This is a genomic window from Roseateles sp. GW835-FHT13E02, assembly GCF_058794035.1.
Genome location: NZ_JBXAGJ010000021.1, coordinates 1 through 112821 on the forward strand (window position 1 = coordinate 1; position 112821 = coordinate 112821).

General features: G+C 67.3%; 96 protein-coding genes and 1 tRNA gene. 52 read left to right on the forward strand and 45 right to left on the reverse strand.

All coding sequences use genetic code 11. The annotated features are described in order from the left end of the window. Window positions 1-150: 150 nt before the first annotated feature. On the reverse strand, window positions 151-804 hold the full coding sequence (locus AC1Q6P_RS18755; protein WP_492665515.1) for an LON peptidase substrate-binding domain-containing protein: 654 nt from the start codon (window positions 802-804) through the stop codon (window positions 151-153). A gap of 85 nt (window positions 805-889) precedes the next feature. Next, entirely contained in the window at window positions 890-1885 is a 996-nt protein-coding gene (locus AC1Q6P_RS18760) for a patatin-like phospholipase family protein (protein WP_492665514.1), read from the reverse strand. Window positions 1886-2055: 170 nt separating this feature from the next. Here AC1Q6P_RS18760 and AC1Q6P_RS18765 point away from each other — a divergent pair, with 170 nt between their 5' ends. Further along, window positions 2056-4473 carry a penicillin acylase family protein gene (locus AC1Q6P_RS18765; protein ID WP_492665513.1) on the forward strand — a complete coding sequence of 806 codons (2418 nt, stop codon included), beginning with the start codon at window positions 2056-2058 and terminating at the stop codon, window positions 4471-4473. Window positions 4474-4485: 12 nt separating this feature from the next. Here AC1Q6P_RS18765 and AC1Q6P_RS18770 read toward each other — a convergent pair whose 3' ends face one another. Both AC1Q6P_RS18770 and AC1Q6P_RS18775 read right to left on the reverse strand, forming a co-directional pair. Then, on the reverse strand, window positions 4486-6747 hold the full coding sequence (locus AC1Q6P_RS18770) for a sensor domain-containing protein (RefSeq protein WP_492665512.1): 2262 nt from the start codon (window positions 6745-6747) through the stop codon (window positions 4486-4488). 111 nt (window positions 6748-6858) lie between these two features. Beyond that, window positions 6859-7284 carry an Lrp/AsnC family transcriptional regulator gene (locus AC1Q6P_RS18775; protein WP_102766333.1) on the reverse strand — a complete coding sequence of 142 codons (426 nt, stop codon included), beginning with the start codon at window positions 7282-7284 and terminating at the stop codon, window positions 6859-6861. Between the two features lie 225 nt (window positions 7285-7509). On the opposite strand from AC1Q6P_RS18775, the gene ocd reads away from it, so the two are divergent. Beyond that, window positions 7510-8562 carry an ornithine cyclodeaminase gene (ocd, locus tag AC1Q6P_RS18780; RefSeq protein WP_492665511.1) on the forward strand — a complete coding sequence of 351 codons (1053 nt, stop codon included), beginning with the start codon at window positions 7510-7512 and terminating at the stop codon, window positions 8560-8562. Between the two features lie 48 nt (window positions 8563-8610). Here ocd and AC1Q6P_RS18785 read toward each other — a convergent pair whose 3' ends face one another. Beyond that, window positions 8611-9843 carry a hypothetical protein gene (locus tag AC1Q6P_RS18785; RefSeq protein WP_102766331.1) on the reverse strand — a complete coding sequence of 411 codons (1233 nt, stop codon included), beginning with the start codon at window positions 9841-9843 and terminating at the stop codon, window positions 8611-8613. A 181-nt stretch (window positions 9844-10024) separates the two neighbouring features. Continuing rightward, window positions 10025-10489, reverse strand: a complete 465-nt coding sequence (locus AC1Q6P_RS18790) for an HIT family protein (protein WP_492665510.1) — start codon at window positions 10487-10489, stop codon at window positions 10025-10027. A 61-nt stretch (window positions 10490-10550) separates the two neighbouring features. Between AC1Q6P_RS18790 and AC1Q6P_RS18795 the strand changes: the two genes are divergently transcribed. Further along, a complete protein-coding gene (locus tag AC1Q6P_RS18795) occupies window positions 10551-11579 on the forward strand; it encodes a Bug family tripartite tricarboxylate transporter substrate binding protein (protein WP_171826860.1) in 1029 nt (342 codons plus the stop codon). A gap of 126 nt (window positions 11580-11705) precedes the next feature. Here the strand turns inward: AC1Q6P_RS18795 and AC1Q6P_RS18800 are convergent, their stop codons facing one another. Continuing rightward, the gene (locus AC1Q6P_RS18800) at window positions 11706-15629 is read right to left on the reverse strand and encodes a DUF3683 domain-containing protein (RefSeq protein WP_492665509.1); all 3924 of its coding nucleotides are present in this window, start codon (window positions 15627-15629) and stop codon (window positions 11706-11708) included. 347 nt (window positions 15630-15976) lie between these two features. Between AC1Q6P_RS18800 and ugpQ the strand changes: the two genes are divergently transcribed. Beyond that, window positions 15977-16732, forward strand: a complete 756-nt coding sequence (ugpQ, locus tag AC1Q6P_RS18805) for a glycerophosphodiester phosphodiesterase (RefSeq protein ID WP_492665508.1) — start codon at window positions 15977-15979, stop codon at window positions 16730-16732. 13 nt (window positions 16733-16745) lie between these two features. Here ugpQ and AC1Q6P_RS18810 read toward each other — a convergent pair whose 3' ends face one another. From AC1Q6P_RS18810 to bfr, 14 genes are all read right to left on the reverse strand, one after another. Beyond that, window positions 16746-17141 (reverse strand): thiol-disulfide oxidoreductase DCC family protein, encoded by a 396-nt coding sequence (locus AC1Q6P_RS18810; RefSeq protein ID WP_492665507.1) that lies wholly within the window; start codon window positions 17139-17141, stop codon window positions 16746-16748. Next, a complete protein-coding gene (locus tag AC1Q6P_RS18815; RefSeq protein ID WP_492665506.1) occupies window positions 17138-18403 on the reverse strand; it encodes an FAD-binding domain-containing protein in 1266 nt (421 codons plus the stop codon). Before AC1Q6P_RS18815 ends, AC1Q6P_RS18810 begins: the two co-directional genes overlap by 4 nt. Before the next feature lie 67 nt (window positions 18404-18470). Next, window positions 18471-18965, reverse strand: a complete 495-nt coding sequence (locus tag AC1Q6P_RS18820; RefSeq protein WP_492665505.1) for a GNAT family N-acetyltransferase — start codon at window positions 18963-18965, stop codon at window positions 18471-18473. A gap of 3 nt (window positions 18966-18968) precedes the next feature. Then, entirely contained in the window at window positions 18969-19538 is a 570-nt protein-coding gene (locus AC1Q6P_RS18825) for a GNAT family N-acetyltransferase (RefSeq protein ID WP_492665504.1), read from the reverse strand. A 38-nt stretch (window positions 19539-19576) separates the two neighbouring features. After that, window positions 19577-20968 carry an MFS transporter gene (locus tag AC1Q6P_RS18830; protein ID WP_492665503.1) on the reverse strand — a complete coding sequence of 464 codons (1392 nt, stop codon included), beginning with the start codon at window positions 20966-20968 and terminating at the stop codon, window positions 19577-19579. A 421-nt stretch (window positions 20969-21389) separates the two neighbouring features. Then, the gene (locus tag AC1Q6P_RS18835; RefSeq protein WP_492665502.1) at window positions 21390-22265 is read right to left on the reverse strand and encodes a GNAT family N-acetyltransferase; all 876 of its coding nucleotides are present in this window, start codon (window positions 22263-22265) and stop codon (window positions 21390-21392) included. 32 nt (window positions 22266-22297) lie between these two features. Beyond that, window positions 22298-23920: a gamma-glutamyltransferase family protein gene (locus AC1Q6P_RS18840; RefSeq protein WP_492665501.1), complete on the reverse strand. Its 1623-nt coding sequence runs from the start codon at window positions 23918-23920 to the stop codon at window positions 22298-22300. A 45-nt stretch (window positions 23921-23965) separates the two neighbouring features. Continuing rightward, a complete protein-coding gene (locus AC1Q6P_RS18845) occupies window positions 23966-24628 on the reverse strand; it encodes an acyloxyacyl hydrolase (RefSeq protein WP_492665500.1) in 663 nt (220 codons plus the stop codon). After that, entirely contained in the window at window positions 24625-25368 is a 744-nt protein-coding gene (locus AC1Q6P_RS18850; RefSeq protein WP_492665499.1) for a phosphatase PAP2 family protein, read from the reverse strand. The genes AC1Q6P_RS18845 and AC1Q6P_RS18850 overlap by 4 nt, the downstream gene beginning before the upstream one ends. Further along, window positions 25365-26972, reverse strand: coding sequence for an ArnT family glycosyltransferase (locus tag AC1Q6P_RS18855; RefSeq protein WP_492665498.1), 1608 nt, complete (start codon window positions 26970-26972; stop codon window positions 25365-25367). Before AC1Q6P_RS18855 ends, AC1Q6P_RS18850 begins: the two co-directional genes overlap by 4 nt. Beyond that, entirely contained in the window at window positions 26969-28084 is a 1116-nt protein-coding gene (locus AC1Q6P_RS18860; RefSeq protein WP_492665497.1) for a glycosyltransferase family 2 protein, read from the reverse strand. Before AC1Q6P_RS18860 ends, AC1Q6P_RS18855 begins: the two co-directional genes overlap by 4 nt. A gap of 2 nt (window positions 28085-28086) precedes the next feature. Next, window positions 28087-29877, reverse strand: a complete 1791-nt coding sequence (locus AC1Q6P_RS18865; protein ID WP_492665496.1) for a phosphatase PAP2 family protein — start codon at window positions 29875-29877, stop codon at window positions 28087-28089. 170 nt (window positions 29878-30047) lie between these two features. Further along, the gene (locus tag AC1Q6P_RS18870; protein WP_492665495.1) at window positions 30048-30314 is read right to left on the reverse strand and encodes a (2Fe-2S)-binding protein; all 267 of its coding nucleotides are present in this window, start codon (window positions 30312-30314) and stop codon (window positions 30048-30050) included. Between the two features lie 201 nt (window positions 30315-30515). After that, window positions 30516-30983, reverse strand: a complete 468-nt coding sequence (gene bfr / locus AC1Q6P_RS18875) for a bacterioferritin (protein WP_171826844.1) — start codon at window positions 30981-30983, stop codon at window positions 30516-30518. Between the two features lie 224 nt (window positions 30984-31207). Here bfr and hemP point away from each other — a divergent pair, with 224 nt between their 5' ends. The 11 genes from hemP to AC1Q6P_RS18930 all read left to right on the forward strand — a co-directional run bounded on the left by hemP (window position 31208) and on the right by AC1Q6P_RS18930 (window position 44783). Then, window positions 31208-31498: a hemin uptake protein HemP gene (gene hemP, locus AC1Q6P_RS18880; RefSeq protein WP_492665494.1), complete on the forward strand. Its 291-nt coding sequence runs from the start codon at window positions 31208-31210 to the stop codon at window positions 31496-31498. A 166-nt stretch (window positions 31499-31664) separates the two neighbouring features. Continuing rightward, window positions 31665-33935 carry a TonB-dependent hemoglobin/transferrin/lactoferrin family receptor gene (locus AC1Q6P_RS18885; RefSeq protein ID WP_492665493.1) on the forward strand — a complete coding sequence of 757 codons (2271 nt, stop codon included), beginning with the start codon at window positions 31665-31667 and terminating at the stop codon, window positions 33933-33935. A gap of 42 nt (window positions 33936-33977) precedes the next feature. Continuing rightward, window positions 33978-35081, forward strand: a complete 1104-nt coding sequence (locus tag AC1Q6P_RS18890) for a hemin-degrading factor (protein ID WP_492665492.1) — start codon at window positions 33978-33980, stop codon at window positions 35079-35081. A gap of 41 nt (window positions 35082-35122) precedes the next feature. After that, window positions 35123-35980, forward strand: coding sequence for a heme/hemin ABC transporter substrate-binding protein (locus AC1Q6P_RS18895; protein WP_492665519.1), 858 nt, complete (start codon window positions 35123-35125; stop codon window positions 35978-35980). Next, window positions 35977-37041 (forward strand): FecCD family ABC transporter permease, encoded by a 1065-nt coding sequence (locus AC1Q6P_RS18900; RefSeq protein WP_492665491.1) that lies wholly within the window; start codon window positions 35977-35979, stop codon window positions 37039-37041. The genes AC1Q6P_RS18895 and AC1Q6P_RS18900 overlap by 4 nt, the downstream gene beginning before the upstream one ends. Then, on the forward strand, window positions 37038-37853 hold the full coding sequence (locus AC1Q6P_RS18905) for an ATP-binding cassette domain-containing protein (RefSeq protein WP_492665490.1): 816 nt from the start codon (window positions 37038-37040) through the stop codon (window positions 37851-37853). The genes AC1Q6P_RS18900 and AC1Q6P_RS18905 overlap by 4 nt, the downstream gene beginning before the upstream one ends. Before the next feature lie 33 nt (window positions 37854-37886). Then, window positions 37887-38660, forward strand: a complete 774-nt coding sequence (locus AC1Q6P_RS18910) for a TonB family protein (protein WP_492665489.1) — start codon at window positions 37887-37889, stop codon at window positions 38658-38660. A 74-nt stretch (window positions 38661-38734) separates the two neighbouring features. Beyond that, window positions 38735-40129, forward strand: a complete 1395-nt coding sequence (locus AC1Q6P_RS18915; RefSeq protein WP_492665488.1) for a DUF2325 domain-containing protein — start codon at window positions 38735-38737, stop codon at window positions 40127-40129. A gap of 185 nt (window positions 40130-40314) precedes the next feature. Further along, window positions 40315-41385: a collagen-binding domain-containing protein gene (locus AC1Q6P_RS18920; protein WP_492665487.1), complete on the forward strand. Its 1071-nt coding sequence runs from the start codon at window positions 40315-40317 to the stop codon at window positions 41383-41385. Between the two features lie 287 nt (window positions 41386-41672). Then, a complete protein-coding gene (locus AC1Q6P_RS18925; RefSeq protein ID WP_492665486.1) occupies window positions 41673-42299 on the forward strand; it encodes a PEP-CTERM sorting domain-containing protein in 627 nt (208 codons plus the stop codon). A gap of 99 nt (window positions 42300-42398) precedes the next feature. Further along, entirely contained in the window at window positions 42399-44783 is a 2385-nt protein-coding gene (locus AC1Q6P_RS18930; protein ID WP_271010292.1) for a M4 family metallopeptidase, read from the forward strand. Window positions 44784-45008: 225 nt separating this feature from the next. Here AC1Q6P_RS18930 and AC1Q6P_RS18935 read toward each other — a convergent pair whose 3' ends face one another. The 4 genes from AC1Q6P_RS18935 to AC1Q6P_RS18950 all read right to left on the reverse strand — a co-directional run bounded on the left by AC1Q6P_RS18935 (window position 45009) and on the right by AC1Q6P_RS18950 (window position 48667). After that, the gene (locus AC1Q6P_RS18935; protein WP_102768342.1) at window positions 45009-45290 is read right to left on the reverse strand and encodes an HU family DNA-binding protein; all 282 of its coding nucleotides are present in this window, start codon (window positions 45288-45290) and stop codon (window positions 45009-45011) included. Window positions 45291-45470: 180 nt separating this feature from the next. Further along, window positions 45471-46253 carry a LytR/AlgR family response regulator transcription factor gene (locus AC1Q6P_RS18940; RefSeq protein ID WP_492665485.1) on the reverse strand — a complete coding sequence of 261 codons (783 nt, stop codon included), beginning with the start codon at window positions 46251-46253 and terminating at the stop codon, window positions 45471-45473. Further along, entirely contained in the window at window positions 46250-47323 is a 1074-nt protein-coding gene (locus AC1Q6P_RS18945; RefSeq protein ID WP_492703293.1) for a sensor histidine kinase, read from the reverse strand. The genes AC1Q6P_RS18940 and AC1Q6P_RS18945 overlap by 4 nt, the downstream gene beginning before the upstream one ends. A gap of 105 nt (window positions 47324-47428) precedes the next feature. Next, window positions 47429-48667, reverse strand: a complete 1239-nt coding sequence (locus AC1Q6P_RS18950; RefSeq protein WP_492665518.1) for a CaiB/BaiF CoA transferase family protein — start codon at window positions 48665-48667, stop codon at window positions 47429-47431. 200 nt (window positions 48668-48867) lie between these two features. On the opposite strand from AC1Q6P_RS18950, the gene AC1Q6P_RS18955 reads away from it, so the two are divergent. The 4 genes from AC1Q6P_RS18955 (at window position 48868) to AC1Q6P_RS18970 (ending at window position 53191) form a co-directional block, all read left to right on the forward strand. Further along, window positions 48868-49443, forward strand: coding sequence for a DUF7010 family protein (locus tag AC1Q6P_RS18955; protein ID WP_492665483.1), 576 nt, complete (start codon window positions 48868-48870; stop codon window positions 49441-49443). A 100-nt stretch (window positions 49444-49543) separates the two neighbouring features. Further along, window positions 49544-50533: a 2-dehydropantoate 2-reductase gene (locus AC1Q6P_RS18960; RefSeq protein ID WP_492665482.1), complete on the forward strand. Its 990-nt coding sequence runs from the start codon at window positions 49544-49546 to the stop codon at window positions 50531-50533. Window positions 50534-50762: 229 nt separating this feature from the next. Then, complete coding sequence (locus AC1Q6P_RS18965; protein WP_492665481.1) at window positions 50763-52325, forward strand: methyl-accepting chemotaxis protein; 1563 nt, start codon at window positions 50763-50765, stop codon at window positions 52323-52325. Window positions 52326-52369: 44 nt separating this feature from the next. Continuing rightward, on the forward strand, window positions 52370-53191 hold the full coding sequence (locus AC1Q6P_RS18970; protein ID WP_492665480.1) for a substrate-binding periplasmic protein: 822 nt from the start codon (window positions 52370-52372) through the stop codon (window positions 53189-53191). Between the two features lie 51 nt (window positions 53192-53242). Here AC1Q6P_RS18970 and AC1Q6P_RS18975 read toward each other — a convergent pair whose 3' ends face one another. Further along, window positions 53243-55012 carry an ABC transporter ATP-binding protein gene (locus AC1Q6P_RS18975; protein WP_171826826.1) on the reverse strand — a complete coding sequence of 590 codons (1770 nt, stop codon included), beginning with the start codon at window positions 55010-55012 and terminating at the stop codon, window positions 53243-53245. Between the two features lie 35 nt (window positions 55013-55047). Continuing rightward, window positions 55048-55602: a GNAT family N-acetyltransferase gene (locus tag AC1Q6P_RS18980; RefSeq protein WP_492665479.1), complete on the reverse strand. Its 555-nt coding sequence runs from the start codon at window positions 55600-55602 to the stop codon at window positions 55048-55050. A gap of 134 nt (window positions 55603-55736) precedes the next feature. On the opposite strand from AC1Q6P_RS18980, the gene AC1Q6P_RS18985 reads away from it, so the two are divergent. From AC1Q6P_RS18985 to AC1Q6P_RS19000, 4 genes are all read left to right on the forward strand, one after another. Further along, window positions 55737-56981, forward strand: a complete 1245-nt coding sequence (locus AC1Q6P_RS18985; protein ID WP_271010299.1) for a glycerophosphodiester phosphodiesterase — start codon at window positions 55737-55739, stop codon at window positions 56979-56981. A gap of 186 nt (window positions 56982-57167) precedes the next feature. Further along, window positions 57168-57605 carry a PaaI family thioesterase gene (locus AC1Q6P_RS18990; protein ID WP_492665478.1) on the forward strand — a complete coding sequence of 146 codons (438 nt, stop codon included), beginning with the start codon at window positions 57168-57170 and terminating at the stop codon, window positions 57603-57605. Between the two features lie 408 nt (window positions 57606-58013). After that, window positions 58014-59579 (forward strand): methyl-accepting chemotaxis protein, encoded by a 1566-nt coding sequence (locus AC1Q6P_RS18995; protein ID WP_492665477.1) that lies wholly within the window; start codon window positions 58014-58016, stop codon window positions 59577-59579. A 154-nt stretch (window positions 59580-59733) separates the two neighbouring features. Beyond that, complete coding sequence (locus tag AC1Q6P_RS19000) at window positions 59734-60201, forward strand: GyrI-like domain-containing protein (protein ID WP_492665476.1); 468 nt, start codon at window positions 59734-59736, stop codon at window positions 60199-60201. A gap of 72 nt (window positions 60202-60273) precedes the next feature. On the opposite strand, the gene AC1Q6P_RS19005 is transcribed toward AC1Q6P_RS19000, so the two are convergent. Further along, window positions 60274-62280, reverse strand: a complete 2007-nt coding sequence (locus tag AC1Q6P_RS19005; protein ID WP_492665475.1) for an SDR family oxidoreductase — start codon at window positions 62278-62280, stop codon at window positions 60274-60276. A 257-nt stretch (window positions 62281-62537) separates the two neighbouring features. Between AC1Q6P_RS19005 and AC1Q6P_RS19010 the strand changes: the two genes are divergently transcribed. The 3 genes from AC1Q6P_RS19010 (at window position 62538) to AC1Q6P_RS19020 (ending at window position 65393) form a co-directional block, all read left to right on the forward strand. Continuing rightward, window positions 62538-63323, forward strand: coding sequence for a phasin family protein (locus AC1Q6P_RS19010; protein WP_492665474.1), 786 nt, complete (start codon window positions 62538-62540; stop codon window positions 63321-63323). 47 nt (window positions 63324-63370) lie between these two features. Further along, window positions 63371-64639 (forward strand): patatin-like phospholipase family protein, encoded by a 1269-nt coding sequence (locus AC1Q6P_RS19015; protein WP_492665473.1) that lies wholly within the window; start codon window positions 63371-63373, stop codon window positions 64637-64639. Between the two features lie 139 nt (window positions 64640-64778). Beyond that, the gene (locus tag AC1Q6P_RS19020; RefSeq protein WP_492665472.1) at window positions 64779-65393 is read left to right on the forward strand and encodes a PEP-CTERM sorting domain-containing protein; all 615 of its coding nucleotides are present in this window, start codon (window positions 64779-64781) and stop codon (window positions 65391-65393) included. 126 nt (window positions 65394-65519) lie between these two features. Here AC1Q6P_RS19020 and AC1Q6P_RS19025 read toward each other — a convergent pair whose 3' ends face one another. Both AC1Q6P_RS19025 and AC1Q6P_RS19030 read right to left on the reverse strand, forming a co-directional pair. Next, window positions 65520-67007 carry a carboxypeptidase M32 gene (locus tag AC1Q6P_RS19025; RefSeq protein WP_492665471.1) on the reverse strand — a complete coding sequence of 496 codons (1488 nt, stop codon included), beginning with the start codon at window positions 67005-67007 and terminating at the stop codon, window positions 65520-65522. Window positions 67008-67072: 65 nt separating this feature from the next. Next, window positions 67073-67567 carry a YqaA family protein gene (locus AC1Q6P_RS19030; RefSeq protein ID WP_492665470.1) on the reverse strand — a complete coding sequence of 165 codons (495 nt, stop codon included), beginning with the start codon at window positions 67565-67567 and terminating at the stop codon, window positions 67073-67075. Window positions 67568-67591: 24 nt separating this feature from the next. Between AC1Q6P_RS19030 and AC1Q6P_RS19035 the strand changes: the two genes are divergently transcribed. From AC1Q6P_RS19035 to AC1Q6P_RS19075, 9 genes are all read left to right on the forward strand, one after another. After that, window positions 67592-68443 (forward strand): substrate-binding periplasmic protein, encoded by an 852-nt coding sequence (locus AC1Q6P_RS19035; RefSeq protein WP_102766282.1) that lies wholly within the window; start codon window positions 67592-67594, stop codon window positions 68441-68443. A 164-nt stretch (window positions 68444-68607) separates the two neighbouring features. Next, a complete protein-coding gene (dusB, locus tag AC1Q6P_RS19040) occupies window positions 68608-69708 on the forward strand; it encodes a tRNA dihydrouridine synthase DusB (protein WP_492665469.1) in 1101 nt (366 codons plus the stop codon). Then, on the forward strand, window positions 69705-69944 hold the full coding sequence (locus AC1Q6P_RS19045; protein WP_102766281.1) for a helix-turn-helix domain-containing protein: 240 nt from the start codon (window positions 69705-69707) through the stop codon (window positions 69942-69944). Before dusB ends, AC1Q6P_RS19045 begins: the two co-directional genes overlap by 4 nt. Before the next feature lie 52 nt (window positions 69945-69996). Then, complete coding sequence (gene purH / locus AC1Q6P_RS19050; RefSeq protein ID WP_492665468.1) at window positions 69997-71577, forward strand: bifunctional phosphoribosylaminoimidazolecarboxamide formyltransferase/IMP cyclohydrolase; 1581 nt, start codon at window positions 69997-69999, stop codon at window positions 71575-71577. A gap of 142 nt (window positions 71578-71719) precedes the next feature. Continuing rightward, complete coding sequence (locus AC1Q6P_RS19055; RefSeq protein WP_492665467.1) at window positions 71720-72610, forward strand: gliding motility protein GldB-related protein; 891 nt, start codon at window positions 71720-71722, stop codon at window positions 72608-72610. A 124-nt stretch (window positions 72611-72734) separates the two neighbouring features. Next, on the forward strand, window positions 72735-74144 hold the full coding sequence (locus AC1Q6P_RS19060; RefSeq protein WP_271010310.1) for a coniferyl aldehyde dehydrogenase: 1410 nt from the start codon (window positions 72735-72737) through the stop codon (window positions 74142-74144). Continuing rightward, complete coding sequence (locus tag AC1Q6P_RS19065; RefSeq protein ID WP_171826810.1) at window positions 74141-74683, forward strand: hypothetical protein; 543 nt, start codon at window positions 74141-74143, stop codon at window positions 74681-74683. The genes AC1Q6P_RS19060 and AC1Q6P_RS19065 overlap by 4 nt, the downstream gene beginning before the upstream one ends. A gap of 2 nt (window positions 74684-74685) precedes the next feature. After that, window positions 74686-76377, forward strand: coding sequence for a GMC family oxidoreductase N-terminal domain-containing protein (locus AC1Q6P_RS19070; RefSeq protein WP_492665466.1), 1692 nt, complete (start codon window positions 74686-74688; stop codon window positions 76375-76377). 72 nt (window positions 76378-76449) lie between these two features. Then, complete coding sequence (locus AC1Q6P_RS19075) at window positions 76450-76932, forward strand: low molecular weight protein-tyrosine-phosphatase (protein ID WP_492665465.1); 483 nt, start codon at window positions 76450-76452, stop codon at window positions 76930-76932. A 19-nt stretch (window positions 76933-76951) separates the two neighbouring features. Here AC1Q6P_RS19075 and AC1Q6P_RS19080 read toward each other — a convergent pair whose 3' ends face one another. Further along, window positions 76952-77638, reverse strand: coding sequence for a DUF502 domain-containing protein (locus tag AC1Q6P_RS19080; protein ID WP_102766276.1), 687 nt, complete (start codon window positions 77636-77638; stop codon window positions 76952-76954). A 245-nt stretch (window positions 77639-77883) separates the two neighbouring features. Between AC1Q6P_RS19080 and AC1Q6P_RS19085 the strand changes: the two genes are divergently transcribed. From AC1Q6P_RS19085 to AC1Q6P_RS19120, 8 genes are all read left to right on the forward strand, one after another. Then, window positions 77884-79101 carry a serine hydrolase domain-containing protein gene (locus AC1Q6P_RS19085; protein WP_492665464.1) on the forward strand — a complete coding sequence of 406 codons (1218 nt, stop codon included), beginning with the start codon at window positions 77884-77886 and terminating at the stop codon, window positions 79099-79101. Window positions 79102-79444: 343 nt separating this feature from the next. Further along, window positions 79445-81055: a M28 family peptidase gene (locus tag AC1Q6P_RS19090; RefSeq protein WP_285805976.1), complete on the forward strand. Its 1611-nt coding sequence runs from the start codon at window positions 79445-79447 to the stop codon at window positions 81053-81055. 7 nt (window positions 81056-81062) lie between these two features. Beyond that, window positions 81063-81359, forward strand: a complete 297-nt coding sequence (locus tag AC1Q6P_RS19095) for a hypothetical protein (protein ID WP_171826806.1) — start codon at window positions 81063-81065, stop codon at window positions 81357-81359. A gap of 50 nt (window positions 81360-81409) precedes the next feature. After that, window positions 81410-82048, forward strand: coding sequence for a lysophospholipid acyltransferase family protein (locus AC1Q6P_RS19100; RefSeq protein ID WP_171826805.1), 639 nt, complete (start codon window positions 81410-81412; stop codon window positions 82046-82048). A 2-nt stretch (window positions 82049-82050) separates the two neighbouring features. Further along, complete coding sequence (locus AC1Q6P_RS19105; RefSeq protein WP_492665517.1) at window positions 82051-83112, forward strand: phosphatidate cytidylyltransferase; 1062 nt, start codon at window positions 82051-82053, stop codon at window positions 83110-83112. Next, window positions 83112-83348 (forward strand): GFA family protein, encoded by a 237-nt coding sequence (locus AC1Q6P_RS19110; protein ID WP_492665463.1) that lies wholly within the window; start codon window positions 83112-83114, stop codon window positions 83346-83348. Before AC1Q6P_RS19105 ends, AC1Q6P_RS19110 begins: the two co-directional genes overlap by 1 nt. Before the next feature lie 63 nt (window positions 83349-83411). Then, window positions 83412-84089 carry a response regulator gene (locus tag AC1Q6P_RS19115; RefSeq protein WP_102766270.1) on the forward strand — a complete coding sequence of 226 codons (678 nt, stop codon included), beginning with the start codon at window positions 83412-83414 and terminating at the stop codon, window positions 84087-84089. Then, window positions 84086-85576, forward strand: a complete 1491-nt coding sequence (locus AC1Q6P_RS19120) for a sensor histidine kinase (RefSeq protein ID WP_492665462.1) — start codon at window positions 84086-84088, stop codon at window positions 85574-85576. The genes AC1Q6P_RS19115 and AC1Q6P_RS19120 overlap by 4 nt, the downstream gene beginning before the upstream one ends. On the opposite strand, the gene AC1Q6P_RS19125 is transcribed toward AC1Q6P_RS19120, so the two are convergent. Next, the gene (locus tag AC1Q6P_RS19125) at window positions 85551-86768 is read right to left on the reverse strand and encodes an alpha/beta hydrolase family protein (protein ID WP_492703296.1); all 1218 of its coding nucleotides are present in this window, start codon (window positions 86766-86768) and stop codon (window positions 85551-85553) included. The genes AC1Q6P_RS19120 and AC1Q6P_RS19125 overlap by 26 nt on opposite strands. A 295-nt stretch (window positions 86769-87063) precedes the next feature. Here AC1Q6P_RS19125 and AC1Q6P_RS19130 point away from each other — a divergent pair, with 295 nt between their 5' ends. Beyond that, window positions 87064-87453, forward strand: a complete 390-nt coding sequence (locus AC1Q6P_RS19130; protein ID WP_492665460.1) for a hypothetical protein — start codon at window positions 87064-87066, stop codon at window positions 87451-87453. Between the two features lie 206 nt (window positions 87454-87659). Here AC1Q6P_RS19130 and AC1Q6P_RS19135 read toward each other — a convergent pair whose 3' ends face one another. From AC1Q6P_RS19135 to secA, 3 genes are all read right to left on the reverse strand, one after another. Continuing rightward, window positions 87660-88355, reverse strand: coding sequence for a PEP-CTERM sorting domain-containing protein (locus tag AC1Q6P_RS19135; RefSeq protein ID WP_102766609.1), 696 nt, complete (start codon window positions 88353-88355; stop codon window positions 87660-87662). Window positions 88356-88408: 53 nt separating this feature from the next. After that, window positions 88409-88972: a PEP-CTERM sorting domain-containing protein gene (locus AC1Q6P_RS19140; protein WP_108724336.1), complete on the reverse strand. Its 564-nt coding sequence runs from the start codon at window positions 88970-88972 to the stop codon at window positions 88409-88411. 272 nt (window positions 88973-89244) lie between these two features. After that, a complete protein-coding gene (gene secA, locus AC1Q6P_RS19145) occupies window positions 89245-91989 on the reverse strand; it encodes a preprotein translocase subunit SecA (RefSeq protein ID WP_492665459.1) in 2745 nt (914 codons plus the stop codon). Between the two features lie 334 nt (window positions 91990-92323). On the opposite strand from secA, the gene AC1Q6P_RS19150 reads away from it, so the two are divergent. Then, entirely contained in the window at window positions 92324-92671 is a 348-nt protein-coding gene (locus tag AC1Q6P_RS19150; RefSeq protein ID WP_492665458.1) for a hypothetical protein, read from the forward strand. Between the two features lie 107 nt (window positions 92672-92778). Here the strand turns inward: AC1Q6P_RS19150 and AC1Q6P_RS19155 are convergent. The 6 genes from AC1Q6P_RS19155 to petA all read right to left on the reverse strand — a co-directional run bounded on the left by AC1Q6P_RS19155 (window position 92779) and on the right by petA (window position 97268). Then, a tRNA-Thr gene (locus AC1Q6P_RS19155) sits at window positions 92779-92854 on the reverse strand. A gap of 86 nt (window positions 92855-92940) precedes the next feature. Further along, a complete protein-coding gene (locus AC1Q6P_RS19160) occupies window positions 92941-93594 on the reverse strand; it encodes a ClpXP protease specificity-enhancing factor (protein ID WP_492665457.1) in 654 nt (217 codons plus the stop codon). Window positions 93595-93630: 36 nt separating this feature from the next. Beyond that, on the reverse strand, window positions 93631-94248 hold the full coding sequence (locus AC1Q6P_RS19165) for a glutathione S-transferase N-terminal domain-containing protein (RefSeq protein WP_102766301.1): 618 nt from the start codon (window positions 94246-94248) through the stop codon (window positions 93631-93633). Window positions 94249-94410: 162 nt separating this feature from the next. Continuing rightward, window positions 94411-95193: a cytochrome c1 gene (locus tag AC1Q6P_RS19170; RefSeq protein ID WP_171826798.1), complete on the reverse strand. Its 783-nt coding sequence runs from the start codon at window positions 95191-95193 to the stop codon at window positions 94411-94413. Window positions 95194-95214: 21 nt separating this feature from the next. Continuing rightward, complete coding sequence (locus AC1Q6P_RS19175) at window positions 95215-96627, reverse strand: cytochrome b (protein WP_102766299.1); 1413 nt, start codon at window positions 96625-96627, stop codon at window positions 95215-95217. A 44-nt stretch (window positions 96628-96671) separates the two neighbouring features. Next, window positions 96672-97268 (reverse strand): ubiquinol-cytochrome c reductase iron-sulfur subunit, encoded by a 597-nt coding sequence (gene petA / locus AC1Q6P_RS19180; RefSeq protein WP_102766298.1) that lies wholly within the window; start codon window positions 97266-97268, stop codon window positions 96672-96674. Window positions 97269-97507: 239 nt separating this feature from the next. Between petA and mscL the strand changes: the two genes are divergently transcribed. Then, window positions 97508-97948: a large conductance mechanosensitive channel protein MscL gene (gene mscL, locus AC1Q6P_RS19185; RefSeq protein WP_492665456.1), complete on the forward strand. Its 441-nt coding sequence runs from the start codon at window positions 97508-97510 to the stop codon at window positions 97946-97948. 212 nt (window positions 97949-98160) lie between these two features. Next, a complete protein-coding gene (locus tag AC1Q6P_RS19190) occupies window positions 98161-100656 on the forward strand; it encodes a DUF1631 family protein (RefSeq protein WP_492665455.1) in 2496 nt (831 codons plus the stop codon). Between the two features lie 18 nt (window positions 100657-100674). Here the strand turns inward: AC1Q6P_RS19190 and pdxA are convergent, their stop codons facing one another. Both pdxA and AC1Q6P_RS19200 read right to left on the reverse strand, forming a co-directional pair. Then, a complete protein-coding gene (gene pdxA, locus AC1Q6P_RS19195) occupies window positions 100675-101733 on the reverse strand; it encodes a 4-hydroxythreonine-4-phosphate dehydrogenase PdxA (protein ID WP_492665454.1) in 1059 nt (352 codons plus the stop codon). After that, the gene (locus tag AC1Q6P_RS19200; protein ID WP_102766294.1) at window positions 101730-102479 is read right to left on the reverse strand and encodes a Nif3-like dinuclear metal center hexameric protein; all 750 of its coding nucleotides are present in this window, start codon (window positions 102477-102479) and stop codon (window positions 101730-101732) included. Before AC1Q6P_RS19200 ends, pdxA begins: the two co-directional genes overlap by 4 nt. A gap of 37 nt (window positions 102480-102516) precedes the next feature. Between AC1Q6P_RS19200 and AC1Q6P_RS19205 the strand changes: the two genes are divergently transcribed. The 3 genes from AC1Q6P_RS19205 to AC1Q6P_RS19215 all read left to right on the forward strand — a co-directional run bounded on the left by AC1Q6P_RS19205 (window position 102517) and on the right by AC1Q6P_RS19215 (window position 105058). Next, on the forward strand, window positions 102517-103716 hold the full coding sequence (locus AC1Q6P_RS19205) for a S1C family serine protease (RefSeq protein WP_492665453.1): 1200 nt from the start codon (window positions 102517-102519) through the stop codon (window positions 103714-103716). Window positions 103717-103759: 43 nt separating this feature from the next. Then, complete coding sequence (gene ruvC, locus AC1Q6P_RS19210) at window positions 103760-104308, forward strand: crossover junction endodeoxyribonuclease RuvC (protein ID WP_492665452.1); 549 nt, start codon at window positions 103760-103762, stop codon at window positions 104306-104308. A 135-nt stretch (window positions 104309-104443) separates the two neighbouring features. Continuing rightward, window positions 104444-105058 (forward strand): LysE family translocator, encoded by a 615-nt coding sequence (locus AC1Q6P_RS19215; RefSeq protein WP_492665451.1) that lies wholly within the window; start codon window positions 104444-104446, stop codon window positions 105056-105058. A gap of 13 nt (window positions 105059-105071) precedes the next feature. Here the strand turns inward: AC1Q6P_RS19215 and AC1Q6P_RS19220 are convergent, their stop codons facing one another. Together AC1Q6P_RS19220 and AC1Q6P_RS19225 are read right to left on the reverse strand one after the other, a co-directional pair. Next, window positions 105072-105581, reverse strand: coding sequence for a PEP-CTERM sorting domain-containing protein (locus AC1Q6P_RS19220; RefSeq protein ID WP_492665450.1), 510 nt, complete (start codon window positions 105579-105581; stop codon window positions 105072-105074). Between the two features lie 63 nt (window positions 105582-105644). Beyond that, a complete protein-coding gene (locus tag AC1Q6P_RS19225; protein WP_492665449.1) occupies window positions 105645-108683 on the reverse strand; it encodes an ExeM/NucH family extracellular endonuclease in 3039 nt (1012 codons plus the stop codon). Window positions 108684-109027: 344 nt separating this feature from the next. Here AC1Q6P_RS19225 and AC1Q6P_RS19230 point away from each other — a divergent pair, with 344 nt between their 5' ends. Together AC1Q6P_RS19230 and AC1Q6P_RS19235 are read left to right on the forward strand one after the other, a co-directional pair. Next, complete coding sequence (locus tag AC1Q6P_RS19230; RefSeq protein WP_492665448.1) at window positions 109028-110815, forward strand: ABC transporter transmembrane domain-containing protein; 1788 nt, start codon at window positions 109028-109030, stop codon at window positions 110813-110815. Between the two features lie 100 nt (window positions 110816-110915). Then, window positions 110916-112634, forward strand: coding sequence for an ABC transporter ATP-binding protein (locus AC1Q6P_RS19235; protein ID WP_492665516.1), 1719 nt, complete (start codon window positions 110916-110918; stop codon window positions 112632-112634). The last annotated feature ends 187 nt before the right edge of the window (window positions 112635-112821 follow it).

A 112821-nucleotide genomic window follows, 5' to 3' on the forward strand; every position in this document is an offset into this window, starting at 1 on the left:
CGCCAGCCCCGAGGCGCGAGCAGCGCAGGGAAGTCGGCCCGGCAGGGCCGACCCCGGAACCATGAGCCCGGCGGCGGAGCGGGCTGCAGGGCCTCACCTTGCACCCCAAAAGCCGCTCCGAACACAGCAAGGCAAGTGAGGGGCGAAAGCTCAAGCCCGCCCCGCCAACACCCCCGGCTGATCGAGCTGATCGGCCACCAGCTCCAGGCGCAACAAGGGGTTGTCGAGTTGCATCAGGCGCTGACGCTCCTCGGGGGGCAGGGGCAGCAGCTCGCACCAGCGGTTGGCCAGCCAGCCGCTGTCGTCCCAGCGGTAAGGGGGCTGCACCGGCACATCCACCGCGGCAGCGCCTTGCTCCAGGCTGTGCAGCAGGCTTTGCAGGAGGGTGGAAGTGACCTTCAGGTCGGTGGGCACGGGCACGGCCGCGTCCTCGGCCAAGGGCTCGATCTGCCCCACCCACAGGCCGCCGGGCAGGCATTCGCTGGACAGCAGGCGAAAGCGCTGGCCGCCACGGCAGCGGATGCGCATCAAGCCGGCTTGCAGCGTTTCGCAATGCTCAATGCGGGCCAGGGTGCCCACGCTCTGAAACCGCTCCTGCACAAAGGCCTCGCCTCGCGACGGATCGCGGCGGCGCACCTCGCCGCCTTCGATCAGGCTGAGCACACCGAAGGGCCGGCCCTCGCGCCAGCAGCGCTGCACCATGTCCAGATAGCGCGGCTCAAAGATCTGCAGCTGCAAATAGCCCTCGGGAAAGAGCACCGACTGCAGCGGGAACAAGGGCGTGGCGGAATCGGGTTGGGTCACGGGCGATGCACCAGATGCCGGAAGGCGAGGCCCCTAGCCTAGCCGAGACTGAGCGCCCCACTCCGGCCTGGGGCTGTCTTGAGGCCTAACGGGTCTTTTCAGCGATGCGCGCACGCAACTGCGACAAGGCGGCCTGTGCCGCCTCGCGGCCGGCCTGGATGGAGCGGCGCCGCGCGCCAAAGTCCGCGCTGCCCACACCATCGAGCTTGGGCCGCACCAGCACATCGGCCTCGCGCAGCTCGAAGTTGTTGATGCTGCGGCCCATGATGGAAAAAGTCTGCATCAGCATGGGGATGGCGCCAGTGCCGGGTTTTTCTTCCGGCGGCGAGGAGATGTCCACCGCGATCACCAGCTCGGCCCCCATCTGGCGCGCATAGCGCACCGGCACCGGGGCGACTAGGCCGCCGTCGACGTAGTCTCGGTTGCCAATGCGCACCGGCTGGAACACCGCCGGCACCGAGCTGGAGGCCCGCACCGCCACGCCGGTGTCGCCGCGGCGGAACAGCGAGCCGGAGCCGTCCGACAAATCGGTGGCCACCACGCCCAGGGGGATGCGCATCTGCTCGATGTTCTTGCCGCCGGTTTTCTCTCGCACATACTTGGCCAGGGCCTCGCCGCGGATCAGGCCGCGGGTCGGGAAGGCCCAGTCGGTGATGGCGCCTTCGTCCATGGTCTCGGCCAGCGTGGCCAGCTCGCGCCCGCTCATGCCCGAGGCGTACAGCGCCGCCACCAGGCTGCCGGCCGAGGTGCCGGCCACCAGATCGACCTTGATGCCGTTTTCCTCCAGCACCTGAATCACGCCGATGTGGGCAAAGCCACGCGCCGCGCCGCCGCCCAGGGCCAAGCCGATCTTGGGCGGCACGGGCGGCGCCTTCACGACCGGCACCACCACGGGCGCCACCGGATCGGCCGGCGCCGGCGTGCTGGGGCTGCTGGGCGCCGGAGCCGGGCCAGAGCCGATCAAGGGCACATGCGAGCAGGCGGCCAGCGTCAGGACCAGCAGAGCGGCACCGAGGCGGGCTGGCGCCGCAGCGCGCAGCGTGGGGAACAAGGAGGAAAACTTGGAGAAGATCGCAGACATGGCGCGGATTCTAGGAGGGCGCCCGCTGGCGCCGCCCTTGTGCCCCGACACCCTGCAAAACCCCGAAGGCCGGCCTCACCCGGCGCGGCCACAATCGCGCCCCGGCCCGGTGTTTTCTTGCTCGGGCCGTTTCGTCTCTCCTCTTGCTGTACCGACGCTGTCCTTTCACCATGAGCTTGTCTGCCACCCCGACCCTGCCTTCCCGTCCCGCCGCGCCGCGCTGGCGCCGCTGGCTGCGCCGCAGCCTGCTCGGCCTGCTGCTGATCGCCGGGCTGCTGGCCATGACGCTCTGGGCCCTGCTGCGCGCCAGCCTGCCGCAGCTGGATGGCCGCATCCAGCTGCCCGGTTTGAGCGCGCCGCTGAGCGTGGCGCGTGACAGCCTGGGCACGGCCGTGCTGCAGGGCGAGAACCGCCTGGACCTGGCGCGCGGCCTGGGTTTTGTTCATGCCCAGGAGCGCTTTTTCGAGATGGACCTGAGCCGCCGCTCGGCCGCCGGCGAACTGGCCGCCCTGTTCGGCCCCAAGGCCGTGGAGCGCGACCAGGAGCGCCGCCTGCACCGCCTGCGCGCCCGCCTGAGTGAGCGCCTGGCCGGCATGAGCGAGGCCGATCGCACCCTGCTGCAGGCCTATGCCAGCGGCGTCAATGCCGGCCTGGCCGCCCTGCGCGTGCGGCCCTGGCAGTACCTGCTGCTGCGCGCCGAGCCGCAAGACTGGACGCCGGTCGACTCCCTGCTGGTGATCGGCGAGATGTTCACCATGCTGCAAAGCGGGGGCATCCAGGGCGGCTTTGAGCGCGCCCTGCTGCGCGAGAAAGCCGGCGACACCCTGTTCGACTGGCTGCACCCGCGCGGTGGCCGCTGGGACGCCGCCCTCGACGGCAGCCAGCTGCCGCCCCTGCCCCTGCCCGGCCCAGAGCTGCTCAATCTGCAGAAATCGGCCCACAAGCCGGAAGCGCTGGCCCGCGCGACATCGCTCGATGAAGCCCCGGTCGGCAGCAACAACTGGGCCGTGGCCGGCAGCCGCACGGCAGACGGCCGCGCCATCCTGGCCGATGACATGCACCTGAGCCTCTCGGTGCCCAGCATCTGGTACCGCACCCAGCTGCAGCTGGGCCGTGGCGAGGGCGCGCTGCGCGCCGCCGGCCTGAGCCTGCCCGGCGTGCCCAGCCTGGTGGTGGGCAGCAACAGCCATGTGGCCTGGGGCTTCACCAATGCCTACGGCCAGTGGTTCGACTGGATTGCGCTGCCGGCCGAAATTCCGGCCGAGCGCCTGCGCGTGTTCAACGAGCGCATCGAGGTCAAGGGCGAGCTCGCGCGCGCCTTCCGCGTGCAAGAGGTGGACGGCGCCCCCATCGCCAAGACCCTGCAAGGCCAGCGTTATGCCCTGCGCTGGGCGGCGCACCAGGGCGAGGCCTACAACCTGGGTCTGGATCAGTTCCTGCAGGCGCGCAACGTGGACGAGGTGCTCGCCCTGGCCCAGCGTGCCGGCCTGCCGCACCAGAACCTGCTGGTGGCCGACCGCCAGGGCCAGATCGCCTGGACCGTGGCCGGCCGCCTCTGGAGCGGCTCCGGCCTGGGTGAACGTTATGCCAGATTCCAGAGCCTGGACAGCCCGGCCCGGGGCTGGCTGGCGCCGGCCGACTACCCGGTGATCAAGAACCCCAGCCAGGGCCAGCTCTGGACGGCCAACAACCGCCAGGCCGCCGGCGCCTGGGGCGAGCTGATCGGCGATGGCGGCTTTGACCTCGGCGCCCGTGCACAGCAGGTGCGGGATCGCCTGAGCGAAAGGCCGCGCCATGACGAAGCCAGCCTGGCCGCCATCCAGCTGGACCATGAGGCGCGCTTCATCAAGAGCTGGGCGCGCCGTGCCGAGGCCCGCCTGGCCGCCAGCCCCGCGCCCACCGCCGCCCAGGCCGAGGCCTTGCGCCTGCTCCAGCAATGGAACGGTCAGGCCGCCGCCGACCAGGCCGGCTACCGCCTGGCGCGCAGCGTGCGCCTGCGCTGCCTGGACGCCCTCTGGGACGCCTGGAGCCGCGCCGCGCTGGGCAAGGACTTGGGCGACGAACTGCAAGGCGACGAGAAGACCCGCATCGGCTGGAAAAAGAACTTCGAGTACAGCGCGGTGCAGGCCCTGGAGCTGCGCCCGGCCCATCTTCTGCCGCCGGGCTTCAGCAGCTGGGAGGCCTTCGAGCTGAGCCAGATCGACGCGGCGATGGCCGAGATGAGCCAGGGCGGCGGCAAGCAACGCCGCCCCCTGGCCGAGGCGACCTGGGGCGAGGCCAATCCGGCGCGCATCCAGCATGTGCTCTCACGCGCGATTCCGGCCCTGAGCCGCTGGCTGGACATGCCGGTCGAGGGCATGGACGGCGACGGCAATCTGCCCCAGGTCATGCAGCAGCGCCACGGCCAGTCGCAGCGCCTGGTGGTCGCGCCCGGCCATGAGGCCCAGGGCCTGCTGTCGATGCCGGGGGGCCAGAGCGGCCACCCGCTCTCGCCCTACTACGGCGCCGGCCATGCCGATTTCATGCGCGGGCGGCCCACGCCGCTGCTGGCCGGGCCGGCCAAGCATCAGCTGGAAGCGCGGCCCTGAAGTGGCACCAGCTCAGATCGCGTAATGCCACAGCTCCGCGTGCTCATCGAGCACGCGGGTGCCGGCAGCCACAAAGGCCGGGAACTCCTCGGCGCGCAGCGGCCGGCTGAACAGATAGCCCTGCACCTCCTTGCAGCCCTGGCTGCGCAGGAACTGCATCTGCTCCAGGGTCTCGACCCCTTCGGCAATGGTCTGCAGGCCCAGGCTGTGGGCCATGCTGATGATGGCGCTGACGATGGCGCGGTCTTCCGGGTCATCGCCCAGGTCGCGCACAAAGCTCTGGTCCACCTTGAGCTTGTAGACCCGGAACTTCTTGAGATAGCTGAGCGAGGAGTAGCCAGTGCCGAAATCGTCGATGGACAGTCGTATGCCGCGGCGGTGCAAATCGTTCATCACCGCGATGGCGCCCTGCGGGTCGCGCATGGCCACGCCCTCGGTCAGCTCCAGCTCCAGCAGCTCGGCCGGCAGGGCGACTTCATCGAGGATGCGGCTGATCTGACCCGGCAGGTCGTTGTGGCGGAACTGCACCGAGGACAGATTCACCGACATCACCAGAGGCGCCATGCCCTGCGCCATCCAGGCCTTGAGCTGCTGCACGGCCGTGCGCATCACCCATTCGCCAATCGGCACGATCAGGCCGGTCGATTCGGCCACCGGGATGAACTCGGCCGGCGAGACCTCGCCCAGCTCCGGGTGGCGCCAGCGCAGCAAGGCCTCGGCGCCGATCACCTGGCCGCTGACCAGGGACACCTGCGGCTGGTAGACCAGGCTGAGCTGGTCGCGCTCGAGCGCGCGGCGCAATGAGTTCTCCAGCTGCAGGCCACGCCGGGCCTCGGCCTGCATCAGGCTGGTGAAGAAGCGGAAGCTGTTGCGGCCGTCCTGCTTGGCGCGGTACATGGCGATGTCGGCGCTGCGGCACAGGGCATCGAAATCGCTGCCGTCCGAGGGGTACATGGCGATGCCGATCGAGGGCGTGACATTGAGTTCGTGCTGCTCGATCTGGAAGGGCTGGGCGGCCAGCTCCATGACCTTCTCGGCCACATGGCCGGCGCCGGTGTTGTCGGTGCCGGGCAGCACCAGGATGAACTCATCGCCACCCAGGCGCGATACCGTGTCCTGCTCGCGCACGGCGGTCTTGAGGCGGCGCGCCAGGGTCTTGAGCAGCTCATCGCCGAAGCGGTGACCGAGCGAGTCGTTGACGTTCTTGAAATGGTCGAGATCAAGAAAAACCAGGGCCAGGCTCTCGCCATGGCGGCGTGCGATCTCGATGGCCTGGTGGCAGCGCTCGGCCAGCAGCACGCGGTTGGGCAAGCCGGTCAGCGCGTCGAAATGGGCCAGGCGCTGGATGTGGGCCTCGGCGCGCTGCTGCTCCAGCACCTTTTGCTCCATGGCCAGCACGGTCTGCTGCAGCTGGCGCGTGCGTTTCTTGATCAGGTGTTCGAGCTCGTCCTTGGCCTGCACCAGGGCACCCTCGGCGTTCTTGCGCGCGCTGATGTCCATGGTGATCCAGATCGAGCCGCGCGAGAGGTCGCTGACGTCAATGGCCTTGCTGCGCACCTCGCAGTGCACCGGCGTGCCGTCCTTCTTGCGCAGCAGCATCTCGCCCTCGAACGCACGGCCCTGCTTGAAGGGCTCGTAGCAGCGCTGGCCGGCAGCCTCCCAATCGGCATCGCTGAGGTACCACTGGCGCGAGGAGCTGCCGTTGAGCTCGCCCGGCTCGTAGCCGAACAAGATCTCGAAGCTGCGATTGCAACGCGTCACACGGCGGTCGCGCAAGAAGACGATGCCGACCATGGAATGCTCCAGGATCAGCTGCAGCTCGGCCGTCACCGCGGCCAGGGCATCCTGGGCCTGGCGCTGCTCGGTGATGTCGTCGACGATCCAGATCGAACCCTGCGCCGGGTCGTCGGGCGCAATCAATCGGCCCGTCATGCTGGCCCAGAACAGCTCGCCATTGCGGCGCCGCATCAGGCGCTCGGTCCTGTAGCGCTGGCCCGAGGCCATCACCGGGTAGGCCTCGGCACCCAGCTGCTTGAAGGCCGGCTCATCGGGGTAGAGCTCCACGCTGCTGCGGCCCAGCGGTTCGCTGGCATCGGCATAGCCAAAGATCTCGGCATAGCGGCCATTGCAGCGCAGGATGACGCGCTGCCGCACGTAGACGATGCCCAGGCCGGCGCTGCCCAGAATGATGTCGCGCTCGCGCAAGGCCAGCTCGAGCTGGCGGTTGACGTCGGAACTCGGCGCGGGATCTGTGGGCAACAAGTCTTCGCTCATCGTGAGGCTGTACGCTGCAAGCCGATGCCGGGCGCCAGGTGTCGCCCAGAGCCCCAAGTGCCGAACTCCACAGCCCGGGGCCAGCTGTGAATGTACATGGCCGCCCGGGATTCAGGCCGCTTTGTAGGTCTGCAAATGAATGCTTGTTTCGGTGGCGCCGATGCCCTTGATCAGGCGCACCCGCTCCAGCACATCGGCCAGCTCGGCCAGGGTGGCGGCGCGCAGCTCGGCCAGCAGATCCCAGCGGCCATTGGTGTCGAAGAGGCCAGCCACGCCGGGCTCGCCCAGCAGGATGCTGATCACCTCGCGGGTTTTGTTGCCCTCCACGGCGATGCTCATCCAGGCGCAAATCTCGTTGGGCGTGACATCGGGCCGCAGGCGCACCGTGTAGCCGACGATGACGCCGGCATCCTCCAGCTTGGCGATGCGGTTGGTCACGGTGCCGCGCGAGACCTTGAGCTTGGCGGCCAGGGTGGCCACGGTGGCGCGGGCGTCGAGGCGCAGCAGCGCCAGCAGTTGTTGATCCAGGGTGTCCATCACAGGAAATCTCGGGTTTTCAGCCTCACCATCGGTGGCGCAAGAACGCAGGAAACAGGGGCGGAAAGCGCACAGCCTCCCGCACCTTGACCTCGCTCAATTGCCATTTCGCCAATTATGTCTATCGAAATGACAGAAACCCATCACTTTTTGATCAGTTCTTGCTCTTCTCGCTAGCAGCGAGCTTGGGAAGAATCCATCTCAACAGAACAACGGAGACCTCCCATGACCACTTTGCTGAACACACAAGACGTCGCCCGAATGGCCCAAACCCTCGGCATGGCCGAGTTGTTCAAGCGCATGGTGGGCTATCTCGAAGCCGATTACCTGCGCTGGAACGAGTTTGACAAATGCGCCCGCGTGGCCAGCCACTCGCCCGATGGCGTGATCGAGCTGATGCCGATTGCCGACGCCAGCCTTTACAGCTTCAAGTACGTCAACGGCCACCCCAAGAACACCCGCGCCGGCCTGCCCACGGTCATGGCCGTGGGCCTGCTGGCCGATGTGGCCACCGGCCGGCCCGAGCTGCTCAGCGAGCTGACCCTGAGCACCGCCATCCGCACCGCCGCCACCTCGGTGATGGCCGCCAAGCAACTGGCCCGCAAGAACGCCCGCAGCATGGCCTTGATCGGCAACGGCGCACAGAGCGAGTTCCAGGCCCTGGCCTTCCACCACCTGCTGGGCATCAATGAAATCCGCCTGTTCGACATCGACCCGGCTGCCACCGCCAAGCTGCAGCGCCATCTGAGCGCCCTGCCCGGCTTGCGCCTGATCGCCTGCAAGAGCACGGCCGAGGCCGTGCGCGGCGCCGACATCGTCACCACCGTGACGGCCGACAAGACCAATGCCACCATCCTGACGCCCGAGATGATCGAGCCCGGCATGCACATCAACGGCGTCGGTGGCGACTGCCCCGGCAAGACCGAGATGCACCGCGGCGTCCTGGAGATAGCCTCGGTCTTCGTCGAGTTCGAACCGCAATCGCGCATCGAAGGCGATGTGCAGCAGATGCCGGCCGATTTCCCGGTGACCGAGTTCTGGCGCGTGCTCAAGGGCCTGAGCACGGGCCGCACCAGCGAGCAGGAAATCACCTTCTTCGACTCGGTGGGCTTTGCGCTGGAGGACTACTCCATGCTGCGCCTGCTGCGCGACCTGGCCCGCGAGCTGGGCCTGGGCCAGGACGTGAGCCTGATCCCGCAGATGGCCGACCCCAAGGACTTGTTCGGCCAGCTGGGCCTGAGCCAACCGGCAGCGGCCCTGGCGCAAGCGGCAGCCTGAGCGCGGGCTCCCGGGCGAACTCGATCCGGGTTCAAACCAGGGTCAGGGTCAGGGCAAGTCCAACCGGAACCAGTCTTCCTGGTCCGGCATACGGAGCACAGCACCAGCCGCATGCTGGCTGCGCAGGCGCTGAATTTCGGCATCGACCCGCTGGCGCTCGGCCGCCGCCAGGGTGGACAGGATGAGTTGACCGTGGTGGTGGTTGTGCGCGGCCGCCTCCAACACCGCCTGATGACGCGCCGCCTGTCGAGCACGCCGGCGCTCGGCCGCTTGCTCGGCTTCAGCCCCATGGCCCAAGATCCTGCAGATCCGCTCAAGCACGCGATAGGCGGGCAACGCCACCACATCGCGCACACGCAGGCTCTCAGGCTCGAACAGCGCGCGCAGCAGACCCAGCGCGGTGTTCAGATCGCCCTCCTGCTCGGCCATCAGCGCCAGCTCCAGCTGCACCGGGCGGCTGACCGCATGCCAGCCCTCGGTCTGCGCCTGGCTCAGACAGGCCTCGAAACAACGCCTTGCGGGCTCCAGCTGGCCGCTGCGCCGCAGCCAGCGCGCCTGGTTGGCCTGCCACATGCAGGCCAGGTAGCGCCCCGGCACGGTGGGAAGCAGCGCCTCGGCCTTGGCCGGCAAGCCCTGAGCCCGGGCCAGCACCGATTCCCCCAGATAGGCCAGGCCCATATCGAGGTAGGCATCGTGCAGCGTGCACAGCAGATGCACGGTGTTGGAGACCCGGCGCAGGCGCTCTTGCGGCGGGCTGCTGGCATCGCTGTGCTCCAGCGCCTCGAACATGAACCGCTCGGCGGCCACGCCGTCACCCATGGACAGGTAAGCCATGGCCAGACGCTCCAGAGCCTGGGCCGACAGCAGGCGCTGGCCCAGGTTCAGGGCGTCCTGCAAGGCCACATGGGCCGAGCGCAAGGCCTGCTCGGGCATGGCCAGATTGGCATGCGCAAACGACATCTTGATCATCAGCTCGGCGCGCTGCGCCGAGGCCTGGTCGACCGAGAGCAGGTCCATGCGGGCCGCGCAATCGGCCAGCAACTCGGGAAAACGGTCCAGCCGTGTCAGGCAATCGCCGCGCAGCTGGTAGATGCGGCGGGCCAACTCGGCCACCGCTGGCTCGGCTTCGCGGCCACGCAAGCGCTCCAGCATCGCCCGTGTGTGCTGCAGCGCGGCATCAAAAGCCTCGGCGGCCACCAAGGCCTCGGCCTGCGTCAAGGACCCCTCGTCCAGCGCGCCACGCCCATCCGGCGCGCCGGGCACATCCACATTCACTGCCATGGCAGACCCAACCGTTCTTGTCTCGCCCGCCCACCCGTTGTTTTTGTGAGTTTTTACCGAGTTTAGGCCGGGCATGAACCTACCCCATGGGGGCATTCAGGGGCTAGGCAGAACGGCTGATTTCAGGCGACATTTGCAGGGGTGGCGCGATGGAACGAGGCACGGCGGGGCGTTCGCATCATCAACCGGGCACTGACTCCAAGGCTTGCAGCACAGCAGCATCCAGAGCCGGCAGCACCTGGTGCAAGGCCGCCAAGCGCTCGGCATCGGCGCCGCGCTGAGCGGCCGCCCAGATGGGCGCGGGGAAATGCGTGTCCCAATCGAAGCGCGCGATCACATGCCAGTGCAGATGCGGCACCACATTGCCCAGGGTGGCCAGATTGACCTTGGTGGGCTGCAGCTGGCGGCGCAAAGCCTGTTCGACCGCCGTGACCGCCTCCATGCAGACCAGACGATCCGCCGCGGCCAGATCGCTGAACTCGGCCACATGGGCTTGCCAGATCACGCGGTAGAAGGCCGGGAAATCCGCATCCTGCACCCGCACCACGCGGTAGCGCGGCCGCTGCAGCAGCAGCTCCACACCCGGCTCGGGCGCGGTGAGCAGCGCATCACGGCACAAAGGGCAATCACTGAGAGAGGCAGACATATCGACAAGCCTGGGCTGACTAAGATGCGCCGACTGTAGCAATGCACCTGAGGAGAGCCCGATGAGGAAGAAGAACCATGGCGGCCCACAAGAACAACGGCGCCGCTGGACCCACGCCCTGGTCGCCTTGACCGGCCTGACCCTGCTGGGCACAAGCGGCAGCAGCGCTTGGGCGCAAAACGGCAATGCCAGCAACTGGCCCGCCCACCCGATCAAATGGATCGTGGCCTACCCAGCCGGCGGCGGCTCGGATTTTCTGGCCCGTCAGCTGGCGCCGCAGCTGAGCAAGCAGCTGGGCCAGCAAATCGTCATCGACAACCGGCCCGGCGCCGGCGGCAGCATCGGCACGGATGCGGCCGCCAAATCGTCGGCCGACGGCTACACCTGGCTCAGCGGCGACAACGGCGCCATGGTCTTCAACAGCGCCATGTACAAAAAGCTGCCCTACACAGCCAGCGATTTCCAGGCGGTCGGTCTGATGGCCCGCTTCCCCCTGCTGCTGGTGGTCAACCCGCAGGCCGGCTTCAGCAGTGTGGGCCAATGGCTGTCCGATATGAAGAAGAACCCGGGCAAGTTCAGCTACGCTTCGCCCGGCGTGGGCAGTCCGCACCACCTGGCCATGGAGATGCTCAAGGAACGCAGCGGCAGCTTCATCGTCCATGTGCCTTACCGCGGCACGGCCAATGCGGTGCAGGACCTGCTGGCCGGCGTGGTGCCCATGGCCATCCTCGACACCGCCGCGGGCCTGCCGCAAATCCGCAGCGGCAAGCTGCGCGCCCTGGCCGTGCTCAGCGGCAAGCGCGTGGCGCAGTTGCCCGATGTCCCTACCTTCGACGAGTTGGGGCTCAAAGGCGTGGATGTCTCAGCCTGGCAAGGCCTGTTCCTGCCTCGGGGCACGCCCGAGGCCGTGACCGCACGCCTCAGTTCCGAGCTGAATCGGACACTGCAAATGCCTGAGGTGAAAGCAAGGCTGGAGGAGTTCGGCCTTGAAGTGACGCCCAGCGACGCGGCCAGCCTGGGCCGATTCGTGCAGCAAGAGACTCAGACCTGGCACCGGCTGATCCGCGAGCGGAAGTTGTCGGCGGAGTGAGTGAGCGAACGAATCGGAGTGAACGCGTGAACAGGTGAACGGCGCTGCGCGCCGGGTGAACCATTCACCTGTTCACCTGTTCACCTGTTCACCTGTTCACCTGTTCACCTGTTCCCCTGTTCCCCTTCAAACAAGAACCCGCTCAATGCCGCCGTTATTGGCCTGAGCCACATATTGCGGCATCCAGTCTTCGCCGAGGATCTGGAGGGCCATTTCGACGACGATGTAGTCGGCCTCCAGCAGGCCGTTCTGCAGGTCGCCACCGTAGCGCGACAGGCCTTGCAGGCAGCTCGGGCAGCTGGTCAGGATCTTCAGGTTCTCGGCGGCCGCGACCTTGCCGCTCTCGCGCAGCTGGGTCTCGGTCTTGCGCAGCTCTTCTTCCTTGCGGAAGCGGATCTGCGTCGAGATGTCCGGCCGGGTCACGCCCAGGGTGCCGCTTTCGCCGCAGCAGCGCTTGCTCTCGACCACGTTGTCACCGACCAGGGCCTTGACCGTCTTCATCGGCTCCTGCAGCTTCATGGGAGTGTGGCAGGGGTCGTGGTAGAGGTAGCTCTTGTCGCTGCCCAGCGTGATGCCTTTTTCCAGCAGGTACTCGTGGATGTCGATGATGCGGCAGCCGGGGAAGATCTCCTCGAACTTGTAGCCCTGCAGCTGGTCGTAGCAGGTGCCACAAGAAACCACCACGGTCTTGATGTCCAGGTAGTTCAAGGTGTTGGCCACGCGGTGGAAGAGCACCCGGTTGTCGGTGATCATCTTCTCTGCCTTGTCGAACTGGCCCGAGCCGCGCTGCGGATAACCGCAGCACAGATAACCCGGTGGCAGCACGGTCTGCACGCCGGCGTGCCAGAGCATGGCCTGGGTGGCCAGGCCCACCTGGCTGAACAGGCGCTCGGAGCCGCAGCCGGGGAAATAGAACACGGCTTCCGTCTCGGCCGTGGTGGCGGCCGGGTTGCGGATGATGGGCACGTAGTCCTTGTCCTCGATGTCCAGCAGGGCCCGCGCCGTCTTCTTGGGCAGGCCGCCGGGCAGCTTCTTGTTGATGAAGTGGATGACCTGTTCCTTGATCGGCGCCGGGCCCAGGGTGGCGCGCGGGGCCTCGGTCTGCTTCTTGGCAAAGGTCTTCAGCACATCATGCGCCAGACGCTGGGCCTTGAAGCCCACGCCCACCATGGCCGCCCGGGCCATCTTGATAGTCTCGGGGTTGGTGGCGTTGAGCATGAACATGGCCGCGGCATTGCCGGGGCGGAAGCTCTTCTGACCCATCTTGCGCAAGAGATTGCGCATATTCATGGTCACATCGCCGAAGTCGATCTTGACCGGGCAGGGGTTGGCGCATTTGTGGCAGACCGTGCAGTGGTCGGCCACATCCTCGAACTCTTCCCAATGCTTGATCGAGATGCCACGGCGGGTCTGCTCCTCGTACAAGAAAGCCTCGACCAGCAAGGAAGTGGCCAGGATCTTGTTGCGCGGTGAATAGAGCAGATTGGCGCGCGGAACATGGGTGGCGCAAACCGGCTTGCACTTGCCGCAGCGCAGGCAGTCCTTGATGCTGTCGCTGATGGCGCCGATATCGCTCTGCTGCATGATCAGCGACTCATGCCCCATCAGGCCGAAGCTGGGCGTGTAGGCATTGGTCAGGTCGGCAAAGGTGCCGTGGGTAGAGGCCTTGGGGCGCAGCAGCTTGCCCTTGTTGAAGCGGCCTTCGGGGTCGACGCGCAGCTTGTAGTCGGCAAAATCGGCCAGCTCCTCATCGCTGAGGAACTCCAGCTTGGTGATGCCGATGCCGTGCTCGCCCGAGATCACGCCGTCCAGGCTGCGCGCCAGCTTCATGATGCGGCCCACCGCTTCATGCGCCGTCTGCAGCATCTCGTAGTTGTCGGAGTTGACGGGGATGTTGGTGTGCACATTGCCGTCGCCGGCATGCATGTGCAAGGCCACCCAGACCCGGCCGCGCAGCACCTCCTGGTGGATGCGCTTGCACTCCTCCAGGATCTGCGCGAACGCCGCGCCGCTGAAGATGGCTTGCAGGGGCTTAAAGATCTGGGTCTTCCAGGAGGCGCGCAGGCTGTGGTCCTGCAGCTGGTCGAAGTAACTGCCGCCTTCCTCGGGGCGGGGCAGGTCCAGCTCATCCTTCCAGCGCTGCCACTGCGCCCCCACCTCGGCCAGCAGGGCCAGGGCCTGCTGCACGCGGTCGCCCAGCAGCTCGGCACTGGGGATCTCGCCAGCGTCGTCGCTCTTGCCCAGGGGCAGCTTGGCGGTGCTGAACAGCTGCTGCAGCGCGCCGACCAGGGCCAGCTTGTTGCGCAGGGACAGCTCGATGTTGATGCGCTCGATGCCCAGGGTGTACTCGCCCATGCGCGGCAGCGGGATCACCACATCCTCGTTCACCTTGAAGGCATTGGTGTGCTTGGAGATGGCGGCCGTGCGCTTGCGGTCCAGCCAGAACTTCTTGCGCGCGTCGGCGCTGATGGCGACAAAGCCTTCGCCGTTGCGGCCATTGGCCAGGCGCACCACCTCGGAGGTGGCGCGGGCCACGGCATCGGCATCCTCACCGACGATGTCCCCGACCAGCACCATCTTGGGCAGGCCGTTGGAGGACGCGCCGGCCAGATGGGCGCGCTTGCTCTTGGTCGAGTAACCCACGGCCTTGAGGTAGCGGTCGTCCAGATGCTCCAGACCCGCCAGCACCGCGCCGCCAGGGCGCTTCGCCTCGGCAAACATGAAGTCCTTGATGTCGACGATGGCCGGCACGCAGTCCTTGGGGTTGCCGAAGAACTCGAGGCAGACCGTGCGCACATGGGCCGGCATCTTGTGCACCACCCAGCGGGCGCTGGTGATCAGGCCGTCGCAGCCCTCTTTCTGGATGCCCGGCAGGCCGGCCAGGAATTTGTCGGTGACGTCCTTGCCCAGGCCTTCCTTGCGGAAGGTACGGCCCGGGATGTCGAGCCGCTCGGTCCGCTCCAGCTTCTTGCCGCTGGCGTCGAAATAGCGCAGCTCGAAGCTGGCCGTCTCCACATCATGGATCTTGCCCATATTGTGGTTGAGGCGGGTCACCTCCAGCCATTTGGCCTCGGGCGTGACCATGCGCCAGCTGGCCAGGTTGTCGAGCGCCGTGCCCCAGAGCACGGCCTTCTTGCCGCCGGCGTTCATGGCGATATTGCCGCCCACGCAGGAGGCCTCGGCGCTGGTCGGATCGACCGCAAACACAAAACCATGCTGCTCGGCCAGATCGGACACGCGCTGCGTCACCACACCGGCTTCGCTCCAGATCGTGGCCACTTCGCGGTCCAGGCCGGGCAAACGCAGCATCTCGACTCCGCGCAGGCCTTCGAGTTTTTCGGTGTTGATGACCGCGCTGTTCCAGACCAGGGGCACGGCGCCGCCGGTGTAGCCGGTGCCGCCGCCCCGCGGAATGATGGTCAGGCCCAGTTCCACACAACCCTTGACCAGCAGGGCCATCTCGGCCTCGCTGTCCGGGGTCAGCACGACAAAGGGGTACTCGACACGCCAGTCGGTCGCGTCGGTGACATGAGAGACGCGGGCCAGGCCGTCGAACTTGATGTTGTCGCGCGCCGTGGTCTTGCCCAGCAGGCGGATGGTGCGGCGGCGCAGCTCGGACACCTGCTCGAACTGGCTGGCGAACTGGCGCACCGCCTCTTGCGCGGCCTTCAGCAGCTGGCCGACATCGGCATCGCGTTGGGGGTCGGTGCTGGGGTCGCGGCGGCGTTCCACCTCGCTCAGGCGGTGCTGCAAGGCTTCGATCAAGAGGCCGCGGCGCTTGGGGTTGTCCAGCAGATCGTCTTGCAGATAGGGGTTGCGCTGCACCACCCAGATGTCACCGAGCACCTCGTAAAGCATGCGGGCCGAGCGGCCGGTGCGGCGCTCTTCGCGCAGCTTGTCCAGCAGGGCCCAGGCGGGCTCGCCGAGCAGGCGGATGACGATCTCGCGGTCGGAGAAGGAGGTGTAGTTGTAGGGAATCTCGCGCAGGCGGGGAGACGCTGCATGGGCCGCATCGGCAGCGGCGTTCGGGGCAGCGGGATCTTCAAGCATCAACGGATGCGGTGCATTCATGGCGGCCAGGTGCGGGCGACACACCCTTGGTTGGCTGCGGCCGGGCCCACCGGGCTCTGGCGCCCGAAAAGCCCAGCCGCAAGGCTGGGGAATTGGCTGGAACGAACGGACCCAGGGCATCAACGGGCTTGTGGCCCAGGCCTATCAGGGCCGGCCCTGCGCCACACCGGCAACCGCCGGCGGATCGCGCGGCCGGGCCTTGCGCGCTCGGGCCGTGATCGTACCGCAGCGCAGCATTTGCCCCGGCCTCTGGCGCCGATTGGCCTTGCATCTGGAGCGCCCTCTCCAGGGCTAATATGGCGCCGCCCTAGACCAAGGCCGCAGCCATGAATACTTCGTCCAATACACCCTGGCCCCTGCCCTTCTGGATCGCCCACCGCGGCGCCGGCAAGCTGGCGCCCGAGAACACCCTGGCCGCCTTCCGCCTCGGCGCCGCTCATGGCTACCGGGCCTTTGAGTGCGATGTGAAGCTGAGCCTGGACGGCGTTCCCTTCCTGCTGCACGACAGCAGCCTGCGCCGCACCAGCACGGGCTCGGGCCTGGCCAGCGCGCAGAGCTGGTCGGAGCTGAGCCGCCTGGACGCCGGCAGCTGGCACAGCCGCGCTTACGCGGGCGAGCCTCTGGCCAGCCTGGAGGCCGTGGCCCGCTTCGTCCAAGCCAACCGCTTTGGCCTCAATCTGGAACTCAAGCCGACGCCGGGCCAGGAGCGCCTAACCGGCCAGGTCGTGGGCCGCGAAGTGCTGCGGCTTTGGGGCGGTGTGGAGGCGCACTTACCTCTGTTCAGCTCTTTCGAGCCGGTCGCCCTGGAAGGTGCCCGCGAGACCGCCCCCGGGGTGCCGCGCGGCCTCTTGCTCGACAGCCCTCGCGAAAGCTGGCTTGACGAGGCGCAAAGCCTGGGCTGCGTGGCCGTCATCACCAATTACCGCCTGATGGACGCGGCGCGCGTGCAAGCCATCCACGCGGCCGGCATGAAGGCCCTGGTCTACACCGCCAACGACGAATCGGTCGTGGCCTGGCTGCGGGCCAACGGGGTGGACGGCATCATCACCGACGCGGTGGATCGCTTCGCGCCAGACCACTGAGCCTGCGCGCAGCTCAGTCGGGTTTCCAGCGCCGAAATCCCCGCTGCACGGCCGGCCGCACGCGCAAGAAACCAAGGTAAGCCCACTCCATCGAACGCGCCACGCCGGGCAGCCGCCCCAACCAGGCCAGCCAACGCCAGCCGGGCAACTTCGCCCACAGGGCCAGAAAAGCCTCGGCCCCGCTGAGCAAGCGCCCGTCGGGCAGCTGCACATGGAAGCGCGCCAGCAGCTCTGCTTGCGTGTGCCCCGACGGCAAGACCTGAGCCGGGTCGCTGACATCGGCAAAGCAGACCGCCTGGCCCTCGGCCTGGCCGCGGTAGAGCGCGATCTCGCGCCGGCACAAAGGGCAGGCGCCGTCGAAAAGCACGGTCAGCGAATCACTGGTCTGTTCGCAGGGTTGGGGCTTCATCGCGGCAGCCTCGACAACAAGTCATCGGCGGTGGCGAGGCCACGCGTGCTGCGCGTCCACCAGGCCGAGAAGGATGCGCAGCAGGGCGTCACCTCAGGAAACAGCGCCGCTTCGGGAAGGCACTCGGCCCAGCGGGGCAGCCAGGCCTGCAGATGCGGCTCGGCGCGGCAGCGCACCCGGCGCGCGCCGCTCAAGGCCTGCTCCAGCGCCGCGGCATCCGTCCACCACATCACCGCGCCCAGCTCGGCCATGCGTGCGGCCACCCAGCGCCAACGCCGCTCGCTCCAGGGCCAGGCCTGGTGAAAATCCTGCAGCCAGAGACCGATCACCTGGGTATCTGGCGGCAAGTCGGCCGGCAGCGCGCCCAGGCTCCAGGGATGCACCAGCCACACTTCGCGGCCTGCCACCTGGCTCGCATCAGGCAACTGGATCGCCAAACCCGGGGGTGGCGCGGACAGCAATGCAGGTTCTTCGCTCGGGGCCGGCCGCTCGGTCGTTACCTCCAGCAGCGCCGGCTGGGGATGACGCGCCAGCTGATCGAGGGCCTCGTAGCTGGCATCGATCACCGTGCCCGGGCTGTGCCAGCTTGTGGGTGCATAACGCGCCACATTCTCGGCATTGAACAGATAGGGCTTGCGACTGCCCGTGCCGGCCACCCATTGCCAGCTCAGATGGTTGCTGGCCAGATCGCCGTCGAGCAAATGGCCGTAGAGCCAATCGGCACCGCTGCGCCAGTGGATCTTGCGCACATGGACCAGATAGCTGGCCAGCCACATGCGCGCATGGTTGTGCAGCAGGCCGGTCTCGTAGAGCGTGCGCACCGCCTGGTCAATCACCGGCACGCCGCTGCGGGCCTCGCGCACATCGGCCGGCAGCTCGCGGGCATAGGCTGCATCGGGCAGAGGCCCTTCGTGCAGCGAGGCAAAAATCGCCTCGCCCCGGTGCTGCCAGACGTGGCGAAAGTAAGCGCGCCAGCCCAGCTCGAACACCAGCTTGTGCTGCACATCCAGCGCATGGCGCTGCTGCACGCCGGCCAGGACCTCGGCCAGGCTCACCAAGCCATGGGTGAGGTAGGGCGACAGGCCGGTGACCGCGCCGTCCAGGGCATTGCGGCTGCGCGCATACGCCGCCGGGTCGACCGCCGCGATGCGCGCCTGCGCTGCGGCCAGGCTGGGCTCGGTGGCTGATGCTGGCGCCTGCAGTTCATGGCCATGGGCCCGCGAGGGCCGGTGCCAGCTCTTGCCTATCGTGTCGTCGTCCATGCCTGCGGGTCCTTGAAGCGCTCAGCGCGCAGCATAGGTTCGCGGGCATGGCCGCGCTGGGCAGGGGCTATTCAGGCGATGCTGGCGATGCTGGCGATGCCGGCGATGCTGGCGATACGGGCGATTCGGAGGCCTCAGCACATCGCGTGTACTGCATGCCCGGTCGGCCCGGCAGCCGCGGCGTGAAGCCGCCCTTCTCGTAAAAGGCTTGCTTGCCCTCGGCGCAGAAGAGCTGGATGTCGCGGACGCCCTGCTGCAGGCAATGCTGAACCAAGCGATCGAGCAACTGAGAGCCCAGGCCGCGCCCTTGCCAGACAGGCAGCACAATCATCTCGGTGATGAAGGCATGCAAGACACCATCGGAAATCACCCGCCCGAAGCCCACCAGCTCTTCGCTGGCATAGGCCGCACACTGCGCCCAGGAACCCGCCAGGGCACGCGCATAAAACTCAGGTTCCCGCTCCACGCCTCCGGCCCAGCCGGTGCTGTCGTACAGCCGCTGAAAAGCCGCGGCGTCCGACGGGCCGCTCAGGTCAAAACGGATCGATTCCGAAGCGCTCATCGATCACAGGCCCAGGCGTGCGTACACGCAGGTGTTCCTCGGCTCCCCCTGCGGCGACAGACTGTCGCAGCGCAAGATGCCTTCCAGCTCGAAACCACAGCGTTCGGCCACGGCACGGCTGGCAAGGTTGGTCTCGTCCATGCGAATCTCCACCCGGCGGGCGCGCAGCTGCTCGAAGGCCATGCGGCTCAGGGCCGCCACGGCCTCGCTCATGAAGCCCTGGCCCTGGGCGCTGGCGCGCAGCCAGTAACCGATCTCGAAGCGGCGCACGGTCCAGTCCATGCGGTGCAGGCCGGTGCCGCCGAGCAGGCGGCGGCCTTCGGGCGCGCGGTCGTAGATCTGGTAGCAAAGATCACGGCGGGCGATGAAATCGGCCTGCTGGCGGCGTGCCACCGCCTCACTCTCCTCGAAGCTCGGCACCTGCTGGGCCCAGGGCATCCAGGGGCTGAGCAGGCCGATGGACTCCGCCACGGCCACGCTCAGGGCCGGGCCGATGCCGGGCCGCGGCGCGGCCAACAGCAGGCGCTCGGTGGTGAGGGTCTCGGGAACTTCGATCAGGAGGGGGTCGGGCACCGCCGCCCCAGAAACGGCGGGGTCAGGTCTTGCCTCGCTCATTTGTTCGGCCCGAGGTCCAGCGCCAGGCCGCTGGCGCCGGCCACGCCTTGCGGGTTCTGGTCTTCCAGATCCTCGGCCTTGGGCAGCTCGCGCACATCGCGGATGACCGGGTGGCGCCAGGCGATCAGGGCCAGGCAGAGCGCGCCCACACCGGCGAAGAGCAGCGAGGAGCGCAGGCCCACATGCTCACCGAGCCAGCCGCCCAGCAGCGCACCCGGGCCGGCCGGAATCAAGATCAACCAGCGCATGGTGCTGGTCATGCGGCCCAGCATGGGCGCCGGCGTCACCGCCTGACGCAGGGACAGGAAGTTGATGAAGATCAGCACCGCACCGACGCCGAACATGAAGAGCATGAAGGCAAAAGCCGCCACACCCCAGGCATTGGCCGGCATCAGACCCAGCAGCAGCCAGCCGAAACCCGAGCTGGCAACGCCCAGCACCAGACAAGGGCCCGGCCCGACCTTGGCACTGATGCGGTGGCCGAACACACTGGCCAGCACCGTGCCGGCACCCAAGGCCACATAGCTCAGGCCCACCTCTTGCGCGCTCAGCCCCAAGCTGCGGGTGGCGAACAGGATCTGCACCACCTGCGCGGCGTTGTAGCAAAGCTGCCAGCTGCCCACCGTACAGGCCAGGCTGACCAGCAGCGCACGCTCGCGCACGAACTGAACGCCGGCCTTGAGGTCACGCCAGAAATCGGCCTGCCCGCTCGGCGCCAGCTGCTCCTGGACCTTGATGCCGCGCAGGATCAAGGCCGAGATCAGCACCAGAAAGGCATCGACCGCCAGGGCCATGGGCGCGCCCAAGAGCTTGATCAGCACGCCGGCCACGCCGGGGCCGGCCACTTCGGCGCCGCTGGAGGCCAGCGCGTTCTTGGCATGGGCCTCGACCAGGCGGTCGCGGCTGACCACCTGAGTCAGCACGATTTGTGCGGCACTGCCAGCGATGGTGTAGACCGTGCCGAGCACAAAGCCCACCACATAGAGCCAGCCCATGGTCAGCCAGCCCATCCAGGCAGCCAGGGGCACGGTGGCCACGGCCAGGCCCAGAAAAGCCTCACCGAAGATGTAGACGGGCAGCTTGCGCACGCGGTCCAGCCAGACACCACCTGGCAACGAGAACAGCACAAAGGGCGCGATCTCCATCGAGGTCAGCAAGCCCATCTGCGTGGGGCTGGCATTGAGCATCACGGCCGCCGTCAGCGGCAGGGCCAGCATCGTGATCTGCCCGCCCAGGGAGCTGATCAGGATGGAAGTCCAGAGCCGGCGGTAGATCGCGTCACGCAGCAGATCGCCGGGCGGCAGGGTCAGCAGGCGGCGCATTCGCTCGAACAGCAAGCCCGGCCAGAGGCCGGGGCGCGACAAAGACGCAAAAAAACGGGTAGCCATGAGAAACACACTCCGAAACGGTTCCCGGTGTGCGGCCCCCCACGCGCAGGGCGGGAGCCGAAGCACAAGCAGGGCATTCCGCCCTGGCGGCGAAATGCGAGAAACAAACAAGAGACAAAGGCGGAACAGGGTGAGCTGGAAGCGAAGCAGCAGGCCGGCAAATCAAAGGCACGGCGGCTCACCGAGGAGAGGGGTCAACCGAAGCAGCGCCGCGTCAATGCGGGCAGTCGGCGGCAGCCTGGGGCCAGGCTGCGACTCGCGCGCAGGCGAGCGCCGCACGGGGTGTGCGTCGTCGGGTGCGGTCGAGGAGCTTGGTCATGGTCTGATCTGAATCAAGAGCGGCCATGCTAACAGCGGGCCATGAGGCCGGGCAAGTGCGTGGGGTCACGCCCCCTGCAGCTCGGGGGCGCAGCGCGAACCCTCAACGCTGATTCGGCGCCTGGTCCCGGGTCGGTCTTCTTTGCGCGCAGATGGCCCGTACATCGCCGGCCAGCGCACGCGAAAAGCCCAGCGATTCGTAGATGCCGATGGCCACATCGGCCGGGTCGGCACACATGACCAGACGTTCCAGCCCCCAAGTCTGCAAGCCCTGCCCCACCACCGCATCGATCAAGGCCGTGCACAGGCCGCGGCGGCGCCAGGCCGGGTGCGTGCCGACATGCTGAAAGCGGCCCAGCTCGGGCCGGCCGAGTTGCGCGGCACGGAACAGGCCGCAATCGGCCACCAGCTGCTCGCCTGCGAAGACAGCGAACCAGGCACCCAGACCGGCCGCCTGCATCGCGGCATAGCGGCGCATCTGGCGCTCGCGGTGCACGCGATAGCCGAAGGGCTCGTAGCCCGCGTCATTGCTTTCGCACTGCAGATCTAGCACGGCGGCCAGTTCACCCTCCTGCGTCAGGTCCAGCGCGCGGATGTGGAACTCGGGCGCCATAGTCCGCTGCGGCCGGAGCCAGGCCGCGGCCGTCACGGCCAGGGTGGCGCTGCCAAAGATCTCGAAGCCGGCCGCCGCCCAGCTCAAGAGCGGCTCATGCGGCGCGGCCGCATCAAAACCGATGGCCACATGGCCGGACTCGCGCGTGTGCTGGCCCACCTCCTCTTCGAAACGCTGCAGCCAATGCGTCAGCTCGGTATCGCGCGGCGGCTCGGGCAGGATCAAGGCATTGCCCCAGTAGAACAGCGGGTTGCCGGGCATGCGCAGCACCAGGCAATCGGGCCGCTCGATCACCTGCCCGTCGAAGCGGGCAAAGATCAGATCGGTCTGCCAACACAGGGACAGGCGCTCGATCAGGCCAGGCATGGTCGGCACACAGGCAAGACCTGACCCTCGCTTCAGAAGCCGACCGCGGCACCGTCGCGGCGCGGGTCACTGGCGGCCACATAGCCTTCCACCGCAGGGTCGCCCAAGCGCCAGATGAACTGGCCGGCGCCGAAGTCTTGATAACTGTCGTGGATGTCGCCAATCTGATGGCCCAGCTCGCGCAGGCCGGCCACCGTGGCCGCCGGCATGTGCGGCTCGACATTGAGCGACAGGCCTTCGTTGAAGCGCCAGCGCGGCGCGTCGCAGGCAGTCTGCGGCTGCTGGCCATAGTCCAGCATGCGCACCAGGGTCTGCATATGGCCTTGCGGCTGCATATTGCCGCCCATCACGCCGTAGCTCATGACGGGTCGACCGTTCTGGGTCAGGAAGGCGGGGATGATGGTGTGAAAGGGGCGCTTGCCTGGGGCCACGACATTCGGATGACCCGCTTCCAGCGTGAAGCAGTGGCCCCGGTTCTGCAAGGACACGCCGTAGCCGGGCAGCACGAGGCCGGAGCCAAAGCCCATGTAATTGCTCTGGATGAAGCTGACCATCATGCCGCTCTCGTCGGCTGCAGTCAGGTAGATGGTGCCGCCCTTGACAGGGTTGCCGCACTGGAAATCCTGGGCACGATTCGGGTCGATCAAGGCCGCGCGGCGGGCCAGGTATTGCTCGTCCAGCAGCTCCGCTGTGCTCACAGCCATGCTGCGCGGGTCGGCGACATAACGGTACACATCGGCGAAGGCCAGCTTCATGGCCTCGATCTGCAGATGCTGGCCGGCCACACTGTCGACCGCATGGCGGCGCAGATCGTGGTGCTTGAGAATGCCCAGTGCGATCAGGGCGGCAATGCCCTGGCCATTGGGCGGAATCTCGTGCAACTCATGGCCGGCATAGCTTTGCGAGATCGGCGTCACCCATTCGGGCCGGTAGGCCGCAAAGTCGGCCGCGGTGATGGCGCCGCCGGTGCTGCGCGCAAAGGCCTCGACGGCCGCGGCCACCTCGCCGCGGTAGAACGCTTCGCCCTTGCTCTCGGCAATCAGGCGCAGGGTGCGGGCTGCCGCCGGAAACTTGAACAGCTCGCCCACCTGGGGCGCGCGGCCGCGCGGCAAGAAGGCTTCGGCGAAGCCGGGCTGGCTGGTCAGGTCGGCCAGCTCCGCCGCCATCGCCCATTTGCTCTGGACCACCACCGGCACGGCATAGCCGCGCTCGGCGATCTCGATGGCCGGTGCCATCAGGTCGGCAAAGGGCAGCTTGCCAAAGCGCTCGCTCAAAGCCACCCAGCCGGCCACGGCGCCCGGCACGGTGACGCCGCCCCAGCCGCGCTTGGGCGGGGTTTTCGCATCCGCGCCATAGGTTTTGAAGAAGTGTTCGGGCGTCCAGGCCTGGGGCGCCGTGCCCGAGGCATTGAGGCCGTGCAGCTGCTGGCCGTCCCAGAGGATGCAAAACGCGTCCGAGCCCAGGCCGTTGCTGCAGGGTTCGACCAGGGTCATGCAGGCGGCCGTGGCAATCGCCGCATCAACGGCATTGCCGCCCTGGGCCAAGATGCGCAAGCCCGCTTGCGCAGCCAGCGGATGCGAGGTGGACACGATATTGCGCGCGAACAGCGGGCTGCGTGTGCTCGGGTAAGGGTTCTGCCAGTCGAATGCCTGCATCGCGAAGTCTCCTGTGTGGGCCGGATTGTGGCCCGCCCCGGCGACTCAAGGCATGGGGACTTCCACACTCAGGCCGATGAAGTCCACCGCCTGGTTGGGCTTGCGGATGTCGGCATTGCTGACATGTCGGTAGTCCAGGCTCAGGCGCCAGCGCGCATCGGTGCTGCGCAGGCCCAGACCCATGACGTCGAAGAACTGGAAGTTCGTGCTCTTCTGGCGAGCACCGATGCGGCTGTGGCTGATCAGGCCGGCGCCGATGCCCAGTTCCAGGTCGAGGCGCAGACCCGCGGCCGTTGAACCGAGATCCCAGCGCAGGGCCGGGACGAAGGCGGCATCGAGCAAACGCCGCGGCTCCGCGGCTCCGCGCTCGGCCTGCCACCCCCCCAGCTGCAGCCGCGGTGCCATCTGCAGACTGAGTGCGCTTGAAGAAGCGCGCCAGGCCACGCATTCGCCCAGACGCCAGCCCAGGCTGGCGGCGCGCAGCTCGCGGTCCTTGGCGGCTTCGAAACGCAGGCCGCCCGGGCCCTGCTTTGCGCACAAGGCCGAGTCGATCGAAGCGCCCTGCCAGGCCAACCAGGCCCAGCTCGCCAGGCTGCCGCCCACGGCCATGGATTTGAGCGCGGCTCGTTCTTCGGCCCGAACCCAGCCATGGGTACTGCACAGCAGCAGCGCCACGCCGGCGGCCAGACCTTTCGAAACTCGTGTCATACCGTTCTCTTCTTCCAACTCTGAATCCAGGCCCGTGCCTGTGCCTGTGCCGGGCGCACGCGGCGCAGACCGCCCAACAACCACAGCTGCCGGATCAACAGGGCCGAACCCCAGACCAGCAGGCCGGCGAACAGCACATCGCTGAGGAAATGGCCGCCTTGCAAGATGCGCCCCAGGCCGATCAGCAGCCCCAGGCCCAGCGCTGCCCGCCCCCACCAGCGCCGCCGTGCGGGCGGCGCAAACAGGGCCGGTGCCAGCAGCGCAAAGCCGGAGGCGGCATGGCCGCTGACAAAGGAATAGCGCTTGCGTTCAGGGTTCAAACCGGCCGGCGCCAGCGGCGGGCTGTAGGCCTCGCTGCCGCCAAACTCCAGCACCTGCACCGGCCGAGGCCGCGACCAGAACTGCTTGACCGGCCCATGGACCAGGGCGCCAACCACCAGCACCAGCAGGAGCAAGCTCACCCACAACCGCCGCCAGACCGGCCGCGACAAACGCCAGCGGCCCGCCAGCAAGCGCAGCAGCAGGTAAAAGGCCAGCGCCCGGGTCAACCAGGGCACGGCCTCGTACATGGCCCGAACCCAGGCCTTGTCCGCGTGCACGAACTGACCGGCATACAAGCTGCGGCTGAGGCTCAGGTCCAGCGTCGGCCAAGCGGCGAACAAGGCCAGGGCTGCGAACAGACAGAGGAGGAAGGCGCGCATCTCACGATGGCGGGCGCGTGGGCTGGTCCAGACGCTCATGGCGCCTCCGTCCGCCAACGCAGCAGCACATAGCCCGGGCCGGGGCGGATGATGTCGTAGGCTGCAGCCGGCGGCGCGCTCTTCAACTCATCGGCGCGGGTGAAGACCCAGTCGCCGGGCCGTGGCTCGGGCAGGCCAGGCGTGGGCTGCTGTCGGTAAAACCCAAAGCTCGGGGTCTGGCTTCGCCAGAGCCAGATCTGGCCAGGCTGACTCGCGTCTCGCTGCGCGGCCGTCAAGGCCGCTGCCCGCACCGGCCCTTGCAAGACCTGACCCCACCAAGGTACGACCACGGCCACCAAAAAGCCACCCGCAAGAACCGCCGTGCCCAGCGCCGCCTTGGGCAGGCTCAGCCATGGCCAGAGCCAAAGGCCCAGCAACAGCGCCATCAAGACGGCCAGCAACGCGGGCGCTTGCCCCGGCAAAGCCGGCGCGGCGGCGATCAGTTCCGCATACAAACCGGTCTTGCCCGCCGTCAAGCGGCCCGTGGCCGCCGCCGCCATCAAGCCGCCCAGCAGGAGCACGAGGCCAGCAGCCGAAACCGCCAGTGCCAGGCGCCAGGCGCGGCTCAAGGGCGGCTTCAAGGACATCGCGCCCAGCAGCAGCCAGGGCGTCAGGCCGTACAGCACGTAGTGCGGCAGCTTGGTGCCCGAAAGCGAAAAGAACACCAGCACAAAGCCAGCCCAGCAGATCAGAAAGCTCGGCAAGGGCTGCTGCCAATGCCGGCGGATCTGCAGCAAGGCGGCAGCCAGCAGCGGCGTCCAGGGCAGGCTCAGCAGGGGCAGCATCAGCAGGTAATACAGCGGCCCTCCGCCATGGCCCTCCAGCGGTGAGCTGAAACGCTGCAAATTGTGCTGCAGCAAAAAGCCATCGATGAAGGCCCAGCCATGGCGCTGCAAGGCATAGGCATACCAGGGCGCCCAGGCGATGAAGAACAGCGCCAGCGCACCGGGCTCGGCCAGGGTCCGCCACAGGCTGCGCGGCAAAGCCCGCAAGCCCTGCTGGCGCCACAGCCAGATCAGCAAGGTGGCGAAGGGAATCAAGACCGCCACCGGCCCCTTGGTCAGCACGCCCAGGCCCGCCCACAAGGCCGCACGGCGCAGCGCCCAGGGCCGGCCGGCCGAGGACTCCAGATGCCGCCACAGATCCAGCAGGGTCAGCACCAGGAGCAGGTTGAGCAGCGCATCGGCCGTGGCCGCGCGGCCGATCAGAAGCACGCCCAGGCTGCTGCCCAGGGCCGTGGCGGCAAACATGGCAGTGGCGTCACCAAAGCGCGGCCGGGCAAAGCCGGCCAGGGCCAGCACCCAGCCCAGGCCGCACAGGGCCGAGGGCAGGCGCGCCGCGAACTCGTTGATGCCGAACAAGGCCAGGCTGCTGGCCTGCAGCCAGTAGACGCCGATCGGCTTGTCGAAACGGTCGCGGCCGTTGAGCGTGGTGTGCAACCAGTCACCGCTGGCCAGCATCTCGCGCGAGGCCTCGGCAAAGGCGCCCTCGTCCACATCGAAGAGCGGCGCCGCGCCCAGGCGCAGCAGGAACAGCGACGCCATGACGAGCGCCCATCCGCCCCAGGCCAGCGGACTGAAGCGCTGAGGAGCGAGTGCCGTCATGGTGCGGCCTGGCTCCAGCCGCGCTCGGGCGTGGGGTCGGCGTCGCCGCTGTGCAGGGCGCGCTGGTAAGGCCGCACCTGGCGGCCCTCGAAATACACCCGCATGAGCAACTCGGCCAGCACGCCCGTGGTCAGGAACTGCAAGCCGCCCAGCAGGGAGAAGAAGCCCAGCAGCAGCAAGGGACGGCCGCCGATCGATTCACCCAGCAGCTTGAGCACGCCCAGATAACTGAGCAGGGCCATGCCCACCATCATCACGCCCAAGCCCAGCACGCCGAAGAAATGCCCCGGCCGGGTGCCGAAGCGCAGGAAGAAAAAGACGGCCAGCAGATCGACCACCACCCGCAGCGAGCGCGAGATGCCGTACTTGGACTGGCCGCGCAAGCGCGCATGGTGCTGCACCGACTCCTCGGCCATGCGCTCGGGCGCGGTCACCGTGGCCAGCCAGGCCGGGATGAAGCGGTGCATCTCGCCGTACAGCCGCACCTGCTTGAGCACCGGCGCACGGAAGGCCTTGAGACTGCAGCCCAGGTCCTGGAACTGCAGGCCGGTGATCTTGCGAATCAGGCGGTTGGCCAGCAGGGAGGGAATCTTGCGCAGCAAGAGGCCATCCTGCCGCTGCTGGCGCCAACCGGCCACCAGATCCAGGTCTTCGCGCAGCAGGCGTTCGACCAGGCGCGGGATGTCGCGTGGGTCGTTTTGCAAGTCACCGTCCATGGTGATGATGACATCGCCACGGGCCGCATCGATACCGGCCTGCATGGCCGCGGTCTGGCGGAAATTGCGTGCCAGGCGGATGACGCGGATATGCGGGCCGACGCGCCGGGCATGCTGGTTCAGCAGGGCGGCCGTGCCATCGCGGCTGCCATCGTCCACCACCAGTAGCTCCCAAGGGTAGCCATAGTCCGCCAGCGCGGCCTGCACCGCGTCGATCAGGGGCGCGGCGTTCTCGCGCTCGTTGTACATGGGCACGACCACGCTGAGGCGGTGCGCTGGCAGCGGCTCGAGCGCGTGGGCCGGATGACTGCCTGCAGCCGCGACAGCAGTATCAGCATCGGCAGACGGCAGCGCACCCAGGGGCGGGTCGAGGACCAGGGAGGAAGAAGGATTCATCGTCATGCGACTCGCAAAGTGGCCGCCGGCGCGCGGGCCGGGAAACCGTAGAACAGGAGCACCAGCAGGCCGGCCACGGTGCTGAGCAGCAAGGCCAGGCCGTGCACGGCCAGCGCAGCAGCCAGGACCAGCGGCAACGTCATCTCGACGCCCAACCAGGCGGCCACGCCGGCCACGCCCGCCTCATAACTTCCCAGGCCCGCGGTGGCTTGGATCGGCCACATGCCGCCCAGTTCGCCACCGATCGCCGCCAACAAGCCCTGCAAGGGCGAGCCGCCCAGCAAGGCCATCAGCAAGCCGCCCAGCGCCGCCAGCTTGAGCCACCAGTTGGCCAGGCTGAGCAGGGCAATCGGCCGCTGGGCGCCCTGCGACGGTGCCTGGGCCAGCGCGCCCCGCAGGCGCTGCCAGCGGCCGGAGGGCGCAGCGCCGGGCTGCAGCGCCAGTCGCCCAAGCATTGCGCGCAACAGCGCCGAGCCCGCGAGAAAGATCAAGGCGCTGATCAACAAGGCCAGGGCTGCGCCCTGCCCCAGACACCAGGCCAGCAGCGCGGCCAGGCTCAAGCTGGCCAACACCAACAAGTCCTGCAGGCGCAGCCAGACCAGGCTGGCCAGAGCCTCGCCGGCCGTGGCGCCGTACTGACGCTGAGCCAGCCAGAGGTAGCCCAGCTCACCGCTGCGCAAGGGCGCCCAGTTCAGCGCCAGGGTGTGGAGCAAGAGCAAGCGCAGGCTGGCGCCATAACTCAGCGATGCCGCGGGCAGATCGCTGCGTGCGCGCCGTGCGCGCCACTCCAGCTGCACCCGCCAGCCACGCAGCCCCAAGCTCAGCAAAAGGGCCAGGCCGGCCAGCAGCCAGTCGCTCGGTGCCACGCGGGCCAGGCTGGCCTGCCATTGCTGCAGATCGACCTGCGGCGCCGCCCAGGCCAGAAGCGCCAGCAGCAGCAAGAGGCCGAGCACCATGCGCAGCAGGGCGGCGGGTCGCGCCAGTTCACCGTGGCGCCAGAGCTGCCAGGCGGCGGCCGCGATCAGCCCCAGGCCCATCAGCCATTGGCCGCTTTCGGCCAAGGGATAGCCCCAGGGCATGAGGGCCAGCACGCAGCCGCTCAGCAAACCCACAGCAGCGCGCCAGCGCACACCTCGCGCGCCATGCATCCAACGCGGCGCATGCGGCACCGCATGCAGCGCCAGCAGGCCCACCACCAAGCCCAGTGCCCACCCGGCCAGCACATCGCTGGCCCAATGCGCGCCGACGCCGACGCGCGCCAGGCCGACCGACACCGCCGCCCAGACCAGCAAGATCTGACCCCAGCGCGGCGGCCGGGCCAGCGCCCAAATCAGCAAGACCAAGGTCGCTGCGGTGGCCGAGTGTCCCGAGGGCATGGCGTTGAAATAAAGCGGATCGCCGGTGACCCAAAGCTCGCCCGCGCCCAGCACCGAGGGCGGACGCGGCGCGTTGATCGATTTCTTCAACACCTGCGCCAGCACGCCGCCGGCCAGCAAGGCAAACAAGCCGGTCGGCCACAGGCGCTCCGCCAAAGACGGCTTTTGCACCGACACGAAACCCAGCGCCGCCCAGCCGAGACCGGCGACGCTCAACAAGGACCAGAGCGTGGGCGAGAACTGCGCCAACGTGGGCTGCAGCTGGGCCAGCCAGAGCGGCTCGCGGCCGGAGCCACGCAGGGCCAGGGCCAGCAGCGCCAGCAAGCCGGCCAGACACAGGACGGCGCCCTGCCTCGCTCGCGAGAGGGGCGCGTCAGGCAGGCGGCGCTCGCAGGCGTTGGGAATGGCGGGGCTCATGAGCTGGCCATGCTAGGCAGCCCATATGACGCGCACTTGTCAGTGATTCGACGGAATCAAGACAAACCGGCGACAGGCGCCTGCACGCCAGCCGGCTCAGGGAAAAAGGGAGGGAGAAAAGCGAATCAGCGCTGCAGCGGCCGCACGCACGCGAGCGTCAAATCAGCCCATCAGGGCAGCAGCAGCTCCGGGCGCACCGTCATGCGGCGCAGCGGCTGGCTGCCGGCGTTCATCTGCAAGGGCGCGCCGCCGCAACGGGCAGCGCAGGCGGGTTGGGCCACAGCTTCATCGAAGACCTCGCGGGCGCAGTCCAGGCAGCTGCCGCAGGCGGCGGCCACGCGGGTTTCGTCCTGCAGCACCTCGAAATTGCGCACGCCATCGGCCACCTGGCGGCGGATGTCGCGGTCGGAAACACGATGGCAGAGGCAGACGATCATGGCGCGGGGCGGCTGCCGGCACGGAGCCGGCAAGGCATGAGTAAGTGGGCAGAAAAGTGCCGAATGGCGTCGCCACTCTATCGCAAATGCGAACACTTCTCAATCATGTTCGCAAGCATCCCCCTGAAACTGAGGGCCTTGCCGCGCAAAGTACAAAGGCCGCCGCCCCTCACGGGACAGCGGCCTGCGCTTCTGAAGCGATCAGGACAGCTGCGATTGCAGCCAGTTCTGCTCGCCCAGCTGGGCGACCAGACCGATCTGGGTTTCCAGATGGTCGATGTGCTCTTCGGTGTCTTCGAGGATGCTGACCAGCACCTCGCGAGAGACGTAGTCGCGGATGCTTTCGCAGTAGGCGATCGCCTCCTTCAGCAGCGGGTGCGAGCCGACTTCGATCTTCAGGTCGCAGTGCAGCACCTCGACCGCGTTCTCGCCGATGTAGAGCTTGCCCAGGTCTTGCAGATTGGGCAGGCCTTCCAGCATCAGGATGCGGTCGATCAGCTTGTCGGCGTGCTTCATCTCCTCGATGGACTCGTCGTGCTCATGCTTGGCCAGGCGCTCCAGGCCCCAGTTCTTGAGCATGCGGTAGTGCAGGAAATACTGGTTGATGGCGGTCAGCTCGTTCTTAAGCTGGGCATTCAGGTATTCGATGACCTTGGCATCACCCTTCATGGTGGCTTCCTTTCAACAAAGCATGCAAGTGGCGCGCAGGCCTAAGGCGCACGCGGACGGAGCATTGTGCGTGCAGCCGCTCCACGCTGAGGCAAGACCGCGCTCGCCCGGTCGAAACAGCTTGCATTCTCATCTCCACGCCGAGGCGTGCCGCGCACAGGACAGTCACGGCTGCGCTCGAAAGAGATTGCAATTACGAATCGTTCTCATTTAAGATGAGAACCATGTCATCCTCTTCCATCCGTCCCGCCAGCCTGCTGGCTGCCAGCCTGGCGCTGGAAACCGAAGCCCCGGGCACGCTGTCGGCCATGCGGCCCACGCCCGCCGCCTCGCCCGTTTCGCCTGCATCGTCCGCATCGCTGGCAGCCCTGTCGTCGGCACGCCCGAGCGCTGCGCCGCGCCGCCTCAGCAGTGAAACCTTGCTGGCCGACCGCCGCGAGGTCGAGATCGAACATGCCGGCCAGATCTACCGGCTGCGCGTCACCTCGCTGGGCAAGCTGATCCTGACCAAGTAGCGCCGACGCCGCCCTCCACCGGCCCGCCTGACCACCCGAACGACTTCCTTTTTGCCGTTTCTTTTCCAGACCCGTTCGCTTTTTTCATTTCTGTTTCGCACCAGCCAGCCTCGCCCCGCGCCAGCCCGCCCGTGCCAGTCCCTTTTCCAGACAAGGACTCACGACCATGCTGCGCACGCACGCTGCCGCCTCGATTTCCTCGCGCCCATTTTTTTCTGGCGCTGAAGTAAACCATTACCCAAGCACGCTGCGACCCATCGCCCTGGCGGTGGCCCTGATGGCAACGCCTGGGCTCGGCCTGGCCCAGAGCGGCTCGCCAAAGCCCGACCAGGCGGCGCAGCCCGCCGCCGTGACGGCCCTGCCCGAGATCACCATCAGCGCCACCCGCACCGAGCGGGCCAGCGACAAGGTGCCCAACACCGTCACCGTGATCGACCGCGCCGCCCTGCTCAAGCGTGAGGCGCGCAACCTCAAGGATCTGCTCGACGACGAGGTCGACCTGGCCGTGCGCAGCGCCGCCACCCGCTTCAGCGCCGCCGGCAGCTCGCTCGGCCGCGCCGGCAACGAGGGCCTGAACATCCGCGGCTTGGAGGGCAACCAGGTGCTGATGATGGTGGACGGCATCCGCCTGCCCCAGGCCTTCAGCTTCGGCGCTTTCGCCAGCGGCCGCGCCGACCAGGTGGACCTCGATGCGCTGAGCCGGGCCGAGGTGCTGCGCGGCCCGGCCTCGGCCCAGTTCGGCAGCGACGGCCTGGCCGGCGCCCTGAGCCTGAACAGCCTCTCGCCCGAAGACCTGCTCAAGGACGGCAAGGCCCAGGCCGGCCTGCTGCGCAGCAGCCTGGCCACGGTGGACCGCTCGCAGCGGCTCAGCGGCGCCTATGCATTCCAACAAGGCGAATGGCAGCACCTGCTGCAGCTGAGCCTGGCGCGCGGCCATGAAACGCAAAACCGCGGCGAGCGCAAGGATCTCAACAGCCTGCGCACCGCGCCCAACCCGGCCGACATCCGCAGCGAAAGCCTGCTGGCCAAAACCGGCCTGCGCCTGAGCCCCAGCCAGCGCCTGCAAGCGACGCTGGAGTTGCGCCAGCGCCGCCAGGACACGGAAGTGCTGTCGGGCCGCGCCCCCGTGGTCAACGACAAGACACCCTCGGCCGTGATCGACCTCGACGCCCAGGACCGCCTGAACCGCCGCCGCGTCTCGCTGGAGCACCGCTACGACGACCTGAACGGCGAATGGCTGCAATCCTTGCACAGCCAGATCTATGTGCAGCACAGCGAGACTCGCCAGCGCAGCGTGGAAGACCGCCACCAGTCGCCCGACCGCATCCGCGAAGGTTTCTACCGCGAGGAACTGATCGGCTTCAGCAGCCAGGCGCAGACCCAGCTCAGCGGCCAGCGCATGAGCTACGGCATCGACCTCAGCCGCAACCGCATCAGCGGCCTGCGCGATGGCACCGTACCGCCAGCCGGCGAGAGCTTCCCGAGCAAGCCCTTTCCCGACACCGATGCCAGCCAGGTCGGCGCCTTTGTGCAAAGCGAGATCGAGACCGGCAGCCTGAGCCTGATTCCGGGCCTGCGCTACGAGCGTTACCGCCTCAGCCCCAAAAGCAGCGGCTACAGCGGCGCCGTGGTCAGCCTCAGCGACCAGGCACTGACGCCGCGCCTGGGTCTGGTGTGGCACGCCAGCGAAACGGTCCAGCCCTATGCGCAATGGGCGCTGGGCTTTCGCGCACCCACGGCCGATCAGGTCAACAACGGCTTTGCCAACCCCGTGCATGGCTATGAAAGCATCGGCAACCCGGACCTGAAAGCCGAACGCGCGCAAAGCCTGGAGCTGGGCCTGCGCGGCCGCGTGGCCGAGCAGCTGCGCTGGCAGCTCAGCGCCTACCGCAACCGCTACCGCGATTTCATCAGCCAGCAGGTGGTGCGCGGCAGCGGCAAACCCAAAGACCCGCTGATCTTTCAGTCGATCAATCTGAACCAGGCGCGCATCCAGGGCGTGGAGGCCCGGGTGTTCTGGCAAGCCCAACCGGGCCTGGAGCTGAGCGCTGCCCTGGCCCACAGCCGCGGCCACAGCGAGCAAAACGGGGAGCGCAGCCCGCTCGACACCGTGCAGCCCGACCGCGCCCAGCTGGGCGCGCGCTGGGAGCGCGGCGACTGGAGCTGGAGCGCCAACTGGCAGCTGGCCGCCGCCAAGCGCGCCCAGGACAACAGCGTCGCCAGCCAGTTCCTCACGCCCCGCTACCAGGTCCTGGACCTGGGCCTGGGCTGGCGTGTCCAGCCCGGCTGGCGCCTGCAGGCCCAGCTGAACAACGTGGGCAACAGCCGCTACTGGCGCTGGGCCGATGTGCGCGGCCTGGCCGCCACCACCACCGAGCTGGACGCCTACACCGCGCCCGGCCGCCAGCTGCAGGTCTCCCTGGCCGCCGAGTTCTGAGCCCGCGCCCTTTTCCACACCCAACACCCGGAGAGTTTCACCATGCAAGCCAGCTTCAGCCGCCTGCGCCAGGCCTTTGGCCACGCCCGCCTCAGCCCCGCCGCCGGCCAGCCTGCCCGCCACCGCGACATTGCCCACAAGCTGCAGATCAGCGAAGGCGAGCTGGTCGCCGCCCATCTCGGCGCCTTCACCGCCGAGGAATCCCCGCTGCGCGCCCAGCGCCTGCAGCCACTCTGGCCCGAGCTGATCGAAGCCTGCGAGGCCCTGGGCGAGCTGATGGCGCTGACCCGCAACGAATCCTGCGTGCACGAGAAAACCGGGCCCTACCGCAGCGCCAGCGCGCAAGGGGGCGTCGGCCTGGTGCTGGGCGGGGCCATCGATCTGCGCCTGTTCTACCGCGCCTGGGCCCATGGGTTTGCGCTCAGCGAGCGCCTGGCCGATGGCGCCGAGCAGCGCAGCCTGCAGTTCTTCGACACCAGCGGTCAGGCCATCCACAAGATCTTCTTGCGCCCGGAGAGCAATCAAGCGGCCTATCAGGCTTTGGTGCAGCGATTCGCGCACGAAGACCAGGCGCCCGGCATCCAGGTCGAAGCCGCATCTGCCGAACCCACGGAGAAGCCCGATGCCGAGATCGACCTGGCCGGCTTCCATGCCGCCTGGGCCTCGCTGCGCGACACCCACGACTTCTTCGCCCTGCTGCGCCGCTTCGGCCTCAGCCGCACCCAAGCCCTGCGCCTGGCCGAGCCGCAGTTTGCCCAGGCCCTGCCCCTGGCCGCGGCCCAGGAACTGCTGAGCCGGGCGGCGCAGGAGGCTGTGCCCCTCATGGTGTTCACCGGCAATGCCGGCGCCATCCAGATCCACAGCGGCCCGATCCAGCGCGTGGCGGTGATGGGCCCGTGGCTCAATGTGCTGGACCCCGGCTTCAATCTGCACCTGCGCGAAGACCACATCGCCCAAGCCTGGCTGGTGCGCAAGCCCACGGTGGACGGCCTGGTCTGCTCGCTCGAACTCTTCGACGCCCAGGGCCGCAACATCGCCATGATGTTTGGCGAGCGCAAGCCCGGCCAGGCCGAGCGTTGCGACTGGCGCACCCTGCTGGAAAGCCTGGCCGACCGTCAGGCCGCCGCTGCGGAGGCCTGCCCGTGAGGCGCCGCCAATTCAGCGCCGGGGCAGGCCTGGGTCTGCTGATGGCCGCCGGGGCGACGCCTCTGTGCGCTGCGCCCAGCCCGCAGCGCCTGATCAGCATCGGCGGCGCGCTGACCGAGCTGGTCTATGCCCTGGGCGCGGAGGCCAGCCTGGTCGGCGTGGACAGCACCTCGCTCTACCCGCCGCAAGCCCAGCGTCTGCCCAATGTCGGCTACGCCCGCACGCTGGCCACCGAGGGCCTGCTGGCCCTGCAAGCCCAGCTCATCATCGCCACCGAAGACGCCGGCCCGCCGGCCGTGCTGCGCCAGCTGGAAGCGGCCGGCGTGCCGCTGCAGATCCTGCGTGCCGAGCATCGCTTCGAGGGCCTGATCGCGCGCACCCGCCGCTTGGGCGAGCTGCTGAACCGCCGCGCCGAGGCAGCCGCCCTGTGCGAGCGCCTGGAGCGCGACTGGCAGGCCAGCCTGCGCGGGGTGGCCCAGCGCAGCGCCCTGCCCGGTGGCGGGCGGCGCTCGCCGCGCGTGCTCTTCATCCTCTCGCACGGCATGGGCCAGGTGCGCATCGCCGGCCAGGACACGGCCGCCGATGCCATGCTCAGTTATGCCGGCGCACGCAATGCCTTGCAGGGCGTGAGCGGCTACAAGCCCTTGACGCCGGAAGCGGTGATCGCCGCCGCCCCTGAGCACATCCTCCTGACCGAGCAAGGGCTGGCCGCGGCCGGCGGCCTGGAGGCCTTGCTCAAGCTGCCCGGCCTGGCCCAGACCCCGGCCGGCCAGCAGCGCCGCGTGCTTGCGCTCGATGCCCTGGAACTGCTGGGCTTTGGCCCGCGCCTGCCCCAGGCCCTGAGCCGGCTGGCGCAAGGCCTGTACCCCGAGCCCGGCCGCGCTGGAGCCGGCGCATGAATCCCTCGCTGAGCACGCCCGCCAGGCAAGGCCTGCTGCGGATCCAGCTGTCGGCCACCGGGCTGCTGGGCCTGGCCCTGCTGCTGGGCAGCGCCCTGGCCCTGCATCTGGGCGCGGTGCAGATCGCGCCGGGCGACTGGCTGCTCCGGCCGGGTGGCGAAGCGCCGCTGAGCGGCGGCGCCCATGTGCTCTGGCATCTGCGCCTGCCGCGTGTGGGTTTGAGCCTCGCGGTCGGCGCGGCCCTGGGCCTGGCCGGCTGCCTGAGCCAGGCTTTGTTTCGCAACCCCATGGCCGACCCCGGCCTGCTGGGCATCAGCGCCGGTGCCGCCGCCGCGGTGGCCCTGTGCCTGACCCTGTTCGCCGGCCTGCAGTTCCAGCTGCCGCCGGCCTGGCGGATCTGGCTGCTGCCGGTGGCGGGCTTTGCCGGGGCGCTGGGCGTGTGCTGGGCGCTGGAGCGCCTGGCGCGCTGGCTGGCGCCGGGCTCGGTGTCGGCCCTGCTGCTCTGCGGCCTGGCGGTGCAGGCTCTGGCCTTCGCCCTGGTGGGCTTGTGCAGCCATCTGGCCACCGATGAACAGCTGCGCGCGCTGAGCTTCTGGAGCCTGGGCTCGCTGGCAGGCGCCAATGGCTGGTTGTTGCTGATGATGGGCTCGGCCCTGCTGGCCGTGGCGCTGCAGGCCCGGCGCTGGGCCCAGCCCTTGAATGCCCTGGCCCTGGGGCGCGAGCAGGCGGCCCATGTCGGCGTCGATGTGCAGGGCCTGCGGCGGCGCAGCGTGCTGGGCATTGCCCTGCTCTCGGCCCTGGCCGTGTCGGCCTGCGGCAGCATCGGCTTCATCGGCCTGATGGCACCGCATCTGGCGCGCCAGCTGGTCGGGCCCGATCTGCGGCGCTTGATGCCCTGCGCCATGCTGAGCGGCGCCCTCTTGCTGCTGCTGGCCGACACCCTGGCCCGCACCCTGGCCGTGCCGGCCGAGATCCCGGTCGGCATCTTCAGCGCCCTGCTCGGTGCGCCCTGTTTCTTGTGGCTGCTGCGCCAGTCCCTGCGCCACGGAGCTGTCGCATGAGCCGCCTGCTGCAAATGGACCAGCTGGGCCTGCGCCTGGGCTCGGGGCCGGCTGCGCCCGAGCTGGGCCCCTTCAACCTGACCCTGCAGGCGGGCGAGCGCGTGGCCATCCTCGGCCCCAGCGGCGCTGGCAAATCCAGCCTGCTGCGGCTGATGGCCGGCGAGCTGCGCCCGCAGCGCGGCCAGCTGCACCTGAACGGCCGGCCGCTGCAGGACTGGCCGGCCGCGGCGCTGGCCCTGCGGCGCGCGGTGCTGCCCCAGCAACACGCTGTGGCTTTTGGCCTGCCGGTGGAGCTGGTGGTGTCGTTGGGCCGGGTGGCGCAAGCCGCGCGCGATGGCGACCCGCAGCAGGCGCAGATCGTCGCCGCTGCGCTGCAGCAGGCCCAGGCCGGGCACCTGGCCGGCCGGCGCTTCGACAGCCTCTCGGGCGGCGAGCAGGCGCGCGTGCAGATGGCGCGCGTGTTCGCCCAGGCCTGGGATTGCGAGGCTGGCCTGCTGCTGGTGGATGAGCCCCTGGCCGCCCTGGACCCGGGCCTGGCCCTGGAGCTGATGGAGCGCTGGCGCCGCTTTGCCGCCGCCCGCGGCCATGCCTTGGTGGCGGTGCTGCACGACCTGAACCTGGCGATGCAGAACTTCGAGCGCCTCTGGCTGCTGCAAGCCGGCCACCTTCTGGCCGACTGCGGCGCCGTGCCCGCCGCCCTGCCCTTGCTGGAGCAGCTCTACGGCGTGCGCCTGCGTCTGCTGCGGGATGGCGAGGGGTCGGCCCTGGTGGCCAGCCTGGCGCCTGCGGCCGCGCCGCGGCGCGTGGCCTGAAGCTTCAACGGCCAGCGCCAGGAGCCCATGTCGATGCACAAGACACCTGCCTTTGCCACACCGCGCCGCCCGGCCCTGCTGGGCTTGGTGCTGACGGCCCATCTGTGCGGTGTGCTGGGCCTGGCCTGGGCGCTGCAGGGGCGGCCGGCCAGCCCGCCTGCGGCGCGACCGATGACGGTTGCCGTGTCGCTGCTGCCGCAGAGGATTCCGCAGACGCAGGATTCCGCTCCGGCGCCCCGACCTGAGCGGGCGCCAAGGCCTTCCCTGGCTGCCGCCCCGAGCTTGCCCGTGTTGCAGGCGATGCCACAGGCCCCCTCTCTCGTCAGTGCCCCTGTGACGCTCGAAGCCGAAGCCAGCAAGGCCCGTGCAGACCTGCCTCTGCTGGCCGCGGTGGCCCAGCAAACGGCAGCCAGCCCTGTCAGCGCCCGGCCCATGCCCGCACATCCGGTCGACATCGGCAGCCCGGCGCAGCTGCCGGCCGAGCATGGCGATTGCGCCGCGCGCCAGGCGGCCCGGCTCTACCCGGCGGCGCTGCGCGAACGCGGCATCGAGGGCCAAGTGCTGCTGCGCGTGCAGGTGGCCGAAGACGGCCGGGCGGCCGAGGTGCGCGTGCAACGCGGCAGCGGCTGGCGCCTGCTGGACCAGGCCGCGCAAGCCCTGGCCCTGGCCTGCCGCTATGTGCCGGCCCAGGCGCGCACGCAGGAGCAGCTGCAGGCGCTGAGCAGCTGGGTGGAGGTGCCGGTGCGCTTTGCCTTGCAGCGCGGCAGCGGCGGCGGCAACCCGACCAGCTCCGAGTCGCCGCACTGAGCGCAGCGGCAGTGCAGACCGTTCTCGTGTCCGCCCCTTTTGAGTTCTCGCACCCCCTTGTTCCTTCCCTCGACTTGTCCCTCGCCTACATCGCCAACAAGGAGACCCGCATGTGTGACAGCCCCAATGTCTTCACCGCCCTGATCGAGGGCGAAGCCCAAACCGGCTCGGCCGCTCCCGCCCTGCTCGGCGGACTGGCCCGCAAGCCGGCGCTGCCCAAAGAACCCGCGGCGGAGGAGCACCGCCTGGGTTCGCGCCGACGCCGGCTCTGGGAGCTGCCCAGCCAGGCCTTGTGCCCGGTGATCGGCGTCTGCCTGCCCATGCCCTTGCTGCGGCGCCGCCTGGGGCGATTGCCCGGCATCAACCCGCGCGCCAACGATTACGAGCTGCACTGCCTGGCCATCGACGCCTGCGGCCAGCGCAGCGATGTGGCCGAGCTGCTGCAGCGCGAGCTGGACCAGCGCTTCATCCGCACCCTGCGCCTGGCGGCGACCTGCAAGACCACCCTGGCCCTGGCCGCCTGGTGGGCCGCGGCGGCCCAGGGCCAGCCCCTGCGCGAGGGCGAGCCGCCGCTCGATGTGGCCGCCTGCTTCTGGGCCACCCTGACCCACGCGCGCTGCGAGCACAGCCTGCAGGAACAGGTGCTGCGCGACATCCACATGCTGCAGCACCAGGTGGGCGCCGCCAACCGCGCCGATCTGGGCCGGCTGGAAGCCCTGGTCGACGAGAACGCAGTGCTGGCCGCAGAACTGGCGCGCGTGCAGCAGCGCAGCCAGCGGGTGCTGCAGGAGCGCGCCGCGGCGCAGGAGCGCCAGGCTGCCGAGCTGGTGCAGCTGCGCGCCCAGCTGCTGGGCCGCGACACCTTGCTCGCCAGCCTGCGCGAGGACATGCAGGCGCTCGAAGCCGCCGCGCCGGGCCTGCGCCACCGCCAGGAGCAGGCCGAGCAGATCCGCCATCAACTCAGCCGCATCCAGGATCTCGAACGCGCCCTGCTGCGCGCCCGCCAGGACGCCGCCCTGGCCGAGCAGCGCCAGCGTGAAAGCCAGGCCGAGCTGCAGCGCCTTCAGACGCTCGCGCCGGCCGAGCCGGTGGCGAACGCTGCGCCCGAGCCTGCGTCTTCGCCTTCGCCCGACCTGGGCGAACGCGCCGTGCTCTGCGTCGGCGGCCGGCCCAGCGTGGTGCCCATCTACCGCCAGCTGATCGAGGGCACGGGCGGCCGCTTTCTGCACCATGACGGCGGCGAAGAAGACGCTGTCGCCAAGCTCGACGCCAGCCTGGCCGCCGCCGACCTGGTGATCTGCCAGACCGGCTGCATCAGCCACGACGCCTACTGGCGGGTCAAGGACCATTGCAAACGCCACGGCAAGCGCTGCGTCTACGTCGAATCGCCAAGCGCCAGCAGCCTGCGCCGGGCGCTGGGTGCGCTGGAGGCCGGCAGTTCCGCAACTGCAGCCGACGACGCGACATGAGTTGTGACGGTAAGCCGGAGCGTCAAGTGCCGCACTTCCGTGCATAGCGCACAAACCAATGCAATACCACTTGAATCCGGGGATACCCGCAGACGGGAACGCTTCCTAGAATTTATTCAGCTCGAAAACACAGGCTTTTCGAGAGAGCGCAACCGAAACAAGGGAATCGAGTGAAGCAACTGACCATGAAGAAGACGACCCAGCTCAAGACTGGCCTCCAACTGGTTTCTGCAGCCCTGGCGCTGCTGGGTGCCGGCGCCGCGCACGCCGTGCCCACCATCGACTTCGGCGCCGCCAAGGGCTTCAGCGCCTTCATTCTCGGCAATGTCGATCAGGCCAATGACATCGAGGGCCGCATGGCGGTCGGCGGCAATCTGCGGGCCAATGGCCTGTCCATCAACTACCGCACCCCGTCCACGGTGACGGGCCCGGCCCTGGTGGTCGGCGGCGATGTGAAACTCCAGGGCGGCCGCATCTACAGCAATGCGCCGGACGGCGTCGATTCCACCAAGGGCTCCCACCTGCCCTACTGGGACCAAAGCCTGAGCCAATACGGCAACAGCTACGGCGTGTTCGGCGGCAGCAAGGCGGGCTCTTCCGCCTCGCTGGACCTGCGTCAGCAAAGCGGCCTGATCGACTTCAACGCCGCGGCCACCACCCTGCGCAACACCACCGCCCAGCTGGGCAGCCTCAACGCCACCGGCAAGACGCAAATCAGCAGCTACACCGCCAACGGCAAGACCGAGATCAGCGGTATCAGCTTCGTCGGCACCGGCGCTGACTTTGAAGTCTTCAACGTCAACACTGCCACCTTCCGCAATCTGAGCCTGAGCGGCATCAAGGCCGGCGCCACCGTGGTGATCAACTACACCGGCAGCGATGCCGTGCTGTTTGCCGGCGGCCAACTGACCCAGAATGTGGCCATCGGCGGCCTGGACCCCTGGGGCAATCCCGCCACCCAGCTGGACGCGCTGAACAGCAATGTGCTGTTCAACTTCAGCAAGGCCACCGATGTGACCGTGGGCAGCTTTGTCGGCGGTAGCATCCTGGCGCCCTACGCCCTGGTCTACGGCGGCGAGCAACGCACCGGCGGCGGCCACCTCGAAGGCCAGCTCATGGCCCTGGGCCTGAAGAGCAATCTGGAAATCGGCTACTCGCCCCTGGTCTCGGCCGTGCCGGAGCCGGGCAGCTACGCCATGCTGCTGGCCGGCCTGGGCGTGATCGGTTTCGTCGCCCGCCGCCGCCGGGTGCGCTGAAGCACAGGGTCAGGGCCCTCGGTGCCCATGCCCCTCGCATCACAAGACAAGAGCTCCTTCGGGAGCTCTTTTTTTTGCTCCTTGGTCCACTCAAAGTTGAGCCATTTCGGGAAGAGGAACCACAAAACAGACGATCTCGCAATCCGGTGATGCCGCATCCCGCGTTTTCAGGACAGGCACTTCACTCCTAGTGCTTCCCCCCTTTCCGTGACTTGCGTCACGTGAGAACGTCGAAGGCACGAGAACCTTCTGGGGTTCGTCTCATCCATTTGATCGAGGGAATCTGAATGCAGACTGCACACCGCCTGGCTGTCACGGCCGCCGTGCTGGCCGCCCTGGCCACACCGTCGTTCGCCGACACCACCACCTACACCAACTCGGCCGCCTTCCTGGCCGGCCTGAGCGGCCCTGGCTACACCGAGGCGTTCACCGGCCTGAGCAGCCCGGCCAGCGGCGCCAACCTGAGCTTCAGCTCGGGCGGCTTCAGCTACAGCATCAGCTCTCTCGGCGATCTGTACGCATCGGGCTCCGTCCTGGGCACCAGCCTGCCCGACCAGGCACTGACCATCACCTTCACCAGCGGCAATGTCACCGCCGTGGGCGGCGATTTCTTCAATGTCAACCTGTCGGACGAGTTCCAGCAGGTTGCGGTCACCCTGACCTTGAGCGACGGCACCACCACCACCTTCACCCCGGCCAGCGCGGCTGACAGCTTCCGCGGCTTCGCCTCGACCCAGGTCATCAGCTCGCTGACCATCAGCGCACCCGGCGCCACGCTGTACGCCAGCGTGGACAACCTGACCGTAGGCTCGGTCACCCCGGTGCCGGAACCCAGCAGCTGGGCCCTGATGGGCCTGGGCCTGATCGGCGTGGGTACCCTCGCCCGCCGCCGCAGCAGCGCCACGCAACACTGATCGCCCCATAGCGGCGGGCGCACCGAAAGCGCCCGCCTCGATGCCGCCGATTCTTCCATCCATGTTGATGCGGTGAAGCCACCGCGCTCCGGAGACCTTATGACCCGAAACCAAAAGAAGCTGTCCCTGCTGGCCCTGTCCATGGGCCTGGCCCTGGCCAGCCAAGCGCAGGCACAGAACGCCCTGAACGGCCAACGCGAAGCCCTGGACCGACTGGCCACTGCCACCGGCAGCAGCGCTGATGTGTCCTACCATGCCGCCACCGGTGCTGCCCGCTTTGTGCGCGTGCCGGCCGGCGCCAAGCTGGCTGCCCGTGCCAGTGCCGTCGGCGATGCCGCCAAGCAGACCGCCACGGTGCAATTCCTGAACGAGTACGCCGCGCTGTTCGGCATCCGCGACGCAAGCAGCGAACTGTCGGCCCCGGCCATCAGCAAGGACCGCCAAGGCAGCACCCGCCTGAGCTACCAGCAGGTCTACCAAGGCTTGCCGGTGTTCGGCGGCGAACTCAAGGCCCACTACGACGCCGCCGACAATCTGGTGGTCGTCAACGGCACCTTCATCCCCGGCATCAACGTCAAGGCCACGCCCAGCCGCACGGCTGAGCAGGCCAGCAAGATCGCCGTGACCGCCGTCAATGCCGAACTGAAGCGGCCGACTCGCCTGAGCGCCGGCACCCCGACCCTGATGATCTTCCGCGAAGGTCTGGCCAAGGGCGTGGAAGGCATCAACCACCTGGCCTGGCAGGTCGAAGTGGGCAACAAGCAGGATGTGCGCGAGTTCGTGTACGTCGATGCCCACACCGGCAAGGTGATCGACAAGATCAGCGGCATCCATGAGTCCATGAACCGCCGCGCCTTCGACGGCCAGGGCAAGCTGCCGCCGGTGCCCAACTACCCGAACTCACCGTTCTGGGTGGAAGGCCAGGCATTCCCGACCGGCACCGTCGAGGCTGACAACATGATTGCCGCCTCTGCCGACATTTACAACATGTTCAAGAACGCCTTCGGTCGCGACGCCTTTGACGGCAAGGGCAAGACCATGGACTCGATCTTCAACCGCGGCGACCTCTGCCCGAACGCGTCCTGGAACGGCACCTACATCTCCTTCTGCCCGGGCACCACAACCGACGACGTGACCGCGCACGAATGGGGTCATGCCTACACCGAGTACACCCACGGCCTGATCTACCAATGGCAACCGGGCGCCTTGAATGAGGCCTACTCCGACATCTGGGGTGAAACCGTGGACCGCCTGAACAGCCGCGGCACCGACGTTCCCGATGCGGCCCGTACCGCTGGCGCCTGCACGGTCTTCACCAAGGTCGGTGGAGTGCCCGGCACCGACAACTCGGTGCGCTGGCTGATGGGCGAAGATGCCACCGCCTTCAGCGGCGCCATCCGCGATATGTACAACCCGACCTGCTACGGCCACCCGGCCAAGGTGACGGACACCCGCTACCGCTGCAGCACCGGCGACTCCGGTGGCGTGCACAGCAATTCCGGCGTGCCCAACCATGGTTACGCCCTGCTGGTGGACGGCGGCACTTACAACGGTCAGACGATCCTCCCGATCGGCCTGACCAAGGCCGCCCACATCTACTACCGCGCCCAAAGCGTGTACCAAGGCCCGGCCAGCGGCTTCGCCGATCACGCCGACGCCCTGGCTCAGTCCTGCACCGACCTGACCGGCCAGAACCTGAACGACCTGAAGACTGGCGCTCCCTCGGGCGAGGTCATCAACGCCCAGGACTGCGCGCAGATTGGCAAGATGGCCCAAGCCGTTGAGCTGCGCACCCCACCGTCGCAGTGCAACTTTGTGCCCCTGCTGGCCAAGTCGCCACCAGCCCTGTGCCCCACCGGCAATGTGGCTCCGCTGCTGTCGGACAGCTTCGACGGCGGCAAGGCCGGCGGTGTGCGTTGGCAAGTCAGCTACCAAGGCCGCAACCCCGAGTTCACACCTCGCAACTGGGGCGTGGTGACCAAGCTGCCCAACGGACGCCCGGGTTATGCCCTGTTTGCTGCCGACCCCAATATCGGCACCTGCAGCCCCGGCGGCAACGAAGCGGGCGTCGTCCGCATCGAGAGCCCCGAGTTCGCCATCACGGCCGATGCCGCAGCACCGAAGCTGACGTTTGATCACTGGGTCGCCACCGAGTCCACCTGGGACGGCGGCAATCTGAAGATCAGCGTCAATGGCGGTGCCTGGCAGCTGATCGCCGCCTCGGACTTTGTCTACAACGCCTACAACACGACCCTGAAAACGGTCGCCCAAGGCAACGACAACCCGTTGGCCGGCCAAGCCGCCTTCTCGGGCACGGACGGTGGTTCGGTAAGCGGCTCCTGGGGTCGCTCCATCGTCAACCTGTCTCGCTTTGCCAAGCCCAATGACAAAGTCAAGCTGCGCTTCGAGATGTCCACCGACGGTTGCGGTGGCAACATCGGCTGGTATGTCGATGACGTGAAGGTGTATCGCTGCACCCCCTGAGCCTGAAAGCGGCACCGGCGCTGCGCGCGCCGGTCCCTTCTCTCGGTTCAAACAGGCCTCCCCTCGGGAGGCCTTTTTTATGGTCTATGGCTTTGCCCGGCCGGGCGTAGCCACAGGTGTTTGCTCATGCCGAGCGCACAAAGAAAAGGGCGCCGTCCGATGACGAGCGCCCTTGTCTTTTCGTCGGAGCCGGCCGAAGCTGGCCCCAGCGCATTGGCTACTTGCTTACTTCTTGACGTTCACAGCGTCTTTGAGCGCCTTGCCCGGGGTGAACTTGGGCACGGTGGCGGCCGCGATTTCCAGGGCTTCGCCGGTGGCGGGGTTCTTGCCGGTGCGGGCAGCGCGCTCGCTGACCTTGAAGTTGCCGAAGCCGAGGATGGCCACGGTGTCGCCGGCAACCAGGGCTTCGGTGATCGAGGCCAGGGTGGCGTCCAGCGTCGACGTGGCGACGGCGCGGGTCACGCCAGCCTTGGTGGCGATGCTTTCGATCAGTTCACTTTTGTTCATCAGATATCCAGTGGGTACGGAAAAGAAAATCCCTTTGCGGGGAGGGCGATTATCGTTGCGTCCGAGGACTTGCTCGCCACAAGCCCCGAAAACAGGCGCTTGAAGCCCTGCCGCCAGCCTTTTTGCTTGCAATTTCTGACACTTCGGCGCGTTTTTCTTCGCGGCTTCGAGGCGGCGACCTCAGCCCAGCTGGGCCCGGTGGCTGCGCGAGACCCGCAGCCTTGCGCCCGAGCGCATCTGCAGCTCGGCCTCGCCGCGTGGCAGGGCACTCAGGCCCTGCACATGGGCCGGGTTGATGGCATGGCTGCGATGCACGCGCACAAAGCGGCCTTGCACGCTGGCGTGGGCCAGGAAGTCTGCCAGGGTGCAGCGGTCCAGATGGCAGGCCGGCGGCGCGTGCAGCTCGATGTAGTTGTCGGCCGCGGCCACCCATTCGATCTCGGCCAGCGGCAGCTTGAACAGCCCACCACCGCGCTGCGGCACCAGCCAATGGCCGGGCACCGGCTGGATCTGCTGCAAGGCACTGAGCCAGCCCTGACGCTGAGTTTCAGCGGGTTTGGGCGCCAGCGCTGTGCGCCGCTGCCGCAGGCGCTGCACGCTTTCCGCGAGACGCTCGGGCGTGAAGGGCTTGAGCAGATAGTCCACCGCATGCAGATCAAAGGCGCGCACGGCATGCTGGTCAAAAGCGGTGCAGAACACACAGAGCGTGTCCTCGGGCAAGGCCAAGGCCAGCTCCAGGCCGCTCTGCCCCGGCATCTGGATGTCCAGAAACAGGGCATCGGGGCGGTGGCTGTGCACCAGCTGCAGCGCCTGCTCGGCATCGCCAGCCTCCTCGGCCAGCAGGTCGATGCCGGGCTGGCTGCTCAGCAGGCGGCGCAGCTTGGCACGGGCCGGCGGTTCGTCGTCCACGATCAAGACGCGCAGCGGCGCGGCGTCGGGCCGCGATTCCATCCCCTCGCTCATGCGCGCTGCTCCGGCAATTCGATCTCCAGCAAGCTGCCACCGGCACCATCGGCGCTGAGGCGCACCCGGGCCGCATCGCCGTAAAGCACGCGCAGACGCTCACGGGTGTTGCTCAGGCCCACCGAGCCCGGGCGCTCGCTGCGTTCCGGCGCGCGCCCGCTGTTGGCCACCTGCAAGCACAAGCGCCCCTCGCGCAGTGTCGCGCTCACACGCACCTGCACCTGGCCCGCGCTGTGCGCCACATCGTGGGTGATGGCGTTTTCCACCGGTGCGATCAAGAGCAAGCTGGGCAAGAGGCAGACGCTGGCGGCCTCCTCCACATCCACCTGCACCTGCAGGCGTTCGCCGAAGCGGGCTTGCATGATGGCCAGATAGGGCCGCACCAGGGCCAGCTCGGCGGCCAGAGTGTGGCGGCTGTTCTCCTGCGCCGTCAGGGCCTGGCGCAACAGGGTGGCCAGATCGCAGACGATGCGGTCGGCGCGCGGCACATCCTCGTACATCACCGAGGAAATCAGGTTCAAGGTGTTGAACAAAAAGTGCGGCTGGATCTGCTCGGCCAGGCGGTTCAGGCGGGCTTCGGCCAGCTCGGTCTGCAGGCGCAGCAGGTCTTGCTCGCGCTGGCGACTGGCTTCGTGCAGCTGCAGGCCATGGCAGAGGCCGACGATGAAGCCATAGCTGACGAGGTCCTTGCCGGCCTCATAAAGCAAGATGTCCGCCGGATGGCCGGGCTCATAACTCACACCCGTCGCGGCATAGACGGCAAAGCGCAGGCCGAACATGCCCGTCACATGCAGCAAGGTGTAGCCCAGCGCACCGGCCAGATGCAGTCCCAGGCTTGGCAACCAGCCCTGCTGCCGCCGGCTGCGCGCGTGCAGGCGATAGATCAAGGGCGCCAGCAGGGCGGTCAGCAAGGTGGAGCTGAGCTCCCAGAGAAAGGGCTCCCAGGGATGTTGGCCTCCGCCGGCCCGGTATTGCTGCAGCTCGGACATGCTATGCAGCAGGCCCACGGCCAGCATCACCGCGGCAAAGCCCCAGCTGAAGCGCTGCCGGGCTGCGGCCGAAGCGGCCATGAATGGAGGCGCTGGCCTCATCGAGTTCTCCATGGCCGCACCTTACCGCAGCCGACGCCAGGCTTCACCGCAACGCGGGTCGGTTCACCCCAAGCCAGGCGCAAGTCACCCCAAATCGGCCGGTGCCGCCTCGCCCTGCACGCCCAGCACGCCCTCCCTGACCAGGGCTTCGATGGCCGCATCGGCATAGCCGAGATCGCGCAGCAGCGCGCGGCTGTGCTGACCCAGGCGCGGCGGGTCGCGGCGCAAGCCCAGGCGCTCGCCGTCCAGGCTCAGCGGCAGCAAGGGCACGCGGGTGGCGCGGCCGTCGGGCAGGGTCATGGGGGCCAGGCCACCGGTGGCCAGCAGATGCGGGTCGTCCATCAGCTGCTCGGGCCGGGTGATGGGAGCAAAGGGCAGGCCGGCGGCCTCGAACACGGCGGCGATCTCTGCGGCCGCGCGCGGCAGCAGGCGGTGGCGCAGCTCGGGGATCAGCCACTCGCGCGCCAGCACGCGCAGATTGTTCGTCAGCAGGCGCTCATCCATCTGCAGATCGCCAAAGTCAAAAGCCTGGCAGAAGGTGGCCCATTGCGTGTCGCCGACCACGGCCAGAAAGATCTGTTCGCCACCGGCCACGGTGAAGACGTCGTAAATGCCCCAGGGCGAGATGCGCTCGGGCATGGGCGCCGCCGGCTTGCCGGTGACGGCGAACTGCATCATGTGCTGGGCGACCAGAAAGATGTTGTTCTCGAACAGGCTGGACTGCACCTGCTGGCCACGCCCGGTCTGGTGGCGCTGCTGCAAGGCGGCCAGGGCGCCGATGGCGCCGAACATGCCGCCCATGATGTCGTTGACGCTGCTGCCGGCACGCAGCGGATCGCCCGGGCGGCCGGTCATATAGGCCAGGCCGCCCATCATCTGCACCACCTCGTCGAGCGCCGTGCGGTGCTCGTAGGGCCCGGGCAGAAAGCCCTTGTGCGAGACATAGATCAAGCGCTCGTTCAGGCGGCTCAAGGCCTCATAGCCCAGGCCCAGGCGCTCCATGGTGCCGCTCTTGAAGTTCTCGCTGAAGACATCGGCGCCGGCCACCAGCTTGAGCACGATCTCCAGCCCGCGCGGGTCTTTCACATCGAGGCTGAGGCTGAGCTTGTTGCGGTTGAACAGCGGATAGAAGCCGGCACCCGAGCCGAGCAGCTGGCGCGTGCTGTCACCGGCCAAGGGCTCGACCTTGATCACCTCGGCCCCCAGATCCGCCAGCACCATGCCACAGGTCGGGCCCATGACCATGTGGGTGAACTCGATCACGCGCAGGCCGCTCAATGGCAGGCGCGGCGCATCAGACACAGAAGACTCATTCATCGACATCATCGGCGAGCCCGGCAGGGCCAACGGGGGCTGCGGAGCGTTGGACAGGGGGCCCACATTGTCGCAAGCCGGGCCACCCTTCATCGCTCTCCCGGGCTTCGCATCCCGGCAGCTGTCGATTCGTCGCCTCATTGCCACAGCGCTTCACCTCGGCCGGCACCATGGCGCCATCAACGATCCCGTCAAGCAAGGAAGACGCCATGACCGTTCACAGCCCCCTCACCGAGCAGCGCAGCCTGGAGACCCAGCGCGAGGAGTTCAGCCACCGCCGCGGCCTGGCCATGCCGCTGGCTGGCACCCTGGCTTGGGGCCTGATCGGCCTGGTCGGCGCCCTGGGCACGCCGTTTCAGGCGGTGGTGACGCTCTACATCGCCACCGGCTCGATCTTCTATCTGGGCATGGGGCTGTCGCGCCTGACCGGCGAAAACTTTTTCGCCAAAGGCCGGCCCAGGAACGAGTTCGATCGCCTCTTCATGGCCGGCATGCTGATGAGCCTGCTGGTCTTCACCATCGCCCTGCCCTGGGCCTCGCAGAACCACGAATCCCTGCCTTTGAGCTTCGGCGTGCTGGCCGGCCTGATGTGGCTGCCCTACGGCTGGATCATCCAGCACTGGATCGGTGCCTTCCACGCCATCGCTCGGGCCCTGCTCTGCGTGGGCGCCTGGTATGCCTTCCCGGCTCAACGCTTCGTGGCGATTCCGGCCGTGGTGGTGGCGATCTACCTCATCACCATCGCCGTGCAGGAGCGGCGCTGGCGCGCCCTGCAGGCCCGCTGAACCCGGGCGGCGCCACGCAGGAATCCGGCGCCGCCCCTGTGCGAGACTGCCCACGTTGTGATTGCAGTAGCGCCCTCGCTGGGTGGCTTGAGATTTGTCTATGAAGATTTGCATCGTCGGCGCGGGCGCCATCGGAGGCTGGTTCGCCGGCCATGTAGGGCAACATCTGGGTGCCGAGGTGGAACTCAGTGCCCTGGCCCGCGGCGCCACCCTGGCCTCCCTGCGTCAGCACGGTGGCCTGCGCATGGACCTGGTCAGCGGCGAGCGCATCCAGGTGCCGCTGCGCGCCAGCGACAAACCCGAGGAGCTGGGCCAGCCCGACCTGATTGTGCTGGCCGTCAAAGGCCCGGCCCTGGCCAGCGTGGCGCCCGCGGTGAAGGCCTTGCTGGGCCCGCAGACGCGCGTGCTGGTGGCCATGAACGGCGTGCCCTGGTGGTTCTTCCAAGGCCTGCCCGGCGAGGCGGAGGGCTTGCGCCTGGAATCGGTGGACCCCGGCGGCGTGGTGGCCGGCCTGATCCCGGCCGATCGCGTGATCGGCTGCGTGGTGCACGCAAGCTGCGCCACGCCCGAGCCCGGCCTGGTCAAGCATGTGATGGGCATGGGGCTCATCCTCGGTGACCCGGCCGGCGGCCAGCCGGCCCACATCAACGAGTTGGCGGCGCTGCTGGGCCGCGCGGGCTTCAACGCCACGGTGTCCGAGCGCATCCAGCGCGACATCTGGTTCAAGCTCTGGGGCAATATGACCATGAACCCGATCTCGGCCCTGACCGGCGCCACCTGCGACCGCATTCTCGACGACGAGCAGGTGCGCGGCTTTGTGACGAATGTGATGCTGGAGGCTGCCGCCATCGGCGCGCGCATCGGCTGCGCCGTCGAGCAGACGCCCGAGCAGCGCCATGCCGTGACGCGCAAGCTGGGCGCCTTCAAGACCTCGATGCTGCAGGATGTGGAGGCGGGCCGCCCGCTGGAGCTGGATGCGCTGGTCGGCGCCGTCAGCGAAATCGGCCGCCATCTCCAACTGCCCACGCCCTTCACCGACGGCATGCTAGGCCTGACGCGCTTGATGGCGCAAACGCGCGGCCTGGCCTGAAACGAAAGCAGCGGCGCGGCGCAGCTGTCGATTGAACTCGACACAAGCTGCAGAGCGCACCGGCGGTGCTGCGTGCGCTCAAGAGAAGGCATGTGGATGTCGATCTCAGGGTTCTGAAATGGTGTCGATGGGGCTGGGCTTGCCGCCCCTCGCGCAATAGAGTGTTCGCAGGGAGCGAGCAACACAACGAACCCCGAAGTCCGCAGCCGAGACTGCGAAGGAGACCCCCATGCTTGCTGTCGTGCAATCGATGCGCCTGAAAGCGCGCGTCCTGACGGGCTTTGCCCTGGTGATGAGCTTGTTGCTGGCCGGATCGGCGCTGGGCATCTGGCGCATCCAGCAGCTCAACGACCGGATCGAGCGCCTGGTCAATGTCGACATGGAAGCCCTGGACCTGGCGCGCAGCTGGGCCGGGCTGACCGAATCGAACATCCAGCGCCGCATCATCACCATCTGGTCGGACGATGCCGATTTTGTCAAGGCCTTCACCGCCAAGTCCAAGGAAGTCAGCGCCCGGGTCGACAAGATCCAGGACGCCCTGGGCGACCTGCCCAAATCCGCGGAAAGCGAACGCATCAAGGCCCAGATCGACCAGGCCCGCAAGCGCTACCAGGAGCTGCGCGACGACATCGGCAAGCAAAAGGCTGCGGGTACCGACGTGCGTGCCCGTGTGGTGGGCGAGCTGATCCCGGCGATGGAGGCCTATCTGGAGCCCATCCACGGCTATGCCGAACAAAGCCGCAAGGAGCTGCAACAGGCCCGCGATGTGGCCGAGGACCAGGCGCGATCGGCCTTCCGGCTGATCACCGGCCTGCTGATCGGTGCGGCCGCCTGCGGCGTCTGGATCGCCCTGTCCATCACCCGCAGCATCACCGCACCGCTGGACCAGGCGCGCGACATGGCCGCGCGCATCGCCGAGGGCGATCTGAGCCAGGCGGTCGTCGTGCAGGGCCGCGATGAGCTGGCCGAGCTGGCCGAATCGCTGGACCAGATGCGCGCCCAGCTGGGCGCGACGATCGCCGATGTGCGCCATGTGGCCGAGCAGGTGCAGATGGCCTCCAGCGAGATCGCCAGCGGCAATATGGACCTGTCCAACCGCACCGAGCAGGCCGCCAGCAGCCTGGAGCAAACGGGGGCGGCCATGATGCAGCTGCGCGAAGGCGTGCAGGCCAATGCCCAGGCCGCGCGTCAGGCCGACGAGCTGGCCAAATCGGCTGCGGCCGTGGCCGACCGCGGCGGCGCCATGGTGCAGCAGGTGGTGGACACCATGACCGACATCCAGCAGTCCTCGGCCCGCATTGCCGACATCACCAATGTCATCGACAGCATTGCCTTCCAGACCAATATCCTGGCCCTGAATGCAGCCGTGGAAGCGGCCCGTGCCGGCGAACAGGGGCGCGGCTTCGCCGTGGTGGCCAGCGAAGTGCGGGCCCTGGCCCAGCGCTGTGCGCAGGCGGCGCGTGAGATCAAGAGCCTGATCGGCGCCTCGGCCGAGAAGGTGGAGGCTGGCGGCAAGCTGGTCAGCGCCACCGGCGCCACCATTGCCGATGCGGTGCAGAGCGTGCAACGCGTGACCCATATCGTGGCCGAGATCTCCAGTGCCACCAGCGCCCAGGCCAGCACCCTGGGCGAGATCGGCCAGGCCGTCGGCCATCTGGACCAGATGACGCAGCAGAACGCGTCGCTGGTCGAAGAATCGGCGGCCGCGGCCGAAGGCCTGAAACAGCAGGCGCATACCCTGGTGAACCACATGGCCAAGTTCCGCCTCGCGGCCGCACGGCGGCGGGAATGATTCCCGTAGCGGCAGGGCGCCCGGCCGTCACAGTCCGTGCCTGCATGGCATGGCTGACGGCGTGGGCCTTGACGGGCAGCCTGTGCACCACGGCCCATGCCGCCCCGCACGGTGAAGCCAACACCCGCTACCTCTTGCGCACGGCGGCCGAACAGGGCGGCGCGCCGAAATGGTTGCAGCATGGCCCGCAGATGCACAGCGGCTTTTGCGCGGATGTGATCGCGGCGCTGAACCAGCGCGGCACGGGCTTGAAGATCCAGCTGGTCGAGCAAGCACTGCCGCAAAAGCGATTGCTGCAACAGGTCAAGAACGGCGAGCTGGACCTGCTGTGCGCGCTCACCCACACCGAGGAGCGCGACCAGGATTTCGTCTTCGTGCAACCCGAGCTCTACAACATGCCCTATGTGCTGCTGGCACGCGCCGATGACCCGGTCGAGGTGCGCAGCTGGGAGGCGCTGCGGGCGCTCGGTGAGCAAGGCCTGGTGCTGCTCAACTACGACAGTTCACGCCTGCCCCTGCTGCAGGCCAAGGGCGGGCTGCATCTGCACGCCCGCGGGCTGACGACCGAGGCCAATCTGCGCATGCTGCTGGCCGGACGCGGGCGCTTTTTCTACTTCCCGCTCAGCAATGCCTGGTACACCGTGCAGCGCATGGGCGTGCAGCACGAGGTCCGGGTGCTGCTGCCGGCGCTGCAAAGCGAGCCCTACCACCTGCTCGCCCGGCGCAATCTGCCCAAGCCCGCGCTGGACCAGCTGAGCCAGGGCCTGCAGCAACTGCGCCAGCAGGGCGAGCTGGCACGCCTGGCCCTGAAATGGTTTGGCGCCGACCTGCCGCCCGAGCTGCGGCAGGCCTTGCCTCATCCCTGAAGCCCATCCCTGAAATTCAGCCCTGAAGCTCAGCGCGCCTTCCGGCGTCGCTCAGAGCTCGCCCGTCTGCAGGCGCCACAGCGCCGCGTAGGCGCCGCCGCGCGCCAGCAGCTGCTCATGCGTGCCGCTTTCGACGATGCGGCCGTGCTCCAGCAGATGGATGCAATGGGCTTGGCGCACAGTGGACAGGCGGTGGGCGATGACGAGCGTGGTGCGGCCCTGGCTGACCACGTTCAGCGAGCGCTGGATGGCGGCCTCGGTCTCGTTGTCGACGGCGCTGGTCGCCTCATCCAAGATCAGCAGCGGCGGGTTCTTCAAGATCGCGCGGGCCAGGGCCAGGCGCTGGCGTTGGCCGCCGCTGAGCTTCTGGCCGCGCTCGCCGACGCGGGTGGCAAAGCCCAAAGGCAGGCGGGCTATGAACTCCAGGCTCTCGGACAGGCGCGCGGCCTCATGGATCTGCGCGTCGCTGGCCTCGGCCATGCCGTAGGCGATGTTCTCGGCGATGGTGCCGTCGGTCAGGAAGCTGTCCTGGGCGACATAGCCGATGCAGCGGCGCAGGTCCTGCAGATTCAGCTCCGAGATCGGCCGGCCATCGAACAGGATGCGGCCTTGCTGCGGCTCATAAAAGCGCAAGAGCAGCTTGACCAGGGTGGACTTGCCCGAGCCGGTGCTGCCGACAAAGGCCACGGTCTGGCCGGCCGGCACCTCCAGATTCAGGTCCTGCAGCGTGGGCTGCTCGGCGTAGGCAAAACCCACGCCTTCGAAGCGCAGGGCCGCGCGCGCCTGCGCCACCGGGAAATGCTCGCCCTCGTAGGCGATGCGGATGGGGGTGTCCAGCAAGCCCAGGGCGCGCTGGGTGGCGGCCATGGAGCGCTGGTACATATCGGCCACCTCGGCCAGGCGGGTCATGGGCCAGAGCAGGCGCTGGGTCAGGAAGACCAGCACCGAGTAAGCACCCACGGCCAGATCACCGTGAATCGTCAACCAGCCGCCGTAGACCAGGGTGGCGGTGAAGCCGGCCAGGATGCCCATGCGGATCACCGGGGTGATGGCCGAGCTCAGGCGGATCGCGCGCGCATTGGATTGCAGATAGCCCTGGCTGGCCTGGGCGATGTGATCGGCCTCCAGCTTTTCGGTGGCGAAGGCCTTGATGGTGGCCAGGCCCAGCAGATTGTTGTTGAGCCGGGCCGAGACATCGCCGGCCGCCTCGCGCACCTCGGCATAACGCGGCGCCAGGCGCTTCTGGAACCAGAAGGTGCCGAACAGGATGGCCGGCACCGGCAGCAGGGCGATCAGGGCCAGGCCTGGCTGCAGAGCAAAGAAGACCGCACTGACCATCAGCGAGGAGCAGACCACCTGGATGATCTGGTTGGCGCCGCCATTGAGAAAGCGCTCGAGCTGGTTGATGTCGTCGTTGAGGATGGACATCAGCGAGCCGGTGCGCTGATTCTCGAAGTAAGCCAGCTCCAGCTTCTGCACATGGCCGTAGGTGTCCAGGCGCAGCTCATGCTGGATGTTCTGGGCCAGGCCGCGCCACTTCAGTTCGAGCAGGAACTCGAACCAGGATTCGCCCATCCACACCAGCATGTTCAGCGCACCGAGGAAGAGCAGCTGCTGCCAGGTGTCGGTGATGCCCACGCCGACCAGGATGTTCTTGGCCAGAAAGCTCTGCTCGCCGCGCACCACCACATCGACCGCGGCGCCGATCAGCACCTCGGGCAGGATATCGAAGAACTTGTTGAGGATGGAGTACAGCGTGGCCGCACGGATCTCGCGGCGGTGGCCCTGGGCATAGGCAAGCAGGCGTTTCAGGGGATGCATGGGGAACTGGGCAAGGGTTGTTGATTCGAGTGGCATCAGACCGGCGCTGGCTGCAGATGCGGCGCCTCGCCGCTGCGCCACTCAAAGAGGATCTGGTCATGCCACTCGCCCTGGATGCACATGCTCTGCGCCGTGCGGCCGTAGGGCGTGAAGCCATTGCGCTCCAGCACACGCACCGAGCCGAGATTGCCGGCCCGCGCCACGGCCTCGATGCGCCAGAGGCCCAGCTCGGCACGCGCCCGCTGCAGCAGTTGGGCGACGGCCCGGCTGGCGATGCCGCGGCCCTGCCAGGGTTCTCCGATGCGATAGCCGAGTTGGGCGCGGTTGAAATGCTGGCGCTGCACGGCCGTCAGATTGATGCGGCCGACGATCTCGCCGCCCAGTTGCAGCACAAAGCCGTAGGCCTGATCGGCCAGGCGCTGCGCGCGTGCCTCGTCCAGCGAGGCCTGCACGGCCTCCAGCCGGTAGTAGGACGGCGCGCGGGCATTGATGCGCGCTTCAAAAAAGGCGCGGTGCTGCAGTTCAAACGCCAGCAGCTGGGCCGCGTCCACGTCTTCCAGCTGGTGCCAGCTCAAGTCATCGGTGCTCATGGCGCGCACTCTAGCAAGCGCCGGGCGTGAGCCGTTCGGACCAGGGCGCAGAGCGGCTCATTTCATGGCCACGTCATCGCCGGCTTTCATGCTGCCGGCTTCTTTCCTCTTTGCATTCTCTGGAGCTCCACCTCATGAAAGCCTCTGTCCTGAGCCTTGCCGTCCTGCTGAGCCTGGGCACTGCCCTGCCTGCCCAAGCCTGGAACACCTTGAGCGGTGACGCCCCCATCGTCATCGGCCACCGTGGCGCCTCGGGCTACCGCCCCGAGCACACCCTGGAGGCCTACAGCCTGGCCATCGCCCAGGGCGCCAACTTCATCGAGCCCGATCTGGTCATGACCAAGGACGGCGAGCTGCTGGCCCGCCACGAGCCTCTGCTGGCCCGTGTGGACCTGAATGCCGATGGCAGCATCAAGCTCGTCAACGGTGCGCCGGTGCTGAACCGCACCGACAGCAGCACCAATGTCTGGGAGCTGAGCAAGTACGCCAACCGCCTGACCGTCAAGACCGTGGACGGCCAGAAGGTCGGCGGCTGGTTTGCCGAAGACTTCACGGCCGCCGAGATCCGCAGCGACATCCGCGCCCAGGAACGTCTGCGCGATCTGCGCACCGGCAACAACAGCTACAACAACCAGTTCGTGATCCCGACCCTGCAAGAGGTGATCGACCTGGCCAAGGCCAAGTCCATCGAGACCGGCCGCACCATCGGTATCTATCCCGAGACCAAGCACCCGACCTACTTCAAGAACTTCACCGATGCCAACGGTCTGAAGCGCATGGAAGACAAGCTGGTCGAGACCCTGCACGCCAACTACGGCAACGACCGCAACGCGCCGGTGTTCATCCAGTCCTTCGAAGTCGGCAATCTGCAGTACATCAACGGCAAGACCGACATCCGCATCGCCCAGCTGCTCAACGGCAGCGGCCGCCCCTTTGACGACAACCGCAGCTACGCCGAACTGGCCTCCGCTGCCGGCCTGGACTTCATCAAGAGCTATGCCGATGGCGTGGGCTCCAACACCAATCTGATGATTGCCCTGGCCAATGGCAAGCTCGGTGCCCCCACCCAGCTGATCGCCAATGCCCACCAGCGCGGTCTGATCGTGCATGGCTGGACCTTCCGCGCCGAGAATGCCTTTCTGCCGAATGAATTCGACAGCAGCGCCGACCCCGCCGCTTTCGGCGACCTGACCGGCCAGATCAAGGCTTTTGTGGATCTGGGCATGGACGGCTTCTTCACCGACCAACCCGACCTCGGCGTCGCGGCCGTAGCCGCCATCGCCGCCGTGCCAGAGCCGCAGAGCTACGCCCTGATGCTCGCTGGCCTGGCCGGCATGGGCGCCTGGGTGCGCCGCCGCAAGCAGCACAAGGCGGGCTGAGTCCGTCGCATTCGCCAGGAACAAAAACGGGGCCAATCGGCCCCGTTTTACATGGTGCTCGCCGAGGCCGCGGATGGGGGCGTCCGCAAGATCAGGCCAGGCCGTCTGTGCTTTTTGTGGCAGCGACCCCGTCAATCGACGACATGGGATCAAAATCAGGCCAACTCGGTTTGACTCCTTCCGCACATGACGACGCGCTCGACTCCCCAGCTTCCACGCCCAAGCCAGTCCGAGTTGGCCGACTTTCTGGCCCGGGAGTTTCCGCAATCCAAATGCAGCATCGAGGCGCTGGGGCCGCGCAGCGCGACCGTGCGGCATCCGGTCGGTGACTCGGAATTGCGGCCCGGCGGCACCGTGTCCGGGCCGGTGTTGATGACCGTGGCCGATGTGGCCTTGTACGTGGCCATTCTTGGCGAGATCGGCATCGTGCCACTGACGGTGACCACCAGCCTGAACATCAATTTTCTGCGCAAGCCGGCCGGTGACCGTGACATCCTCGGCGTCTGCACCCTGATGAAGCTGGGCCGAACCCTGGCGGTGGGCGAGGTCAGCCTGTACTCCGAGGGCAGCGATGAGCCGGTCGCGCATGTGGTGGGCACCTACGCCATTCCGCGCAAAGACTGAGGCCCACAAGACCTGACCCCATGGAGCGGAGCTTCACCGAGTCGAGCACAGGTTGCTCACCGGCCCTGCTGTTGGCAGGCTTTGGCAGGCTTTGGCAGCCAGTTGCTGCTCGCCACCTTGCAGGCACTGCACCGGCATTCGGTTGGAGCGACAGAGGTGCGAAATTCGCACACACGCGCCTTCACAAGTTTGTCACACTGCCGATAACGCCAGGGGATCTCCCGGCCTGCCCGCCTCACCTCCTGCAGAAGTGAATGGGCGACGCCGGATCAGGGAAGAGGTCCTCCATCCATCAGGTCTGACTTGCACCCAGACGGAGCAGTCTCAGGCCTGTGCGTGGTTCAGCCATCCAGCGGCCAACACCGGTGTCCTTGCGCCGAGAGCCGCGCCCACAACACAAGGTTTGTCATGCGCAACAATCAGCCGGTCAGCCAACGGGAATATGACTTCCCGGCCGATGCCACCCTGATGTCCACCACGGATGTCAACTCCCACATCACCTATGCCAACGGCGCCTTTGTGGCCGTCAGTGGCTACAGCGAGGCCGACATCCTCGGTCAGCCCCACAACCTGGTGCGCCACCCCGACATGCCAGCGGAAGCCTTCGCCGATATGTGGGCCACGCTCAAGGGCGGCCAGTCCTGGACCGCCTTGGTCAAGAACCGCCGCCAGAACGGCGACCACTACTGGGTGCGCGCCAACGCCACGCCGGTGGAGCGCCACGGCCGCGTGGTCGGCTATATGTCGGTGCGCACCAAACCGCCGCGCGCTGAAATCCAGACCGCCGAAGCGCTCTATGCCGCCTTTCGTCAGGGTCAGGCCGGTGACTTGAGCTTCCACAAAGGTTTGATCGTGCGACGCGGTCTGCGTGGCGTGTTTTCACGCGGACTGCAGACTTGGTCGGTGCGAACCCGCATCTGGGCCGGCGCCTTGCTGATGCCCGTGCTGAGCCTGCTGGCCGCCAGCCAGCTCGGCTTGGCAACGGGCGCGCTGGCCGGCCTGGCGGGCATCCTGGCCTTGAGCTGCGGCCTGAGTGCCTGGTGGCTGCACAGCCAGGTTTCAACGCCGGTCGAATTGCTCGCCTCGCAGGCTCGCGCCATTGCAGCGGGCGATACCCACTCCAACATCCAGATGGACCGCGTCGACGAGATTGGCATGAGCATGCGCGCCATCAACCAGCTGGGCCTGATGTTCCGCTGGATCGTGGACGACGTCAGCGAGCAGGTGCTGACCGTGCGCACCGCCAGCAGCGAGATCGCGCAAGGCAACAACGACCTCAGCGCCCGCACGGAACAGGCGGCGTCCAGCCTGGAGGAAACGGCCGCTTCGATGGAGCAGATGAGCTCCACCGTGCGTAACAACTCCGACACCGCCCACCAGGCCACCCAGGTGGCCCAGGATGCGAGCCGCGTGGCCGAACAAGGCGGCGAGGTGGTCGGCCAGGTCAACCGCACCATGGAAGGCATCACCGCCTCCAGCCGCAAGATCAACGACATCATCGGCGTGATCGACGGCATTGCTTTCCAGACCAACATCCTGGCACTGAATGCGGCCGTGGAAGCGGCGCGCGCTGGCGAGCAAGGCCGCGGCTTTGCCGTGGTGGCGGCCGAGGTGCGCAGCCTGGCCCAGCGCAGCGCCGAGGCGGCCAAGGAGATCAAGACCCTGATCAGCGACAGCGTCGAAAAGGTCGAGCACGGCGCCCGCCAGGTCGGCGATGCCGAGCGCACCATGGGCGAGATCGTCCAGCAAGTGAGCCAGGTCAGCCAGCTGATCACCAGCATCAGCCAGGCCAACCGCGAGCAGAGCACCGGCATCGGCCAGGTCACCGAGGCGGTCACCCACCTCGACCAGGTCACGCAGCAGAACGCCGCCCTGGTCGAGCAATCCACCGCCGCCACCGAAAGCCTGCGCAACCAGGCCGATCAGCTGGTGCGCGCCCTGGCCATCTTCCGCGCCGAGCCAGGCCGGCACTGAAGCCGCGCCGCGGAGCGCCTTGCCACTGCGGCCAGCAAGGTCGCGTGATTACTACCGCAGCTCAACGGCCGCCCAGGCCGCACGCCAGCGCCGTCTGCAACGATGATCGGGGCTACTTCGCTCCCAAGCCCATCAGCAGACTGCACCGTGCGCCATGCCCCACGTCGAAACCCTCCCCGCCTTTGAACTCCTCGGCCTGAGTTGCCGCACCAGCAACGCCGCTGAAATGGACCACCAGCACCCCGAGCGCGCGCGCATCGGCCGGCTCTGGCAAGACTTTGCGGGCTCGGGCCTGCAAGGTGATGTGTTCGGGGCCTACTTCGACTACGCCGACCGCCACCACGCGGACTACCGCGTGCTGGCTGGCATCCGGGCGCCTGACAACGCGGAAGAACGCAAGGTCAATGCCGGAGCCACCACCGACCGCCGCCTGCAGGTGCCGGCCGGCCGCTACCTGGTCTTTGAAGCCCAGGGCACTCTGCCCGAGGCCCTGATCCAGACCTGGGGCGAGGTCTGGGCCTATTTCGAGCAGCCGGGCGCGCCCGAGCGCGCCTACGGCGTGGACCTGGAGCGTTATCTGGGCCCGGGCCATGTGCAGATCTGCATCGGCCTGAAAGACTAGATAGAGACCCCGTGCACTGAGGCTCGGTTCGAACAGCGGGCGCCACCAGACTCGTGGCACCCGCTTCGAGGCTCAGAAGTGAATGCCCTTCATCATCTGCTGCAGGGCGATCGCCTCGGCAGACAGCTGCGGCTTGGAGCCGGGCTTGGCGCCCTTGGCCGCATCGCTGTCAGGGAACATGCGGAAGCTGGTGTTCATGACGATCTGCGCGACACGCGGCACCAGGGCATGCATCAGCTCGCCGGTAATACCCAGACGGGTGGCGATGCGCACCGGCTTGGCGATGCAGGCCTGCGCCACCATATCGGCCGCTTCTTCTGGCGCCAGCGTGGGCACGTTCTTGTAGATCTGCGTCGGCGCAATCATGGGCGTGCGCACCAGCGGCATATTGATGGTGGTGAAGGTCACGCCCAAGTCGGCGTATTCGCTGGAAGCGCAGCGCGTCCAGGCATCGAGCGCGGCCTTGCTGGCCACATAGGCTGAGAAGCGCGGCGCATTGGTCAGCACGCCGATGCTGGAGATGTTGACCACATGGCCCTTCTTCTTGGCCACCATGCCAGGCAGCAGGCCCATGGTCACGCGCAGGCAGCCGAAGTAGTTGAGCTGCATGGTGCGCTCGAAATCATGGAAGCGGTCGTAGCTGCTTTCGATCGCGCGGCGGATCGAGCGGCCTGCGTTGTTGATCAGGAAATCGACACCACCGAACTGTTCGGTGATGGCGGCAATCATGGCCGCGCAGCTCTCCTCGTTGGCAATGTCGGCCGAGAACGCGTGCACCTGGGCTTGCGCGCCGGCGGCCTCGCGGATCTCCTTCACGGCCTCGGCCAGCTTGATCTCGTCGCGGGCGCAGATCAGGGTGATGGCGCCGGCTTCGGCAAACTTCTTGGCCGCCGCCAAGCCGATGCCGGAGGAGCCGCCCGTCACCAGCACCACCTTGCCGGCGGTGGCACCGCGCAGGCTGCGGTCGATCGACAGATCGGGGTCGAGGTGGCGCTCCCAGTAATCCCACAGCCGCCAGGCGTAGTCATGCAGATTGGGGCAGGCAATGCCCGAGCCCTTGAGCGCAGCCTCGGTCTCACGGCAATCAAAGCGAGTCGGGTAGTTGATGAAGGTGAACATATCGTCGGGCAGGCCGAGATCCTTCATCACCGCATTGCGGATGCGCCGCACCGGCGCCAGCGCCATCAGCCCCTTCTTGACGCTCTTGGGAATGAAACCGAGCAGGGCCGCATTGATGAAGAGATTCATCTTGGGCGCATGCGCGGCCTTGGAGAAGATGTCCAGCACATCGCCGACGCGGTAGCCCACCGGGTCGACCAGATGGAAACAGGCGCCGCTCTTGCGCTCACGGTGGGCGATGTGGTCGAGCGCGTTGACGACGAAATCGACCGGCACGATGTTGACGCGCCCGCCTTCCAGGCCGATCGAGGGCATCCAGGGCGGCAGGATCTGGCGCAGGCGCTGGATGGGCTTGAAGAAGTAGTACGGGCCGTCGACCTTGTCCATCTCGCCGGTGCTGGAGTCGCCCACCACCATGGCCGGGCGGTAGACCGTCCAGGGCCGTTTGCACTCCTTGCGCACGATCTTCTCGCTCTCGTGCTTGGTCATGAAGTAGGGGTGATCGAGGCCCTCGGCCTCGTCGAACATGTCCTCGCGGAACACGCCTTCGTAGAGTCCCGCCGCGGCGATGGACGAAACATGGTGAACATGACCGGCCTCGATGGCCTGGGCAAACTCGACCAGGCTGCGCGTGCCGTCGACATTCACCGCCACTTGCGAGGCCTCGTCGGCCTTGAGGTCGTAGACCGCGGCCAGATGGAAGACATGGTCGATCTGGCCTTTGAGGCGTTTGAGGTCCTCCGCCGCCACACCGAGCTTCTTGCCCGTTAGGTCACCGAACACCGGCAGCGCGCGGCTGCTGTTCTTGGCCAGGCCCCAAAAGGCCAGCAGCTCGGGCAGCTTGTCCCGGCTTTCTTCGCGCAGCAGGAAGTGAACCGTGCTGCCGCGCCGGGCCAGCAGCTTTTTGACCAGGCGCTTGCCGATGAAGCCCGTGGCTCCGGTGACGAAATACTGCTGCATGTGCATGTCTCCTGCGTAGGGGTGCGAGAACTCTTGTGCCTGGATTCTTGACCAAGTGAAAGCAGGCGCTGCTGCATGCTTTCCCGCACAGGGCAGCACAGCGCCCCATCCGGGCTTAGGTAGAGCGTACTGCCTAGCTTTCCCCGGTGCCAAATGCCAGCGGGGCGATCTATAGTGACTTCATCGCTGGCAAAGGCTGGCGACAATCCAACCAACGCTCTCCAAGGACTGACAACATGGTCAAGAAGCTTCAGAAAATGGCAGCCAAGAAAAACTCCGCTTCCAATGGAGCCTTCGGCGGCGCCCTGCCCGCCGGCCTGCTGGACAGCCAGCTGGCGCAGAGCGTGCGTGACTCCGCTCAACAAATCTGGGCCGCTGGCCTGGGCGCCTTCTCCAAGGCACAGGGCGAGGGTGGCAAGGTGTTTGAAGCCCTGGTCAAGGAAGGCCTGACCCTGCAGAAGAAAACCCAATCGGCCGCCGAAGAAAAGCTCGGCGCCATGGCCAGCAAGGTCAGCGGCATGGCCGGTGATGTCGGCAGCAAGGCCGGCCAGCACTGGGACAAGCTGGAATCGATTTTTGAAGAACGCGTGGCCCGTGCGCTCAAGCGCCTGGGCGTGCCCGCCGCCAAGGACATCGACGAGCTGATCGAGCGCATCGACGCCCTCAGCGACGCCCTGGGCCTGAAGGTGCCGGCCAAGAAGGCCGGCAAGGCCGCGGCACCCAAGGCCAAGGCTGCGGCCAAGCCGGCGGCTAAAGCCGCCGACAAAGCCCCGGCCAAAGCGCCCGCCAAAAAGGCCGCAGCCAGCAAGGCACCCGCCCAGCCCTTCGCCAAAGCCGCGAGCAAGCCGGCAGCCAAAGCCCCGGTGAAGGCCGCTGCCAAGCCGGCCGCCAAAGCTCCGGTCAAGGCAGCAGCCAAAGCAGCCGCACCGGCGCCCAAGCCCGCCGCCAAGCCGCGCGCCAAGAAGGCCGCCGCCCCGGTGAGCGCCGCGGCCAGCGCCAGCCCGGCTGCCGCAGCCGCCGCCGAGGCCGGCACCGCCGCCTGATCGATCGACCGCCCGCCACGCGCACTCGCTGACTGTCCCACCGCCGCATGCCCACAGCCCGCCGCAAGCCCCGCTCGGCCACCCCCGCCACGCCACCGCGCCGCGCCGGCCGGCCGCGCATCGGGCTGGCCCTGGCGGGCGGTGGGCCGCTCGGCGCGATCTATGAAATCGGCGCGCTCTGCGCGCTGGAAGAATCGATCACGGGCCTGGACTTCTGCGACTGCGACTCCTACATCGGCATCAGCGCCGGCGGCTTCATCGCCGCCGGCCTGGCAAATGGCATGGGCCCGCGCATGCTCAGCGCGGCCTTCATCGAGAACAGCGCCCCGGCACCCGACAGCTTTGACCCTGCCGAGCTCATGCACCCGGCCTGGGCCGAATACGGCGAGCGCCTGCGCCTGCTGCCCGGTCTGCTGAAATCTGCAGTTTGGGATCACTGGATGGAAGGCCGCTCGCTGATGGGCGCCTTCGAGCGCCTGGGCCGAGCCCTGCCCACCGGCCTGCTTTCAGGCGACGCACTGGAAGCGCAGATCCGCCGCCAGTTCGCCCTGCCCGGCCGCAGCAACGATTTCCGCGATCTCGGCCGCCGCCTGGTGCTGGTGGCCACCGATCTGGACAGCGGCGAGGCTGTGCCCTTCGGCCTGCCCGGCTGGGACGATGTGCCCATCTCGCGCGCCGTGCAGGCCAGCGCCGCCCTGCCGGGCCTGTTCCCGCCGGTCAAGATCGCCGGCCGTCACTATGTGGACGGCGCCCTCAAAAAGACCTTGCATGCCTCGCTGCTGCTGCAGGAAGGCGTGGATCTGCTGATCTGCCTGAACCCGCTGGTGCCCTACGAATCGGACCGCGAGCACCCACTGGCGCAACAAATGCCGGCACGGGGCCAAGGGACCCAGGAAACCTCCATCCCCCACCTCGTGGACGGGGGCCTGCCCCTGGTGATGAGCCAGACCTTCCGCTCGCTGATCCACTCGCGGCTGGAGCTGGGCATGAAGCGCTACGAGCACACCCACCCCGGCACCGACATCCTGCTCTTCGAGCCCGACCACCGCGATGCCGAGATGTTCCTGGCCAACACCTTCAGCTACTCGCAACGCCGCCATCTGGCCGAGCACGCCTACCAGACCACGCGGGCGCGCCTGCGCCGCCGCGCGCCCAAGTTGCAGGCCGCCCTGCAGCGCCATGGCCTCAGCCTCAACCTGGAAGTGCTGAACGAGCCAGGCCGACGCCTGCTCAGCGAACCCGCGGCCACCCGCACCGAAGATGCCCTGCGCCGCCTGCGCGCGGCCCTGAGCCTGCTGGAAGCGCGCCACGCCTGAGTGCACAGGCCGCTGTGGCGTGACCCCCGTCACGTTCGCGCCCTGCAGCCCCTCCAGCCAGGGGTATTCCCGCAGACCGGGCCTCGCAACAATGGCTTCCAGGGCCTCCGCACCGGCGGCCCGCCTCAAGGAAGTCCCCATGCGCACGATGATCCTCTCCGCCCTGCTGCTCGCCACCCCGCTGCTCAGCCAGGCCGACAGCGCCAGCAATCTGGTGGTCAACGGCAGCTTTGAATCCGTGGTCATCAACTCCAGCAATCGCTGGGACATCTTCAGCAACATCAGCGGCTGGACCGGCGGCAGCGCCGGCATCGAGGTGCGCAACAACGCGGTGGGCCTGGCCCGCGACGGCGTCAATTTCGTGGAGCTGGACACCACGGCCAACAGCAGCATGTTCCAGACCGTGGCCACCCAGGCCGGCCAGCGCTACACCCTGAGCTTTTTCTACGCCGACCGCATCGGCAACAGCCAGGCCAGCAACGGCCTGGACTGGAGCCTGGACGGCAGCCACTGGAACGCGGTCAGCAGCGGCACCGGTGGCAACAGCCACGACTGGAAGCAGGTGCAGTTCGACTTCAATGCCACGGGCGCGACCACGCTCTACTTCCGCGCCAGCGGCAGCAGCGACCGTCTGGGCACATCGCTGGACCAGGTCAGCATCACCACGGCCGTGCCGGAGCCGCAAAGCGCCGCCCTGCTGCTGGGCGGCCTGGCCGCGCTCAGCTTTCTGGCCCGCCGCCGGCGCCTGAACTGATCACAATCCGCACACCGGGACGTCGTGAGTCCTGAAACGACAAGAAAAGAAGAGAAAAGCAGAACCCAAAAAGGGCGCCTCCTCGCGGGGGCGCCCTTGCTTTTGCAGCGGCCGTGGCCGCGGGCCTCAGCCGAGGTAGCGCGACTGCAGATGGGCCTTGAAATGCGCCGGATTCAGCGTCTCGCCGCTGGCGCGGCGCACCAGCTCGGGTGTCTCGTAGCGGCTGCCTTGCAGCCAGATGTTCTCGCGCAGCCAGTCGAACACCGGGGCCAGATCGCCGGCGGCGATGCGGGCGTCCAGGTCGGGCATGGCGCAGCGCATGGTGGCGAACCATTGGGCGGCATACATGGCGCCCAAGGTGTAGCAGGGGAAGTAGCCGATCAGGCCGCAACCCCAGTGCACGTCCTGCATGCAGCCGTCTTTGTAGTTGCCGCGGGTGTCCAGACCCAGCAGCTCCATCATCTTGGTGTCCCACAGGGCCGGGATGTCCTCGACCTCGATCTCGCCCTCGACCAGAGGCCGCTCGATCTCGTAGCGCAGGATCACATGGGCCGGGTAGGTCACCTCGTCAGCATCCACACGGATGAAGCCGGGGTTCACACGGGTCAGCAGGCGATTCAGATTGCCCGGCTCAAAAGCCGGCTGCTCGCCCAGATGGCGGCTGACCAGAGGGCTGAGCAGGCGGGCAAAGGCCGGATGGCTGCCCAGCTGCATCTCGAAGGACAAGCTCTGGCTCTCGTGCAAGCCCATGGAGCGGGCCTGGCCCAGAGGCTGGCCCAGCCATTCGCGCGGCAGGTTCTGCTCGTAGCGACCATGGCCGGTTTCGTGGATGGTGCCCATCAGGCTGGGCAGGAAATCGTCCTCGCGGTAGCGCGTGGTCATGCGCACGTCTTCGGGCACGCCGCCGCAGAAGGGGTGGCTGCTCTCGTCCAGGCGGCCGGCTTCGAAATCAAAGCCCATCAATCGCATGGCGTCCAGGCCCAGGGCTTTTTGCGCCGCTTGCGTGAAGGGGCCGACCGGGCGGATCACGGTCTCCTGCGCCTGCTTCTCGCGCACCTGCCGGATCAGGGCCGGCAGCCAGCTGCGCAGGTCGCCAAACACGCGGTCCACTTCGGCGCTGCGCATGCCGGGCTCGTACAGATCGAGCAGCGCGTCATAGCGCGACAGGCCCGTGCCATCGGCGAGCAGAGTCGCTTCTTCGCGGGTCAGACGCACGACCTCGCGCAGGTTCTCGACATAGCCGGCCCAGTCATTGGCCTGGCGCTGCGCGCGCCACGCATGTTCGCAGCGAGAGTTGGCCAAAGACTTGGCTTCGACCAGGCTTTGCGGCAAGGCGTTGGACGCGCGCCAGGCGCGGCCCATCTCACGCAGATTGGCGCGTTGGTCGGCCTCCAGGTTTTCCGCTGCGGCCTGCTCCAGCAAACTTTTGAGCTGCGGCTCGGTGGCCAGCTGGTGCAGCAGGCCGCCCATTTCGGCCAGGGCCAGCGAGCGCGCCTCATTGCCCTTGGGCGGCATATTGGCCGACTGGTCCCATTGCGCGATCGATTGCAGATGACCCAGGCGGTGCAGACGCTGGTGGCGCTGGAACAGTTCGGTGTAGGCGGGCGTGCTCATGAGGCGGTTCGCGAAGAGTTGGAACTGGGGCGCATTGTCCACGTTCGACCGGCCCGTGCCCCAAGTCAGGGCGTCGAACCCGGGAAGACCCAGATCAGGGCCGCCGTCATCAGCACATAGCGGCAGAACTTGCCCACCGCCATATAGGCCACGCAGGGCCAGAAGGGCAGGCGCAACCAGCCCGCCACGGCACACAGCGGATCCCCCACCCCCGGCAGCCAGCTCAGCAAACAGGCCTTGGCCCCGAACTGCTGCAGCCAGGCCAGGACGCGCGGGTTGAGCGGGGCCCGCTTGACGCGGTGCTCGTAGGCCAGCTCGGCGCCTCGGCCCATCCACCAGCTGATGGCGCCGCCCAGGGTGTTGCCCACCGTGGCCACCAGCACCGCCGGCCAGAACATGGCCGGATCGGCCTTGACCAGCAGGAACACGGCCGGCTCCGAACCCAGGGGCAGCAAGGTGGCCGAGACCAGGGCGATCAGGAACACCGCCGGCAGGCCCACCGCCGGCAGCGCGGCCCAGGCCAGCAGGCCGTGAATCATGTTTTGCAAAGCGGTTTCCATCAAAGGCATTATCCTGAGGCCCGGATGAGCGCCCGCCCTACCTCCCCTGCCCCCCTGAGCCGAGCCTGGCAGCAGCATCGCCGCTGGCTGTGCCTGCTCGCGGGCTTGTGGCTGGGCGGCAGCTCAGGCGCCTGGGCCGAACCCGCCGTCTGCAAAACCTTGGTGGCCTCGGGCAACCCGCAATACCCGCCCTACCTCTGGCGCGATCCAGCCGATGAAAGCCGCCTGGTCGGCGCCAATGCCGACCTGATGCAGCGTCTGGCCCAGGAGCTGGGCGTGACCATCGAGATGCGCTACGTCGGCCCCTGGGGCCGGGTGCAGGAAGAGGCCAAGGCCGGCCGCATCGATCTGATCGCCGGGGCCTTCTGGACCCAGCCGCGCACCGAGTACATGGACTACTTCACCCCGGCGTTTCACCAGACACGCTCGGTGATCTGGGTGAACGCCAAGTCACGCCTGGTTTACCGCCAGTGGAGCGATCTGGTCGGCCAGCAGGGCGTGACGGTCATCAACAACAGCTTTGGCGAGGCCTTCGACCGCTACGCCCGCCAAGCCCTCAAGATCACCCAGGTGGCCAGCCTGGAGCAGGCCATCCAGATGCTGCAGCGTGGTCGGGCCGATTACCTGATTTACGAAGACAGCCCCGGCCAGGCCTTTCTGGCCAAGCTGGACATCCAGGGTGTGCGCATGCTCACGCCGGCCGTGGCCAATGAGGCCCTGCACCTGACTCTGGCCCACAAATCGCCCTGCAACACCGGCGAGCTGCGGGGACGTATCGCCCGCGCCCTGCACAAGCTGGCCGGCGCTAACCCGCTGCCCGAGCTGCTGGACAAGAACATCCAGCTCTGGCGCCTGCACAGCCCGAACGTGAAATAAATAGCAGCGGGCCAAGCCGCCCGGACGGGCACCCGCGGCATATAATCCTGCCTCTTTTTTGGGCAGATTGAGGGCTGTGAACGGCTCGCCAGCTGCCTGCCAGTGCGGCCGCCGCGCTGGCGCCCCGCCGCTCCACCGCTTCTTTTTCGCCCGCCGCCTTCTCCATGCCCGCCGCCCTGCCGACTCTCCGTCTCGGCACCCATTCCCTGCCCAACCGACTGTTCGTGGCGCCCATGGCCGGCGTCACCGACCGGCCGTTCCGCCAGCTCTGCCGGCGCCTGGGTGCGGGCTATGCGGTCAGCGAGATGGTGACCTCGCGCAAGGACCTCTGGAACAGCCTCAAGACCTCGCGCCGCGCCAACCACGACGGTGAGGCCGGTCCCATCGCCGTGCAGATCGCCGGCACCGACGCGCCCATGATGGCCGAGGCCGCCCGCTACAACATCGAACGCGGCGCCCAGATCATTGACATCAATATGGGCTGCCCGGCCAAGAAGGTCTGCACCAAATGGGCCGGCTCGGCCCTGATGCAGGACGAGCCCCTGGCCACCGAGATCATGGCCGCCGTGGTCGAGGCCGCCGCGCCCTTCGGCGTGCCGGTGACCCTGAAAATGCGCACCGGCTGGTGCGAGACCGAGAAGAACGCCCAGCGCCTGGCTCTGGCCGCACAGGATGCCGGCATTGCCATGGTCACCGTGCATGGCCGCACCCGCGAGCAGGGCTACAAAGGCCTGGCCGAGTACGACACCGTGGCGGCGGTCAAGGCCGCGCTGCAGATCCCGGTGGTGGCCAATGGCGACATCGATTCGCCTCAGAAAGCCAAGGCCGTGCTGGAGCGCACCGGCGCCGATGCCCTGATGATCGGCCGCGCCGCCCAAGGCCGGCCCTGGATCTTTGCCGAGATCGATCACTTCCTGCGCACCGGCGAGGAGCTGCCACCACCGCGCGTGCAGGACGCCAGCGACTGGCTGATCGAGCACCTGCACGACCACTACAGCCTCTATGGCGCCCTGGCCGGCATGCGCAGCGCGCGCAAGCACATCGGCTGGGCCGTGCGCGGCCTGCCCGGCGGCGAAGACTTCCGCCAGCGCATGAACCTGCTGGAGAGCTGCGAGGCCCAGGTCCACGCCCTGCGCCAGTGGTTCGCCGAGCTGGCCGACCAACATGAACGACTGCCTGTGTCAACGCTGCCCCTCGAGGACGATGGCGGCGACACCGACGACGCCTCCTCACAAAAAGAACACGCACCGAAAGCTTCTGCATGAGCACCACGCCCACCCCGATCGACCAATGCGTTCGCGAGAACCTGCAGGCCTATTTCAGTGACCTGGAAGGCGAGGAGCCGCATTCCATGCACGAGATGCTGATCAAGCTGGTGGAAAAGCCCCTGCTCGAGGTGGTGATGCAAAAAGCCCAGGGCAACCAGAGCAAGGCGGCCGAATGGCTGGGCATCAACCGCAACACCTTGCGCCGCAAGCTGACCGAACACCAGATGCTGTGAGCGCTGCACACAGCACACGCCACGAATCCACACTCCCCGACGAGCACCTGCCATGACGCAACTGACCGCCCTGATCTCCGTGTCCGACAAGACCGGCATCCTCGAATTCGCCAAGGAACTGCACGCCCTGAATGTGCGCCTGCTGTCGACCGGCGGCACGGCCAAGCTGCTGGCCGATGCCGGCCTGCCGGTGACCGAGGTGGCCGACCACACCGGCTTCCCCGAGATGCTGGACGGTCGCGTCAAGACCCTGCACCCCAAAGTGCACGGCGGCTTGCTGGCCCGCCGCGACTTCCCGGAGCACATGGCCGCTGCGGCTCAGCACGGCATCACCATGATCGACATCCTGGCCGTCAACCTCTACCCGTTTGAGGCCACCGTGGCCAAGCCCGGTTGCACGCTGGAAGACGCGATCGAAAACATCGACATCGGCGGCCCGGCCATGGTGCGCAGCGCGGCCAAGAACTGGAAGGACGTCACCGTGCTGACCGACGCCAGCCAGTACGCCCAAGTGCTGGCCGAGCTGAAGGCCAACGGCAAGACCAGCGACAAGACCCGCTTTGCCGCCTCCGTCGCTGCCTTCAACCGCATCGCTCAATATGACGCTGCCATCAGCAATTACCTGAGCGCACGCACCGAAGAAGGCACGCTGTCCGAGTACCCCGGCCAGATGAACAGCAGCTTCGTCAAGGTGCAAGACCTGCGCTACGGCGAGAACAGCCACCAGACCGCAGCCCTGTACCGAGACCTCTACCCCGCCCCTGGCTCCCTGGTCACCGCCAAGCAGCTGCAAGGCAAGGAACTCAGCTACAACAACATCGCCGACTCCGACGCCGCCTGGGAATGCGTGAAGAGCTTTGACGTGCCCGCCTGCGTGATCGTCAAGCACGCCAACCCCTGCGGCGTGGCCGTCGCCGCCAACGCGGCCGAAGCCTATGCCAAGGCCTTGAAGACCGACCCGACCAGCGCCTTCGGCGGCATCATCGCCTTCAACCGCGAGGTGGACGGCGCGGCCGCCGCTCATGTCTCCAAGCAATTCGTCGAAGTGCTGATGGCGCCGAGCTTCAGCGCCGAAGCGTTGGAGATCTTCAAGGCCAAGGTCAATGTGCGCCTGCTGCAGATCGACCTGCCCCCGGGCGGCTCGACACCTTGGCTGCAAGGACGCAACCTCGGCGACAGCAAGCGCATCGGCTCCGGCATCCTGCTGCAAAGCGCCGACAACCATTTCCTGAAAAAGGAAGACCTGAAGATCGTCACCACCCTGCAGCCCAGCGCCCAGCAGCTCGATGACCTGATGTTCGCCTGGACCGTGGCCCAGTATGTGAAGAGCAATGCCATCGTCTTCTGCGGCGGCGGCATGACCCTGGGCGTGGGCGCCGGCCAGATGAGCCGTGTCGACTCGACCAAGATCGCCGCCATCAAGGCCGCCAACGCCGGCCTGGAACTGAAGGGCTCGGTGGTCGCCAGCGATGCCTTCTTCCCCTTCCGCGACGGCGTGGACGTGCTGGCCGATGCCGGCGCCACCTGCGTCATCCAGCCCGGTGGCTCGATGCGCGATGACGAAGTGATCGCCGCCGCCAACGAACGCGGCCTGGCCATGGTCTTCACCGGCGTGCGTCACTTCCGCCACTGAACAAAGGAAGCGGCATGATGGCGGGATGCTGAACCAAGCCCGCCCCGTTCCTGTCACGCGTCTTCGAGCTCGACCGCTGGCCGTTCTGGCCTGCTTGGGTCTCCTGCTGGCCGGCTGCACCACTGCGGTGCCGTCGGCCGCTGTGCTTTCAGCGCCCGCAGCCACCAGCGGCGCGGCCAACCCGCTGCACTTCGAGGACGCCGATCGCTTTGCCCGCCTTCTAGACGCCCATCCCACGCCCAGCGCCGCACAGCTGCAAGCCGACTACATCGCGCCGGGCTCGGCCGGGCTGAAAATCTTCACGCCCTACCGCATCATCAACGCCGACAACCTGGCGACCAAAGTGGCCGCCAACCCGGCGACTTATCGCAAAGCCCTGGACCTCTGCCTGCCCGTGGCCCGGGGCATGAGTGTCGACGCCGCTGCCACCCTGGCCCAGGTGCAAGGGCTGCTGAAGCAAAGCGAGCCGGCCACCGTCTACATGCTCTTTGGCGGCAACAACTCGGGTGGCACGGCCGGCCAGGACGGCCTGGTCTTGGGGCTGGAAGTGCTGTGCCGCAAGGTGAACACCGAGGCCGAAGCCCGCGCCATCCTGACCGAGTTCATCGCTCATGAGGTGACCCATGTCTACCAAGACCGCGTCAAGCGGCCCGGTGGCCCTTTGCATCTGCTCGCCGTCGCCCTGAATGAAGGCTTTGCCGATTTCGTGGCCGAGTTGGCCACCGGCAACCGCGCCGGCAGCGACCATGAGCGCGCCCGCTACGGCCTGGCCCACGAGGCGCAGCTCTGGCGGCGCTTCCAGGCCGACATGGCCGACGAGAGCCGGCTGCGCCACTGGTTCTACAACAACAGCGAGGCCTACCAGAAAGAACTGAACGGCGCACCGCCCGACCTCGGTTACTGGCTGGGCAAGCGCATCTGCGAAGCCTATTACGCCCGCGCCAGCGACAAGGCGGCCGCCCTGCAGGTCTTGCTGGAACGGCGCGACCCTCGGCAGATCCTGAAGGACAGCGGCTACGCGCCGAGCCTCTGAACGACGGGCCCGCCCGACGCGACTAGACACCTGCCTCTAGCCGAGGGCTGATTCGCTAGGCAGGGGGTGCGCTTGCGGTTAGCCTTGGCGGCAAACAGGAAAAGACCGCCAGGAGACACTTTCAATGGATCAAACGCTGCAAGAGCGTCTGCATCTCGTGCTGGAACAGCAGCGCGCCGCCTTCCGCGCCGAGATGGCGCCCAGCCGCGAGGTCCGCCTGGACCGGCTGGAACGCGTGCGCCGCATGACGGCCCAGCACAGCGAAGCCCTGGTGAAAGCCATCTCGGCCGACTTCGGCCACCGCGCCCGCCAGGAAACCCTGCTGGCCGACATTTTCACGGTCGAATCGGGCGCCCGCCATGCGCAGAAGCATCTGCGTGACTGGATGCGCCCGCGCCGCCAGCCCACCGCCCTGCACTTCCAGCCGGCCCGCAATCTGCTGATGCGCCAGCCTCTGGGCGTGGTCGGTGTGGTCGCGCCCTGGAACTACCCCTACTACCTGGCCCTGGGCCCGGCCGTGGGCGCCCTGGCCGCGGGCAACCGGGTGATGATCAAGCCCTCGGAGCTGACACCACGCACCGGTGAGCTGATGGCCGCCATGGTGGCCGAGTTCTTTGCGCCCGAGGAGATGACCGTGGTCAATGGCGAGGCCGAGCTGGCGCGCGCCTTCACCGCCCTGCCCTTCGATCATCTGTGCTTCACCGGCTCCACCGCCGTGGGCCGCATCGTCGCGCAGGCGGCAGCGCAAAACCTGACCCCGGTGACGCTGGAGCTGGGCGGCAAGTCACCCGCCCTGGTGGACCGCAGCTGCGACCTCAAGCTCACCGCCAGCCGCATCGCGCATGGCAAGCTCTTCAACGCCGGCCAGACCTGCGTGGCGCCCGACTACCTGCTGGTGCCCAAGGACATGGTCGAGCCCCTGGTGCAGGAGATCCGCGCTGCCATGCGCCGGCTCTACCCCAAGATCGCCGGCAACCCCGACTACACCCACATCGCCACGCCGCGCCACCTGGCCCGGCTGCGTGGCCTGCTCGACGATGCCCGCGCCAAGGGCGCCAAGATCATCCCCAGCCACGAGGAAAAAACCGTCGGCCGCGGCCTGGTGCCGCAGCTGCTGCTGGGCGTGAACGAGCAGATGACGGTGATGCAGGAGGAAATCTTCGGCCCCCTGCTGCCCATCGTGCCCTACGTCGAGGTGGACCATGCCCTCGCCTACATCAACCGACACGACAAGCCCCTGGCCCTGTATTGGTTCGGCCGCGATGCCGCCATGCGCGAGCATGTGCTGAGCCAGACCCAAGCCGGCGGCGTGACGGTCAACGACTGCATCTGGCACCTCGGCCAGGAGGAGCAGCCCTTCGGCGGTGTTGGCGCCAGCGGCATGGGCGCCTACCACGGCGAGTTCGGCTTCCGCAGCTTCAGCAAGGAGAAGCCGGTCTTCCACCAATCGCGCTGGGCCGGCACGCGCTTGTTTTTCCCACCCTACGGCAAGACCTTTGACCGCCTGCTGGGCTTGCTGAAGAAGATCGCATGAACGCCACCCCGATGTCCTCCCCAGCCTCAATGCAGCGCCGCCGCTTTCTGAAGTTAGGCCTGGGGGCCACGGCCTTGCTGGCCGTGGCCGGTGCCGGCACTGCCTTGTTGAGCAAGCCCGGCCTGGTCGAAGGCCGCCTGAGCGCGCCCTCGCGCCAGCTGATGCGCGCCATCACCGTGGCCGTCTGCGGCGATCTGCTGCCGCCCGAGGGTCCGGCCCGCGAAACACGCCTGGCCCGACACATGGACCAACTGGAACGTCAGATTGCCGGCTTCCCGCCCGCCTTGCGAGGCGACTTGGGCCAATTGCTGACCCTTCTGGGCACGGCGCCCGGCCGCCTGGGCCTGATGGGCTTGCGCAGCCCTTGGGCCGAGGCCTCTGCGGCCGAGGTGCAGGCCCGGCTGCAAGTCATGGGCCACTCCAGCCTGGCCCTGCGTCAGCAGGTCTTCCATGCCCTGCGCGACCTGAACTGCCTGGTGTTCTTCAACGACCCGGCCAGCTGGGCCCTGGTCGGCTACCCCGGTCCGAGGACGAATTGAGCATGAGCAGCAGTGACATCCGTGACAACGACGGCCCCAGCGGCGCGATCACTGGCATGCCAGACCCCATTGCAGAAGGCCTGGCACGCGGCTGGAAGGTGCGCGGCGGCCCGCATGGTGCCCTGCCCGAGCGCATCGACTGCGATGTCGCCATCATCGGCAGCGGCGCCGGCGCCGGCATCACGGCCGAGATGCTGGCGCGCGCCGGCCTCCAGGTCTTGATCATTGAAGAAGGCCCGCTCAAATCCAGCCGCGACTTCCGCCAGCGCGAATCCGACGCCTACACCCAGCTCTACCAGGAAGGCGGCGGCCGCAAGACCGCCGACCAGGCCATCCCCGTGCTGCAAGGCCGCTGCGTCGGCGGCAGCACCACCGTCAACTGGGCCGGCTCCTTCCGCACCCCGGCCGAAACCCTGGCCTTCTGGGGCGAGCGCTTCGGCCTGAGCACGCTGAACTTCGACGCCATGCAACCCTGGTTCGAGCAGGTAGAGAAGCGCCTGAACATCTCGCCCTGGCTGACCGAAGCCAACGCCAACAACCAGGTGCTGCGCCGCGGCCTGGAGAAGGTCGGCGTTCCTGCGCCCACCATCAACCGCAATGTCAAAGGCTGCTGGAACCTGGGCTCCTGCGGCCTGGGCTGTCCGACCAATGCCAAGCAGTCCATGCTGGTGACCACCATCCCGGCCGCTCTGGACCTGGGTGCGACCCTGCTGGTGCAGACCCGGGCCGAGCGCTTCGAGCTGCAGAGCAAGCTGGGCAACAGCGATGAGCGCGAGGCTGAAGCCCTGATCTGCCAGCCCATCCAGACCGATGGCAGCCCGGCCGGCGCGCCGCTGCGCGTGCGTGCCAAGCATTTCGTGGTGGCCGGTGGCGCCATCAATTCGCCCGCCCTGCTGCTGCGCTCGGATGCACCCGACCCATTCAATCTGCTCGGCCGCCGCACCTTTTTGCACCCCACCGTGGCCAGCTGCAGTGTCATGCCCGAGGTGGTGAATGGCTGGGCTGGTGCACCGCTGGCGGTCTACTCCGACCATTTCCTCAGCACCCAGGCGATGGACGGGGTGATCGGCTACAAGCTCGAAACCGCGCCGGTGCACCCGGGCCTGGTGCTGACCAATCTGGGTGGCATCGGCAGCAAACTGGCCGAGCGCGCCCGTGCCCTGCCACAGACTGCCGTACTGATCGGCCTGCTGCGCGATGGCTTCCACCCCGACTCGATCGGAGGCAGCGTGAAGCTGCGCCGCGACGGCAGCCCGGCCCTGGACTACCCCGTCAACGCCTATCTGCTGGAAGGCGCGCGCCGCGCCCACCTGACCATGGCCGAGGTGCAGTTCGCCGCCGGTGCGAGAAGCGTGCACCCGGTGCACGAGCTGGCGCAGGACTATCGCAGCTGGGCCGAGGCCAAGGCGGCCATCCAGGCCCTGCCCTACAAGCCCTTCATCACCGGCTTTGCCAGCGCCCATGTGATGGGCGGCTGTGGCATGGCGGCCGATGCCGCACGCGGCGTGGTGCGGCCCGACGGCCAGCACTGGCAGCTGCGCAATGTCTCGGTGCACGACGGCTCGACCTTCCCGACCAGCATCGGCGCCAATCCGCAGATGACGGTGTACAGCCAGGCGGCGCGCATGACGGCGGGGCTCGCCCGGCGGCTGAACGGCCGTGAGGTGCGCCTGTTCTCGCCGAGCCAGAGCTGAGCAGGTAAGTAAGACTGCCAGGCACAATGTCCGCTGCATCCACAGCCTCCAGGCCAAGCCGGGCGCTCCGCCATGCCTCGTGATCCGATCCGCATCTTGTTCGTCTGCATGGGCAATATCTGCCGCAGCCCCACAGCCGAAGCCGTGCTCCGCGAGCAGCTGCGCGCCCATGGCCTGACGCAGCGCTGCGAGGTGGATTCCGCTGGCACGCACGGTTATCACGTGGGCGAGCCGCCCGACCCGCGCTCGCAGGCTCATGCACGGCAACGCGGCATCGACATGTCCAAGCTGCGCGCCCGCCAGGTGCAAAGCAGCGACTTCGCCCACTTCGACCTGCTGCTGGCCATGGACGCCGACAACCTCGCCCTGCTGCGCCAGCGCTGCCCGGCCGACCAGCCACAAAGCAAGCTGCGCCTGCTGACCGACTTTTGCCAGCGCCAATCTGCCCAGGCTGTGCCCGATCCCTACTACGGCGGCCCCGAAGGTTTTGAGCAGGTGCTCGACATCGTCGAAGACGCTTGCGAGGGCTTGCGCCAGCAGCTGTTTCCAGCCTGAGCTCTTCAGGCCGCCCGGCTCAGCGCGCCTTCTTGCCGCTGCCCAGCACCTCCGGCGTGGTCACGCCCATGGACACATACAAACTGCTCAGACCGTCCATGCCGATCTCGGCCGGGCGCACCCAGTCGCGCGGCAGATACAGCAAGCCGCCACCCACCGGCACCGGCGCGGTGGGCACCAGCACGGCGAGGTAGGCGTTCCCGCCAATGTCCACCGGTTCCGGGCTGGACAGCAAGCCCAGCACCAACACACCGCCCTCGGGCTTGATACCACCGAAATGGCACCACACCGGCGCCATCGCCCGCACGCCGGCTTCGTCGCGCGTGGACACCATCTCGATCATGCGTTTGAGCAGGTCGTAGACCGTGCTGATCACCGGAATGCGCGCAATCAAGGTTTCCAACAGCGCCTTCACCCGCCGCTGCAACTGCGTCTCCACCAGCAAGCCCAGCAGATAGACAAACACCAACACCAGGCCCAGACCGATCAGATACGCCGCCAGTGGCGACTCGGTCAAGCGCAAGCCCAAGCGCCCCAGCGCATGGCCCAGCACGCTCTTCGGCCCCAGATAGTCCATCAACAAAGACATCACCCAGCCCAGCAACACCAGCGTGGCCACCAAGGGCAGCACCGTCAGAAAGCCGGTGACAAACGTGCGAAGGACGTGACGGCGAGCCTGAGCGGCGAAGGGTGCGGGGGTGGGCATGGAGGGCAAGTGGGCAGAACGAGAACTGCGGCATCATGCCAGCAGGCGCCCGATGCGCGCATCACCCGTGGCACACTTTGCGGTCCCGAGCGCGCGCAGCCTCACCCGCCATGGCTGGAACGGCGAACAAGTGCATTCCAAGGGAAACAAGGACGGGTCGGGCAGACCGTGAACCTGACGGCCCTGTCCAGGCATCGGTCCCAAGCCTGCAGACCCGGCATCCGCCCTCATTCAGCTCAGCCCACATGCCCACATTCAAAGCTCTGGCCCCGCTGCTCGCCCTGACGCTGGCTGCAACGGCAACGCTCCGCCATGCGCAAGCCGCAGAGGCGCAGGACCCTGGGGCAGCCCTCGCCCCCTTGATCGCCCAGATCGAAGCCGCGCAAAGCCCCAACCGCGGCGGACTCGATGGCTTCACGCTGCAGGAGGTGATGAAAAAGTTTGGCGTGCCGGGCCTGAGCATTGCGGTGGTGAAAGACTTCAAGATTCACTGGGCCAAGGCTTACGGGGTGGCCGATGTGGAAACTGGGCGGGCGGTGGATGTGAACACAGCCTTCCAGGCGGCGTCGATTTCCAAGCCTGTCATGGCCATGGCGGTGGTCAAGCTGGCGCAAGATGGACGCTTGTCGCTCGATGCTGATGTCAACACGATGCTGCGCGCCTGGAAGGTGCCGCAGACCGAGCTGACCCGCGCGCAGCCGGTGACGCCGCGCGCACTCTTGAGCCACACCTCAGGCTCGGATGATGGCTTCGGATTTCCTGGCTATGCGCCCGACGCGCCCTTGCCCAGCGTGGTGCAGATCATCCAAGGGGACAACAAGCTGGCCAATGTCAGCGGCGTGCGCTTCAGCCGCCCGCCTTACCAAGCGATGAAGTACTCCGGCGGCGGCTCGCTCATCATGCAGCAGGCCCTCACCGACCTGAGCGGCCAGCCTTTTGCCGAGCTGATGCAAAGCACCGTGCTGGGGCCTCTGGGCATGACGGGCAGCAGCTTTCAGCAGCCGCCTCGCGCCGATTGGGCGCCGCGCCTGGCCTATGCCCACAACCAAAAAGGTCAACGCATGGGCGCGCCCTGGCATGTCTACCCGGAGCAAGCAGCGGCGGGGCTGTGGACCACGCCCTCAGACCTGGCGCGCTTCATGATTGAAGTGCAGCAAGCCCGTCGCGGCCCCGGCAAAGGCAAGCTGCTGACGCCACTCGGTGCGCTGGAGATGAGCAGCCCGGTGGGCAGCGGCGCATTTGCCGTGGGCCTGCAGCTGGAGATGATCGGCCAAGGCTGGTACTTCATGCACGGGGGCTCCAACTGGGGCTTTCAATGCGATCTCAGCGGCCATGTGCTCAAGGGCTATGGTGTGGTGATCATGAGCAACGGCGAAGGCGGAGGCGCTGCAATTCGTGAAATTCGCAATCGCGTGGCTGCCGCCTATGGCTGGGACCAGCTCGACAAGCCCCTGGCCCGATAGCCCGATAGCCCGACAGACGGGCCTGAGGGGAAATTGCCGCGCTCAGCCGTAGCGCAAGCAAGAGCCGGGTGTTGCCGTGGGCATGATTTCATCGAGTTGGAAGAGGTGCCAACGGTGCGCTTCCCGATCTGGCGGACGACCCACCGCGAACTGCCGGCTGCAAAGTCAAAGCCCAAGCACGCGCCGAGTGCGGACACCCTGGACGCCGCCAGGGGATAACCCGAGAGAGGTGCTTGGGGCCCAGCGGCTCTAATGCCGACTTGTACTCCCTAGCGACAATCCTGCACGGACCATGCCTTCCCTGTTTCGATCCCTACCCCTGGCTCTCACTCTGGCTACTTGCATGGGTTGGGGCTGGATGCCCACCCAGGTTCAAGCCCAGGCCGCAACGCTGAAGCCGCACGCCCAAGGGCCCGAGGTGGACGAAGCTCCGCTGCGCGCCCACCTGGCCCTGCTGTCCTCCGACCTGTTCGAAGGCCGCGGCACCGGCCAGCGCGGCGGCGATCTGACGGTGGCCTATCTGGAGACACAGGCGAAAGTGCTGGGTCTGCAACCGGCCGCGCCCGGCGGCAGTTATCGCCAGGCCGTGCGCCTGCTGGGCACGCGCACGCTGCAGGCGCAAAGCCAGCTGCAGATCGAAGGCGGCAAGACGGCAGCACCGCTGCTGAAGTTCGGCGCCGACTGGGTCTACAGCAGCGGCAATGGCCAGGCACTCAATGCCGTGGCCGATGAGCTGGTGTTTGCGGGCTACGGCATCACGGCGCCCGAGGAGCGCTGGGACGATTTCAAGGGCCAGGACCTGAGCGGCAAGATCCTGATCGTGTTGGCCAACGACCCCTATCCCACCGAGGCGGAACCCGGCCGCTTCGCCGGCAAGGCCATGACGATTTACGGCCGCCGCGGCTACAAGTACGAGGAAGCCTTGCGCCGCGGCGCCAAGGGCGTGCTGGTGCTGCACACCGAGGCCTCGACCCTGAGCAGCTGGAGCGTGGTCAGCCAGGGCGCTTTCAGCGAGCAGTTCCAGCTCGACGGCGCCAGCCCGGGTCTGCCGCTGCAGGGCTGGATCAGCGAGCCGGCCGCCCAGCAGCTGTTCCAGGCCGCCGGCCTGGACCTGGACGCGCTGCGCGCCCGGGCCGAGACCCGCGAGTTCCAGCCCGTGCCCTTGGGGCTGCGCCTGAAGGGAGAGCTGCATGCCGCCGTGCGGCGCCTGGAGCAGTTCAATGTGGCGGGCCTGGTGCCGGGCAGCGACCCCAAGCTCAAGGACGAGCTCGTCATCTACACCGCCCACTGGGACCACCTCGGCAAGATCCGCGGCAGCGACGGCCAGGAGCAGATCTTCAACGGCGCGGTAGACAACGCCTCGGGCACCGCCGCCCTGCTGGCCATGGCGCAGGCCGCCGTGCGCCAGCCGGCACGGCGCAGCCAGATGTTCCTCTGGGTGGCCGCCGAAGAGCAGGGCCTGCTGGGCAGCGCCTGGTACACCCAAGCGCCGCTCTGGCCTCTGGCCCGCACGGCCGCCAGCCTCAATCTCGACACCCTCAACTTCGTCGGCCGCACGCGCGACATCGGTGCCCACGGCGCCGAGCGCAGCGATCTGGGCGCGGTGGCGGCGCAGGTGGCTGGGCAGATGGGCCTGAGCATTGCGCCGCCGCGCGTTGATGTCGGCGGCTATTACTTCCGCAGCGACCACTTCAGCTTCGCCAAGGCCGGCGTGCCGGCCTTCTCGGTCAGCAGTGGCGGCCAGTACCTTGATGAATCACCGGCCGTGGCCGAGAAACGCCGCGCCTACGGCAAGCGCTACCACCAGCCCAGCGACCAGTACGACCCGAGCTGGGACCTCGCCGGCATGCGCGAGCAGGCACAGTACACCCTCAAGCTGGGCCGCGCTGTGGCCGACGCCGAGGCCATGCCGGCTTGGCGCACCGGAGACCCGTTTGGCGCCATCAAGCGCTGAAGTGAACATGGCCACACCGCGCTTGGCTGTGGGGTGGCAAGGCCTGCTGGCCTTGTTCCTGCTTCTCGGGGCTTGCCTGCTGGGCGGCGCTGTCTACGCTTGGCACCTGTACTGCGAGGGCTTTGGCTGCGTGGGCATCGGCATCGTCTGGTTCGCCTGGGCGGTGGCGAGCGGTGTGCATCTGCTGCTTGGCCTGGTCTTGCGTGCCAGGCTCAGCGGCAGGGCACAAGGCCTGGTGCACATCGCGCTGCGGGTGCAGCTGGGTCTGACGCTTGGGCTCGCGGCCTACTGGCAACTGCACTGACCTGTGCCTGACCGGGGCCTTGGCCCTCGGCCAGCGGCTACCATCTCGGAATGTCTCTTGCTTCCACGGCCGGTCTGGCCCTGTCTTCGCTGGCGCGCCTGATCACCGGCGCCCAGGGCCACTGGAAAGGCTGCCCGCCCATGGCGGAGCAGCGCATCTACTTCGCCAACCACCAAAGCCATTTCGATTGGGTGCTGATCTGGGCCGCGCTGCCGCGCGAGCTGCGCGCCCAAACCCGGCCGATTGCCGCCCGCGACTACTGGACCAGCAGCCCGCTCAAGGGCTGGCTGACCCGCGCGGTGTTCAACGCCATCTACGTCTCGCGCACCCGCAGCTCGCCCGATGAAGACCCGCTCGAGCCCCTGGTCGAGGCGCTGCGCAACGGTGACTCCCTGGTGATCTTTCCCGAGGGCACACGCTCCAACAAGGGCGAGCCCCAGGCCTTCAAGGCCGGGCTCTACCACCTGGCCGAACAATTCCCCGAGGTGCGCCTGATCCCGACCTGGATCGACAACGTCCAGCGCGTCATGCCCAAGGGCGAGGTGGTGCCGGTGCCGATTCTCTGCACCGTCACCTTTGGCGAGCCGATCCAGCTCAAGGTCGACGAGGACAAGCGCGCCTTCCTGGAACGTGCGCGCGCGGCCGTGCTGGCCTGCCGGCCGGGTTGCGGCGAAGGCGGGGGCGCATGATGATGAACCCGATCCAATGGCTCAAATCGCTGGACAGCAGCGGCCAAGTCGCCCTGCTCTTCATCATCTTGTTCGGCGCCCTGATGCTGCTCAGCCTGGCCAGCTTTGTGCTGCAGCTGCGCGCCCGCCACCGCGGCCTCAGCCAGGACGATGACCGGCCCGGCGAGGCCGACAGCCACCTCGACTCCACCCTCTGGGGCGGCGCGCCGCTGACCCTGGCACCGCGCCGGCGCGGCCTGCGCCATGAGCTGGGCTTTCTGTGGAGCGGCGCCTGCGTGTTCTGGGCGGCCTGGATCTCGGGGCCGGTGGGCGCCACCCTGCTGTTCGGCGTGCTCTCGTTTCTGGCCCTGCGCGAGTTCATCACCCTGATGCATACCCGGCGCGCCGACCACCGCGGCCTGATCCTGGCTTTTTTCATCATCCTGCCGCTTCAGTACACGCTGACGGGGCTGCGCCAGTTCGATCTGTTCTCGGTGCTGATCCCGGTCTACGCCTTTCTGGCCATCCCGGTGGTCAGCGCCTTGGCCGATGACCCGGCGCGCTTCCTGGAACGTAACGCCAAGATCCAGTGGGGCATCATGGTCTGCGTCTACGGCCTGTCGCATGCGCCGGCCCTGCTGCTGCTGGACTTTCCCGGCTACCGGGGCCGCGGCGCTTTTTTGCTGTTCTTCCTGGTGATGGTGGTCAGCTGCGGCCAGCTGGCCCAGCTGGTGGCCAGCCGGCGCCTGCGCCGCCGCCCGGTGGCGCGGCGCATCAGCCGCAGCTTCTCGATGCGCGCCTGGTGGATAGGCACCCTGACCGCCGCCTTCGTCGGCGCCCTGCTCTACTGGGCCACGCCGTTCAAGGTGGGCCAGGCCCTGGTCATGGCCTTCATCGCCGCCGGGGCTGGCAGCTTTGGCACCCTGGTCATGAAAGCACTGAAGCGCGACGCCGGCGTGCGCTACTGGGGCAACCGCAGCTCCATCACCGGCGCGGTGGGCCTGCTCGACCGCATCGCCGTGCTCTGCTTCGCCGCGCCCGTGTTCTTCCACTCGGTGCGCTGGTATTTCAAGCTCGCACTGTGATGATCCAGCACGAGCCGCCCTCACCCATGCTGCCCTACCGCGCCAGCTGTCTGTGCGGCGCCGTCGCGCTGGAGATCCACGGCGGCATCGACGCCATCATCCACTGCCACTGCTCGCGCTGCCGCAAGTCCAGCGGCACTGCCTACGCCACCAAAGGCTTCATCCGCCGCAGCGGCCTGCGCATCACCCACGGTGAAGCCCAGGTGCGCAGCTACGAAGTCAAGTCCGGGCGCTGAGGCCGCCGGGCGCTCGGGCCGCGGCTTCATCGTTTCTTCAGATCGCTCTGCTGCAATCGGTTCATGAATGTCCTGCTGATTGAAGACGACCTGGACCTGGGCGATGGCATACGTCTGGCCTGCGAAGCCGAAGGGCATCGGGTGTGCTGGGTGCGGCGCCTGGCCGATGCAAAGGGCCAGATCTTGGCCCACAGGCCAGATCTGCTGCTGCTCGACCTGGGTCTGCCCGATGGCGATGGCCACAGCCTGCTGGCTTGGCTGCGCACACACGAGGCGATGCCGCCCGTCTTGATCATCAGCGCCCGCGACGCCTTGGATGAACGCCTTCGCGGTCTGGACGGCGGCGCCGATGATTTCTTGCTCAAGCCATTTGCCTTGAAAGAACTCTTGTCGCGCCTGCGCGCGCTGGCCCGGCGCAGCTATGGCCTGCAGGAAGGAGCGCTGAGCCTCGGAGGCCTGCAGATTCACCAGGCCTCGCTGCGGGTCAACCTGGACGGACAGCCCTTGGAGCTCTCGCCCAGCGAGTACCGGCTTCTGGAGCTTCTGGTCAAGCGCGCCGACCGGGTCTTGACGCGGCGCTTTCTGGAAGAGCATGCCTTGGGCTGCAGCCAGGCGGAGAGCAATGTGCTGGATGTGCACATCTCCAGCCTGCGCCGCAAACTGGGCGAGGGCTATATCCGCACGGTGCGCGGTGTGGGCTATGTGATCGAGCGTCCCGTCAAGCCTGCAGCGCCCGCATGAGGGGCCGTTTGCGCCGCGCCGCTGCCCAGCTGTGGCGATACATCTCCGAGCCATCCATGCTGCGTGGCTTGGTGCTGGCCCAGGCTTTCCTGGTGTGTGGCCTCTGGGCCCTGCTGTTGCTGATTGGCTTGCGCTCCGATGTGTCTGAAGCCTCCGCGCTCAAGCTGGTTCCGGCGGCAGAGGCCATTCTCAGCAGCGCCCAGCATCTGGCCGACCGCCCCGAAGCCCTTCGGCAGGTCTTGGACAAGGTGGACCAATGGAACCGCGCCGAACAAGGCGAAGACGACCCCTTGCGCCGCATCAGCCTGCTGGCCTGGCGCGACCAGCAGCTGTTGTACGCCACGCCCGGCTTGCCGGCGCGCTTCCACGGCCCTTTCCCTCCGGGCCTGCAACACGTGGACGACGGCAAGCTGGGTTGGCAAGTGCTGACCGTGCAGACCCCAGCCTCGGCTGCGAGTGCGACTGCAGACTCGAACCTGCGGGTGTCGTTCTTGATCCCCCGGCACCTGAGCATGGTGCTGCTCAGCGATGAGGGCCTGGCCTTGCTGCTGCTGCCGCTGGGCTTCAGCCTGCCATTGCTGATCGTCCCGAGCTGGCTGTCGGTGCGCTGGGCTTTGCGGCCCTGGCGGCGGCTCAGCGACGCCGTGGCCCGCCGCGACGCCAATGACCTCAGGCCCATCCAGCTTCAGGCGCGCGAACAAGAGTTGCGCCCGCTGCTGCAGGCCATCAACCGCTTGCTGGAAGAACTGCGCGAGGCGCGTGCGCGCGAGCGCCGCTTTGTGGCCGATGCCGCGCACGAGCTGCGCACGCCCTTGGCAGCGCTGCGCTTGTACGCCGACTCTCTGGCGGCCTTGGCGCGAGACCCGAGGCAGCAGCCCCTGTGGCAGGGCATGCAGCGCAGCAGCGAACGCGCCATCCACCTGGTCAATCAATTGCTGAGCTTGCTGCGCAGCGACATCCAGGGTCCCCAGGCCGAGTGGCGAACGCTCGACCTCGCGCAGCTCTTGCCCGAAGTGATGGCCGAGGTCGAGCAGCAAGCCCGGCAGCGCCATATCAGCCTGAGCTGTGAGACCGGCAGCGAGCCCATGTATCTGGTGGCCCATGCCGATGGACTGCATTCGCTGTTCAGCAATCTGCTGGAGAACGCGGTGAAGTACAGCCCCGAACACAGCAGCGTGCAGGTGCGACTCTGGGTTCAGGACGAGATGCTGTGCGCCAGCATCAGCGACCAGGGCCCCGGCATCCCTGAAGCCTGGCGCAGCGCCGTGCTGGAACGCTTCACCCGTCTGCCAGGCGAGAGCCAAGCCGGCAGTGGTCTGGGCCTGGCCATCGTCCAGAGCGTGCTGCATTCGCATGGCGGGCAGATGCAGCTGGACGACGCCCCGGGCGGCGGCTTGCGCGTCAGCTTGCGCCTGCCGCGCCAGGCAGCCCAGCTCGATGGCGAAGGCAGGGGCCACGCGCTCAGGGATTCAGGCGCTCGCGAATGAAGGCAATGGCCTCGGGCATATGGCTTTGGGTGATGCTGCCGTGGTTGCCGTCGGGCACCTCGACATAGCGCACCGAGCTGCCCAAACGGTGCATCTCGGCCACCAGCGCACGCGCCGCCTGGATCGGCGTCTGCTCATCCAGCACGCCTTGCACGATCAGAACCGGGCTCTGCAGCTTGACTTGCGCCGGGCGGTTCTTGCTGAGGGTCTGGCGCAGCGCCTCGCTCAGAAAGGCACTGCGCTTGAGGCTGGGGTAGGTCGACAGGGCTTGGCCGCTGCTCAGGTGTCGCATCATGTCTTGGTCCAGGGCCGGCTCAAAGCGCTGACAGTCGGAATCATCGGCAGCCAGCTTCGCAATCGGCAAGAAACTGGCTTCCACCAGCTGTTCCAGCTTCAGACTAGGGTCTTGGGCCAGCAGACCGAGCGACAGCACGGTGCCATTGGCAGCCAGTTGAAACACGGTGCCGGCCAGAACCTCGGCCAATTCCGGCGAAGGCTGGGCAGCCATGGCGCGCTCCAGATCATCAATCCGCTGAAACAGCTCGGCCGCCATGCGTGCGGGGTCGGAGGCCGGCGCCAGCGCCACGGTGGCGCGCAACGGAAAGGCAGCATCCATGCGCGCCGCCATCTCAGCGCCGGCCAGGGCTGCATAGCCGCCTTGTGAGTGACCCATCAGCGCCCACGACTTGCTCAGGCGCAGACCGGGCAACTGGTGCACAGCCTCGACTGCGGCCGTGATCGACTGGCCCAGGCTGCCGACATGCAGATAGGGGTGCGCACCCGGCCCACCCAGACCTTCGTAATCCGGAGCCAAGACCGCGAAACCTGCATCGAGCAGGGACTGGATCTCTTGCTTCTCGTTGTGCGCATCGGCATTGCGGCTGGGTGCGCAGGCATCGGCCACACCGACCGTCCCATGGGCCCAGACCACCAGCGGTACATCGCCCGAAGCCGGCTGAGCGCGCGGAACAAACAACAAGGCCTCGGTCTCGGTCTGCCCACCGTTCAATGCCGGCATGCGGTAGCGCAGCAACCGCGTTTGCTGCACACCGCTGAAACTCTGAGCCTGTGCATAGGCCGAATGGCTCAGCAAGGCCCGGGGCTTGTCTGCGGATTTAGGGGGCTCGTCACTGCCGCCACCGCAGGCACAGAGCAGCGCCGTCGCGGTGACCAGCAAGGTGCGGGTGAGCAAGGGGGAAGAAGACTTCGAAGCAAGGCGTGACATGAAATGCGTCCAATCCAGCATGAGTGCGTGTTCCAAGCGAACACAGCGCCATGCTGCAAGCCCAGGCTGAAGGCGTTCTGAGCCTCAGCTGAAGGCGCGATGAAGATGGCTGGCGACAGCCCGCATTCATCGATCCAAGGCTCGCACCGTTGCCGGGCCGATCGAGGCGGGCCCCGCGGCACTCACCGATAGACTGCAGGGGCCTTCCAGGCCTGGGCCCATGTGCAGGCCTCAGCCCAAGAATCTCTCCGCAAGCTCGCCCATGACCCTCATCCCTCTCAGCGCCCTGACCTTTGCCTTGCTGTGCCTGGGGGTGTGCATCTTCCAGCTGGCCTTGATCCTGGGGGCCCCGTGGGGAGAGTTCACCCTGGGAGGCAAGTGGCGAGGCGTCCTCCCTCCTCGCACCCGTTGGATCCCCCTGCTCTCCGTGCTGATCATGATGGGCATGGCCGCCATCGTTCTGGCCGCCAGCGGGCTGGCATGGCAGGCGTTCCAAGTGCAGGCGCAATCGCTGATCTGGTGGGTGGTGGGCTACTGCGCCCTGGGCTGCGTGGCCAACGCCATCACCCCCAGCCCGCGCGAACGCAGGATCTGGCTGCCTGTGGTTCTGCTCCTGCTGGCCAGCAGCCTGTGCGTCGCGCTCGGGCCCTGAGGAGCGAGCTTTGACCGCTGCAGCATGAAGGTGCTTTGAATCGACTCAGGCTTGCAGACCTCGGGCTTTGCCATCTTCGGTGCAGATGGCCCACGACTGAGCCGGGTCACCAACGCGCCAGTCACGATCCAAGTCGCAAAAAAAAAGCCGATCCCAAGGATCGGCTGGATTGAACGCGATGAACGGCCTCAGGACAGAGGAGCAACTCAGGCTTGACGACGGCGGCGCGCGGTAAAGCCAATCACACCCAGACCGGCCATGATCATGGCCAGGCTGCCCGGCTCGGGCACGGCGCTGACGGTCAGCAGGTCTTGGTAGTCGGCGTTGCTGAGCTTGGTGATGGTGTAGAGGTCGGGGCCGTTGTAGCTGGCGGCGGCTTGCAGATAGCCGTTGACGCTGGCGACAAAGGCGTTCTGCTCGGCCACGGTGGCGCCGCCCAGGCCTTGCACGAAGAAAGCACCCTGGCCGGCGGCCACATTGAGCGGGTTGCCCGCGGTTTCGTGGGTAATTTCCCAGACCGCGGTCTGGAAGGCGGCTTGCTGGCTGGCGTTCAGCGAGTTGCTGAAGCTGGTGGCAAACAGGCCTTGCAGCAGCTTGTTTTCACCGGCACTGAAGCTGCCCTCCGAGTAGGTCTGGAAGCCGCGGCGGGTGCTGGCGTAGTCCTGGGCCAGTTCGACGCAAAAGGCGTAGAAGCTGGCACCGGCGCGGTTCTCGAACTGCAGGGCCCCGGTGGCATAACCGAAGGATTCCAGCTGGCGGCCGGCGGTGTCGGTGTAGGAGGTGTCCAGCTCCAGCTCGCCGGAGTTGTTGACGAAGAGCAGGTCCACGCTGGCGGCCGATGCGGTGCCGGCGATCAGGGCCAAGGTGGCGGCGGTCAGGGTCTTCTTGAACAGGGTCGACATGGTCATTGACTTTCGATTCGGTGCATTCGGCAGATCGGTGAACGGCGGCGGGCTCAGGCCTTCTGGCGGCGGCGGCTGAGGCCGGCCATGGCGGCCAGAGCCACCAGGCTCAGGGCCAGGCTTTGTGGCTCGGGCACGTTGTTGCTGCCGGTCTTGAGCTGGCCGTTGAAAGCCGCGCCATGCTTGGCACCTTCCAGGTAGCCGTTGACATGCAGCTCCCACTGGCCGGCGCTCAGGCTCACAGGAGCCAGGGTCCACTCTTCGGCACCGTAGCCGGGCTTGGACCAGTCACGGCCCACGGTCTGGGTGAAGGACAGGCGGCTGGCCGGGTCGGCCTTGCCATTGCCATCGAGCTTGAGCAGGAACACCTCTTCCACGTCCACGGCCATATTGGCCTTGGTGAAGAGATTGCCGCTGACCAGGGTGTCGGCACTCAGCAGCAGGCCGCTGAAGACGTTGGCGAAGTTCTGGCCGCTCTTGTTGCCAACGCTCGGGTTCGAGAATGCGCCATCGGCCCCCAGAGTCAGCTGAGTGACCGGGCCGGCTTGGACTTGCGAAGCCAGGCCCATCAGGGCGGTGGCCAGGGACATCACGACGACAGCTTGTTTTGTACGCATCTCTATCACCCTCCGGTTCGAAAGTTTCGTGGTCTGAACCGGTGAAACCAGTCCAATCGAAAACCACTTCAATCTAGGGGGAGATGCTAGGGGAAGCCCCCGATGACGTCGCCCCCCTGAGCAGGGGCTCGGCACGCGTGCTCGTGTGAAAAGCACGGGAAGTCGGGGCTTTTAGAGATGTAGACCTAGGACCAGCAGGCCTGGCCCCATGAAAAACGCCCCGACAAGCGGGGCGTCTTTGGGCTCGCAAGCGCGCTGCGGCGCGCGGGCGATCAGCTCAGCTTGCCGTGGCAGGCCTTGAACTTCTTGCCGCTGCCGCAGGGGCAGGGGTCGTTGCGGCCGACATGGCCGTACTTGGACACATCGAAGCCATCGGCCGAGTCCTGCGAGACCGAGCCATCCTCGTTGGGGTGGGTGTAGGTGACGTTGCTGACCTGGTCGGCGCGGGCTTCCATGGCCTGGGCGGCGCGGTCAGCCTCTTCCTGCGACTGGATGCGCACATTGAGCAGGGTGCGGGTGACTTCCATCTTCACCACGTCCAGCAGCTGCGAGAACAGCTCGAAGGCTTCGCGCTTGTACTCCTGCTTGGGGTTCTTCTGCGCATAGCCGCGCAGATGGATGCCCTGGCGCAGATAGTCCAGCGAGGCCAGATGCTCGCGCCAGTGTTGGTCGATGCTTTGCAGCAGCACCATGCGCATGAAAGGCGTCAGCTGCTCGATACCGACGCGGGCGATCTTGTCGTTGAAGGAGGCATCGCCGGCCTTGACCACGGCTTCGACGATTTCTTCGTCGGTGATGGCGTCGCTCTTCTCGACCAGGGCCTTGAGCGGCACCTCCAGCTGCCACTCGTCGCGCAGCACGCGCTCCAGGCTGGCCAGATCCCACTGCTCTTCCAGGCTTTCGGCCGGGACGAAGGTGCGCACCACATCGGTCAGGCTGCTGGCGCGCAGATTGGCGATCTGCTCGACCAGGCTATCGGCTTCGAGGATGTCGTTGCGCTGCTGGTAGATGACCTTGCGCTGGTCGTTCGAGACGTCGTCGTACTCGAGCAGTTGCTTGCGGATGTCGAAGTTGCGGCCTTCGACCTTGCGCTGCGCGCTTTCGATCGATCGGGTGACGATGCCGGCCTCGATGGCCTCGCCCTCGGGCATCTTCAGGCGGTCCATGATGGCGCGCACGCGGTCGCCCGCGAAGATGCGCATCAGCTGGTCGTCCAGCGACAGGTAGAAGCGCGAGCTGCCCGGGTCACCCTGGCGGCCCGAACGGCCACGCAGCTGGTTGTCGATGCGGCGGCTTTCGTGGCGCTCGGTGGCGATGATGCGCAGGCCGCCCTGGGCCTTGACGGCCTCATGCAAGCCGGCCCACTCGCTCTTGAGCTTGGCGATGCGCTCGGCCTTGACCGAATCGGGCAGCGAGGCGTCGGCCTCGATGACCTTGATCTGGTTCTCGACATTGCCGCCCAGCACGATGTCGGTGCCGCGACCGGCCATATTGGTGGCGATGGTGATCACGCCGGGGCGGCCGGCCTGGGCCACGATCTCGGCTTCCTTGGCGTGCTGCTTGGCGTTCAGCACCTGATGCGGCAGCTTTTCCTTGTTCAGCAGGGCCGAGATCAGCTCGGAGTTCTCGATCGAGGTGGTGCCCACCAGCACGGGCTGGCCGCGCTCGTGGCAGTCGCGGATGTCGCGCACCACGGCTTCGAACTTTTCCTTGTTGGTCTTGTAGACCAGGTCCAGCTCGTCGCGACGCTGGGTCGGGCGGTTGGGCGGGATCACCACGGTTTCCAGACCGTAGATTTCCTGGAATTCGTAGGCTTCGGTGTCGGCCGTGCCGGTCATGCCGCCCAGCTTGCCGTACATGCGGAAGTAGTTCTGGAAGGTGATCGAGGCCAGGGTCTGGTTCTCGCTCTGCACCGCCACGCCTTCCTTGGCCTCCACGGCCTGGTGCAGGCCATCGCTCCAGCGGCGGCCGGTCATCAGGCGGCCGGTGAACTCGTCGACGATGGTGACTTCACCGTTCTGCACCACGTAATGCTGGTCGCGGTGGTAAATGTGGTGGGCACGCAGCGCTGCATACAGATGATGCATCAGCGAGATATTGGCCGCGTCGTAAAGGCTGGCGCCCTCGGGCAACAGGCCGGCTTCGGCGAGCAGGCGCTCGGCGTTGTCGTGGCCGTCTTCGGTCAGGTAGATCTGGTGCGACTTCTCGTCGACGGTGAAGTCACCCGGCTCGATCACGCCCTCGCCCGTGCGCGGGTCGAGTTCGCCAATCTGCTTCTTCAGGCGCGGTGCCACCTGGTTGATGGCCAGGTACACATCGGTCTGGTCGTCAGCCTGGCCCGAGATGATCAGCGGAGTGCGCGCCTCGTCGATCAGGATGGAGTCCACCTCGTCGACGATGGCGTAGGCCAGCGGGCGCTGCACGCGGTCGGCCACGTCGTGGACCATGTTGTCGCGCAGGTAGTCGAAGCCGTACTCGTTGTTGGTGCCGTAGGTCACATCGGCGGCGTAGGCGGCCTGCTTCTGCTCGCGCGGCATATTGGGCAGGTTGATGCCCACGCTCAAGCCGAGGAAGTTGTAGAGCTGGGCCATCCACTCGGCGTCACGCTTGGCCAGGTAGTCGTTGACCGTCACCAGATGCACGCCCTTGCCGGTCAGTGCATTCAGGTAGACCGGCAGCGTGCCCATCAGGGTCTTGCCTTCACCGGTGCGCATTTCAGCGACCTTGCCGGCATGCAGCACCATGCCGCCGATCAGCTGCACATCGAAGTGGCGCATCTTGAGCGCGCGCTTGCTGCCTTCGCGCACAACGGCAAAGGCCTCGGGCAGCAGGGCATCGAGCGATTCGCCCTGGGCCACGCGTGCCTTGAACTCGGCGGTCTTGGCCCGCAGGGCTTCGTCATCGAGGGCTTCGAACTTGGGTTCCAGCGCATTGATCTGCTGGACGACGCGGCGATAGCCCTTGAGCAAGCGCTCATTGCGGCTACCGAAAATCTGGGTGAGAAGCTTGGGCAACATGCAGCGTGATGGTTTGTTCGGTCGTGGAACGGGAGCCCGCCTGAGGCAAGCTCCTGGTGACGGCTGTCGCTGCCGGCGTGCATCGTGAAATTCGCGCCGCGAGACTGGGCCTTCTGTGTGAGACGGGTCTTCTTGTGTTGTTTCTGAATGCGCCCGGTCCATATGGGGCGTGCAGCCGCACTTGCAAGCGCGGCCCTACGCAAAATCCATGGTGCTCCAGGCGCAAAAGCCCGTCAGTTTAGCATTCGCCATTTGACAAACCTGGGGCCTCTCCCCCCCGGGCAAGCCCCGGCTTGCGGGGGCGTCAACAGCCAGCGCGCCTTACACTGCCGCCATGCGCGCACCGTTTCGAATCCGCCCCCCCGGCAGCCCCAGCCCGTGCGTGGTGCCCGACCCGCTGCCGATCTCGCAGGCCCTGGCCGGCCATGACGCCCTGGCCCGCCTCGGGCGTTTGCTGCATGAGTCGAAACGCCGCATGGCCGTGGTGGCCCCCGCCCTGCCCGGCGCGCTGAGCCGCTTCATCAAACCCGGCCCGATGGACGAAGAAGGCTGGAGCCTGATCGCTGCCAACGCCGCCGTGGCCGCCAAGCTGCGCCAGTTGCAACCACGGCTGGAGGAGTTGCTGGCCGAACAGGGCATTCAGCCGCACAAGGTGCGCATCAAGGTCGAGCAGCAGGGCTGAGGCCCGAGGCGCCGCTTCGGCGCCGGGCGGGTTCCAACCCGCCGCGGAAGGCAGGGACGAAAAAAAACGAGCCTTCTCGCGAAGACTCGTTTTTTCGTTTGTGCGTCTGGTGCCGGCTATCGGATTCGAACTGATGACCTACCGCTTACAAGGCGGTTGCTCTACCAACTGAGCTAAGCCGGCACTAGCCCTTCAGTATAGCCGGAGTTTTGACACCCCAAGCCCGAAGGATTCAAGAACGTGAAGCCAGACCCGATCGGTCTTGTCCTTCACTTGATCCGCTTGAGTGCGGGACGACCGGCACCCGGCCCCGGGCCGTCAGGCTCCGAGCCATCGCCCGGTGCCGCATCGGCGGCCGGAGCAGGCGAGGCCGGCACCGAAGTCAGCGCCGGGGCTGCAGCGGCAGGTTCAGGCGCCGCAGCAGGCGATTCAAGCGGCGATTCGGTCGCAGGTGACTCGTCAGCCGCCTCGGGAGCAGGCGAAGGCACAGAAGCCAGGCGCAAGCCACGCGCGGGCTTCGGCGCCTCCGCGACCGACGGAGACGCAGCCACAGCACCGGCAGCGGGCGCCGTGTTGTCGGCAAGCTCAGGCGCAGGAAAGGCCATGCCCTGCCCGTTCTCACGGGCGTAGATGGCCACCACATGATCGACCGGAACCATGATCTCGCGTGCGGTGCCGCCGAAGCGGGCCTTGAACTGGATGAACTCGTTGCCGAGGTCCAGGCCGCTGGTGGCGTCAAAGCCGACGTTGAGCACGATCTCGTTGTTGCTGACGTACTCCATCGGCACCTGCACGAGGCGGTCGACGTGGACCGCGATGTAGGGCGTGAAGCCGTTGTCAGTGCACCAGTCGTGCAGGGCGCGAATCAGGTAGGGACGGGTCGAGCTGCTGCCCGGCCCGCCCTTGTCGGGGCTTTGATCCATGTCGAACTCTTATGCTCGCTACGCTGCGGTCGGGGCTTACTTGCGCATCACCTTTTCCGAAGGCGTCAGCGCTTCGATGTAGGCCGGACGCGAGAAGATGCGCTCGGCGTACTTCAGCAGCGGCAGGGCATTCTTCGACATGTCGATGCCGTAGTAGTCCAGGCGCCACAGCAGCGGTGCGATGGCCACGTCGAGCATCGAGAAATCGTCGCCCAGCATGTACTTGTTCTTCAGGAAGATCGGGGCGAGCTGAGTCAGGCGGTCGCGGATTTGCGCGCGGGCCTTTTCCAGCTGCTTGTCGGTCGCCTTGACGGCCTGGCCGCGGCCTTCCAGCACGTTCACGTGAGCGAACAGTTCCTTCTCGAAATTCAGCAGGAACAAGCGCACGCGGGCACGGGCGACCGGGTCACCGGGCATCAGCTGCGGGTGCGGGAAGCGCTCGTCGATGTACTCGTTGATGATGTGCGACTCGTACAGGATCAGGTCACGTTCGACCAGGATGGGCACTTCGTTGTACGGGTTCATCAAGGCGATGTCTTCGGGCTTGGCGAACAAGTCCACATCACGGATCTCGAAGTCCATGCCCTTTTCGAACAGCACGAAGCGGCAGCGATGCGAGTAGGGGCAGGTGGTTCCAGAATAAAGCACCATCATGGCGGCAGGCTCCGAGAGGTCAGGTGAAAAGGCTGCGGGTCACATCGGGTCTTGCAGTGAGCCGCACAAAAGACAAACGCAGCGGGCGCTCCGGACGAGCCACCCACTGCGTGTTGGACCCGGCCGCCGCTCTCGCAGCTACCAGGACCGGGACGGAAGACGTTACTTCACGTCTTTCCAGTACGAGGCATTCAGGCGCCATGCGAACACCGTGAACACCGACAGGAACAAGAGCACCAACACGCCCAGGCGGAAGCGCTGGGCCTGGGCCGGCTCGCCCATCCATTGGAGATAGGCGACCAAATCGCCCACGGCGCTGTCGTACGCGCGAGCGTCCAGGGCACCGGGGGTCAGTTGCTCGAAGCCCTTGAAGACATGGACTGTCTTGCTGGCGTCATGCGGATCGGCTTCTTCAGCGAACTTGGCGCCGCGTTGGCCTTGCAGTTCCCACAGCACATGCGGCATGGCCACGCTGGGGAAGGCCAGGTTGTTCCAGCCCGTGGCCTTGGTGTCGTCGCGGTAGTAAGTGCGCAGATAGGTGTACAGATAATCTGCACCCGAACCCTTGGAGCCATCTGCACGCGAACGTGCGATCACGGTCAGATCCGGCGGCGTCGCGCCAAACCAGTCCTTGGCTTGCTTGGGATCCAGCGACACCTTCATGGTCTCGCCCACCTTGTCGCCCGCAAACAGCAGATTGCTCTTGATCTGCGCTTCGGTCAGGCCAAGGTCACGCAGACGGTTGTAGCGATTGAAGGCAGCAGCGTGGCAGTTCAGGCAGTAGTTGACGAACAGCTTGGCACCGTTTTGCAGCGCCGCCATGTCGGTCATCTTTTCCTTGGGGAACTTGTCCCACTCGATGCCGCCGCCGGCAGCATGAGCGCCGGAGACCAGCCCCATACCCAAAGACAGGGCGGTCAGCAGCGTAGCGATGAGTTTCTTCATTCTTTGGACTCCGGTGCTTGTTCAGTGGGCGTGGAAGGTCACACGGTCAGGCACAGCCTTGGGCGTGCCCAGCTTGCTCCACCAGGGCATCAGCAGGAAGAAGCCAAAGTAGAAGAGCGTGCCCACTTGCGAAACCAGCGTGCCGAGGTCGGTCGGCGGCTGGATACCCAAATAGCCCAGCACCAGGAAGAACACCACGAACACGGCATAGACATACTTGTGCCAGTCAGGGCGATAACGGATCGACTTGACGGGGCTGTGGTCCAGCCAAGGCAGGAAGAACAGAATCACCACGGCACCGCCCATCACCACCACGCCCCAGAACTTGGCGTCGAAGACTTTGAGCAGGAAGCAGGCCACCACGGCGAGCACCAGCACCGCCATTTTGGCCTTGCCGCTGAAGCTGCCCTTGATGACCGCCAGCAATGCGCCCAGCCCGATGATGCCCACCAGCACATTGACCATGGTGTCGGTCGTGGCGCGCAGCATGGAATAGAAAGGCGTGAAGTACCAGACCGGGGCGATGTGCGCTGGCGTCTTCAGCGGGTCAGCCGGGATGAAGTTGTTGTACTCCAGGAAGTAACCACCCAACTCCGGCGCGAAGAACACAACGCTGGTGAACGCAATCAGGAACAGGCTCAGGCCGAAGATGTCATGCACCGTGTAGTACGGGTGGAAAGGCACGCCGTCCAGAGGGTGCCCTTGGGCATCCTTGGGCGCCTTCGGGCCTTTGATTTCAACACCGTCGGGGTTGTTGGAACCCACCTCGTGCAGCGCAATGATGTGCGCCACCACCAGACCCAGCAGCACCAGCGGCACGGCAATGACGTGGAAGCTGAAGAAGCGGTTCAGGGTCGCGTCGCCCACCACGAAGTCACCGCGGATCAACAGGGCCAGATCCGGACCGACGAAGGGCACGGCCGCGAACAGGTTCACGATCACCTGGGCGCCCCAGTAGGACATCTGACCCCAGGGCAGCAGGTAACCCATGAAGGCTTCAGCCATCAGGCACAGGAAGATGCCGCAACCGAAGATCCAGACCAACTCGCGCGGCTTGCGGTAAGAACCGTACATCAGGCCACGGAACATGTGCAGGTACACCACCACAAAGAACGCCGAAGCGCCGGTGGAGTGCATGTAGCGGATCAGCCAACCCCAGGGCACATCGCGCATGATGTACTCGACCGAGGCGAACGCCAGATTGGCGTCGGGCTTGTAGTGCATCACCAGGAAGATGCCGGTGACGATCTGGATCACCAGCACCACCAGGGCCAGCGACCCGAAGATGTACCACCAGTTGAAGTTTTTCGGAGCGTAGTACTCCGAGAGATGCTCTTTGTAGAGCTTGCTAGCCGGGAAGCGGTTGTCCACCCACGTCAGCAGTTTTTCGCCAGCGCCAGCGCCGGCGGGAGCTTCTTTGAATTCAGCAGCCATGTTGACCTCTGTCCTTTAGCCTTGTGCGACTTGATGCCGGAGCATCAAGCCTTCTTGTCTTCGCCAATCAGGATCTTGGCGTCGGACAGGTACATGTGAGGGGGCACCTCAAGGTTGTCGGGCGCCGGCTTGTTCTTGAACACACGGCCAGCCAGGTCGAAGGTCGAGCCATGGCAGGGGCACAGGAAGCCGCCGTGCCAATCATCCGGCAGCGAGGGCTGAGGACCGGCCTGAAACTTGTCGCTGGGCGAGCAGCCCAGGTGCGAGCAGATGCCCACGCCGACGAAGAACTCGGGTTTGATCGAGCGATGGGTATTCTTGGCGTACTCGGGCGTCGGGTAGGCCTTGCGGTCCGAGTTCGGATCGGCCAGTTGGCCGTCAATACCCTTCAGGGCTTCCAACTGCTCGGGCGTACGACGGACGATCCACACGGGCTTGCCGCGCCATTCGACGGTCATCTTCTCACCCGGCTTGAGGCCGCTGATATCGGCTTCCACGGCTGCACCGGCGGCCTTGGCACGCTCGGACGGTGTGAAAGTACTGACGAAAGGTACGGCGGTGGCTACGCCGCCAACGGCACCGGCGCAACTTGTGGCGATGAGCCAAGTGCGCTTGCCGTGGTCCACTTGCTGGTCACTCATGAGGATCCTCAAACGAGACTTCTGATCGGGGGCAACCCGGGATTCTAACGGACGCTATCAGCTCTCAGTATCGGCAACCGCATCCGAAACTGTTTTCCGCGCCACAGTATCAGCGTTTTACCGCTGTGCGGGGCCATCGCCGTCGACAATCATGGCCGTTGCGCGCCCCATGGGCGCTCGCATGGTTTTTTATCCATCAACAAGGAAAGCGCGGCCTCTGGCCGCCCACGGAGAGATCGATGAGTTTTTTCTCGGAATTCAGGGAGTTTGCGGTCAAGGGCAATGTCGTTGACCTGGCGGTCGGCGTCATCATCGGCGGCGCCTTCGGCAAGATCGTCGATTCGGTGGTCAAGGATCTGATCATGCCCATCGTCGGCAAGGTGGTCGGCGGCCTGGACTTCTCCAATTACTTTGTGGTGCTGGGCAGCATCCCGGCCGATTTCAAGGGCGCGCAGACCTACGAAGCCCTGACCAAGGCCGGCGTGCCTCTGTTCGCCTACGGCAGCTTCCTGACCGTGCTGCTGAACTTCGTCATCCTGGCCTTCATCATTTTCCTGATGATCAAACAGATCAACCGCCTCAAGCGCGCCGACACCCCGGCGCCCGCCCCGGCCGAGGCTCCGGTGACGTCGGAAGACATCGTGCTGCTGCGCGAGATCCGCGACTCGCTGAAGCGCTGATCACCCGCCTGTGGCGCCGCTGAAACCGGCACCACCCCGCCCCGTAACGCCCGGACCGCCTGTAAGCAAAAGTTTCGCAGGCACCGGGCGTTAGCTATTTGGCAAGCTCAGGCGCCGAGACCCGCACATCTGGCTGGAGATGGCCTTGTATTGACGCGATACTGACCCCAGATTTGTGGCACGCTCACGACAGCTCCACCTCCACCCTCTTCATGAATTCGCCCGACCTCGGACTCAACCCCCATCTGGAGGCTGCCCTCCAGCGCATTCGCACAGCCGCCGAGCAGGCCTCGGAGCGCTGCGCCGAGGGCATGGGTCTGGCGGCGCTCTCGGCCGGCCAAGCCAAGCGGCGCGATCTGCTGCTGGCCACCCAGCTGGTGTTTCGCCGCCAGCAGGGCCTGTTCAGCCAACGCTTCACTCAGGAGCTGCGCCAGCAGCTGAGCCAGGAACAGGCCCCCAAGGCCGAAGCCACCACCGCCGCCAAGAAGGACTGGACCGAGCTGTCCCTGATGGACGATGACGCGGTCGACGCCCTGGTGGTCAGCGACCGCATCGGCCTGGCCATCGGCCACCAGAGTGAGTGGGAGCTGCGCGAGGTCGAGTCCTATGTGGCCAGCCTGCGCAACGGCGATCGCAACCCCCTGCGGCCCGAGCTGGTCGCACGCGCCCTGCTGGCCGCCGTCCACGCGGTGACCGAGGACAGCGAAAGCCGACAGATCCTGGTCGATGAAATGACGCGGGCGATGACACAGGAGATGCGCGCCTGCTATGCCGACATAGCGGAACTGTTCCGCCACCGCGGCCTGCGCCCGCAAGACCTGCGCGTGCGCGGCAACGAATCCCCCAACGCCAGCACCCGCGCGCAGGGCCTGGCCGGTGGCGCCTCGGTGCACGGCGAGCTCGATTCCGGCCCGGGTGGGCAGGCGCAGTTCAGCCACAGCGGCCCGCGAGGCAGCCGCAGCGAATTTGGTAGCAGTTACGGCGGCAGCAACTACGGCGGCGCCGGCCTGCCCAGCGGCCACAGCCGTTACGGCAGCGCCAACGCCGGCGGCATGGGCGTGGTCGACGGCCAGCTGATGGACCTGCTGCGCCGCCTGGCCCAGGCGCCGGCGCCGGCCGGTGTTTCCGGCTTCGGCGGCATGAGCGGCATGAGCGGCGGCCTGCCTTCAGGCGCGGTCGGCGGCCATGCTGGCGCCGCAGCCCTGGGCCCCGCGGCACTCGGCGCCGCGCCGGGCGACTGGGCCGAAGACTTCGGCGGCTCCGCCTGGCAAGGCGTGCAGCCACCCAATCTGATCCAGATCCACCGCGACGAGCTGCGTCAGGCGGCCACCGGGCGCCTGGACCACATGGTCATCGATGTGGTCAGCAGCCTGTTCGACCAGGTCTTGTCGGACCCCAAGGTGCCACCGCAAATGGCGCGCCTGCTGGCCCGGCTGCAGCTGCCGGTGCTGCGCGCGGCCCTGGGCGACCCGAGCTTTTTCTCCTCGCGCCGGCATCCGGTGCGCCGCTTTGTCAATCGCATGGCCTCGCTGGCCTGCGCCTTCGATGACTTCAGCGAAGCGCCCGGCAGCGATTTCCTGGCCCATGTGCGCGATCTCGTGCAGGAGGTCGCCAGCGGCGACTTCGACCGCATGGAGGTCTACGAAAGCAAGCTCGATGCCCTGGAGCGCTTCATCCAGGAGCAGATCGCTGGCACGCTGAAGAGCGCCAGCGAAGGCAGCGCCGTTGGCGATATGGCCGAGCTGCTGGACCGCAAGGAAATCGACCTGCGCCTGCAGCAGCGCTACACCCAGCAACTGCAAACCGCGCTGGCCCCCGTGCCCATGCAGGATTTCCTGCGCGATTTCCTGGCCCAGGTCTGGAGTCAGGCCATCGTGCTGTCCTCGCGCGACCCCAAGGGCACGCCCGAGCGCACCCTGCGCTTCCGTCAACTTGGCCGCGAGCTGGTGATGAGCGTGCAGCCCAAGGGCGGCACGGCCCAGCGACAGGCCTTCCTTGGCCAGCTGCCGGCGCTGATGCGCACGCTGAACGAAGGGCTGGACCTGATCGCCTGGCCCGAGCCCGCCCGCAAGGTCTTCTTCGGCGCCCTGCTGCCGGCCCATGCCGAATCCCTCAAGGGCGTGGCGCCCAGCGCGCTGGAAACCAATCTGCTGATCAAGCAGCTGGACGGCGTGTTCGGCTGCGCGCCGCCGGAAGAGCGCGACCTGCCCGCCGATGCACCGGTCACCGTGCCGCAAGACCTGGACATGGGCAGCCGCCTGAGCCCGCAGGAAGCCCAGAGCCTGGGCCTGGTGAGTGAAAGCGGGGTCGACTGGGACGGCACGGTCGACATCGTGCTCGGCGACGATGAACCGCCAGCGCCGCTGCAGGCCGTGGACATCAGCATCGACGGCCTGCCCGCCGCCACCGAAGCGCCCGAGCCCAGCGAGGGCGAGCTGCTGATCGACCACCTGCAGCTCGGTTTCGCCTACCGCATGCACACCGGCGACAGCTGGCACAAGGTGCGCCTGGCCCATATCAGCGCCGGTCGCAGCTTCTTCATCTTCACCCAGGGCGCCAAGCACCAGGAAACGGTCACCATGACCGCGCGCATGCTCAAGCGCCTGTGCGAATCGGGCCGCCTGCGCGCCTTTGAGCACGCCTACCTGATGGAGCGCGCGATCTCGCGCGCCCGCAAGCAACTGGCCGCCATCGGCAGCAAGGGCTGAAAACCTCAGGCCGCCTTTTCAGGTCGCCACTGGCGGCTGCATCAAGCGCCGCGCCATGCGAATCGCCGCCGCCATGCTGGCCGGATCGGCCCGGCCGCTGCCGGCCAGATCGAAGGCCGTGCCGTGATCGGGGCTGGTGCGGACAAAGGGCAGGCCCAGGGTCACATTGACGCCCTGCTCAACGCCCAGGTACTTCACTGGAATCAGGCCATGGTCGTGCGTCATGGCCACCACCACATCGAACTCGCCTGGGTGGCCGGCCGCATGGCGGGCGCGCATGAAGACCGTGTCGGGCGCGTAGGGGCCGCTGGCGTCCAGACCCTCGGCCCGGGCCTGCTGGATGGCCGGCGCGATGTGCAGGATCTCCTCATCGCCAAACAGCCCGCCCTCGCCCGCATGCGGATTCAAGCCCGCCACCGCGATGCGCGGCCGGGCGATGCCCATGCGCTGCAGCGCCTGATGGGTGATGCGCAGCGTCTCCAGCACCCGCGCGGCGCTGATCTGCTCGATGGCCTGGCGCAGCGAGCAATGGATGGTGACCAGCACCGTGCGCAGCTCCTCATTGGCCAGCATCATGCGCACCGGCGGCAAGGCCGCGCCGGCCAGCACCGAGCGCGCCTGCAGCAGCTCGGTATGCCCCGGGAAATCCACACCGGCCGCATGCAAGGCCTCTTTGTGGATGGGCGCCGTCACCAAGCCCTGGGCCTGCCCGGCCAGGAGGGCGGCCACCGAACCCTCGATGCACAGGGCCGCCGCCGCACCCGCGCGCGCCGAGATCTGGCCCAGCGCCTCATCGAGCAAACCCGCCGCCAGGCCCGGCGGTTGCCACGCCGGCAAGGCATGGGGCGGGCGCTGGGCAAAGTCCTGCAAACATTCCAGCTGCAGCACCGGCGCCTGCAGACCCATGAAGCCCAGGGCCCGGCGCAGCACGGCCACATCGCCGACCAGGCAGAGATCGCTGCGACCACTGCAATCCAGATCGGCCGCCCAGGCCGCCACCGCCACCTCGGGGCCGATGCCGCAGACATCGCCCATGCTGAGCAGCAAGGGCCGCGGGCTTGACGTGAGCGTGCTCATGCCGGATTGGGCAGATCGATGAACTGCTGGCTCAGGCCGAACTGCTGGGCCAGATGCTGACCCAGGGCCTGCACGCCGTAGCGCTCGGTGGCATGGTGGCCGGCGGCGATGAAGGCCACGCCGGTCTCGGCAGCCAGATGGGCTTGCGGCTCGGAAATCTCGCCGGTGACGAACACATCGGCGCCGGCCGCGATCGCCTGTTCGAAATAACCCTGAGCCCCACCGGTGCACCAGGCAATGCGCTTCAGCACCCGCCCATCACCGGGCGCCAGCACCGGCGCACGGCCCAGGCCCTGCTCGATCTGCTCGCCCAGGGCCTGCAAGCTCAAAGGCTGCGCAGCCGCACCGATGAAGCCCAGGTCCTGCTCGCCGAAGCGGCCGTCGGCCTGCCAGCCCAGCACGCGGCCGAGCTGGGCGTTGTTGCCGAGTTCGGCATGGGCGTCCAGCGGCAGGTGGTAGGCCAGCAGGCTGACATCGGCAGCCAGCAGGCGCGCCAGGCGCTGCTTCATCCAACCAGTGACGCGGCCGTCCTGGCCGCGCCAGAACAGGCCGTGGTGGACCAGGATGGCATCGGCCCCGGCGGCAATCGCCGCCTCGATCAAGGCCAGGCTGGCCGTCACGCCGCAGACCAGATGGCGCACCTCGGCCCGCCCCTCCACCTGCAAACCGTTCGGCCCATAATCCTTGAAACGGTCGACATTGAGCTCCATATGGAGATGTCGTTCCAGGCTGTGTCGTGAAGTCATCGGTGGGCCGCTCGGGTTCGGAAGAGGAGTTGTTGTAGTGCGCAGACTTTGGTTGATTTTCGCTCAGGCCACCACGGTGGTGCTGGCCCTGCTCTTCGTGGTCAGCACCCTGAAACCGCAATGGCTGCAAGGCCGCGGCCTCGCGGGCAGCGCCGTTGGCCCGGCCGCCAGCCTGCCCCTGTTCAAGATCGCCGAACCCAGCCCGGCCGCGCCGGCCGCCAGCGGCGCCTCCGCCCCGGCACGCAGCGGCTATGCCCTGGCCGCACGCCGCGCCGCGCCGGCCGTGGTCAGTATCACTGCCAGCAAGGCACCCAGCCGCACGGCCGACAGCAACGACCCCTGGTTCCGCTTCCATTTCGGCCCACGCGGCCGGGGTCAGCCGTCTGAGCGGCCGCAGACCGGCCTGGGCTCGGGCGTGATCGTCTCGGCCGACGGCTATCTGCTCACCAACAACCATGTGATCGAAGGCGCCTCGGACATCGAGGTCATGCTCAGCGACGGCCGCCAGGCCCGCGCCACCCTGGTCGGCAGCGACCCGGAGACCGATGTCGCCGTGCTCAAGATCGCACTCGAGCGCCTGCCCGTGATCCAGCTCGGCCATGCCGAGAGCCTGGAAGTGGGTGATGTGGTGCTGGCCATCGGCAACCCCTTCAATGTCGGCCAGACGGTCACTTCGGGCATCGTCAGCGCCCTGGGTCGCAACCAGCTGGGCATCAACACCTTCGAGAACTTCATCCAGACCGATGCCGCCATCAACCCCGGCAACTCGGGCGGCGCCCTGGTCGACGCCGAAGGGAACTTGGTCGGCATCAACACCGCCATCTTCTCGCGCAGCGGCGGCAGCCTGGGCATCGGCTTCGCCATTCCGGTCAGCACCGCGCGCCAGGTGATGGAGTCGCTGATCCGCGACGGCCAGGTCGCCCGTGGCTGGATCGGCGTGCAGACCCGCGAGCTGACGCCCGAGTTCGCCGAGGCCTTCAAGGTCACCGTCAAGCAAGGCGTGCTGATCAGCGGCGTGGTCGCCGACGCCCCGGCCGCCAAGGCCGGCCTCAAACCCGGCGATGTGCTGACCCGCGTCGGCGACACCCCGGTCGCCACCCCGGCCCAGTTGCTCGCCGCCGTCTCCGCCCTCAAGCCCAAGACCGGCACCCAGGTCACCGTGCAACGCGCCGGCCAACAGCTGGACATCGCCATCACCGTGGCCCAGCGGCCCAAACCGCAGGTGGAGCGGGAGTGAGGACGCAAGAGTCCAGGGGACTGGCTGCTGCGACACTTGCGGCATGAGAATTCTTGGCATTGACCCCGGCTTGCAGACCACCGGTTTCGGCATCATCGATGCGGATGGCCCGCGGCTGAGCTATATCGCCAGCGGCACCATCAAGACCAGCGCCGTGGCGGCCGGTGATCTGCCGGCGCGGCTGAAGATCATCTTTGACGGCGTGCGCGAGGTCTGCACGCGCTACCAGCCGCAATGCGCGGCGGTGGAGATCGTGTTCGTCAACGTCAACCCGCAGTCCACCCTGCTGCTGGGCCAGGCGCGCGGCGCTGCGATCACCGGCCTGGTGGCGAGCGATCTGACGGTGGCCGAGTACACCGCCCTGCAGATGAAGAAAGCCATCGTCGGCAACGGCCACGCCAAAAAGGAACAGGTGCAGCACATGGTGCAGCGCCTGCTCCAGCTGCCCGGCGAGCCGGGCAAAGACGCAGCCGACGCCCTGGGCCTGGCCATCATGCATGCCCACGCCAGCGTCAGCTTCGCGGCCATGAGCCGCAGCACGACCTTGCAGCGGCGGCAGCACGCGCAGTTCAAGGGGAGCAGAACGTATTGATTGGAGCCTTGGGTGAACGGGTGAAGTAGCGGGCGCCCACCTGTTCACCTGTTCACCTGTTCACCTGTTCACCTGTTCACCTGTTCACCTGTTCACCTAACATCACCTCTCCGCCCCCACCGAGAGCCACCAACCATGTTCGGCATCGCAGACTACGGCGCTTTTGTCGCCGCCATCCTGGTGTTTCTGTTGGTCCCCGGTCCGGGCAATCTGGCCCTGATCACCTCGACCAGCAAGGGCGGCTTGCGCGGCGGCATTGCGGCGTCCGCCGGCATCGTTGCCGGGGATCAGGTGCTGCTGTGGCTGGCGGTGGCCGGTGTGGCGGCCTTGCTGGCGGCCTACCCGACGGCTTTTGCCGCGGTGCAATGGCTGGGCGCCGGCTATCTGGCCTGGCTGGGCCTGAAGATGCTGCGCGCCAAGCCGGGCGCGGCACCGATTCTGAACATCCGGCCGCGCCAGTATTTCCAGCAGGCGTTTTTCATCACCCTGCTCAATCCCAAGGCCATCGTCTTCTACATGGCCTTCTTCCCGCTGTTCGTGGACCCGACGCAAAAGCCGGGCCTGCATACCTTCGCGGCCATGGCCGCCACCATCGCCGTGCTGGGCTTCAGCTACGGCGTGGTGGCCAGCTTGCTGACCCAGCACCTGGCGGCACGCATGCGCGCCAACCCCAGCATCGCCCGCTGGCTGGAGAAGCTGGCGGGGCTGATGCTGCTGGGCTTCGGCTTGCGGCTGGCGCTCAGCCGCTAGTTCCGCTGCGCGTTCAGGCGCTCAGGGCGCGGCGGCGACGGCTCAGCCCGACCACCACGGCCAGACCAGCCAAGCCCAGGGCCCAGCTGGCCGGCTCGGGCACGGCGCTGACGGTCAAGTCACCCAGGCTGTCCTGACCGTTGGCGCTGTAGGTGAAGCCGCTGCTGCCGAAAAAGGACTGCAGCTGCAGCGTGGCGCCCGGCGTGGCGAAGCCTGTGAAGCCGGCATTCGGGCCCAGCAGTTGGCCGCCTTCGAACTGAGCGTAGGGGTCGATGGCCTGAGCCAGTTGGAAGGTCTGGCCCAGGAAGCTGAGGCTCAGGCTGCTCAGTGCCACGGTGCCATCCGGGCCGGCCAGGGCGGCGGCTGCATCGTCAAAGCTGAACTGGCCGCTGAGCTGCTGGCCCAGCTGCGGGCCGAAATTGACCGTGCCACTGAAATTGAAAGTGGCAGCTTGCGAGGCCAAAGCGCCGGTGAACAAGGCCAGGGCGGCAGCGCCGCGGGTCAGGGTGTGCAAGAACTTCATGGTCTGGAATTCCCAGTAAAAGTGAACCGATGTGCGAGGGCGGCAAGCCCTCGCACCTGGGCATCAATAACGGTAGTTGACGGGGCTCAGCTGATCGCAGCGTAGGCCTTTGAGCTGCACCAGCGGGCGGCTCTTCTGGAAGCCCGAGCTGCCCTTGGCATCGATGCCGACCACGGCGTTGGCGCCGCTGTTGGTGCAGACGATGTGGCCTTGGGCAAAGGGGTCGGCCAGGTTCAGGCCCAGGCTTTGCAGCAGGGCGCGCACATCGAGCAGGTCGTCGGCGGGGTTGAAATCGGTGATCACATCGCCCGCATCGGCCATGCTGGTGTAGACGAACTGATCGCGGCCGGCGCCGCCGGTCAGGGTGTCGGCGCCGGGGCCGCCCTCGATGAGGTCGTCACCGGCCGTGCCCACCAGGGTGTCGCGGCCGGCCGTGCCCTTGATGGCCTTGTACAGGTTCAGGCCCAGCAACAGCGGGTCATGGTCGCTGGAGCGGAAGGGGTCGGCGCTGTAGTAGCCGGCCGGGTTGAACTCGGTGTTGTAGTCGATGACGGTGGGCTCGTCGGCATTGATGTGCCAGGAGTTGGCGCCAGTGATCTTGGGCACGATGGAGGCCGTGCCAAAACCATGGTCCAGCCGACCGGCAAAGCCATCGAAGACATAGGAGTAGTGCTCGGGGTCGATGCGGCCGATCAGGTCGACGATGCTGCCGCCTGCAGTCAGAGTCTCGATCGGATCCTCCTTCGCGTAGGCGTTGAAGTCACCGAGCAGGATCACATCCTGCGTGCCGGCCGCAGCCTGTACCTGGCTGACGAAGACCTTGAGACGCTGCGCCTGCTGCTGGCGGGTGGCGTTGTAGCAGCCTTGCAGATCGCCCTGGTCGGCGTCCGCGCCCGAGGCACCGCTGCAGCTCTTGGACTTCAGGTGGTTGACCAGCACCGCAAAACGCTCGCCATTGGCGGCGCGGAAGCCTTGCGCCAGGGTCGGGCGATTGTTGATGGGGTCAGTGTCAGATAAGGGCGCACCCACCGGGCTCAGCTTGGCCGGCTTGTAAATCATGGCCACGCGGATGGCGTCGTCGCCGGTGTCCGAGGGCAAGGCCACCGAGGCATAGGTGCCGGCCCCCATCACCTCGTTCAGGCTGTTCACCAGATGTTGAACAGCCACCTGGCCGTTGTTCTGGATTTCCATCAGGCCCACCACGTCGGCGTTCATGCGGCTCAGCGAGGCCACGATCTTGGCCTTCTGGCGGTTGAACTCATCGAGGTTGTTGGCGCCGCGGCAGTTGGCGGCCGAGCTGGTACCGCCGAGGCTGCAGCCCTGGCCGGTCTGGCCCGACGCCGTCTGGCCATTGACGAAGGTGGTGAAGAAATTCAGCACATTGGCGCTGGCGATGCGCACATTGCCGCCCACGGCCGGCGCAGTCTGCGGGCGCGGATTGCTGCGCTGGAACTGCGGCGTGCCCACCGGCTGCAGGCGGTACATCGAGGCACCGGTGGCATTGCTGGTGGCGGGGCCGAAGTCGATCACGCCGGTCAGCGACTCGATCGTGTCACCGGCGCGCACCGTGTTGTCCTGGCCCATGAAGGGCACGGGGTTGGGGTTCTGCGCCAGGCTGTTGTCGTCGAGGATGATGGCGCGTGCCAGATTGGCCTGAGCCAGGGCATTGGCATCCGGGCCGGGGCGCAGGATGTTGGTCGGGTTCAGCAGGCGGCCGCCGGCGGCCAGGGTCAGCTGGCCGTAGCGGCCCAGGAAGTAGTTCTGCTGCACGGTGATGGGGCCGCTCAGGGTGACCAGCATGCCCTCGTAGGCCTCCAATGCACCAGAGGCCAAGCGGCTCAAGTCGACGGCCGTCGGTTCGATCTGGTGGCCGCTGCTCAACACCGTCAGGCCGCTGATGTTCTTCAGCTGGGTGATGGTGCCCTGGCCGGCAGTGAACTCGGTGACCACTCCGCTGAGCTGCAGCTTCTGGCCCACGGCCACGGTGGGCGCGGTGCTGGTGAAGACGAAGATGCCGTCCGAAGTGGCGGGGTTGCCGTCGCCCAGCGGGTCTTGCAGGTAGAAGCCGGTGGGGCTCAGGTAGGTGACCACGCCGCCGGTGCTGACGCTCTGGTTCAGCAGCGGGCTGCTGGCGCCGCTGCCCTGGATGCTGTAGATGGGCGTGAGGCCGGCCACGTTCACCTTGAAGCTGCAGACCGCTGTCTGCGCTTCGTTGTTGGCCCATTGCAGATTGAGGCTGTAGCTGCCGCCGCCGACCGAGGCATCCACCTCGATCTCGGCCGTGGCCACGCCGCCATCGGCCTGGGCCGGGGTGAAGGCGCCCAGGGTGATGCCGGCGGGCCAGTTGCCGGAGATGGCGCGGGCGTTGACGATGCTGTCGGCGTCGCTGGCCGTCACGCTGAAGCGGCTGGTCTGGCCGGCCGTGACCGAGCTGTCGGGGCAGACCGGCACGATGGGCTGGTCGCCTGGCACCGTGCCGCCGCAGACGTTCGCCGGCGTGGCCGAGTTGCGCAGCAGCGGGCTGCCGATGTCGAAATCCTGGCTGTTGTTGTTGTCGTCCTTGCAGCCGGCATTCTTGCGCTGGGCCGAGCTGGTGTTCGAAAGCACCGGCGTGGGCGCCGTCTCGAAGCCGTTGGCGCCGCCGTAGCCGACCAGATCGATATAGCTGCTGGCAGCCGGGTTGGCGCCGCTCAGGGCGGTGCTGTTGGCCACCAGGGCGATCTTGCCGGCGCTGGCGCTGAGGTTGAGCGTGCCGGTGCCGTCCTGTGTGGTGATGTCGGCACCGAGGCTGCCGCCCGAGCCTTGGCGGATCAGCAGGTAGCGACCCGGCTGCAGCACCGTGTTGCTCAGATTGCTCAGGGCCGAGACGTTCCAGTTGCCGGTGCCGGTGGCGCTGGCGTACTGCAGCGAGTAGCCGGCCAGGTTGACCGGCTGGCTGCCGGCGTTGAAGAGCTCGACATAGTCGTGCTTGAAGCTCGGGCTGCCTGTGGTGGCACCACCGCCGCCGTAGACCTGGCTGATGACCAGACCATTGCTCGACGCCAGGGCCAGCGGGGCGGCGAACGCAGTGGCCAGGAGGCCGACGAGGGTGTTCAGTTTCATGAGGACTCCGACATGAACAGAAATGGAGGGACAGGAAGGTGGTGGGGGGAGAAACCGCAGCTTCGCCCCCTGGCCGAGCTGCAAACAAACGTTTGCCAGAGCAGTTTTTGAGGATTTCAAGCTCGGCGCAATAGATGCTAGTGCGGATAGATGACAACTTGAGACACCCGAAACACGGGGGGGCTGAGACCTGGACACGCTGCTGACAAGCCCAAGCAGGTACGCCTCCTAGAATCCCGCCCAGCCCCGCCAGCCGCGCCCGGCATGCCGACCCGCTGAAAGATGGGCCGCATCGACCGGCCGCAGCCCCGCCTCGCCCCAACCCGCAGCTCGCTCTCGACCCCATGACCCTGACCCAGATGCTCGCCGGCTTTGTGCGCCGGCATTGGCCGGCCTATGCCGGCTCGGCCCTGATGCTGGCGGGCATTGCCCTGCTGATCGTCTGGATCCCGCGCCAGGTGGGCCAGGTGGTGGACGGCCTGGTGGCCGGCCGATTGCAAGGCATGGCCCTGCTGCGCGAGCTGGGTTTGCTGGTCGGGGCGGGTGTGGCCATCTACCTGCTGCGCGTGGGCTGGCGACTGGCCCTGTTCGCCGCTGCCTACCGCCTTGGCCAGCAGCTGCGCACCCGGCTCTATGCCCGGCTGAGCCTGCAAGGCCCGGCCTATTTCCAGGCCAAGCGCACCGGCGACCTGATGGCCCTGGCCACCAACGACATCGACGCCGTCGAAATGGCTGCCGGTGAAGCCTTGCTCGCCGCCTTTGACGGCAGCCTGACCTTGCTGCTGGTGCTCTTGATGATGACGGTGGGGGTGGACTGGCGCCTGGGTCTGGCAACGCTCATTCCCTTCCCCTTCATGGCCTTCGCCTTCTGGCGCATCTCCAACCATGTGCACCAGGCCTGGCAGAGCTCGCTGGCCCAGTTCTCGGGCCTGAACCAGCATGTGCAAGAAGGCCTGAGCGGCGTGCGCACCCTGCGCGCCCTGGGCCTGCTGCCGCGCAACACCCGCCAGTTCAGCGAGCTGGCCGCCGGCGCCGGCGAGGCCAGCTTCCAGGCCCAGCGCTGGGAGGCGGCCTTCGAGCCCGCCGTCGGCATGACCCTGAGCGCGGCCATGGCCATCGCCCTGGGCCTGGGCGGCTGGCTGGTGGCGCGCCAGGAGCTGAGCATCGGCCAGCTGACCTCTTTCACCATGTACCTGGGCCAGCTGATCTGGCCCATGTTCGCCGCCGGCTGGGTGCTGTCCTTGCTGGAGCGCGGCCGCGCCGCCTGGGACCGCCTGGGCCCGGTGCTGGAAGCGCCACTGAGCTTGCAGGACGAAGGCCAGGCCGAGCTGCCGCGGGCCGCCACCCTGCGCTTCGAGGGCGTCAGCTTCAGCTACCCCGAGGCTCAGAAAGCCGCGCTGCAAGACATCGCGCTGGAGCTGCCGCCCGGCCAGACCCTGGGCCTGGTCGGCCCGACCGGATCGGGCAAGTCCACTCTGCTGCGCCTGCTGCTGCGCCAGTTCGAGCCCAGCCAAGGCCAGATCACCTTCGGGGGCCAGGTCTTGCCTGCGCTGCGCCTGGCCGCGCTGCGGCGCGCCCTGGCCTGGGTGCCGCAAGAACCGTTTCTGTTCTCGGCCCGCATTGCCGAGAACATCGCCCTGGCCCGGCCCGAGGCCAGCGCCGCCGAGGTCGAAGAAGCCGCACGCCTGGCCGCCGTGCACGAGGACATCCTGCGCCTGCCGCAGGGCTATGCCACCGAGATCGGCGAGCGCGGCGTGACGCTCTCGGGCGGCCAGCGACAGCGCGTGGCGATCGCTCGGGCGCTGCTCCATCTAGGTGTTCCAAGTGCCGGGCCAGCACATTCAGGCAGCATGGGGGTGTTGCTCCTGGACGATGCGCTCTCGGCCGTGGACACCGGCACCGAAACACAGATCCTCGACCACCTGCGCACCCAGCGCCGCCAGCGCCCCGAGCACAGCGCCATCATCGTCAGCCACCGCCTGAGCGCGGTCATGGAGGCCGATCAGATCCTGGTGCTGCGCGGCGGCCGCATCACCGAGCGAGGCAGCCACGCCGAGCTGCTCGCCCTGGGTGGCTGGTATGCCACGCAATGGCGCTATCAACAACTGGAGGCCAGCCTTGACGCACTCTGACACCGCCGCGGCAGGCAGCGACAGCAAGAACGAAAACAACAACGGCAGTACCGCCGAGGCCAGCAAGCCCGAGTTCCCTTGGGCCGCCGTCGGCTTGCTGATGGAAGCCGCCCAACCCGAGCGGCCCCAACTCTGGCGCGGCCTGGCCTGGCTGATCACGGCCGCCGGCCTGGAGGCGCTGGGGCCCATCCTCGGCAAGCATTACATCGACGCCTATCTGCTACCCGGCCGTTTCGACGGGATGGACGTACAGGCCATGGCCAGCCTGCTGGCCGCCCTGCTGCTGACCGGCTGGGCAGCCAGCTGGATCCGCTTCGCCCAGCTCAGCCGCATGGCCGGTGTGGCGCGGCGCTCGGTACAGCGCCTGCGCGAACGGGTCTACAACCATGTGCTGGCCCTGCCCATGGCCTTCTTCGACCGCGCCATCACCGGCCAGTTGGTCAGCCGCGTCACCAACGACAGCGAGGCGGTCAACACCCTGTACCGCCAGGTCTTGTACGTGATGCTCGACTCCAGCATCGTCGTGCTGGGCTCGCTGATCGCCATGGCGTGGTTGGATTGGCGGCTGATGCTGATCGTGGCCATGCTGGTGCCGGCCATGCTGATCATCATCAGCATCTACCGCCGCCTCAGCGCGCCGGCCGTGGCACGGGCGCGCGAGCTGCGCAGCGACATCAACGCCCAGATGGCCGAGAGCATGGCCGGCATGGCCATGCTGCAATCGGCCGGCGCGGCGCCGCGCTTCAGCGCCCGCTTCGAGGCCACCAATGCCCAGCACCGGAGCGCCCGCGTGCGCGAGCTCAGCGCCAATGCCTGGCTGCTGCGCCCGGCCCTCGATTTGCTCAATGTGCTGCTGCTGGTGACCGTGATCTACGGCTTCGGCCAGCGCGATCTGAGCGGCTTGGAGGTGGGCTTGCTCTACGCTTTCCTGAGCTATATCGCCCGCGTGGTCGAACCGCTAAGCCAGATCACCCTGCAGTTCAGCCAGCTGCAGCAATCGATGATTGCCGCCGCGCGCGTGCGCAGCCTGCTGCAAGAAACCGCGCCGGTCAGCAGCGCACAGACGGCCGGCCGGCGCATCGAAGCCGGCGAGATCCGCATCGAACACCTGGCGTTCAGCTACCAGCCCGGCCGCCCGGTGCTGGAGCGCCTGAACCTGCACTTCGAGCCCGGCAGCTTTGTCGGCATCGTCGGCCACACGGGCAGCGGCAAGTCCACCCTGCTATCCCTGCTGCTGCGCTTTTACGCACCCCAGCAAGGCCGCATCACGATCGACGGCCAGGCCCTGGACAGCGTGCCCGACGAGGCTTTCCGCAGCGCCGTGGGCCTGGTGCCGCAAGAGCCCTATCTGATGGCCGCCAGCGCGCGCGAAAACATCACCATGGGCCGCCCCGACATCAGCGAAGCCCAGATGCGCGAGGCCGCCCGCGCCGCACGCATCGACGACTTCCTGTCCGCCCTGCCCCAGGGCTATGACACCTTGCTCGGTGAAGGCGGCGCGCGCGTCTCCACCGGCCAGAAGCAGCTGATCGCCATGGCCCGCGCCTTGGCCGGCGCACCCAAGATTTTGTTCCTCGACGAAGCCACCTCCAATATCGACAGCGCCACCGAACAAATCGTCGGCGAGGCCCTGACGGCGCTGCGCGGCCGCGTCACCGTGGTGGCGATTGCCCACCGCCTCTCCACCATCCGCGAAGCCGACCAGATCGTCGTCCTCAACCACGGCCATTTGGTCGAACGCGGCAGCCACAGCGAACTGATGGCGATCGAGGGCGGGCTGTATCAGAGGTTGGTGCAGTTGCAGGATCTGAGTGAGTGAGTGAGTGAGGCGGGAGGATGTGAACAGGTGAACAGGTGAACGGGTGAACAGGTGAACGTGTGAATGTCGGTGAAATAACGCTGTGATCTGATGGCAACATAGCCACCTACGGTTCGCCTGCCAACGCCGCACGAACCAGCTAGGCTATTTGTAACAAGCGCGGCTTTTGACGTGAAAATTAATGCTG

Excerpts from the sequence above, each read along its gene's own strand:
- AC1Q6P_RS19160 (WP_492665457.1), bottom strand. The coding sequence starts at position 93,594 with ATGGATCAAAGCCCCGACAAGGGCGGGCCGGGCAGCAGCTCGACCCGT.
- AC1Q6P_RS18795 (WP_171826860.1), top strand. The coding sequence starts at position 10,551 with ATGAGGAAGAAGAACCATGGCGGCCCACAAGAACAACGGCGCCGCTGG.
- AC1Q6P_RS18900 (WP_492665491.1), top strand. The coding sequence starts at position 35,977 with ATGAATCCCTCGCTGAGCACGCCCGCCAGGCAAGGCCTGCTGCGGATC.
- AC1Q6P_RS19175 (WP_102766299.1), bottom strand. The coding sequence starts at position 96,627 with ATGGCTGCTGAATTCAAAGAAGCTCCCGCCGGCGCTGGCGCTGGCGAA.
- petA (WP_102766298.1), bottom strand. The coding sequence starts at position 97,268 with ATGAGTGACCAGCAAGTGGACCACGGCAAGCGCACTTGGCTCATCGCC.
- AC1Q6P_RS18835 (WP_492665502.1), bottom strand. The coding sequence starts at position 22,265 with ATGCCTGGCCTGATCGAGCGCCTGTCCCTGTGTTGGCAGACCGATCTG.
- AC1Q6P_RS19085 (WP_492665464.1), top strand. The coding sequence starts at position 77,884 with ATGCCCACATTCAAAGCTCTGGCCCCGCTGCTCGCCCTGACGCTGGCT.
- AC1Q6P_RS18785 (WP_102766331.1), bottom strand. The coding sequence starts at position 9,843 with ATGGCAGTGAATGTGGATGTGCCCGGCGCGCCGGATGGGCGTGGCGCG.
- AC1Q6P_RS19235 (WP_492665516.1), top strand. The coding sequence starts at position 110,916 with ATGGAAGCCGCCCAACCCGAGCGGCCCCAACTCTGGCGCGGCCTGGCC.
- AC1Q6P_RS18935 (WP_102768342.1), bottom strand. The coding sequence starts at position 45,290 with ATGAACAAAAGTGAACTGATCGAAAGCATCGCCACCAAGGCTGGCGTG.
- ocd (WP_492665511.1), top strand. The coding sequence starts at position 7,510 with ATGACCACTTTGCTGAACACACAAGACGTCGCCCGAATGGCCCAAACC.
- AC1Q6P_RS19005 (WP_492665475.1), bottom strand. The coding sequence starts at position 62,280 with ATGCAGCAGTATTTCGTCACCGGAGCCACGGGCTTCATCGGCAAGCGC.
- AC1Q6P_RS19200 (WP_102766294.1), bottom strand. The coding sequence starts at position 102,479 with ATGACTTCACGACACAGCCTGGAACGACATCTCCATATGGAGCTCAAT.
- AC1Q6P_RS19215 (WP_492665451.1), top strand. The coding sequence starts at position 104,444 with ATGTTCGGCATCGCAGACTACGGCGCTTTTGTCGCCGCCATCCTGGTG.
- pdxA (WP_492665454.1), bottom strand. The coding sequence starts at position 101,733 with ATGAGCACGCTCACGTCAAGCCCGCGGCCCTTGCTGCTCAGCATGGGC.
- AC1Q6P_RS18950 (WP_492665518.1), bottom strand. The coding sequence starts at position 48,667 with ATGTCGATGAATGAGTCTTCTGTGTCTGATGCGCCGCGCCTGCCATTG.
- AC1Q6P_RS19065 (WP_171826810.1), top strand. The coding sequence starts at position 74,141 with ATGAACGCCACCCCGATGTCCTCCCCAGCCTCAATGCAGCGCCGCCGC.
- AC1Q6P_RS19135 (WP_102766609.1), bottom strand. The coding sequence starts at position 88,355 with ATGTCGACCCTGTTCAAGAAGACCCTGACCGCCGCCACCTTGGCCCTG.
- AC1Q6P_RS19220 (WP_492665450.1), bottom strand. The coding sequence starts at position 105,581 with ATGAAGTTCTTGCACACCCTGACCCGCGGCGCTGCCGCCCTGGCCTTG.
- AC1Q6P_RS18855 (WP_492665498.1), bottom strand. The coding sequence starts at position 26,972 with ATGACGGCACTCGCTCCTCAGCGCTTCAGTCCGCTGGCCTGGGGCGGA.
- AC1Q6P_RS18985 (WP_271010299.1), top strand. The coding sequence starts at position 55,737 with ATGAAAGCCTCTGTCCTGAGCCTTGCCGTCCTGCTGAGCCTGGGCACT.
- AC1Q6P_RS18965 (WP_492665481.1), top strand. The coding sequence starts at position 50,763 with ATGCTTGCTGTCGTGCAATCGATGCGCCTGAAAGCGCGCGTCCTGACG.
- AC1Q6P_RS18995 (WP_492665477.1), top strand. The coding sequence starts at position 58,014 with ATGCGCAACAATCAGCCGGTCAGCCAACGGGAATATGACTTCCCGGCC.
- AC1Q6P_RS18820 (WP_492665505.1), bottom strand. The coding sequence starts at position 18,965 with ATGAGCGCTTCGGAATCGATCCGTTTTGACCTGAGCGGCCCGTCGGAC.
- AC1Q6P_RS18830 (WP_492665503.1), bottom strand. The coding sequence starts at position 20,968 with ATGGCTACCCGTTTTTTTGCGTCTTTGTCGCGCCCCGGCCTCTGGCCG.
- hemP (WP_492665494.1), top strand. The coding sequence starts at position 31,208 with ATGTCATCCTCTTCCATCCGTCCCGCCAGCCTGCTGGCTGCCAGCCTG.
- AC1Q6P_RS19020 (WP_492665472.1), top strand. The coding sequence starts at position 64,779 with ATGCGCACGATGATCCTCTCCGCCCTGCTGCTCGCCACCCCGCTGCTC.
- AC1Q6P_RS19010 (WP_492665474.1), top strand. The coding sequence starts at position 62,538 with ATGGCAGCCAAGAAAAACTCCGCTTCCAATGGAGCCTTCGGCGGCGCC.
- AC1Q6P_RS18990 (WP_492665478.1), top strand. The coding sequence starts at position 57,168 with ATGACGACGCGCTCGACTCCCCAGCTTCCACGCCCAAGCCAGTCCGAG.
- AC1Q6P_RS18790 (WP_492665510.1), bottom strand. The coding sequence starts at position 10,489 with ATGTCTGCCTCTCTCAGTGATTGCCCTTTGTGCCGTGATGCGCTGCTC.
- AC1Q6P_RS18975 (WP_171826826.1), bottom strand. The coding sequence starts at position 55,012 with ATGCATCCCCTGAAACGCCTGCTTGCCTATGCCCAGGGCCACCGCCGC.
- AC1Q6P_RS19190 (WP_492665455.1), top strand. The coding sequence starts at position 98,161 with ATGAATTCGCCCGACCTCGGACTCAACCCCCATCTGGAGGCTGCCCTC.
- AC1Q6P_RS19130 (WP_492665460.1), top strand. The coding sequence starts at position 87,064 with ATGACCCTCATCCCTCTCAGCGCCCTGACCTTTGCCTTGCTGTGCCTG.
- AC1Q6P_RS19070 (WP_492665466.1), top strand. The coding sequence starts at position 74,686 with ATGAGCAGCAGTGACATCCGTGACAACGACGGCCCCAGCGGCGCGATC.
- AC1Q6P_RS18885 (WP_492665493.1), top strand. The coding sequence starts at position 31,665 with ATGCTGCGCACGCACGCTGCCGCCTCGATTTCCTCGCGCCCATTTTTT.
- AC1Q6P_RS19015 (WP_492665473.1), top strand. The coding sequence starts at position 63,371 with ATGCCCACAGCCCGCCGCAAGCCCCGCTCGGCCACCCCCGCCACGCCA.
- AC1Q6P_RS19095 (WP_171826806.1), top strand. The coding sequence starts at position 81,063 with ATGGCCACACCGCGCTTGGCTGTGGGGTGGCAAGGCCTGCTGGCCTTG.
- AC1Q6P_RS18970 (WP_492665480.1), top strand. The coding sequence starts at position 52,370 with ATGGCATGGCTGACGGCGTGGGCCTTGACGGGCAGCCTGTGCACCACG.
- AC1Q6P_RS18840 (WP_492665501.1), bottom strand. The coding sequence starts at position 23,920 with ATGCAGGCATTCGACTGGCAGAACCCTTACCCGAGCACACGCAGCCCG.
- AC1Q6P_RS19120 (WP_492665462.1), top strand. The coding sequence starts at position 84,086 with ATGAGGGGCCGTTTGCGCCGCGCCGCTGCCCAGCTGTGGCGATACATC.
- AC1Q6P_RS18850 (WP_492665499.1), bottom strand. The coding sequence starts at position 25,368 with ATGAGCGTCTGGACCAGCCCACGCGCCCGCCATCGTGAGATGCGCGCC.
- AC1Q6P_RS19105 (WP_492665517.1), top strand. The coding sequence starts at position 82,051 with ATGAACCCGATCCAATGGCTCAAATCGCTGGACAGCAGCGGCCAAGTC.
- AC1Q6P_RS19140 (WP_108724336.1), bottom strand. The coding sequence starts at position 88,972 with ATGCGTACAAAACAAGCTGTCGTCGTGATGTCCCTGGCCACCGCCCTG.
- ruvC (WP_492665452.1), top strand. The coding sequence starts at position 103,760 with ATGAGAATTCTTGGCATTGACCCCGGCTTGCAGACCACCGGTTTCGGC.
- AC1Q6P_RS18845 (WP_492665500.1), bottom strand. The coding sequence starts at position 24,628 with ATGACACGAGTTTCGAAAGGTCTGGCCGCCGGCGTGGCGCTGCTGCTG.
- AC1Q6P_RS19115 (WP_102766270.1), top strand. The coding sequence starts at position 83,412 with ATGAATGTCCTGCTGATTGAAGACGACCTGGACCTGGGCGATGGCATA.
- AC1Q6P_RS18910 (WP_492665489.1), top strand. The coding sequence starts at position 37,887 with ATGCACAAGACACCTGCCTTTGCCACACCGCGCCGCCCGGCCCTGCTG.
- AC1Q6P_RS19090 (WP_285805976.1), top strand. The coding sequence starts at position 79,445 with ATGGGTTGGGGCTGGATGCCCACCCAGGTTCAAGCCCAGGCCGCAACG.
- AC1Q6P_RS19000 (WP_492665476.1), top strand. The coding sequence starts at position 59,734 with ATGCCCCACGTCGAAACCCTCCCCGCCTTTGAACTCCTCGGCCTGAGT.
- AC1Q6P_RS19230 (WP_492665448.1), top strand. The coding sequence starts at position 109,028 with ATGACCCTGACCCAGATGCTCGCCGGCTTTGTGCGCCGGCATTGGCCG.
- AC1Q6P_RS18895 (WP_492665519.1), top strand. The coding sequence starts at position 35,123 with ATGGCCGCCGGGGCGACGCCTCTGTGCGCTGCGCCCAGCCCGCAGCGC.
- AC1Q6P_RS19225 (WP_492665449.1), bottom strand. The coding sequence starts at position 108,683 with ATGAAACTGAACACCCTCGTCGGCCTCCTGGCCACTGCGTTCGCCGCC.
- AC1Q6P_RS18940 (WP_492665485.1), bottom strand. The coding sequence starts at position 46,253 with ATGAGCGAGGGGATGGAATCGCGGCCCGACGCCGCGCCGCTGCGCGTC.
- AC1Q6P_RS19150 (WP_492665458.1), top strand. The coding sequence starts at position 92,324 with ATGCGCGCACCGTTTCGAATCCGCCCCCCCGGCAGCCCCAGCCCGTGC.
- AC1Q6P_RS18810 (WP_492665507.1), bottom strand. The coding sequence starts at position 17,141 with ATGAAGCCCCAACCCTGCGAACAGACCAGTGATTCGCTGACCGTGCTT.
- AC1Q6P_RS18860 (WP_492665497.1), bottom strand. The coding sequence starts at position 28,084 with ATGAATCCTTCTTCCTCCCTGGTCCTCGACCCGCCCCTGGGTGCGCTG.
- AC1Q6P_RS18865 (WP_492665496.1), bottom strand. The coding sequence starts at position 29,877 with ATGAGCCCCGCCATTCCCAACGCCTGCGAGCGCCGCCTGCCTGACGCG.
- purH (WP_492665468.1), top strand. The coding sequence starts at position 69,997 with ATGACGCAACTGACCGCCCTGATCTCCGTGTCCGACAAGACCGGCATC.
- AC1Q6P_RS19165 (WP_102766301.1), bottom strand. The coding sequence starts at position 94,248 with ATGATGGTGCTTTATTCTGGAACCACCTGCCCCTACTCGCATCGCTGC.
- dusB (WP_492665469.1), top strand. The coding sequence starts at position 68,608 with ATGCCCGCCGCCCTGCCGACTCTCCGTCTCGGCACCCATTCCCTGCCC.
- AC1Q6P_RS19170 (WP_171826798.1), bottom strand. The coding sequence starts at position 95,193 with ATGAAGAAACTCATCGCTACGCTGCTGACCGCCCTGTCTTTGGGTATG.
- AC1Q6P_RS19025 (WP_492665471.1), bottom strand. The coding sequence starts at position 67,007 with ATGAGCACGCCCGCCTACACCGAACTGTTCCAGCGCCACCAGCGTCTG.
- AC1Q6P_RS18930 (WP_271010292.1), top strand. The coding sequence starts at position 42,399 with ATGACCCGAAACCAAAAGAAGCTGTCCCTGCTGGCCCTGTCCATGGGC.
- AC1Q6P_RS18945 (WP_492703293.1), bottom strand. The coding sequence starts at position 47,323 with ATGGCCGCTTCGGCCGCAGCCCGGCAGCGCTTCAGCTGGGGCTTTGCC.
- bfr (WP_171826844.1), bottom strand. The coding sequence starts at position 30,983 with ATGAAGGGTGATGCCAAGGTCATCGAATACCTGAATGCCCAGCTTAAG.
- AC1Q6P_RS18760 (WP_492665514.1), bottom strand. The coding sequence starts at position 1,885 with ATGTCTGCGATCTTCTCCAAGTTTTCCTCCTTGTTCCCCACGCTGCGC.
- ugpQ (WP_492665508.1), top strand. The coding sequence starts at position 15,977 with ATGAATACTTCGTCCAATACACCCTGGCCCCTGCCCTTCTGGATCGCC.
- AC1Q6P_RS18815 (WP_492665506.1), bottom strand. The coding sequence starts at position 18,403 with ATGGACGACGACACGATAGGCAAGAGCTGGCACCGGCCCTCGCGGGCC.
- AC1Q6P_RS18980 (WP_492665479.1), bottom strand. The coding sequence starts at position 55,602 with ATGAGCACCGATGACTTGAGCTGGCACCAGCTGGAAGACGTGGACGCG.
- AC1Q6P_RS18960 (WP_492665482.1), top strand. The coding sequence starts at position 49,544 with ATGAAGATTTGCATCGTCGGCGCGGGCGCCATCGGAGGCTGGTTCGCC.
- AC1Q6P_RS18870 (WP_492665495.1), bottom strand. The coding sequence starts at position 30,314 with ATGATCGTCTGCCTCTGCCATCGTGTTTCCGACCGCGACATCCGCCGC.
- secA (WP_492665459.1), bottom strand. The coding sequence starts at position 91,989 with ATGTTGCCCAAGCTTCTCACCCAGATTTTCGGTAGCCGCAATGAGCGC.
- AC1Q6P_RS19110 (WP_492665463.1), top strand. The coding sequence starts at position 83,112 with ATGATCCAGCACGAGCCGCCCTCACCCATGCTGCCCTACCGCGCCAGC.
- AC1Q6P_RS18905 (WP_492665490.1), top strand. The coding sequence starts at position 37,038 with ATGAGCCGCCTGCTGCAAATGGACCAGCTGGGCCTGCGCCTGGGCTCG.
- AC1Q6P_RS18770 (WP_492665512.1), bottom strand. The coding sequence starts at position 6,747 with ATGAGCGAAGACTTGTTGCCCACAGATCCCGCGCCGAGTTCCGACGTC.
- AC1Q6P_RS18920 (WP_492665487.1), top strand. The coding sequence starts at position 40,315 with ATGAAGAAGACGACCCAGCTCAAGACTGGCCTCCAACTGGTTTCTGCA.
- AC1Q6P_RS19045 (WP_102766281.1), top strand. The coding sequence starts at position 69,705 with ATGAGCACCACGCCCACCCCGATCGACCAATGCGTTCGCGAGAACCTG.
- AC1Q6P_RS19080 (WP_102766276.1), bottom strand. The coding sequence starts at position 77,638 with ATGCCCACCCCCGCACCCTTCGCCGCTCAGGCTCGCCGTCACGTCCTT.
- AC1Q6P_RS19035 (WP_102766282.1), top strand. The coding sequence starts at position 67,592 with ATGAGCGCCCGCCCTACCTCCCCTGCCCCCCTGAGCCGAGCCTGGCAG.
- AC1Q6P_RS18800 (WP_492665509.1), bottom strand. The coding sequence starts at position 15,629 with ATGCTTGAAGATCCCGCTGCCCCGAACGCCGCTGCCGATGCGGCCCAT.
- AC1Q6P_RS18775 (WP_102766333.1), bottom strand. The coding sequence starts at position 7,284 with ATGGACACCCTGGATCAACAACTGCTGGCGCTGCTGCGCCTCGACGCC.
- AC1Q6P_RS18765 (WP_492665513.1), top strand. The coding sequence starts at position 2,056 with ATGAGCTTGTCTGCCACCCCGACCCTGCCTTCCCGTCCCGCCGCGCCG.
- AC1Q6P_RS19060 (WP_271010310.1), top strand. The coding sequence starts at position 72,735 with ATGGATCAAACGCTGCAAGAGCGTCTGCATCTCGTGCTGGAACAGCAG.
- AC1Q6P_RS19075 (WP_492665465.1), top strand. The coding sequence starts at position 76,450 with ATGCCTCGTGATCCGATCCGCATCTTGTTCGTCTGCATGGGCAATATC.
- AC1Q6P_RS18925 (WP_492665486.1), top strand. The coding sequence starts at position 41,673 with ATGCAGACTGCACACCGCCTGGCTGTCACGGCCGCCGTGCTGGCCGCC.
- AC1Q6P_RS18890 (WP_492665492.1), top strand. The coding sequence starts at position 33,978 with ATGCAAGCCAGCTTCAGCCGCCTGCGCCAGGCCTTTGGCCACGCCCGC.
- AC1Q6P_RS19100 (WP_171826805.1), top strand. The coding sequence starts at position 81,410 with ATGTCTCTTGCTTCCACGGCCGGTCTGGCCCTGTCTTCGCTGGCGCGC.
- mscL (WP_492665456.1), top strand. The coding sequence starts at position 97,508 with ATGAGTTTTTTCTCGGAATTCAGGGAGTTTGCGGTCAAGGGCAATGTC.
- AC1Q6P_RS19030 (WP_492665470.1), bottom strand. The coding sequence starts at position 67,567 with ATGGAAACCGCTTTGCAAAACATGATTCACGGCCTGCTGGCCTGGGCC.
- AC1Q6P_RS18955 (WP_492665483.1), top strand. The coding sequence starts at position 48,868 with ATGACCGTTCACAGCCCCCTCACCGAGCAGCGCAGCCTGGAGACCCAG.